Source organism: Streptomyces sp. NPDC098781, from assembly GCF_044759995.1.
Taxonomy (GTDB): Bacteria; Actinomycetota; Actinomycetes; order Streptomycetales; family Streptomycetaceae; genus Streptomyces.
The window spans coordinates 398849-512542 of record NZ_JBIWAK010000004.1 but is presented as its reverse complement, the minus strand read 5'-3'; the positions used below and the strand labels follow the sequence as shown (position 1 = coordinate 512542).

The window sequence follows — 113694 nt, the reverse complement described above, 5'->3', positions numbered from 1 at the left end:
TCCAGGCGATGTACGCCTTCATGCAGGCCCTCAACGACGACCTCGCCGAGAGCGGCGAGATGATCGACGGACAGGGGCTGGCCGAGCCCGCGAAGACCCGGCACGTCACCCTGGGCGACGACGGCAAGACGGTGATCACCGACGGGCCGTACAGCGAGACCAAGGAACTGCTGGCCGGTTACTGGGTGCTGGACTGCGCGAGCCTGGAGCGGGTCACGGAGATCGCCGAGCGCGTCCTCGCCTGCCCCCAGCCCGCCGGAGCCCCCACCTACCCCGTGGTGATCCGGCCCATCGACAACGGCTCCGGGGAGGTCTGACCCCGGCCGTGAGCCGTCCGACCGACATCGAGGACCTGCTGCGCCGCCACGCGCCGCAGGTCCTCGGCGCGCTGGTGCGACGGTACGGCCACTTCGACACCGCCGAGGACGCCGTACAGGAGGCCCTGCTCGCCGCGGCCGAGCAGTGGCCGCGCACCGGTGTCCCGGACAACCCGCGCGGCTGGCTGATCAGGGTCGGCGCACGCCGGCTGACCGATGCCCTGCGCGCGGAGGAGGCACGCCGGGCCCGCGAGGAGAAGGTCGCGGCGCTCGCGCCACGGGACGCCTTCACCGCACCGCCGCCCGGCGCGGACCGCGCTCCACGCGAGGACGACACCCTCACCCTGCTGTTCCTCAGCTGCCACCCGAACCTGACCCCGCCCGCCCAGACCGCCCTCACCCTGCGTGCCGTCGGCGGTCTGACCACCGCTGAGATCGCCCGTGCCCACCTGGTCCCCGAGGCCACGATGGCCCAGCGGATCAGCCGGGCCAAGCAGAAGGTCCGCGGGGTGCGCTTCGGGCGCCCGGACAACTGGGAGGACCGTCTGCCCGCGGTGTTGCAGACCCTGTACCTGATCTTCAACGAGGGCTATACGGCGACCTCGGGCACGAGCCTGCAACGGCGGGAGCTCGCCGGCGAGGCGATCCGGCTGACCCGTGAGGTGCACCGGCTCCTCCCGGACCACGGCGAGGTGGCCGGCCTGCTCGCTCTGATGCTGCTCACCGACGCCCGCCGGGACGCTCGCACCGGACCGCACGGGGAACTCGTCCCGCTCGACGAACAGGACCGCGACCGCTGGGACAAGGCCGCGATCGACGAGGGCGTCGCCCTGGTCACCCGGGCCCTGCGCCGGGGCCCCGCCGGCCCGTACCAGCTCCGCGCCGCCATCGCCGCCGTACATGACGAGGCCCCGTCCGCGGCGGAGACCGACTGGACGGAGATCCTCGGCCTCTACGACGTCCTGGTCCGCCTCGTCCCCGGGCCCGTCGAGCGCCTCAACCGCGCGGTCGCCGTCGCCATGGTCCACGGCCCGCGGGCCGGCCTCGACGAACTGGCGTCACTGGAGGACGAGTTGGGTGCCGGGCACCGGCTGGACGCGGTCCGCGGGCATCTCCTGGAGCGGGCCGGCGCCCCCGAAGAGGCACGCGCCGCCTACGAGACCGCGGCCGAAAAGGCCCTGAGCCTGCCGGAGCAGCGGTATCTGCACGCGCGGGCGGCACGGCTGAGGCCGTAACCTCGCGCCATGCCCGAACAGACGTACATCCTGCACCTCACCGAAGGCTCCCTGTGGGAGGCGGCCCGCGAGCGCGGGACGTACGAGATGTCGACCCGTGGCCGCACGCTTCAGGAGGAGGGCTTCATCCACTGCTCGACCCGCGCCCAACTCCCGTCCGTGGCGGCCTTCCTGTACGGCTCCTACGACGGCCCGGACGAACTGGTCGTGCTGGTCGTGGATCCCGCCCGGCTGGACGTGCCCGTGAGGTACGAGGCGCCGGAGCCCGGGGGCGAGGAGTTCCCGCACGTGTACGGGCCGATACCGGTGGACGCGGTGGTGGATGTGGCGGGGTGGCGATGACGGGCCGACGCCGGTTATGGCGGCGGGTCGCGGCGGCGTGGTTGGGCGTCGTGGTCGTGGCGGGCGGGCTGACGCTGTGGCTGCGGGACTCGGCCGAGCCGCCCGAGCCGCACGTCCGGGAGGAGGCGAGTCCGACGCCGTCGCTTCCGGAGGGGTGGGAGTCGGCGTGCGCGGGTGCCGCCGGGCCCGACGGGAAGGGTCAGGCGCTCTGCATCATCAGGACCCGCTAGGGCCGGGCAGTCCGCCGGTCCGCGGATCGCGGCCCGTCAGGCAGTACGTCCCGCCCGCCGGATCGCGCATCACCGTCCAGTGGGCGCCCTGGGCGACGAAGACCGCGCCCAGCTCCTCGTGCCGGGCGCGGGTCGCCGCGATGTCCGCGCAGGCGAGGTCCAGATGGGCGGAAGCCGCACGTTCCCGGTCGAGCCGCTGGAGCAGGACGCGCACCGGCAGCCCGGCCGGCGGCCGTAGTACATGGAACTCGGCCAGGGAGCCGGCCGTCGACTCCCAGCCGTCCAGCAGTCCGCTCCAGAAGGCCACTTCGGCGTCGTAGGCCGACGGCGGTACGTCCAGACAGACCTGGTCGAGCCGGCTGCCACGCACCACCGGCGGGCGCACCGCTTCCCCCTGCCAGGGCACGGCACAGAACAACTGCCCGGCGGGCGACCGCAGTACGGCCCACCCGTCGTGCTCGGCGGCGAGATCCGCACCCAGCCCGAGCGCCGACTTCACGAAGTCCGGTACGTCGTCCACGGCGAAGTCCGGATGCGCGCCCCCGGGACCCGAGCCGACCCCCTGTGCCTTCACGCAGGCGTCCGCCCCGCCGCCCGGCAGCAGGGTCACGAACTCGCCCTGATCGCCCCGGAGTTCGGACAGCTCGGTGTCCGTCACGGCCGTCCAGAAGGCGTTGGCCCGGCCGAACGCCGCTGCGGGGCGGTCGATGAACGCGTAGGTCCAGCGGATGCTCATGGGGCGATCGTAGATCCGCCGACGCGCTCGCGGGCTCGGCAGTCGTACGGGCGGCCCGAACGTCACCACGGCTGCTTCGCAGGACCCTCACCAACCGCGCGCCACCTTCTGGGGAGTGCTTTGCCATCAGTTCGTCCCGCATTGGTCCGGGCTTGTTCGCATGGGGGAATGGACCACATCACGTTCCTGGTGGCGGTCGTCATCGTGACGGCCCTCGCCTTCGACTTCACCAACGGTTTCCATGACACGGCGAACGCGATGGCCACCTCCATCGCCACGGGGGCGCTCAAACCGAGGACGGCTGTGATCATCAGCGGCGTGCTGAACGTCGTCGGAGCCTTCCTGTCCACGGAGGTCGCCAAGACGATCTCCGGCGGCATAGTGGACGACACCCTCGTCACGCCCGGCATGATCTTCGCGGGGCTGGTGGGGGCGATCCTGTGGAATCTGCTCACCTGGCTGGTCGGGCTGCCGTCCAGTTCGTCCCACGCGCTGTTCGGCGGGCTGATCGGGGCCGTCTGGGTCGGTGCGGGGTCGCACGGTGTGCACTTCGACAAGGTTGTCGAGAAGGTGCTGATCCCGGCGGTGGCCTCGCCGCTGGTGGCGGGTCTCGCGGCGCTGCTGGCCACGTACCTGGCGTACAAGCTCACGGCCCGGGCCCGCAAGGAGTCCGTCACCAAGGGCTTCCGGGTCGGTCAGATCGCCTCGGCCTCGCTGGTCTCCCTGGCCCACGGCACCAACGACGCGCAGAAGACGATGGGCGTCATCACGCTGACCCTGATCTCGGCGGGCGCGCTCGGCCATGACGCGGGCCCGCCGCTGTGGGTGATCGCCTCCGCGGGTCTGGCGATCGGTCTCGGCACCTACCTCGGCGGCTGGCGCATCATCCGCACCATGGGCAAGGGCCTGACGGAGATCCAGTCCCCGCAGGGCTTCGCCGCCGAGACGGCCTCCACCACGGTCATCCTCACCTCGGCCCACCTCGGCTTCGCCCTGTCCACCACCCAGGTCGCCTCCGGCAGCATCCTCGGCGCCGGACTGGGCCGCCGGCTCGCCGAGGTCCGCTGGGGCGTGGCCGGCCGCATGCTCGTGGCCTGGCTGATCACCCTGCCGGCCGCCGCCCTGGTCGGCGGTGTCTCCGCGAGCGTGGTCACGCACGGCGGCACCTTCGGTACGGCCGTGGTGGCGCTGGTCGGTGCCGCCGTCGCCGCCGGCATCGTGCTCGCCTCCCGCCGCAACCCGGTGTCCGCGCACAACGTCAACGACACCCACGAGGTCACGATCCGCGGCACCGAGCCGGCACCGGTCCGTACCGCCGCCTGAGCCGACGACCGCCCGAGAACAAGGGGAGTTCACACCAATGAACCTCGACTGGAGCGCCCTCGGCCAGGTCGCCGCGGTGAGCCTCGCCGTCACCGTGGCGGTGGTCGCCGTCTTCGCCCTCGGCGTGCTGGGCCTGGCCCGCTACGAGGGGGCACGCGCGGAGGGCGGCGGCACCTCCACCCTGGGCCTCGCCCAGGCCGGGCTGTGCTTCCTGGCCTGCGCCGCGGTGGTGGCGTACGGGATCTATCTGATCGTGCCGCAGTTCCACTGACCGTGCCGGGAACGGAGGAGGTCCGCGCCTCGGCTCAGGCCTCCTCCGCCGGCCCGATCCGCTCGTACACGGTCACCCGCCGCCCCCGGTCCCGTACGTCCGCCACCACCCTGAAGCGCTCCTTCAGCACGGCGGCCTTCGCCTTGTCCCGCTTCGCCGTCACCGCCCGCGCCACCTCGGGCACATCGGTGACCAGCAGTATCCGCCGCTGGGCCAGCATCGCGGCCCGTATCCGCGCCGGACTCGCCTCCTCGCCCTTCAACGTCCCCGACGCCGCCGGGCTCTCGGCCAGCGCCAGGTCCCGCAGTCCGGCGAAGTCGCCGGGGGAGACCAGGGCGGTGTCGCGCCGGGCCGCCGGTACGAAGACCACCGCGTCGCCGGGCTCCTTCAGCCGCCGTACGTCCGCCGCGACGGCCAGGACGTCGTCCACCCGGCTCGCCGGGGAGCGCTTGGCCAGCGACTGCGGCAGCAGCGCCACCGCCACCAGCGCGACCACGCCCGGCACCAGCCACGCCGACGCCCTCGGGAAACGGCGCCCGGCCACCCGTGCCGCCGTACCCAGCGCCGCGCCGATCAGCAGGGCGAGACCCAGCATGCTGAACAGGATGTAGCGGTCCAGGAAGAGCGGCCGGACCAGGGAGAGCCCCAGCAGGCCGAGCTGCGGCACCGCCAGCAGCGGCAGCCCGACGGCCGCGAGCGACAGGCGCCCGGCGTGCGGCCGGTCCCCCAGGGCGCCGAGACCGCCGAGTGCCAGCAGGACCGCCGGGCCGATCAGCATGTGCCAGGTCAGCGGCGGGATCCAGGAGACCTGTTCGGCCTGGGTGCGGCTGAACAGGATCAGCGGCAGTACGGCGGCCACCGCGGCGGACGCGGCCACCGCCCAGCGTGCCCCCGTGCGCCGCCCGGCCCGCGTGCGGACCAGCGTCGCCAGGTGGGCGGGCAGGATCAGCAGCGACAGCCAGTTCAGCAGCCCGCACACCGCGACCGTGCCGCCGTACGCGATCCAGTGCACGGCTCGGCCGCGCCGTTCGAGGACGGTCACCAGCAAGAGCGTCGAGATGCCCGCCCCGGCCGCGACCAGGGCGTACGGGCGCCCCTCCTGGAGATGGAACTGCACGGCCGGGAGCAGGCCGAACACCAGCCCGCCCGCCAGGCCCACCCGGACCCCGGCCAGCCGGCGGCCGATCTCCGTCACACAGACCGCGGCCACCGCCATGGCGAGCACGGAGGGCAGCCGCAGGCTCGTGGTGCCGGCCCCGAAGACGCTGAAGACCCCGTGCATCAGCAGGTAGTAGAGGCCGTGCACGGCGTCGACCTGCCCGAGCATGTGCCAGATGTCCTCGGTGGACCGCCGTGCCACCTGCCAGGTCGCGGCCTCGTCCCGCCACACGCTGTGCTGCCGCGACAGCCCCCACAGCCCGAGAGCGAGGGTCCACAGCAGGGGGATCGGCCAAAGGGGTGGGCGGCGCCTCAAGCGAGCGTTCTCCAAGGGATCGGCGTTCCATCGGCGGGGGCCGGGCCGCCGGGAGATGTGCTCCCCCTCGCGCGCTGCCGCCGAGCATGCCGAACGTCGCCTCGGTATCGCGGGCCGAGTCGAGATCTGAGTGCCGCTCAGTTTCCCCCGTGCGTCCACCCGTTCTGCCCGTTCTGGAGTTCGAACGAACAGATGGACAAGCCAGAACCTACGGGACGTGAACGACCGGCGGCCACCTCGCGCCGCGTGAACACAATCACCGCGAACTCACGGAACCTTGAGCCCGTCACACCGTCGGGGAACGCCGAAGGGGCCCGACCGGCGAACCGTTCGAGCCCCTTCCTGAAGCCAAAGAACCTTGGATCAGGCCTTCTTGGTCTCCCAGAAGATCTTGTCGATCTGGGCGATGTAGTCCAGCGCCTTCTGGCCGGTCGCCGGGTCGGTGGAGCCCTTGGCGGCCGAGAGGGCCTTCAGGGTGTCGTTGACCAGCTGGTGCAGCTCCGGGTACTTCTCGAAGTGCGGGGGCTTGAAGTAGTCGCTCCAGAGCACCGAGACGTGGTGCTTGGCGAGCTCGGCACGCTGCTCCTTGATGGTGGTGGCGCGCGCCTGGAAGTGAGGGTCGTCGTTGCCGGCCATCTTCTCCTGGATGGCCTTCACCGACTCCGCCTCGATGCGGGCCTGGGCCGGGTCGTACACACCGCAGGGAAGGTCGCAGTGTGCGCTGACCTTGACCTTGGGGGCAAACAGGCGGGAAAGCATGGAGCATTCCTTCCTCGTGATCGTCTTCTCAGGTGGGACATTACTCCCTGCAAGACGGGTTTTCGCGGGTGCCCCCATGGGCTTAGGACAAAAGTCCGGGGTGAGACTGAAACTGGTGGAGGACCCTACCGGGGAGGTGCCGGGGATGCCGGAGTTGTCGCAGGAGACCGAGCGCGGGCGGGCGGACCGGCCCTTCGGGTGGGCCGAGGTGACCGGACCGTCGATGGTGCCCACGCTGTATCACGGTGACCTGCTCGTGGTGCTGCACCGGGGCCGGATCCGGCCCGGTGACGTGGTGGTGCTGCGGCATCCCTTCCAGCAGGACCTGCTCGTGGTCAAGCGGGCCGCCGAGCGCCGCGAAGGCGGCTGGTGGGTACTCGGGGACAACGCGTATGCCGGGGGCGACAGCACCGACTACGGAATCGTGCCGGACGAGCTGGTCCTGGGCCGGGTCCGGCTGCGCTACCGGCCGCGCAAGCCCGATCAGCGCTCGCCGTTCGCTTTGGCGCGCTGGGTGCTGTCGGCGGTACGGCTCGTGTCGGCCGACCGGTCGGCCTCCAGGCGCTTGCGGGCCCGGTAGGCGGCCACGTTCGCGCGGGTCGCGCAGCGGTCGGAGCAGTAGCGCCGGGAGCGGTTGGTGGAGGTGTCGAGGTAGGCGTTGCGGCAGGGCGACGCCTCGCACAGGCCGAGCCGGTCCACGCCGTACTGGGTGAGGTGGAACGCCAGACCCATCGCCGCGATGGCCGCGTAGCCCGCGGTCGCGTTCGACGGGTGATCGGCGAGGTGCATGTGCCACAGGGGGCGGCCGTCGTCGTCCCGGAAGTCATGGCCGGAGATCTGTGGGCTCACCGGGAACTCCAGCAGGAGCGAGTTCAGCAGGTTCACCGCCAGCACCTCGTCGTCGCCGTCCGCCGCCTCGAACACCGCCCTCAGCCGCGCCCGCACGGAACGGAAGCGGGTGACGTCGCTGTCAGTGGCACGGCGGGCCGCCTCCTGGCTGACGCCGAACAGGTCGCGGACGGCCTCGACCGAGGTCAGCGAGTCCGTACCCCGGGCCGGGTCCTCGCTGTTGACGAGTCGTACGGCGTAGTCCGAGTAATAGGCCAGTTCCACTTGTAGTCCTTACGGAGGCGTTCTATCGTCGGGGTGCGGTCGGGTAACAGCTGATCGTGCTTACAGGGTATTACGTGATGTGCGCGACGGAGGGGCTCGATGACGGACACGGGTACGGATACGGACACCACCGCCACCGCCGACTGGCTCGCCTGGCAAAAGAGCTGGGACCGGCAGCAGGAGTGGTACATGCCCGACCGGGAGGAACGCTTCCGGATCATGCTCGACATGGTCGAGGCCCTCGTCGGACCCACCCCGCGGGTGCTCGATCTCGCGTGCGGCACGGGCAGCATCACTGCCCGGCTGTTCGCCCGGTTCCCCGACGCCACCAGCACCGGTGTCGACCTCGACCCGGCGCTCCTCGCCATCGCCGAGGGCACCTTCGCGGGAGACGGCCGGGTCTCGTTCGTCACCGCCGACCTCAAGGACCCCGACTGGCCCGCGAAACTGCCGTTCGACTCCTACGACGCCGTCCTGACCGCCACCGCCCTGCACTGGCTGCACCGTGAACCCCTCGCGGCCCTCTACGGTCAGGTCGCGGAGCTGGTCCGTGACGGCGGTGTCTTCCTGAACGCGGACCACATGATCGACGAGTCGACGCCCCGGATCAACGCGGCCGAGCGCGCCCAGCGCCACGCCCGCATGGATCAGGCCAAGGCGGAGGGCGCCCTCGACTGGTCCGAGTGGTGGCAGCTGGCCGCCAAGGACCCGGCGCTGGCCGCGCCGACGGCCCGTCGCTTCGAGATCTACGGCGAGCACGCCGACGGCGACACGCCGCCCGCCGAGTGGCACGCGCGCGTGCTGCGCGAGAAGGGCTTCGGGGAGGCCAGGCCGGTGTGGTGCTCGCCCTCGGACGCACTGGTGTTGGCCGTGAAGTAGGCGTACGGGGAGGGACGCGGAGGCGGTGCGAGAAATTCGCACCGCCTCTTCTGCGTCCCGGAAGGTCTCCCACCGCACTGGAAGGGGTGAGACGGTCCCTACCGAGGGGCGGGGAGAGGGGGAGGGGATGACGGGGGGCGCGGAAGCGTCACTGCATGCCTTCGTGGAGGGCAGACGCACGGCGCTGTTCCGCAGCGCCTACCTGCTGTGCGGCAACCGGGACGAGGCGGAGGACCTCGTCCAGACGACGCTGGTGAAGGTCGTCCTCGGCGGACGCAGGCACGCGCGGCTGGACAACCTCGATGCCTATGCGCGCAAGACGCTGGTCAACACCTTCATCGCCGCGCGCCGGCGGTTCTGGCGGCGCGAACAGGCCTACGGCGAGGTGCCGGACCTGCCGGGGCAGGGCGTGGACAGCGACACCGGGGTCATGGTGCGGGCCGCTCTCGCGCAGCTCGCGCCCAAGCAGCGGGCCGTGCTGGTGCTGCGCTACTGGGAGGACCTCAGCGTCGCCGACACCGCCGAACTGCTCGGCATGCGGGAGAGCACGGTCAAGAGCCACACGGCGAGGGGGCTCGCGGCACTGCGGGCCGTGATGCGGGAGGAACACGTATGAGTCACGGCGACGTGAACGAGATGCCGGGGGCGCGGGAGCTGCTGGGCCGGGCCCTCGTGGGTGTGACGGTGCCGCCCGGGCCCGCCCCGGACGCGGTGTTCGCGCGGGCCGCGCGGGTGCGGTGGCGTCGGCGGGGAGTGGTGACGGGGGTTGCGGCGGCGGTGGTCGCGGTGAGCGTGACGGCCGGGCTCGGGGTGCTGCCGGGGAACGGCGCGCAAGCGACGGGCACGGCGGACACGCGGCCCACCAGCAGAACGGACGGGTTGGCGAAGCTGCTGCCGCCCGGGACGGGCAAGCTCCGCGAGGAGTCCTTCGCGCGGCTCAACAATCCCGGCATGACCGACAAGGAAGCGTCGGAGAAGGAGGGCTACGACAGCAGTGACGGGCCGTACGACGGGTTCTACTCGGTCCGACGGGACGGCGGCGTCGGGTACCTCACCGTCCAGGTCTTCCCCGACCTGCGGAAGAACTGGGGGGAGCCCGCCAAGGAGGGCTGCCCGTGGGCCGTCCCCGGGGCCGCGGCCACCTGCGTCCCCGAGACGCTGCCGCACGGTGATCTGCGGGAGTCCTCCGAGCTGGCGACAGAGCACCGCATGGCCGGCAACACCTGGGGCGCCGAGCGGTCGGTACGGCTGTTCACGAAGGGTTACATGGTCAACGTCGTCGCCAGCAGCGGGTTCGACGGCGAGCGAGCCCTGGGACCACGGCTGGACGCCCCGCCGCTGACGGCGGAGCAGTTGCGCGCACTGGTGATGCAGCCGCAGCTGCTGCCGTAGCGGGCACGACGAAGGGGCGGTACGAGGATCTCGTACCGCCCCTCACGGTCGTACCGTCAAAGCACCTTGGACAGGAACGCCTGCGTCCGCTCGTGCTGCGGGTTGGTCAGGACCTCGCGCGGGTCGCCGGACTCGACGACCACGCCGCCGTCCATGAAGACCAGGCTGTCGCCGACCTCACGGGCGAAGCCCATCTCGTGGGTGACGACGACCATCGTCATGCCGGACTCGGCGAGGTCGCGCATGACGTCGAGGACGTCGCCGACCAGCTCCGGGTCGAGCGCCGAGGTCGGCTCGTCGAAGAGCATCAGCTTCGGGTCCATCGCCAGCGCACGGGCGATGGCCACGCGCTGCTGCTGGCCGCCGGAGAGCTGCGAGGGGTAGTTCCCCGCCTTGTCGGCGAGACCGACGCGGTCGAGGAGCTCCTTCGCGCGGTCCTTGGCCTTGCCCTTGCTGACGCCCTTGACCTGGATCGGCGCCTCGATGACGTTCTCCAGCGCCGTCATGTGCGGGAACAGGTTGAACCGCTGGAACACCATGCCGATGTCCCGGCGCTTCTTCGCGACCTCGCTGTCCTTGAGCTCGTACAGCTTGTCGCCCTTCTGGCGGTAGCCGACCAGCTCGCCGTCGACGTACAGCCGCCCGGCGTTGATCTTCTCGAGGTGGTTGATGCACCTCAGGAACGTGGACTTGCCGGAGCCGGAGGGACCGATGAGGCAGAACACCTCGCCCTGCTTCACCTCCAGGTCGATGCCCTTGAGGACCTCTACGGGACCGAAGGACTTGTGAACGCCCTCGGCCTTGACCATGGCGGTCATGCGGTGCCTCCCGTCGACGCCGAGCGGTTGGACAGGGACAGCAGGTTCGCCTTGATCTTCTGGAACGGCGTGGCCGGCAGCGAGCGGCTCGACCCACGCGCGTAGTAGCGCTCCAGGTAGTACTGGCCGACGCTGAAGACCGAGGTCAGCAGCAGGTACCAGGCGGCGGCCAGGAACAGCATCTCGGCGGGGGCGCCGGAGGTCTGGCCGATGTCCTGGGCCGCGCGGAACAGCTCGGGGTACTGGACGACCGAGACCAGCGAGGTCGTCTTCAGCATGTTGATGACCTCGTTGCCCGTGGGCGGCACGATCACGCGCATCGCCTGCGGGATCACGATCCGGCGCAGCGTCTTCACGTGGCTCATGCCCAGGGCGTGGGAGGCCTCGGTCTGGCCCTCGTCGACCGCGAGCAGACCGGCACGGCAGATCTCCGCCATGTACGCGGCCTCGTTGAGGCCGAGGCCCAGCAGCGCGGTCAGGAACGGGGTCATGAAGTCCGACCACTCGTTCTTGTAGAACGGGCCGAGGTTGATGTACTCGAAGACCAGGCCCAGGTTGAACCAGACGATGAGCTGGACCAGGACCGGGGTGCCGCGGAAGAACCAGATGTAGAACCACGCGATCGACGACGTCACCGGGTTCTTCGACAGGCGCATCACGGCGAGCAGGACGCCGCCGATGATGCCGATCGCCATGGAGAGGACGGTCAGCAGGAGCGTCCTGCCGACGCCGTCCAGGACACGGTCGTCGAAGAAGTAGTCCGGGATCGCTCCCCAGTTGATCTTGCCCTGGGAGAACGCGTACACGACGGCGCCCAGCAGGGCGAGCGCCACGACGGCGGAGATGTACCGCCCGTAGTGACGTACCGGGATCGCCTTGATCGCCTCAGGACCGGCCGGCGGGGTGTCCGCCGGCCCGTCCTTCTTGTCGATGTCAGTCACAGGTATTGCCTTTCAGTGCCCGCTGTCAGTCGCGGTCACTTGCCGCCGTTGATGGTGGCTTCCGTGACGGAACCGTCCTCGACGCCCCACTTCTTGATGACCTTCTCGTACTCGCCGTTCGCGATGACGGCGTCGAGGGCGGCCTTCAGGGCGTCCCGCAGCTGGGTGTTGTCCTTGGCGACCGCGATGCCGTACGGCGCGGCCTCGACCTGCTCGCCGACGAGCTGGAAGTCGTTGCCGCCACCGGAGGTCTTCACGGCGTACGCGGCGACGGGGAAGTCGGAGGAGCCGGCGGCCGCACCGCCCGCGCGCAGGCGGGTCTGGGCCTGCTGGTCGTTGTCGAAGGCCTCGATGGTGATCGTCTTGCCACCGGTGCACTTCTTGGCCTCGGCCTTGGCCAGGTCCTCGGAGACCGTGCCGCGCTGCACGACGATCTTCTTGCCGCACAGGTCCGACCAGGTCTTGATGTCGGTGTTCTTGCCCTTCTGGGTGTAGATCGACACACCGGCGGTGAAGTAGTCGACGAAGTCGACGCCCTCACCGACCTTCTTACCGGTGTCGGAGTCGATGCCCTCCTGGCGGTCCTTGGTGTCGGTCATCGCGGACATGGCGATGTCGTAGCGCTTGGAGCGCAGACCGGTGATGAGGCTGTCGAAGGTGCCGTTCTCGAACTCGAACGTCACACCGAGCTGCTTGCCCATGGCGGCGGCGAGGTCGGGGTCGATGCCGACCGTCTTGCCGGAGTCGTCCTTGAACTCGACGGGCGCGTAGGCGATGTCCGAGCCGACCTTGATGACGCCCTTGTCGCGGATCGCCTGCGGCAGCTTGTCGGCGAGCGGCGCAGCGCTCTTGGAGCCGGTGCTCTCCGAGCCGCTGTCGTTGGTCTGGTCACCGCAGCCGGTGAGAATCAGGGCGCCTGCGACCGCGATCGAGCCGACCGCTGCGAGCCGGGCGCGTGCTGCGGTGGTACGACGGGTGGTGCTTGCGGTCATGGTGGGTTCCTCCGGCGGATGGGTGGAGTTGCCGATGGGGCCGGCACCTGCCTTGGGAGCGGCAGGGCCTTGGTTTCCTAGGTCGACGAGAGCACACACCTTCGAGTGCCGCGACCTCGTGTGATTACGGCATCTTGCCATTCGGACTAAGGCATTCAGGGCGCTCGTCATGTCAAAATCGGATAACGGGTTACCCCCGAACCACCGCAGTTCGTCACATCCTGACAACACCTTCTGCGGGAATCTGTCCTTCCGGCCGGAAGATCTTCGGTGCATCTCGGGATGCGGACCGCCCGTGCGTGGTTTTTGTGGCCGACGGTCGTTCTTTCGCCGGATCTGGTGATGATTGTCCGCTTATCCGACCACGAATAACACCGCTGTCGTCGGCAGGTCGTGTCTGATTCGTGTCCGTCGGCGTGGTTGTTTCCCTCGCAGACATGTGATCTTGCACGTATTGGACTCGTCGTCGGCGGCGTCCGTCCGGTAAGAAGGTTCTTTACACCCCTCATCCGGGGCTCAGGGCGCGTGTGCGGCGCGCCGTCGCGTATGACCCGTACGCATCAACAGATCGGGCATGCGCGGTCCCGCCCACCCCTCACCAGGAGTGGTCACCCTCAAACCAATGAAGATTTAAGGGGTAAGACAAAGTGGCAGCGGAGATTGTCAATCCTCGCAGCGGAAGCAATACCGATCAGGACGGCGGGGCCGAGCCCCTCGATTCCTTCGATCCCGCGTTCGCGCTGCACCGCGGCGGCAAGATGGCCGTGCAGGCCACCGTGCCGGTCCGCGACAAGGACGACCTGTCCCTGGCGTACACGCCCGGCGTCGCGCGGGTGTGCACCGCCATCGCCGAGCAGCCGGAACTCGTCCACGACTACACGTGGAAGTCGTCCGTCGTGGCCGTCGTCACCGACGGTACGGCGGTGCTCGGGCTCGGCGACATCGGCCCGGAAGCCTCCCTCCCCGTGATGGAGGGCAAGGCGATCCTGTTCAAGCAGTTCGGCGGCGTGGACGCGGTCCCGATCGCGCTCGCCTGCACGGACGTCGACGAGATCGTCGAGACGGTGGTGCGCCTCGCCCCGTCCTTCGGCGGCGTCAACCTGGAGGACATCTCGGCACCCCGGTGCTTCGAGATCGAGCGCAAGCTCCAGGAGCGGGTCGACATCCCGGTCTTCCACGACGACCAGCACGGCACGGCCGTCGTGACGCTGGCCGCCCTGCGCAACGCGGCGCGGCTGAGCGGGCGGGCGATCGCTGATCTGCGGGCCGTCATCTCGGGCGCCGGCGCGGCCGGTGTCGCCATCGCCAAGATGCTGGTCGAGGCCGGCATCGGCGACGTGGCCGTCGCGGACCGCAAGGGCGTCGTCTCGGCGGACCGCGAGGACCTGACCTCGGTCAAGCGCGAGCTCGCCTCCTTCACCAACAAGGCCGGCATCACCGGTTCGCTGGAGGCGGCCCTGGAGGGCGCGGACGTCTTCATCGGCGTCTCCGGCGGCACGGTCGCCGAGGAGGCCGTCGCCTCGATGGCGAAGGGTGCCTTCGTCTTCGCGATGGCCAACCCGAACCCCGAGGTCCACCCCGACGTCGCGCACAAGTACGCGGCCGTCGTGGCGACCGGCCGGTCCGACTTCCCGAACCAGATCAACAACGTGCTGGCGTTCCCGGGCATCTTCGCGGGCGCGCTCCAGGTGCGGGCCTCCCGGATCACCGAGGGCATGAAGATCGCGGCGGCCGAGGCGCTGGCCGGGGTCGTCGGCGACGACCTCGCCGCGGACTACGTGATTCCGTCGCCCTTCGACGAGCGCGTCGCCCCGGCCGTGACCGCGGCTGTCGCGGCGGCGGCCCGGGCGGAAGGCGTCGCCCGGCGCTGACCGGTTCGTCCACCGACCGGCTCTGAACGGCCCCGCCCACTCGGGCGGGGCCGTTCCGCTGTCCGCCGAACCCGCCGGTCGGGTGAGCAACGCTTGGCAAGAGGGTGTGTGTCACAGGGCCCTCCCGTTCCGTCGGCCGCGAACGCCACCTATCGTCGAGGCCATGTTCGCCGTCTACGCTGCCCGAATCGACCGCGACCAGCCGCTGAGCGGCCTCGAGTTGGGGGAGCGTCCCGCTCCCGAGGCCCGGCCCGGCTGGAGCACCGTCAACGTCAAGGCCGCCTCCCTCAACCACCATGACCTCTGGTCGCTCCGGGGCGTCGGCCTCCCGGAGGACAAGCTGCCGATGATCCTCGGATGCGACGCCGCCGGCGTCGACGAGGACGGCAACGAGGTCGTCCTGCACTCCGTGATCGGACAGAGCGGGCACGGAGTGGGGCCCGACGAGCCCCGCTCCATCCTCACCGAGCGCTACCAGGGCACGTTCGCCGAGCAGGTCGCCGTGCCGACCTGGAACATCCTGCCCAAGCCCAAGGAGCTCTCCTTCGCGGAGGCCGCCTGTCTGCCGACTGCCTGGCTGACGGCGTACCGGATGCTGTTCACCAACGCGGGCGTGCGGCCCGGGGACTCCGTCCTGGTGCAGGGCGCCGGGGGCGGGGTGGCCACCGCGGCCATCGTGCTGGGCAAGGCCGCGGGCCTGCGGGTCTTCGCCACCAGCCGTGACGAGGCCAAGCGCAAGCGGGCCCTGGAGCTGGGCGCCGTGGAGGCCGTGGAGTCGGGGGCCCGGCTGCCCCAGCGGGTCGACGCCGTGATCGAGACGGTCGGTGCCGCCACCTGGTCGCACTCCGTCAAGTCGCTGAAGCCGGGCGGCACTCTGGTGATCTCCGGTGCCACCAGCGGCGACCGGCCCTCCCACGCCGAGCTGACGCGGATCTTCTTCCTGGAGCTGAAGGTCGTCGGGTCCACCATGGGGACCAAGGACGAGCTGGAGGATCTGCTGTCCTTCTGTGCGGCCACCGGTGTGCGGCCGGTCATCGACGAGGTGCTTCCGATGGACCGGGCCCGGGAGGGCTTCGAGCGGATGGCGTCGGGAGAGCTGTTCGGGAAGGTCGTGCTCACCAACTGACGGCGCTCGCCGAGACGCTTTGCGGCGGGTCCGGGGCTTTGACCCGGACCCGCCGTTCTGTTTGTCAACGGGGGTTGACAGATCTCGGTGTGTCAACTTACGTTGACATCATGACGGAAGCAACAGACCTCGCCGAGCGGGCGGGAGACCGCGATCCGCGGATCGGGCTGCGGGCCGTCGCCGCGCTGCGCCGACTGCTGGAGCAGTTGGAGGCGGTCCAGGTGCGCAGTGCGCGCAACCAGGGATGGTCCTGGCAGGAGATCGCCGCGGAACTCGGGGTCAGCAGGCAGGCCGTGCACAAGAAGTACGGGAGGCGTTGATGTTCGAGCGGTTCACCAAGGATGCCCGTGCCCTGGTCACGGGCGCGGTCGAGCAGGCCGAGAGGGGCGGGGCGTCCGTCGTCGACGCCGAGCACATGCTGCTCGCGCTGCTCGACCGGGAGGGCAGCCGCGCCTCGTTCGCGCTCGCCTCGCTCGGGGGCGGGGGCTGGCTGGAGTCCGTACGGGAGGCGTTGGGTGAGGCCCGGCGGCGGGGCGGGCTGTCACAGGCCGAGGCCGACGCACTGGCCGGGCTGGGGATCGACGTGGGGGAGATCGTCGCGCGCGTGGAGGAGGCGCACGGGGTCGGAGCGCTGTCCGGTGACGGGCGAGGCAAGGGGGCGCGATCGGGCCACCGGCCGTTCAGCAGGGACGCCAAGGACGTCCTCGTACGGGCGCTGCGGGTGGCCAGTGCCCGGCGGGACCGGCACATCGGCGACGAGCACATCCTGCTGGCCCTGGTCAGCCGTCCCGGCGTGCCCGCCGAGGTTCTCGCCGATCGCGGGGTCACCTATGAGGCGGTCACACGGGTCCTGTACGGCGGGGGAGAGGCCAAGGCCGGCTGAGGGGGCGTGGCTGCGAGGGGAGGACGGCTGAGGGGCGGCCGTCCTCCCTGGGGTGTCAGGGCTTGGGTGTGCGCAACAGCGCTCCGATGTGTGCCGCCGCACTGGACAAGTGGCGCCGGGCGTCACGGAGTTGGTCGGTCGTCACCCCGTGGTCCCTGGCCGCGTCACGGATGTCGTCGCGGAAACGGTCGAGCAGACGGTCCAGGTCACGCGCCGGGTCGCCGCTGGGGGCCTCGTGGGCCCAGCCGGGTTCGTAGTCGGCGGGGAAGTCCTCGGGGGTCTCGGAGTACTCGGGCTGCTGCGGTGCCGGCTTGGAGGTGCCCTGACGGCCGAAACCGAAGTCCCTGCCGTAGTCCTTGCCGAAGTCGCCGAACTCCTTGGCCAGTTCCGTCAGGCCCTCCCGGACACCCGTCGGCCAGTCGCCGCGCGCGAAGTGGTCCTGCACCTGCTCCTGGACCCGGCGGGCGATGCGCTGGACCTCCTCCTGCGCCTGGGTCCGGGCGCGGTCCTGTGCCTCCTTGGCCTGGCGTCGGGCACGCTGGGCCTCCTCGCGGGCCCGGCGACTCTCGTCCTTGGCGCGGCGGGCCTGTTCCTTCCACTCCTGCTTGGCCCGGCGCATCTCCTCCTTGGCGGCGCGCCACGCCTCCTTGTCGGTGTACTCGGAGAAGTCGCCGAAGGGTGTCTCCGCCCTGGCGCCGCCCCCCTTGCGGGCCTCGGACGCCGCCGCGCGCATCTCGCGCCGCAGGTCGCCCGCCGCGCCGCGCACGTCGGCCTGGATCTCCGCGGCGAGTTCGGCGACCGACTCCCTGATCTCCAGCTCCAGGTCGGCCAGCTCGCCGCTGCGGTCGGCCAGCTCCGCGCGTCCCGTGTCCGTGATGGCGTACACCTTGCGGCCGCCCTCGGTGGTGTGGGTGACCAGGCCCTCGGCCTCCAGCTTGGCCAGGCGCGGGTAGACGGTGCCGGCCGACGGTGCGTACAGCCCCTGGAAGCGCTCCTCCAGGAGGCGGATGACCTCGTAGCCGTGCCGCGGGGCCTCGTCCAGCAGCTTCAGCAGATAGAGGCGAAGGCGGCCATGGGCGAAGACGGGGGGCATGTCAGAGCACCTTCTTGTCGGTCGTGCCGTCGGCCGGGGCGTCGGTGGGGGAGCCGGTGGGGGCGTCGGCAGGGTCAACGCCCTGTCCGGGGACGGAATTGTCCCCCGAGCCGTGCCCCGGACCCTGCGCCGGGTCCGCCGTCGGGTCGCCCGTGGACTCGGGCTTCTCCCAGGCCTCCGCCTCCCATGGCTCGTCCTCCTTGGGCGGGCGGCGCAGCAGCGCGATCGAGCCGGAGACCGTGGTCGCCCGGAGCTTGCCGGTGCCCGCGCCCAGTCGCCCGGTGACCTTGTGGGCGCCCCACTGGCCGTGCACCCGCAGGCCCTCGAAGGCGTTGGAGATGGTGCCGCTCGCGGTGTTGGCCTCGACGTCGGCGTCCGCCGGAGCCGGCAGACGGATGGCGATCTCGCCGGAGACGCTGGTCAGCCGGACGTCGGTCGGGCCCTCCGGGTCGAGGTCGACGATCATGGAGCCGCTCACCGAGTCGGCCTTCACGGAGGGACCCGAGCCCTCGACGACCGTGAGATCGCCGGAGACCGAGTTGAACCGGAGGTCGCCGGTGACGGCCTGTGCCTCCAGGTTCCCGGAGACGGTGTCGGCGCGGACCGGGCCGGACAGGCCGACCAGGGTCGTGTCGCCGGTGACACCCTTGACGACCGACGGGCCGTCGATCCCGGAGACCACCGCGCCGGCCCCGACCACGCCCACCTCGACCCGGGTGCCGGACGGCACCGCGAGGGAGACCACCGCGCTGCGGCGCCAGCCCTTGCGGTCGAGCCACTTGAGGAAGCCCTTCCACGGCAGGTCCTCGTAGGCCACGGTCAGTGTGCCGTCCCGCTGGGTGACCACCAGGGGTGGGCCCTCGATCTCGGAGATCTCCAGGCGGGCGGAACCTTCGTCCGTCCCCACGACGTTCACAGTGCCGTTGACGATGCGGACCTGGAGCTCGCTCAGCGCCTCGTCGAAGGTGAGCTTCCTGGGCTCTGCTACGGACCACTCGGACATGTGCGGACCTCCTGGCGACCGGACACGGCCGCACGGGCCGGATCGGAACACGACACGCCATATCGCGTCTTCTGATAAACACGATATATCGCGGCCGGGGAAAGTCAAGGCACTCGTTCTGGTGATCACAAATCATGCGAGCGGGACAAAACGGCCTAGCGTGTTGTCATGTCGACGGAACAGTCCCGGACCGCTCGCGCCGCCAGGCCCGCCCCGGGCGCCCTGCTGCTCTGCCGCGCGGGACCCGAGTCCGTCGCCCCCGTCGCCCGGCTGCTGCGCGAGGACATGCTGCTCGCGTCGGCCGGCGCGGAGTGGAGCGTGCTGGTCCCCGAGGGCCGGCCCTGGCTGGAGGACGACGAACCGGTGGACCGCGTCCTCACCGGCTGGGCCACCGCCCTCGCCGTCGGTGCGCCCTGGCCCGTCCTCGCCCTGTGGTGGGACGCGGACCGCGCCGGGTTCACGCTCGCCGCCGGCTTCCGGCGCCCCGTCGGCTACGTCTGGCTCGCCAACGGCACCCCGGCCGGCGAGGACGAGGCCATGCACACCTTCGGCGCCCGCCTCGGTCTCGACCCGGTCCTGGACGTGCAGTCCCTCGACGAGCTGACCCGCGCCGACCCCGTCGCCGACGCGCGCGCACGCGTGCGTGGCCTGATCGCCGTCCTCACGCGCGCGGGCGTGACCCTGCCCGACGGCCTGACGCCCGGCGAGAGCGCCGACGCCCTCCAGGCGGCGGTCGGCGTCCGCCCGCACATCCGCCTGACCGAGTGGTGGGGCTGGCGCGACGCCCTCCGCGCGGAGCTGGACGCCGTCGAGGGCAGCCGCCTCGGCACCCTGCTGCCGAAGACCGGCGGCCCCCAGGTCCGGCTCCTCGCCCTGGCCCAGATCGTGGCCGGCCTGCCGCTCACCGCCTGGGGCCTGCGGCGGCGCAGCGGCGGCTGGATCGCGGCGGGCACGCTGCTGCTGGCCCACGGCGCGCTGGGGCTGGCGTACAGCGCGGTGCGGCCGATGGACTGAGGGCGTCCCCTAGGGCCTGTCGTTTGGATCATGCCGGCGTCGCGGGGTCTGGCACGCACATCTGCCGCGTTGTCGTCACTCGCCGACGCTCCGCGTCGACTCCCTCCTCCGCCTTGCAGCTGCACGCACCAGACCCCGCTCGGCTCGGCCGACAGGCGCAGTCCCTCTCAGCCGACCTGATCCAAACGACAGGCCCTAGAGGTCGTCGTCCTCGTCGTCCAGCCGGGCCAGCCAGGTCGCCAGCCGCTCCACGGGTACCTCGAAGTCCGGGTTCAGGTCGACGAAGGTGCGCAGCTGCTCGGCCAGCCACTCGAAGGTGAACTCCTCCTCGCCGCGCCGCTTCTCCAGTTCTTCGATGCCACGGTCCGTGAAGTACATGCGGTCAAGGATAAGTGCGGGTACGCCACCGGGCCGCACCCCCTATACGGGGATGCGGCCCGGTGATACGCGGAGCGAGACGACTACGCCTCGAACACCTCACGCACCAGCTGCTCCTGCTCGGCCTGGTGCCGCTTGGCGGAACCGACGGCCGGCGACGAGCCGTGCGGACGCGAGATGCGGCGCAGGCGCTCGTCGTGCGGGACGTCGGCGCCGACCGCCAGGTCCAGGTGGTCGATCAGGTTGAGCGCGATGAACGGCCACGCACCCTGGTTCGCCGGCTCCTCCTGGGCCCACAGGTACTTCTCGGCGTTCGGGTACTTCTTGATCTCCGCCTGGAGCTCGGTACCCGGCAGCGGGTACAGGCGCTCGATGCGGATGATCGCCGTGTCCGTGACGCCGCGCTTCTGACGCTCGGCCTCGAGGTCGTAGTACAGCTTGCCCGCCACGAAGACGACCTTGCGGACCGCGGCCGCGTCGACCGTGGAGTCGCCGATGACCGGACGGAACTGGCCCGACGTGAACTCCTCCGTCTTCGACGCGGCGGCCTTGAGGCGGAGCATCGACTTCGGGGTGAAGACCACCAGCGGCTTGTGGTGCGGGTTGTGCACCTGCCACCGCAGGAGGTGGAAGTAGTTCGACGGCAGGGTCGGCATCGCGACCGTCATGTTGTTCTGGGCGCAGAGCTGCAAGAAGCGCTCGACACGGGCCGAGGAGTGGTCCGGGCCCTGGCCCTCGTAGCCGTGCGGGAGGAGCAGGGTGACGCCGGACGTCTGGCCCCACTTCTGCTCGGCCGCCGAGATGTACTCGTCGACCACCGTCTGCGCGCCGTTGACGAAGTCGCCGAACTGCGCCTCCCACATCACGAGCGCGTCGGGACGGGCCAGCGAGTAGCCGTACTCGAAGCCCATGACCGCGTACTCGGACAGCAGGGAGTTGTAGACGTTGTAGCGCGCCTGGTCCTCGGCGAGGTACTGGAGCGGGGTGTACTCCTCGCCGTTCTCGCGGTTGATGAGGACCGCGTGGCGCTGGCCGAACGTGCCGCGCTGGGAGTCCTGGCCGGACAGCCGGACCGGGGTGCCCTCGAGGAGCAGGGAGCCGACGGCCAGCGTCTCGCCCATGCCCCAGTCGATCGTGCCGTCCTCGACCATCGTCGCCCGGCGCTGGAGCTGCGGCATCAGACGCGGGTGCACGTGGAAGGTGTCGGGGATGTTGACCTGGGACTCGGCGATCCGCTTCACGACCTCCGCGGAGATCGCGGTGCTCACGGCGACCGGGAACTCCGCCTGCGGGTCCGAGATCGGTCCCGCGACCGGCTGGGCGGTGACGGCCTCACGGACCTCCGTGAAGACCTTCTCCAGCTGGCCCTGGTAGTCCTGGAGCGCCTGCTCGGCCTCTTCCAGGGTGATGTCGCCGCGACCGATGAGGGACTCGGTGTAGAGCTTGCGCACCGAGCGCTTCTTGTCGATCAGGTCGTACATCAGCGGCTGGGTGAAGGCCGGGTTGTCCGACTCGTTGTGACCGCGACGGCGGTAGCAGATGAGGTCGATCACGACGTCCTTGTTGAACGCCTGGCGGAACTCGAAGGCCAGACGGGCAACGCGGACGACCGCCTCGGGGTCGTCGCCGTTCACGTGGAAGATCGGCGCCTCGATCATGCGGGCCACGTCGGTGGCGTACATCGAGGAACGCGACGACTCGGGAGCCGCCGTGAAGCCGACCTGGTTGTTGATGACGATGTGGACCGTGCCGCCGGTGCGGTAGCCGCGCAGCTGCGACATGTTCAGGGTCTCGGCCACCACGCCCTGGCCCGCGAAGGCCGCGTCACCGTGCAGGGCGACCGGCAGGACCGTGAAGTCCGTGCCGCCCTTGTTGATGATGTCCTGCTTGGCGCGGGCGATGCCCTCGATGACCGGGTCGACCGTCTCCAGGTGGGACGGGTTGGCGGCCAGCGAGACCGTGATCTGCTCGCCGTCCAGGCCGGTGAAGGTGCCCTCGGCGCCCAGGTGGTACTTCACGTCGCCGGAGCCGTGCATCGACTTCGGGTCGAGGTTGCCCTCGAACTCGCGGAAGATCTGGGCGTACGACTTGCCGACGATGTTGGCCAGCACGTTCAGGCGGCCGCGGTGGGCCATGCCGATGACGACCTCGTCCAGGCGGGACTCGGCGGCCGAGTCCAGCACCGCGTCGAGCAGCGGGATGACGGACTCGCCGCCCTCCAGGGAGAAGCGCTTCTGGCCGACGTACTTCGTCTGGAGGAAGGTCTCGAAGGCCTCCGCCGCGTTCAGCCGGCGCAGGATGCGCAGCTGCTCCTCGCGCTCCGGCTTGGTGTGCGGGCGCTCGATGCGGTCCTGGATCCACTTGCGCTGCTTCGGGTCCTGGATGTGCATGAACTCGATGCCGGTGGTGCGGCAGTACGAGTCGCGCAGGACGCCGAGGATGTCGCGCAGCTTCATCAGGGACTTGCCGGAGAAGCCGCCGACGGCGAACTCGCGCTCCAGGTCCCACAGGGTGAGGCCGTGCTCGGTGATGTCCAGGTCGGGGTGCTTGCGCTGGCGGTACTCCAGCGGGTCGGTGTCGGCCATGACGTGGCCGCGGACCCGGTAGGAGTGGATCAGCTCGAAGACCCGGGCGGCCTTGGTGACGTCGTCGTCGTGGCTGGCGTCGATGTCCTTGAGCCAGCGGACCGGCTCGTAGGGGATGCGCAGCGCCTCGAAGATCTCGTCGTAGAAGCTGTTCTCGCCGAGCAGCAGGTTCGCGACGATCCGCAGGAACTCGCCGGAGGCGGCGCCCTGGATGACCCGGTGGTCGTAGGTCGACGTGAGCGTCATGACCTTCGAGATGCCGAGCTTGTTCAGGGTGTCCTGGGAGGTGCCCTGGAACTCCGCCGGGTAGTCCATGGAGCCGACGCCCATGATGACCGACTGGCCGGGCATGAGGCGCGGCACGGAGTGCACGGTGCCGAGGCCGCCGGGGTTGGTCAGGGAGACCGTGACGCCGGTGAAGTCGTCCATGCCGAGCTTGCCGTCGCGGGCGCGGCGGACGATGTCCTCGTAGGCCTGCCAGAACTCGAAGAAGTTCAGGGTCTCGGCCTTCTTGATGCCCGCGACCACGAGCTGGCGGTCGCCGTTGGGCTTGACCAGGTCGATGGCGAGGCCGAAGTTGATGTGCTCCGGCTTGACCAGGGTCGGCTTGCCGTCCTTCTCCGCGAAGGAGTAGTTCATCGACGGCATGGCCTTGATGGCCTGCACCATCGCGTAGCCGATCAGGTGCGTGAAGGAGATCTTCCCGCCCCGGGCGCGCTTCAGGTGGTTGTTGATGACGATGCGGTTGTCGAAGAGCAGCTTCACCGGGACCGCGCGCACGGACGTGGCCGTGGGCACCTCCAGCGAGGCGTTCATGTTCTTCGCGACCGCGGCGGCCGGGCCGCGCAGCGTCACGAGCTCCGGGCCGTCGGCAGCGGCTGCGGCGGGCTCGGCCTTCTTCGGCTGAGCGGGCTTCGCGGCCGGTGCGGGCGCGGCGGGCTTCGCGGCGGCCGGCGCCGGGGCCTGGGCGGCCGGCGCGGGCTTCGCGGCCGCGGGCGCCGGCGCGGGCACCGACGGGGCGGCCGGAGCAGCCGGGGCGGCGGGCGCGGGCTTGGGGGCCGTGGTGGTGGTCTCTGCGGCCCCCGCGGCCGCAGTACCCGCCGGCGCCGCGGCGCCTACGCCGGGCTTGTAGTCGGCGAAGAAGTCCCACCAGGCACGGTCTACCGAATTCGGGTCCTGGAGGTACTGCTGATAGATCTCGTCGACGAGCCACTCGTTCGGCCCGAACGCGGCCGCGGGGTTCTTGCCCGCTTGGTCGGTGTCGGTCGAGATGCTCGAGTTACTGGGGGACTGTGGCGACACGGCGGCAACCGCCCTCTTCCGCTTCACAAGGTGATGGACAGCGGGAATAAAGGCTACGCCTCCATGGCCGGGAAGGTCAGGTCGAGCAAGGTCATCGTCGCGTAAGTCACATCAGAAAGTGTGTTTCGTGCCTGGAAATGGCGGGAAACAAGCGTGGTTCCGTTTCAGATGGGAAGACGAGGGCGCGACCCGGCGCGGCGAACGCGCAGGTCCCTACCTGATCACACGTGTCCGCCTGCCGGGACCGACGTGGATCTTGTGGCTCCGCTTCGAACTTTACGTCAACTTTGAACGGACGGCTGCCCCGGGAGCGTGACAAGGATCCGGCAACCCCGCTCGGATTCGGCCACGCCGATCCGGCCGCCGTGCAGATCCACCGCCCAGCGCGCGATGGCCAGCCCCAGCCCCGTGCCGCCGTCGCTGCCCGGCCCGTGCGGCCGCCTGACCGCGCCCCGGTTGAAGCGCTCGAAGACCTTGTGCCACTCCGACTTCGGGATGCCCGGCCCCTCGTCCAGGACCTCCAGCTCCAGCGACTCCGGGTAGGGCCCGCGCCGCGCCTTGACCGTCACGCGGCCGTGCGCGGGGCTGTGCTTGATCGCGTTGTCGATGAGGTTGGCGACGACCTGGTGGATGCGCTCGGGGTCGGCGTGCGCGGTCAGCTCGGGCGGGGAGACGTCGAGGTGCAGATGGACGTCGGTACGGGTGTGGCTGCCGGAGCCGGAGGCCATGCCGCCGCGGGCGGAGGCGACCATGTTGGCCTCCTTCAGCACGCCGGACAGGTAGGGCCAGACCTCGAAGCGCCGCATGCGCAGCGGTACGACGCCGTTGTCCAGGCGGGACAGGTCCAGCAGGGTCTCCACCAGCCGGCCGAGGCGCTCGGTCTGCTTCAGCGCCGTGCGCATCGTCTCGGGGTCGGCCTCGGCGATGCCGTCGACCACGTTCTCCAGCACGGCCCGCAGACCCGCGATCGGGGTACGCAGCTCGTGCGAGACGTTCGCCACCAGCTCCTTGCGCTGCTGGTCCTGGGCCTCCAGCTCGTCGGCCATCAGGTTGATCGTCTCGGCCAGGTCGCCCAGCTCGTCCCGGCGGTTGTCCCGCGCCCGGCGGGTGTAGTCGCCCTGGGAGATGGACCGGGCCACCGCGTTCATCTCGTCCAGCGGCGCGGTGAGCGAATGTGCCACGAACTGCGTGATGAGCAGCGTGGCGATCATCGAGAAGACCGTGATGAAGCGCAGCTCCGTCTGGGTGCGCACCGCGATCACCGACAGGCCGGTGGTGATCAGCACCGCGATGACGACCAGTGCGCCCAGCTTGGTCTTGATCGAGAACGGACGTACGCCCACCCAGGGTTCCTCCCCCGGGCCTCTCCGCGCGGCCGGCCCGTCGCTCATGGCGTCGGTGTCTCCAGGGCGTAGCCCACGCCGTGCACCGTGCGGATCCGCTCGGCGCCGATCTTCCGGCGCAGCGCCTTGATGTGGCTGTCGACCGTGCGGGTGCCGGAGGCGTCCGCCCAGTCCCACACCTCGGCGAGCAGCTGCTCGCGCGAGAGCACCGCGCGCGGGGTGTTCGCCAGGCACACCAGCAGATCGAACTCGGTCGGCGTGAGGTGAACATCCTCACTGCGCACCCGGACCCGCCGCTGCGCGTGGTCGATCTCCAGCTCGCCGAGCCGGAGGATGCCCGACCGCGGGGTCGTGGCGGCCAGCGCGGCCCGCTCGACGCGGCGCAGCAGCACATGCACGCGTGCGGCCAGCTCGCGCATCGAGAACGGCTTGGTCATGTAGTCGTCGGCGCCCACGCCGAGCCCGACCAGCATGTCGGTCTCGTCGTCGCGCGCGGTCAGCATCATCACCGGGACCGGCCGCTGGGCCTGCACGCGACGGCAGACCTCCAGACCGTCGAAGCCCGGCAGCATGATGTCGAGGATCAGCAGGTCGGGCTGCCAGGCCTCCGCCGTGTCGACCGCCGCCGGACCGTCACCGGCCGTCTGCACGAGGAATCCCTCGGCGCGCAGGCGAGCCGCGATGGCGTCCACGATGGTCGGATCGTCCTCGACCACGAGGACCCGGCGCTGAGCGCCCGGGGTCGCCGCCGTGCCGTTGTGGGAGGTGTGTGTCTGCTCCATCGCCCGCCCCAAAGTTGCTTTCCGGAATCCGTGGGGTGATTCCTCTGACTGGCTATGCCTGCGCATGCTTGCGATTGACGCTTGAATGATCCGCGTCAGGTGAGCAGAGTACGGGGAGTCACCGCACTAGGGCTATCCAGGTCGTACGGCGAGGTGCACGACGTCCGGAACGCCCCGGGCAACGGGGATCTCTTCGGTACGCACCTGTTGGAATCCGGCATTACACAAGGTTTCTTCGAATTCCGGAGAGGGCTGGGCGGACCATACGGCCAGTACCCCACCCGGCCTCAACGCCCGTGCGCAGGCCGCGAGTCCGGCCGGTGAGTAGAGGCTGTCGTTGCCCTCGGTGACGGTCCATCCGGGGCCGTTGTCGATGTCTAGACACAGTGCGTCATACGTGTCGGAAGTCTCATGCACGTACGCCACGAGATCCGTTTGCACAATCTCGGTGCGCGGATCGGCGAGGGCGCGGGCGGAGAAGTGCGACAAGGGTCCGTCGAGATGCCAGCCGATAATCGCGCTCTCGCGCTCCACCACGGTGATCCGTCCCGGGCGGGGATCGGCGGCGGCGTGTGCGAGCGAGAAGCCGACGCCGAGGCCGCCGATCAGCAGGTGCGGAGCCGGCCGGCCGGTCAGCGCGCCGAGCGCCGCGTCGACCAGCAGCCGCTCCGAACGCCCGTCGGAGGTGTCCATCAGGAAACAGCCGTTGGCGATGATCTGGAGCAGGTCACCGTGCCGCCGCAGCACGATCTCGCCGTGCGGGCCTTCGTGACGTTCCAGGACTTCGGGGGTGTCGTACGAAGTGGGCATCAGGTCATCCTGGCAGGTCGCGCGCGACGGGCCGAAGGCTTTTCCTCACCGGGCGAGCCCGTGCCCGTACCCGAAGACCGGATCCTCCGTGTCGTTCGGTACGTCCGGGCGGGACGCGGCCACCGCCGCCATCGAGCGCGGCAGCTCGAACGGCAGCCTCCCCTCGGGCCGCGCCCGACCGAACGCGACGTCCAGCAGCGCGGTGTCGCTCGCGCCGAAGTCGGCCAGCAGGGCGGCCGCCCGCTCGGCGATCTCGGGGAGTACCGCGGGCCGCTCCAGGTTGACGCAGACCACGGTCGGGACCGTGTCCAGAAGCCGCAGGATCTCCTTCAGCTCGTCCTCGGGGAACGCCAGCGAGCCCGAGTGGAAGAAGGACTCGAAGGCACCGGGCCGCCGCTCGTAGGGCGTGCGCAGCCGCAGGATCGCCACCTCGGCGTCCGCCGGGTCGCCGACGACGTTCCCGTACGCCGACGCCGTCCGCTCGTCGACGCCCCGGACGAACAGGTCCGGGCGTCCGCCCAGCGGCAGCAGGGCGCGGTCGGTCAGGACCGTCAGCGCCCGCCGCTGCGCGGCCTCGCCCAGCGCCGTGAATTCGCGCGCGCCGACCGTCTCCTCGGCCCGGTCGGGGTCGACGTACGGGTTCTCGAAGAGGCCCAGCACGAACTTCTCGCGCAGCAGCCGGCGTACGGAGTCGTCGATCCGCCGCTCGGTCACCCGCCCGGCGCGCACCAGCTCCACGATCACCTCGGGGCACTGCTCCCCGCCGAACTGGTCGGCTCCCGCGTCCAGCGCCTTCGCCGCGCGCTCGGCGACGGTCAGATGCTCCACGCCCCAGGCGCGGGCCGGGTGCGGCTCGCCCATGATGTCGGCGTCCGTGAGCAGGCCCCAGTCGGTGCAGACGATGCCGGTGAAGCCGAGGCGTTCGCGCAGCAGACCGGTCAGGACGCCCCGGTTGAAGCCGAAGCCGACCTCCTCCCAGTCGGTGCCGACGGGCAGGCCGTAGTACGGCATGATCTGCGAGCAGCCCGCCTCGATGGCGGCGGCGAAGGGCTTCAGGTGGTGCTCCCGCAGGCCGCCCGGGTACACCTGCTCCCTGCCGTGCGGGAAGTGCGGGTCCTCCCCGTCCTTCTGCGGGCCGCCGCCCGGGAAGTGCTTGACCATCGCGGAGACCGAGCCGGTCCCGAGCCGCGGGCCCTGAAGGCCGCGGACGTACGCCGCCACCAGCTCGCTCGCGACCTGGGCCGACGAACCGAACGTGCCCGACTGCCGTGACCAGCGCGGCTCCGTCGCCAGGTCGATCTGCGGGTGCAGCGCCACCCGGAGTCCGACCGCGAGGTACTCGCGCCGGACGGTGTCCGCGAACCGCTCCACCAGCTCCGCGTCCCCGATCGCCGCCAGCCCCAGCGGCTCGGGCCAGGCCGAGAAGTCCCCCGAGCCGAACGACGCGCCGGGGTTGTCGGTGAAGGCGTGCCGCGGGTCGGTGGAGAGGGTGACCGGGATGCCCAGCCGGGTGCTCGCCGCCAGCTCCTGGACCCGGTTGGCCCACTCGGCCATCGCGCGGGCGCCGCCCTGGCCGAGCAGGTTGAAGTGGGTCAGATGGCGGCCGGCGACGAGTTCCGTGGTGCCGTGCCGGAGGAAGGGGCCCTCCTCGGCGAGGCCGCCGTCGGGGCGCATGGTGAGCATCGCGTGGAAGAGCTGACCCGCCTTCTCCTCCAGGGTCATACGGGACAGCAGGTCCTCGACGCGCTCGTCGGCGGGGCGGTTCGGATCGCGGTACGCGGGGGTGGCGGGGTGGGTCATCCTCGACTGCCTTGCTTCCGTAGGGACTTACTTCACCGAGCGGACGAACTGGACCGCGAGCGCGCCCAGTACGGCCGCGACGGCGCCGAAGAGGAACAGCGCGCTGTAGTTGCCGCCGGCGCCGATCGCCAGCAGGGCCGGGGCGATGATCGGGACGAGGGACTGGGGAAGGGCGTTGCCGATGTTGAGGACACCCATGTCCTTGGCGGACTCCTCGGGGTTGGGCAGCACCGCGGCGGCCAGGGCCATGTCGACGGAGAGATACAGGCCCTCGGAGAATCCGAAGACCACCATGGCGACCAGGTACATGCCGAAGGTGTGCGCGGAGGCGACGACGGCGAGCCCGATCGCCATGCCCAGCGAGGAGACGAGCACATACGGCTTACGGCGCCCCGAGCGGTCGGAGAGCTGACCGCCGACCAGCGAACCGGCCACGGTCGCGGCGACCATGACGAGCGTGCCCTGGAAGACCTTGTCGGTGACCTCGTCGCCGTCGAAGCCCATGCGGTCCATCAGGAAGTACACCGAGTAGCTGGTCACACAGGCGGCGCCGGTGAAGACCAGGAACCGGCCGGCGAAGTTCCACGCGAAGTCGGGGTGCCGGCGCGGGCTCACCCAGAAGCTGCGCAGGAACTCCCTGACGCTGTACGGCTCGAAGGCGCCGGCCCGCGCCGGCCGGTCGCGGTCCTTCATCACGACGGCCAGCACGGCGACGGCCGCGAAGCCGATGGCGCCGGGCACTAGGAAGGCGAGGGCGAGCGAGCCGCTGAACACCTGCGCCAGCGCCGAGCCCGCGATCATCGACAGCGACAGCATCATGCCGACGGCGCCGGAGACGCGGGCCTGCTGGCGCTCGGGGATCAGGTCCGGGATGCAGGAGGTCAGCGCGGCGAGGGTGGCGTTGATGCCGAGTTGGGCGAGGGCCCAGCCGAGCATCAGCACCGGCACGCTGCCGCCGAGGGCGACGACCAGCAGCCCGGCGAGACCGGCCGCCATGCCGCCGAGCAGCCAGGGGCGACGGCGTCCGAGGCGGCTGGTGGTGCGGTCGGAGAGGGCGCCGAAGACCGGGTTGCCCAGCATCGCGAGCAGGGCTCCGACGGACAGCACCTGACCGAGCGCGGTGCCGCGGTCGCCCTCCGGGACGATCTGGTTCACCCGCAGGGCGAGGGTCACCATCACGGGCGTGAGGACGGCGAGATACGCGCCGAACTGTGCGAAGGCGAGGGCGGCGACCAGCTTGGCCGGAGCGGGCTGCTGCGGGGGCTCGACGGACGGGGCGGCCGTTCTGTCGAGCGGGGCGTCGTGGCTCAGGGCCATGGCGGCCTCCAGGGGGACGGGGGCGCTTCGTTGCGCGCCGGCCCGATCAGGGAAGCAGCAAAACCGAGTGGGTACTAGGTTTTCAACGCGTGGCCAGAATCATGCCGCACGCGTCTTGAAAGAGAGGGGCGGTGACACGTGTAATCACTGATTCTGCCGTCGGTTAGGGTGGCCGCCATGGAGCGCAAGCGAAGCCCCGGGACGGTCGCCAAAGGCCCTGGCCGCGGCACCTATGCCGTGGGTGACGAGCGCCGGCTGCGCATCCTCGACGCCGCGGTCGAGCACTTCGCCCAGTGGGGCTTCCACGCCTCCTCGATGGCCCGGATCGCCAGGGACGTAGGGATCACCCAGGGCGGGCTGCTGCATCACTTCCGCAGCAAGGAGGATCTGCTGGTGCAGGTCCTCGCGCGCAGCGACGAGGCCGACGAGGAGAAGTTCTTCTCCCGGGAGTTCGGCTCGGCAGCGGAGTGTCTCTCCGTCGTCGTGCGGCTCGCCGAGTACAACGCCACCCGCCTCGGCCGCACCCGGATGTTCAACGTCCTCGCCGCGGAGGCGGGGGAGCCGGGGCACCCCGCGCACACCTACTTCGTCGAGCGGTACGCCAGGGTCGTGGAACACCTCTCGCTGACCCTGCGGCGGGCCGTCGCTGCCGGGGAACTGAAGCCGGACACCGACCCGGTGGCCGTGGCGCAGGAACTGGTCGCCGTCATGGACGGGCTCCAGCTCCAGTGGGTGCTCGACCCCGAGGGGTTCGACATGGGCGGACGGCTGCGGGGGTACGTGGACCGGCTGCTGCGGACGCTCACGGTCACGGGAGCCGGGCTGCCGCCGGAGCGGTGACCTCGTTGAGAGCTTCCTGAGAATCGGCTTCCGAGTGGCCCCGGTCACAGACACCCATGGGTCGCGGGCGAAGGGTGGGGGAAACGGAAGGAGCACCTCACCTTGGAACGGACCGTGGCCTCGGGCGCGACGGACCCAGGGCCGGCGCCCGGTGAGGCGGGCCTGCCCGAGGCGGCCGAGCTGCTCGACGCGATGCCGCGCCAGCGCGCACCGCTGGGGCCCGACACGCCTGCGCCTTCCATCCCGGTCATATCCAGGGCCACCGGCCCCGCCTTCCGTCCCTGGCGGCTGCTCCCCACCCCCACCGGCACCCCGTTCACCCTCGCCTACGCCGTCGTACTGACGGTCACCTCCCTGATCGCCAGGTACGCCGACCCCTCTCTCACGCACGCCCTGCACCAGAGCTCCAGCACCGACGTGGCCCACCTGGTGCGTACGCCCGTGTTCGTGCTGCTCGCCAGCGCGCTGTGGACCGCCGGCGGCGTCGTGGCGCCGTACACCCTCTGCTTCCTGCTCGTGCTGACCGCCCTGGAGCGGCGGGTCGGCGGTGCTCGCGCGGCCGTCGTCTTCCTGACCGGGCACGTCCTGGCCACCCTCGCGACCGAGGTGCCCGTGGGACTGGCGGTTCTCGTCGGCCACCTCCCCGACAGCTCGCTGCACCGCCTCGACTACGGCGTCAGCTTCGGCGTCGCTACGAGCGTCGGCGCGCTGACCGGGCTGCTGCGACCGTGGCTGCGATGGCCGGTGCTGGTGCTGTTCGGCGGGACGCTCGTCCAGGACCTGCTGAACCTCACGGATCCGCTGACCGGTTGGGGGCATCTGGTGGCCCTGGTCATCGGCGTGGGGATGTGGCCCGTGGTGCGGAGCTGGTCCTGTCAGGGCTAGTGCGGCGGATGTGGGAAGAGCCGGGCGCCGGCGACTGTTGCTTCCCCACAGAGCACGAAAGGCGAGGTCACGCCCTGTGGCCCGGATGATCGCTCACAGCGAACGCGGGCCGGGGAACATTCGCACTCTCCCAAGCATTGAGTCGGCATAACTCAACTTGACTGCCTAAGGGGAGATCATGGCTTCGACGTCCACTTCGCTCACCCTGCCCGTGCTGCCGCTCGACGACGAGGTCGTGCTGCCCGGGATGGTGGTCCCGCTGGACTTGAACGACGCCGATGTGCGTGCCGCGGTGGAGGCCGCCCAGGCCGCAGCCCGGTCCACACCGGGAAAGCCCAGGGTGCTCCTGGTGCCACGGATCGACGGGACCTACCCGGGCACCGGTGTGCTCGGCACCGTGGAGCAGGTCGGCCGGCTGGCCGACGGTGATCCGGGTGCCCTGATCCGCGGGCGCGGCCGCGTGCGGATCGGCGCCGGGACGACCGGGCCGGGTGCGGCCCTGTGGGTCGAGGGGACGCGGATCGACGAGAGCGTGCCCGAGCCGCTGCCCGGACAGGTCGGCGAACTGGTGAAGGAGTACAAGGCCCTCGCCACCGCCTGGCTGCGCAAGCGCGGCGCCTGGCAGGTCGTGGACCGGGTCCAGGCCATCGACGACGTGTCCCAGCTCGCCGACAACTCCGGCTACTCGCCGTTCCTGACCACCGATCAGAAGATCGAGCTGCTGGAGACCGCCGACCCGGTCGCCCGCCTCAAGCTCGCCACCCAGCAGCTGCGCGACCACCTCGCCGAGCAGGACGTGGCCGAGACCATCGCCAAGGACGTCCAGGAAGGCGTCGACAAGCAGCAGCGCGAGTTCCTGCTGCGCCGCCAGCTGGAAGCCGTCCGCAAGGAACTGCGCGAGCTGAACGGCGAGCAGGACGGCGAGGAGTCCGACGACTACCGCGCCCGCGTCGAGGCCGCCGACCTGCCGGAGAAGGTCCGCGAGGCCGCCCTCAAGGAGGTCGACAAGCTGGAGCGGTCCAGCGACCAGTCGCCCGAGGGCTCGTGGATCCGAACCTGGCTGGACACCGTCCTCGAACTGCCGTGGAACGAGCGGACCGAGGACGCCTACGACATCCAGGGCGCGAAGGACGTGCTGGACGCCGAGCACGCGGGCCTGGAGGACGTGAAGGAGCGGATCACCGAGTACCTGGCGGTGCGCAAGCGCCGTACCGACAGGGGCCTCGGTGTGGTCGGCGGGCGGCGCGGCGGTGCCGTGCTCGCGCTCGTCGGACCGCCCGGTGTCGGCAAGACCTCGCTCGGCGAGTCCGTCGCGCACGCCATGGGGCGGAAGTTCGTCCGGGTCGCGCTCGGCGGTGTGCGGGACGAGGCGGAGATCCGCGGACACCGGCGGACGTACGTCGGTGCGCTGCCCGGCCGGATCGTGCGGGCCATCAAGGAGGCCGGGTCGATGAACCCGGTGGTCCTGCTCGACGAGATCGACAAGGTGGGGTCCGACTTCCGGGGCGACCCGGCGGCCGCCCTGCTGGAGGTCCTGGACCCGGCCCAGAACCACACCTTCCGGGACCACTACCTGGAGGTGGAACTGGACCTGAGCGACGTGGTCTTCCTCGCCACCGCCAACGTCCTGGAGGCCATCCCCGAGGCCCTGCTCGACCGGATGGAGCTGGTCCGGCTCGACGGCTACACCGAGGACGAGAAGATCGTCATCGCGCGTGACCACCTGCTCCAGCGCCAGCTGGAACGGGCCGGTCTGAACAAGGACGAGGTCACCATCGACGAGGGCGCCCTGCGCAGGCTCGCCGGTGAGTACACGCGCGAGGCGGGTGTGCGGAACCTGGAGCGCTCCATCGCCCGTCTGCTGCGCAAGGTGGCGGCCCAGCACGAACTGGGTGAGCGGAAGCTGCCGTTCACGGTCACGGACGGCGATCTGCGCGGCCTGATCGGTCGGCCGCACCACGTCCCCGAGTCCGCCCAGGACCCGGCGGAGCGCCGTACCGCGGTGCCCGGCGTGGCGACGGGTCTCGCGGTGACGGGCGCTGGCGGTGACGTCCTGTTCGTGGAGGCGTCACTGGCCGACCCCGAGACGGGCGCGGCGGGTCTGACCCTGACGGGCCAGCTGGGTGACGTGATGAAGGAGAGCGCGCAGATCGCCCTGTCCTTCCTGCGCTCCCACGGCGCCGAACTGGAGCTGCCGGTCGCCGATCTGAAGGACCGGGGCGTGCACATCCACTTCCCGGCGGGCGCGGTCCCGAAGGACGGCCCGAGCGCCGGCGTCACGATGACGACCGCGCTGGCGTCGCTGCTCTCGGGCCGGCTGGTCCGCACGGACGTGGCGATGACGGGTGAGGTCTCGCTGACCGGCCGGGTCCTCCCGATCGGCGGGGTGAAGCAGAAGCTGCTGGCGGCCCACCGCGCGGGCGTCACGACGGTCGTCATCCCCAAGCGCAACGAGCCCGACCTGGACGACGTCCCGGCGGAGGTGCTGGACAAGCTCGACGTCCACGCCGTCACCGACGTGCGCCAGGTCCTGGAACTGGCCCTGTCGCCGGCCGCCAGCGACACGGCTCCCGAGGTTCCGGTCGCGGCGTGACGGACGCGACCGGACAGGCAGGGCCCGGGTCCCGTGAGGGAGGCCCGGGCCTTCGCCGTACGTCGGGACGTCAGCCGTTGGCGAGCGCCACGACTCTGTCGAGGGCCCCGTTGAACCGGTTGTGGTCACCGACGGTCGGTCCGGAGGACGTGTACTGCCACATCGTGTAGTAGCTCCAGCCCGCGGGCAGTTCCCCGACCTGAGCCGCGTACCGGGCGACCCACAGCGGGTTGGCGGTGGCGAAGCCGCTGTAGTTGCCGGTGCACTGCTTCCACCAGCTGGTGGCCGTGTAGATGACCGGGTCACGGCCGGTGCGGGCCTTGTACTGGTTCAGGAAGCCGCTGATCCAGGTGACCATCGCGGTCGGGGTCTTGCCGTAGCAGGCGTCGCCGTACGGGTTCCACTCGATGTCGAGGGCGCCGGGCAGCGTCTTGCCGTCGCGGGACCAGCCGCCGCCGTGGTCGACGAAATAGTTCGCCTGGGTTGCGCCATCGGTGGTGTCCGGGGTCGCGAAGTGGTAGGCGCCGCGGATCATTCCGACGTTGTAGGAGCCGTTGTACTGCTGGGCGAAGTAGGGGTTCGTGTAGTACGTCCCCTCGGTGGCCTTCACATAGGCCCACTTCACGCCGCTGCCCCAGAGGGTCGACCAGGCGACGTCGCCCTGATGGCTGGAGACGTCGACGCCTTCCGTCAGAGCGGCCAGGTCGGCGACGGGGGCGCCGTCCACGCCGTCATGGGCCAGGACACCCATGCCCATGTGGGCGGAACCGCGGGGCGGGGTGTCGTCGGCGGACGCGGGTGCGGGCAGGGGGAGGAGAAGGAGCAGGGCGGCGGCGAGCAGGAGCCCGGCGAGGCGCGGGCACCGGCTGCGGAGCGGTTCGGGTCTGTGCACGGGCATAGCGTGCCTCCGAAGCCTCGGTGACGCTCGGTGGGGGAGTGGTGCGTGTCCGTGATGGGGTGTGTGGCGTGGGCATGCCAGTAACGGGTTCCGAGGGACAAGCTAGGCAGCCAGAACAGCAGGTGGAAGGGGGTCCGGGGGCTGCCGTTGGTCTACGCCTGCGAAATACTGACGGAGCAGGGGCGATGGCGGTGGCCGGCGGAAACTTTCACGACCGGGAAGAACGAGGCAGGGGCTGACGTGCACGAAGACGGAAACGGCGACGGGCGCCGAGTCGAATCCGGAGTGTCCGGTGGTGGTGTGGGCCAGCCCGAATTCCTGGACCTGGAACGCGAGTTGACGGTCCTGTTCCGCCGCGCCCGGGCCAAGCAGGGCGAGATGGCCCGCGAGGTCCATCCCGACCTGGAGTCGGCGGCGTACGGCCTGCTGGTCCGTCTGGGCGACGCCGGCCGCCAGCGGGCCACCGAACTCGCCGCCTACATCGGCGTCGGGAAGGCCACGATGTCCCGCCAGTTGCGCGCCCTGGAGGACCTCGGCCTGGTCGCCCGCGAACCTGACCCCGCTGATGGCCGTGCCTGGCTGGTCCACCTCACGGAGGAGGGACGAGGCCGCGTCGCCAAGGTCCGCGAGGCCCGCCGGGCCCGCTACGTCGAGCAACTGTCGAACTGGGACCGCCAGGAGGTCGCGGAGCTGGCGCGACTGCTGAACCAGTTGAACCGGGGGATGGAGAAGTAGCGCTGCGCTGGGGTGTGGGGCTCTGCTGGGCGCTTTGATCCGGCGTCGGGTCTGGGGCGCGCGGTCGCTGTCCCGCTGAGGTGCCGGTCCTGGCTCTCGGCTGGGGCGGCTGCTCGGTGTGCCGGTGCCGTGTCGGCTCGGGAACCTTCTCGGTCTGCCGGCGCGCTGTCGATGGATGCCCTGCCGACGCCCCGCACCGGTACCGGCTCGCGCGTCCGCCCGGGTGCTCCGCTCCGGCGCCTGGCTCGGGCGCCCTGCTCAGCGCTCCGGCGTCCGGCACCGCCTCGGGCGTGCGCTCGGCGCTCAGCTCAAGCGACTCGCATCCGTTCCGCTGCCGCGTTCGGCTCCGGCTCCGGCTTCGGCTGGGCGTCCGCTCAGCGCCGGCGTCGGCTGCGGTCCTAGCTCCGGCCTCGGCATGGGCGTTCTGCTCCGGTGCTGCGGTGGGGTGCTCTGCTACGGCATCCGGTGTCGGCTCGGGCGTGCGCCCGGCGCTCAGTTCGGGTGGTCGGCCCGGCGTTGGCCTGGGTGTGTGTGGCTGGGGCGTCCTGGCCTGCGCTCGGGCGTGGGTGTCGGTTCGGGCACGTGCTCGGCGCTCAGCCCTGGCGCTCCGCGCCCGCGTCGGTTCCGCGTGGGCGTTCGGCTCGGCGTTTTCCCCGGCGTCGGTGGGGCGTCCGCGCGGGTGCTCCGCTTCGGCGGCCGGTGCTGGCGCGGGCGTTCTGCTTGGCGCTCAGTTCGGGTGCTCTGCCCAGGCGTCGGCTTGGGTGTGTGGCTGGGGCGTCCTGGTCAGCGCTCGGGCGTCCGGTGTCGGTTCGGGCGTGCGCTCGGCGCTCAGCTCAGATGGCCCGCCCTAGCCTTCCGGCCAGCGCTCTGCCGCTCCGCTCCCGCTTCGGCTCGGCGATGCGGGCATTCCGCTCGGCGTCGGCTCGGACATCCGCCCAGGTGCTCCGCTCCCGCGCCCCCTTGGGCGCCTGGCCGGGGCGTCGTCCTAGTCAGCGCTCCGGCGTCCGGTACCGCCTCGGGCGTACGCTCACCGCTCAGCTCAAGTCACGCGCCCCGGCGTTCACCTCAAGCGCCCCGCCCCGGCGTCCCGCTCTGCGCCCCGCCCAGGACCGTGCCCGGCGTCCCGCTCAGCCCCCGCCCGCCGTCCCGCTCAGCGCCGCACCCCCGTCTCACAGCTCCGCAAACACAACCGTCGCGTCATCATGTGTCTTGCTTCGCCCCAGGTGGGTCCGTTCCTCCGCGTCCGCCGTCTCCAGTTCGCGTACCCGGTTCACCAGGGCCCGTGCGCCTTCCTTCCGGACGAAGGTGAAGCAGTCCGTCCAGTCGCCCTCCCGGAATTTCTCCACCCATCGGGTCGCTCCGTCCGTCAGGGCGGCGAGGGCGCGGACCTCTGTTCTCGCCAGGACGCCCGTCACGGCCAGGCGTGCCACCGACGGATCCGCGGCGGCCGTGAAGAAGCCGCCCTCCTTGTTGCGGATGTGTGCGTCGATCATGGCGTCCGTGGCCAGGGAGGCCCGGGGCAGGCGGGCGAGGCGGTCGTCCAGGTACGGCGTGACGGTGCCGTCCGGTGACTCCAGGAGCAGGGCCGAGTCCGAGAGGATCAGGTACTCCACCGTCCGCGCCGACCAGCGCGCCAGAACCACGGTTGCCTGTGGGGTGCGCGGGTGAGAAAGGTCACAGGTTGGCCCATGTGCCTCCGCGGTACGCGCGATGGCACGGGCCAACGCGTCGGCGAGGGGAACATCCGGGAGTGAAACGGTCAGTTCGGTCAGCGCTCCGCCGAGTCGTGCCGTGAACCACGGCACGGAATGCAGACAGCCCGTCTCACCCCTCGGCGGGGTGACCCCGTCCAGGACGACCAGTGCGCCGCCCTGTCCCGAGGCGGGAAGGCCGACACTTGCGAAGTCCTCGTTGGGGCGTGCCGGATCGCCGGGCTCCGAAACAAGCTCTGTTCGCATTCGGCCAGTCTGCACGAGCCCTTCACAACGTTTGCCAAGGGGTCGCATTGGTCGCCGAACGGGTGCGGCCGCGCAGGTCAGGCGCCTGATTTGGGGTGGAATGCTTCGCTCCGAAGGGGCGTGGCGGCGAATCCTGCCATCGCCCGCCGCAGACGTCCAACCGGCCCGCCGCGCAGGGCGTGTGCAGACGCCGGAGGAACTTGCCCGCCAACTCCCCTCCGGGGTTCACTCCTTCGGGTGGCGGGTCAGGTGATGCGCGGCCGTTGCCCACCGGCACTGGGAGGGTCGGGGACCGGTTAGGGCACCCCCTGCTCAGCGAAGTCCCCGCGAGCTTGGGGGAGGGATGCACGCACGGTCGGCGGCAGTTGACGAAGCGTCATCCGGACCCATGGGTATCACGAGTCAGGAATGCGAGCACCGGTGCAGAAGACGCGGCCTCGTCGCTCAGGCAAGCAGTCGGCCTCCGCAGGGGGCACGCAACCCACTCCCGGCACCACCACGGATGTTCCACCCGCCGGCAAGGGGCGCCCGACCCACGTACGGAACCGGCTGATCGTCGCCGTGGCCGTGGTGGCCGCCGCCATCGCCGCGGCCGGTGTCCCCTCGATCGTCGCCGCCTCCGGGCAACTGCAAGACTCCCAGGAACTGGTGACCCTCGCCGGCCAGACCGAGGACGCGCTCACGCTCGCGCACTCCCTCGCCGACGAGCGTGACGAGGTCACGTCGTACATCGCCGCCGGCCGCCCCAAGTCCAAGGCGCCCAGCGAACAGCGCAGCGCCCGGGTCGACCGGCAGGTCGAGGAGCTGCGCGCCGACACCGACGCCCCCGCCTCGCTGCACGACGACCTCGACGGCATCGCGGCCCTGCGCCGCTCCGCCCTCACCGGCCAGAGCAGCGCGCTCCAGGCGCACCGGGCGTACTCCGCCGCCATCACCGAACTGCACCGGCTCGCCGAGCGGCTGGCCGAGCAGATGCCGCCCCGCGCCGGCTCCGGCGCCTACGCGCTCGCCGAGCTCGACTCCGCCGTACAGCAGGCGGCCGCCGTGCGCGGGCTGCTGATGGCCGCGCTCAGCGTGCCGACCACCACCGAGACCGTCATCGACCCGGTCACCGGCGTCGCGAGCACCCAGGAGACCTCCTCGGGCGCCGACGCCAAGCAGCGCGCCGAGCTCAGCGCCGCCGCCCAGCAGGCCCGGCTGCGCTCCGACGCGGCCCTCGCCGACTTCCGCGACACCGCCCAGAAGAGCGCGCGCGGCTCCTACGACTCCACGGTCACCGGCCCCGAGGTCGACACCGCCGAGCGCTACCTGGCCTCGCTCACCGACCAGGCCACCCTCTCCGACCGGGACCTGGCCACGAACACCGAGCGGGCCGAGGCCGCCCTGTCCGCCCGCGTCGAGATGATGCGCGGCGCCGAGTCCGCGCTCTACGACCGCCGCACCAAGGCCCTGGAGCAGCTGCGCGACGACGACGTCACCGCGCTGGAGATCCGCATCGCGATCCTCGGCGCCCTGGTGCTGCTCGCCATCGGCGTCGCCACCGGCATGGCCCGCAGCCTCACCCGCCCCCTCGCCGTCCTGCGGCTCGGCTCCGCGCGGCTCGCGGGGGCCGAGGACCCGGCGGCCGAGGAACCCGTCAAATTCACCGGCCGCAAGGACGAGTTCGCGCAGGTCGTCAACTCCGTCAACGCCCTGCACACGCACGCCGTCGCCCTCCACGAGCGCATCACGACGCTGGAGTCCGACCGCAAGCACCTGGTCGGACAGCGGCAGAAGATGGCCGACGCCCGCGAGGGGCTGCGCGCCGAACTCGCCGCCAACGCCGACCAGTTGGAGCGGCTGCGCGGCAGCATCGGCAGCACCTTCGTCAACCTCGCCCTGCGCACCCTGGGCCTGGTGGAGCGCCAGCTCGCCGTCATCGAGGGGCTGGAGGAGCGCGAGCAGGACCCCGAGCGCCTCGCGACCCTGTTCAAGCTCGACCACTTCGCCACGGTCATGCGCCGGCACAGCGAGAACCTCCTCGTCCTGGCCGGCACGGAGCACGTCCAGCAAGCCGCCGGGCCGGTACCGCTGGTCGACGTGGTCCGCGCGGCGGTCAGCGAGATCGAGCGGTACGAGCGGGTCCGTATCGCCGCGCTCCCGCCGCACGCGCATGTGGCCGGGTTCGCCGCCGACGACCTCTCCCACCTGCTGGCCGAGCTGATGGAGAACGCCACCTCGTTCTCCCCGCCCGACCTGCCCGTGGAGATCTCCGGCTGGCTGCTGGAGAACGGCGAGGTCATGCTCTCCGTGCAGGACGAGGGCATCGGGATGACGAGCGATCGCATGACCCGGCTCAACGCCCGTCTCGCCGACTTCGACCCCGAGGCGACCTACGACCAGGAGGGCGACAACGGCCTGGGCCTCGGCCTCTACGTCGTCGCCCGCCTCGCCCACCGGCACGGCGTCCGCGTCCAGTTGCGCGAGCAGAAGCAGGGCGGGATCGCGGCGGTCGCCGTCCTGCCCAAGGGACTGCTGGCGCCGGCCCCCGCCGCCGCGGTCCCCTCGGACACCCCGCACCACGCGTCCGCCCACGCCTTCTCCCTGCCCGGCGCCGACGCGGAGGCCAACTCCAACGTCCTGCGCGGCCGCGTCCAGAACGACGACCCGCTGGTGGCGCTGGCGGAGAAGGCCGTACGGGAGACGGGCGACGCCGACGAGGTCGTACCGCGGACGCAGACTCCCGCCGAGACACCCGCCGAGACGACCATGGAGCTCCTGATCCCGGAGCCCGCCGAGGAGCCTTTCGCGGCGAACGACGCCCCGGCCGAGGAGCCCCCCGCCGCGGCCGTCGACCCGTACGCCATCGGCCCCGACACGCACGAGCGCGCCCGCGACGAACGGGACGGGCAGGACGCGCAGGAACCGCAGGAACCGCAGGACGGGGCCGTCACCGACAAGGGCCTCCCCAAGCGCACTCCCAAGATCACCACGCCCATGGCCGCCCCGCGCCAGCGGACCGGCGGCGTCGACGCCGAAGCACTCCGCAAACGGCTCGGCGGCTTCCGGCGCGGTGCCGAGGCCGGCTATCGCGACGTCGAGGCGGAGATCGCCGAACAGACCGGTCAGAGCAAGGCGCCGACCGCAGGAACCACCGAATCCGAAGCAGCCACGGGGGGCACAGTCGAGGAGGCAAGCAGTTGACCGCGCCCAGTACCTTCGGACTGAGCAGTGAAGCCCGCAACCTGCACTGGTTGTTGACGAATCTGGTCGAGGAGGTGCCGGGCATCCAGTCGGTCGCCGTCGTCTCCTCCGACGGACTGCTTCTCCTCTCCTCGGACCAGGCACGCAACGAGGCCGCCCGGGAGGCCAGGAACGACCGGCCCACCGGCCCCCGCGGCTCCTCCGCCGATCTCGCCACCGTCGTCTCCGGCATCGGCAGCCTCACCATCGGCGCCGCCAAGCTGATGCAGTTCGGCGGCGTGAAGCACACGATGGTCGCGATGGACGAGGGCAGCCTGTTCGTCATGTCCATCAGCGACGGCTCGCTGCTCGGCGTGCACGGCTCGGCGGACTGCGACATGAGCGTGGTGGCCTACCACATGGCGCTCTTCGTCGGCCGCGCCGGCCACGTCCTCACCCCCGAACTCCGCAGCGAGCTGCGGAAATCCGTCGAGGCCGCGTCGGCAGGGAGTACCCGATGAGCAACGCCCCGAAGAACAGGCCCCATCTCCCCATACGCGGCGGCGACCGCAAACCCGCCCGCGTCCGCCCCTACTCGCTCACCGGCGGCCGCACCCGCTTCGGTCACGTCCTCCTCGTGGAGACGTTCGTCGCGGCGCTGGAGGCCCCCGAGGAGCGCAAGGAACTGACGAACGGCTCGCTGAGCACCCGGATCATGCCGGAGATGCGGGCCATCGTCGAACTGTGCCGCCGTATGCGCACGGTGGCCGAGATCGCCGCGCTGCTGAAGATGCCGCTCGGCGTGGTCCGCGTGCTCCTCAGCGACCTCGCGGACCAGGGAAAGATCCGTGTGTACGGCACCGGAACCGGCCATGGCACGGGCCGGCCGGACCGCGCTCTGCTGGAAAGGGTGCTGAGTGGACTCCGCCGTCTCTGACGCCGTTGACGAGAACCTGAAGTCCTGGCAGACGGACCGCACCCGCGCCCCCGTCGCCACGAAGATAGTCGTGGCCGGCGGCTTCGGCGTGGGCAAGACCACGCTGGTCACCGCCGTCTCGGAGATCACGCCCTTGCAGACCGAGGCGCTGATGACCGAGGCCAGCGAGGACACCGACGACCTCACGGCCACGCCCGGCAAGCTCACCACCACCGTGGCCATGGACTTCGGCCGCATCACGCTCGACGACGACCTGGTGCTCTACCTGTTCGGCACCCCCGGCCAGCAGCGGTTCTGGTTCATGTGGGACGACCTGGTGCGCGGCGCGATCGGCGCCGTCGTGATGGCCGACACCCGGCGGCTGAAGGACTGCTTCCCGGCGCTGGACTACTTCGAGAGCTGTGGACTGCCGTACGTCGTCGCGGTCAACCACTTCGACGGCAGTGAGCTGTTCGAGCCGGAGGACGTGCGAGAGGCATTGACCATCCCCCCGCACATACCTGTAATGATCATGGATGCGCGGCGGAGGATCTCGGCCATCGAGACCCTCCTGTCCCTCGTCGGCCACGCGCTGGACGTCACCCCCGAGTAGGAGAACAACCCCGGATGCGGAAGATACTCGTCGTCGGAGCCGGCCAGTCCGGACTCCAGCTCGCCCTCGGACTCCAGTCGAACGGGTACGAGGTCACCCTGATGTCCAACCGGACGGCGGACGAGATCCGCTCCGGCCGGGTCATGTCCACGCAGTGCATGTTCCACACGGCACTCCAGCACGAGCGCGATCTCCAGCTGAACTTCTGGGAGTCCCAGGCCCCGAAGATCGAAGGACTCGGCGTCTCGGTGGCGGCCCCCGGCTCCTGGGGCGAGGGCCCCGCGGCACGCGCGATCGACTGGCTCGGACACCTCGACGGGTTCGCGCAGTCCGTCGACCAGCGGGTGAAGATGGCCGGCTGGATGGAGACGTTCGCCCAGCGCGGCGGCCAGCTGGTCATACACGGCGCTGCCGTCGGCGACCTCGACTACTTCTCCCGCACATACGACCTGGTCATGGTCTCGGCGGGCAAGGGCGAGCTGGTCCAGATGTTCGGCCGCGACCCGGAGCGCTCCCCGTACAGCGAGCCGCAGCGCGCGCTGGCCGTGTCGTACGTCCACGGCCTCGGCCCGCGCCCGGAGCACCCGGACACCGAGGCCGTCCGCTGCAACCTCGTCCCCGGCGTCGGCGAGCTGTTCGTCATGCCCACCCTGACGACCTCCGGACGCGCGGACATCCTCTTCTGGGAGGGCATACCCGGCGGCCCGCTTGACGCCTTCCACGGAGTGAAGGACCCGGCCGAGCACCTCTCCCTGACCCTGGAACTCATGGAGAAGTTCGTGCCCTGGGAGTACGCGAGGGCGACCAAGGCCGAGCTGACGGACGCCGGCGGCACGCTGAGCGGGCGGTACGCGCCGACCGTGCGCAACCCCGTCGGACGGCTTCCGGGTGGCGGTCTGGTGCTGGGCGTGGCGGACGTCGTCGTGGCCAACGACCCCATCACCGGCCAGGGGTCGAACTCCGCGTCGAAGTGTGCGGCCGCCTATCTCGCCGCCATCCTCGAACACGGGGACAAGGAGTTCGACGAGGCCTGGATGCGGGCCACCTTCGACCGGTACTGGGCCACCGCGCAGCACGTCACCAAGTGGACGAACGCCATGCTGGCCCCGCCGCCGGAGCACATCCTGAACCTCATCGGCGCGGCAGGCCAACTGCCCCAGGTCGCCGACCGCTTCGCCAACGGCTTCAACGACCCGGCTGACTTCGAGAACTTCTTCTACGAGCCGGAGAAGACGGCGGCGTACCTCGGCGAGGTCGGTGGGGCGTAATGGGCCTCTGACCAGCGCCCCAGTCTGTCACTATCGGTTGTTGTCGGCCGTCAGTGGACCGCCCTCGGACGGCCCACAGACGGCTCGGGTTTTGCCCGCGATGTGGCAGGCACCCGGGCAGTCGATGTGGGTGCACCTAAAACCTGCCCGGGGAGAACCCACAGGTAGGGAGCCTACGGGGGCGTGGGCCCGCTTTTCCGATCCGGAGATGACCGGCGCGTGTCCCGCTGAGGTTTCCGGGGCTTCATCCCGGGGCGTACGGCTCCCAGTACCGGGTTCGACGCGATCGGGGAGATCTTGATCTTCTCGCCGGGGCGCGGGGCCTGGACCACCTTGCCCTTGCCCAGGTACATGGCCACGTGGGTGGCGTCCGGGAAGTAGACGACCAGGTCGCCGGGGCGCAGTTCGGTCAGCGGGACACGGGTGAGCCGCGCCCACTGCTCCTGGCTGGTGCGGGGGATGCGGGTGCCCGCGTGCGCCCAGGCCTCGGACGTCAGGCCCGAGCAGTCGTAGGACTTGGGGCCTTCCGCGCCCCACTTGTACGGCTTGCCGAGCTGCCGCTTGGCGTAGTGGAGCGCTCGGGCGCCCTCGCGGGACGGCTTGTGGTCGTCCTTGGCGAGGCCGCCCGAGGCGAGGAAGGCGCGCTGGGCCTTCGCCGTGTCCTTCTTCTCCAGTTCGGCCAGTGCGGAGAGCTGCTCGGCGGTGAGGGAGGCGAGGAGTTCCTCCACCTTCTTCAGACGCTTGTGCACGGCGTCCTTGTTCTTCTTCTGGCGTTCGGCGAGGGCGAGTTGCCGGTCCAGGGCCGCGCGGGCCTGGCGGGCCAGATCGGCGGCCTTGTGCTCGGTGCCGGTCAGCCGGCCGACCGTCGCGGCGCGTTCGCGGGCCAGGCGGGAGATGACCCGGCCCTGGTCGAGGGCGCGCTGGGGGTCATGGGCCAGGAGCAGCCGGAGATACGGGGAGAGCTCGGTGGTGTTCTGGTACTGCTGACGGGCCAGCCGCCCGGCGGCGCCCCGGCTGTCGTGCAGGGAGAGCCGGGCGCGGGACAGGGCGGCGTCCAGGTGGGTCACCTCGGTGCGCTGCTTCTTGAGCTTCTCCTCGGTGGCGTTGTAGGTCTCCGTGGCCCGTTCCGTCTCCAGGTACAGGCGCTGAAGGTCCGTCAGCAGGGCGGCTGTGGAGCGCTCTTGCGGTGCGTCCGGCCCGGGTGCCGCCGTCGCGTGGGTCGGTACGAGGAGCGTGGCGGCCGTCGTGGCCGCCGTACACGCCAGACGCAGAAGCCGTCCTGACACGTCATCACCTCCGGTGCGGAGAGGCTTTCTGCTCCGCACCGCGAGCATGGGACGGGCGCTCCGGGTTCGCGCGGTGGGTGTGCGCGGTTCGGCGCAGCGCGGTCACTCGTCCGGGTCGTGTGGCTTGCCGGACGGCGTGGTGTCTGGCTTGGACCAGGGCCAGTTCAGGCGGCGGGTCTGCTTGCCCTCGGGGTCGTACGCGTACTTCCAGCGCTGGGTGAAGCCCGCGCGGCCACCCTGTTTGCGTGGTACGCGGCGGTACACGAGGACCGTGGGCGGGCCGCCGTGCGGGTCGGGGACCGGGATGCGGTACGTCTTGGGCGGGTGGCCGGTGATGCCCAGCAGGACGGGGAGTACGCGGCCGTCCATGGGGCCGCCCTCGAACGGGGTGTCTTCGCTCTTCACGGCACCAGTGTCGGTCATGGGCCCTTACAGGTCCGCCGCCAGCCGCTCGGTCAGCTCGGCCGTCTGGGCGTCCCGGGCCGCGGTGACGGCCAGTGCGGCCTCGAACTGGGCGACCAGCCAGTCCCGCAGCTCGGGCAGGGGTGGCTGCTTGCCCTCGTCCAGCCAGATGAGGGAGGCCGCCTCTACCGCGGTGATCCACATCCGGACGGTCATACGGAGGTGGAGGCCGGGGTCGGTGACCTCCAGGTGGCTGAGGATGTGCTCGGCGGCGGATCGCCGTACGCCGTCCACTATGGCCGTCGTGCGGGAGGTCTCTACGACGCTGCCGCCCTGGAGCAGGGCGCTGAAGCCGGTGTCGTGCTCGTCGACGAAGGCGAGGTAGCGGTCGAGGGCGTGCGCGAGGCGCTGGAGGAGGGGCCCGTCGTGGGGCTCGTCGAAGCAGTGCTGGAGCTCCTCCGCGGCCGAGCGGAGGGCGGCCTCGTAGAGCTGCTGCTTGCCGCCGGGGAAGTAGCGGTAGACGAGGGGGCGTGAGACGCCGGCCGCTTCTGCCACGTCGTCCAGGGAGACGTCCTCGGGGGTGCGGTGGGCGAAGAGGGTCAGCGCGGCGTTGAGGAGCTGGGTGCGGCGTTCCTCGACGCTCAGGCGGCGGTAGGCGGGGGTGGGGGCCGAGGGCGTCATGACCAGCAGGGTAGTCGGGGGTGCGATGCCTGCGGCGGCCTGTGCCGGTCCGGCGGGGGTGCGTGCGGCGCGTGCGGGTGCTCTGTGGGGCGGGGCCGTGCCAGGGGTTGACGCCCGGCGCCGTGGGCGGGCGCCTTCCGGCACGGCCCCGTTCCGCGTGGCTACGCCAGCAGGCCCGACGACTTCCACAGGCGGCGGCCCACCCCGCGCAGCACGCCTATGTCGTCCAGGAAGTCGGTGAGGCGCTTGGCGCCGGTCTGCATGATCTCCCGGCGGTGGGCGCTGGCCTTGACCTGGGCCAGCGCCTCTCGCTTGTCCAGGCCCACGTTGGTGTAGACCTCGGGGTTGACGAAGGCGACGGAGAAGACGCGGGCGAACTCGCCGGAGGTGACGCGGGTGAACTCCTGGGACCACTTCGGGGCCGTCATCATCTGGCGGCGGAGCTCCTCGCGGGCGTAGCGGACGTGCCGGGCCTCCTCGACCACATGGATGCGGGTGACGCCGCGGATGAGGGGCTGGACCCGCTCGTCGGGGAAGGTCAGGCGCTGCATCCAGTCCAGGACCTCTTCACCGAGCAGGGTGGCGGTGAAGGAGCCGGGGGTCGTGGAGATGGTCTTGAAGAGTCGGCCGAGGTTCTGGTGGACGCGGCCGACCGGGTACCAGGGGGTGCCGCCGTGGGAGATCAGGCGGGCGAACATCTTGGAGTGGCGGCACTCGTCCTCGATCTCGGTGAGGGCGTAGCGCACATGGGCGCTCGTGGCCGCCTTGTCGTAGATGTGGCGGACCAGGAGCTGCATCAGGATGATCTCGAACCAGATGCCGAGGGAGGCCAGGGCCGCCGACTCGTGCTGGGACAGCAGGATGCGCTGTTCCTCGCTCATCCGCTTCCAGAGCGGGGTGCCGTAGAGCGAGACCAGCTCCGGGGGCCAGAACCACTTGCCGTCCTCGAAGGGGGCGTCCCAGTCCAGTTCCTTGTCGGGGTCGAAGGAGTGCTTGGCGGAGGAGGCGAGGAGGCGTTCGGCCACCTGTTCGCGGTCCTTGAGCAGGCCGAGTGCGTCGCGCAGTCCGTCCAGCGCGTCCTCTTCCGTCAGGGTCGTCATCGGTCGCTCACCTCTGTTACCGGGGGTACGTCGTCCGCGTCTTATGAGACTGCCTGTCAGCAAGCCCGTCAATCCCCCGCGCGGTACTTGTTGACCCCGCGTCTACCCCGTGTGAGCCTGCGAGGCATGCCGACATACGACCTGTACGCCAACGATCCGGGAGAACCGCTCTGGAAGGTGCCGGCGGCCGGCGCCGCCCGTTTCAGCTGGGAGTACGACGACGGGCGCGAACGGCTGCTGTCCCTCTACCAGAAGGGCAAGGACAAGCAGTGGGACGGGCAGCTCAGGATCGACTGGGATCTTCAGGTCGATCCGTACGACTCGCTCGGTACGCCGGAGGAGGCGATGGCGCTCTACGGGACGCCGTACTGGGCGAAGATGAGCGAGCGCGAGAAGGGCGACCTGCGACGGCACTACGCGTCCTGGCAGTTCAGCCAGTTCCTGCACGGAGAGCAGGGCGCGATGATCTGCGCGGCGCGGATCGTGGAGTCGGTGCCCGACATGGACGCGAAGTTCTACTCGGCGACGCAGACCATGGACGAGGCGCGGCACGCCGAGATCTACGGGCGCTTTCTGCACGAGAAGATCGGCATGGTCTATCCGATCAACGACAACCTTCAGGCGTTGCTTGGTGACACCCTGCGGGACAGCCGGTGGGACATGCCGTATCTCGGTATGCAGGTGCTGATCGAGGGGCTCGCGCTGGCCGCCTTCGGGATGATCCGGGACACCACCACCAAGCCGCTGCCCAAGCAGATCCTGGCCTATGTGATGCAGGACGAGGCGCGTCACGTCGCCTTCGGCCGGATGGCGCTGCGGGACTACTACCGGCAGCTGACCGATGCCGAACTCCGTGAGCGCGAGGAATTCGTCATCGAGGGCTGCTACCTGATGCGGGACCGGCTGCGGGGTGTCGAGGTCCTGGAGAACTTCGGCATTCCGAAGGCCGAGGCGGAAGAGCTCAGCGAGCGCTCCGAGTTCCTTCAGCTGTTCCGGCGGCTGCTCTTCTCACGCATCGTCCCGTGCGTGAAGGACATCGGCCTGTGGGGCAAACGCCTTCAGCAGGCCTATGTCGACATGGGGGTCCTGGAGATGGGTGACTCCAACCTGGATCTGCTGATGGCCCAGGACGAGGAGATCGCCGAGCAGCTGGATGCCGAGCGCTTCGCCGTGGAGGAGCGGCAGCGGGTGGCGGAGGTCGAGGGCGCGATCGAGGCCGGGGCCGAGGCCGAGGGCTAGGGCCCGGCCTACAGCGAGCAGCCCAGGCCGTCCGGCACCTCGCCGAATTCCGGCTCCGCGCCCTGCGGCGGGAACGACGTGCGCAGGGTGAAGGCGTACGGGGTCGGGCCGTTGGTGCGCAGGTGGAGGAGGCGGGACTCGGCCTCCGCGACCGTGGGGCGGTGGCCCGCCGGGACCCACCACAACGCCGTCATCGCCTCCTGCACGCGTTCGAACCACTCGCGGCGGCGGGCCAGCATCTCGCGGTGGCGGCCCTGGTACATGTACGCGGTCAGGGCGTTCGCATCCCGCCACACCGACATGTTGATGATCAGCCACTCGTCGCCGAAGACGCTGATGTCGGTCGCGTCGCCGGCGTCGCCCTCCAGTCGCCAGACGAAGCCGTCGGCGGCGTCCGCGTCCGCGTTCACCGGGTCGAGGCCGTCGACGAAGTCCTTCAACTGCGGCGAGTCCAGCGGTGCCTTGAGTCGGGCGAGGTTGACCTGGGCGAGTTCGAAGGCGGCGTCCGGCGCGGGCGATGTCGTCATGGACCGAACGATAGGTCGGGCGCCCGGCGGAGCCCAGGGCATATCTCAGTGGGTGAGCATCAACGGTCCTCGTCCCGCGACGACTTCAGCACCGCCTCCATCACCGCCCGCGCGATCGGCGCCGCGTCCCCGCCCCCGCTGATCTCGCCCCGGTCCGCGTCCGCGTCCTCCACCACCACCGCGACCGCGACCTTGGGCTCCAGATCGCGGTCACCCTTCGCCCACGAGACGAACCAGGCGTACGGCGTCCCGGAGTTGCCGAGGCCGTGCTGGGCCGTGCCGGTCTTGCCGCCGACCGTCGCGCCCGGGATCCAGGCGTTGGTGCCGGTGCCCTCCCGCACCACGTCCACCATCATCTCCTTCATCAGCCGCGCGGTGGACGGCCGCATCGCCTGCCGGACGGGGCGTGACCCGCCCGTCGACACCGTGGCCCCGCTCGCCCGGGTCGCGCGCTCCACCAGATACGGCGAGCGGACCTGGCCGCCGTTCGCCACGGCCGCTGCCACCATCGCCATCTGCAACGGGGTGGCGCGCGTGTTGTACTGCCCGATCGACGACAGCGCGAGCTGTGCCTTGTCGACCTTCGTGTCGAACGTGGACTCGGCGACGGAGAACGGGATCCTCAGGTTCGCGTCGTTGAAGCCGAAGCCGCCCGCCGTCGACGCCATCCGGTCCACCCCGACCTCGACCCCGAGGCGCGCGAACACCGTGTTGCACGACCACTCGAACGCTTTCCGCAGCGGAACGTCCTCGCAGCCCTCGGACTCGTTGGTCAGCGTGGTCCTGGTGCCGGGCAGACGGTACGGATCCGGGGAGTCGGTCGGCTTGTCCAGGTCCTCGACCACCCCCGCGTCCAGCGCCGCGGCCGCCGTCACCACCTTGAAGGTCGAACCGGGCGGATACGTCTTGCGCACCGCCCGGTTGAGCATCGGCTTGTCCGCGTCCCGGTTCAGCGACGACCAGGACCTGGTCACCGAGGCACCGTTGCCGGACAGCACGGACGGGTCGTACGAGGGGGCCGAGACCAGGGCCAGGATCCGTCCCGTCGAGGGCTCGATCGCCGCCACCGCGCCCTTGCGGCCGGCCAGCCCCTCGTACGCCGCCTCCTGCGCCGCCGCGCGCAGCGTGGTGACGACGTCGCCGCCGGGGTAGCGGTCGCGGGCCACGCCGTTCATCAGCGCGAAGGGCGACAGCAGCGGGTCCGTGCCCGCGAGGACGCCGTCCTCGGAGTGTTCCAGGAGCGTCGTGCCGTACTCCTGCGAGGCGTAGCCGGTGACGGGCGCGTACATCGGGCCGTTCGTGTACGTCCGCTCGTAGCGCAGGTGCTCGCCGGTGTCATGGGACCCGGTGACCGGTTCGCCGTCGACCACGATGTCGCCGCGCGGCTGCCCGTAACGGGCGATGGTGGTGCGGCGGTTGGCGATGTTGTCACCGTAGGCCGGGGCCTCGAAGACCTGGACGCGGGTGGCGTTGACGAGCAGCGCGGCCAGCAGCAGGGCGCAGAAGAACGCGGCGTGCCGGATGTGCCGGGTCATCGGGCCGCCTCCGCGCGGTCGTCCTGGGCCGTCACGACCGGGGCCTCCTGGCCTCTGGGCACGCCGAGCCGGCTGCGCGCCCTGTCGCTCAGCCGGATCAGCAGGGCCACGATCGCCCAGTTGGTGACCACCGACGAACCGCCCTGCGCCAGGAACGGCATCGCCATGCCGGTCAGCGGGATCAGACCGGTCACGCCGCCCGCGATCACGAAGACCTGGAGCGCCACGATCGAGGCGAGCCCGACCGCGAGCAGCCGGCCGAAGGGGTCGCGCAGGGCGAGGCCCGCCCGGTAGCCGCGCTCCACCAGCAGGCCGTAGAGCAGGAAGACCGCGGACAGGCCCGCCAGGCCGAGTTCCTCCCCGGCCGTCGCCAGGATGAAGTCCGACTTGGCCGCGAAACCGATCAGGATCGAGTGGCCGAGACCCAGGCCCGTGCCCGTGGTGCCGCCCGCCGCGAAGGCGAACAGCGACTGGGACAGTTGGTTGGGGCCCTCGCCCGCCTCGATGGAGGCGAACGGATGCCGCCAGTCCTCGACCCGGCCGTGCACATGCGGCTCCAGTTCCCCGACGGCCACCGCGCCGAGCGCCGCGAGCAGCAGGCCGACCGCGATCCAGCCGGTGCGGCCGGTGGCGACGTAGAGCAGGACCACGAACAGGCCGAAGAAGAGGAGCGAGGTGCCCAGGTCCCGTTCGAGGACCAGCACGCCCACGCTCAGCAGCCAGATGGCGACGATCGGGCCGAGGACACGGCCGGTGGGCAGTTGAAGCCGCTCGCTGCCGAAGACCCGGCGGCCGGTGTACGCCAGCGCGCTGCGGTTGGCGGCCAGATACGCCGCGAAGAACACCGCGAGCAGGACCTTCGCGAACTCGCCGGGCTGGATGGAGAATCCGGCGATCCGGATCCAGATGCGGGCGCCGTTCACGGACGGGAAGAAGATCGGCAGGGTGAGCAGGACGAGCGCGGCGACCACGCAGACGTACGAGTAGCGCTGGAGGACCCGGTGGTCGCGCAGCAGCAGGACCACCACGATGAACAGGGCCACCCCCAGCGTGGACCACACGAGTTGGGTGGGCGCCGCCCGGTCGCCCGGTGTCTCCAGGTCGAGCCGGTAGATCAGGACCAGGCCGAGGCCGTTGAGCAGCACGCCGATCGGCAGCAGCAGGGGGTCGGCCGAGGGGGCGCGCAGGCGCACCGCCAGATGGGCGACCAACGCGAGCACACCGAGCCCGGCGCCGTAGCCGGCGGCGCCGGGCGGGACGGTGCCGTCGCGGGCGAGGCCGACCGCGCAGTAGCCGTACACGGAGAGCAGGACGGCCACGACGAGGAGGGCCAGTTCGATGCCACGGCGCCGGGGGAGCGGTACGGCGGGAGCGGGTACGTCCGCTGCCACCAGGGTTGTTCCGGCCTTGGTCATGTCCGGAACTTACCCAAATAGTCAGTCTTGTGTGCCTAGCGGCTCAGCACCAGCGCGGCGTCTGCCTGGCGTCGATGTAGCGGGCCGAGCCCCAGGCCCAGGTGCCGTCCGCGAGGAGGTACCAACGGTTGTTGCCGTCGACGCGCTGCCCCACGGTCTGGCAGAAGATCCTGACGATGTCCCCCCGGTGGACGACCCGGATCACCTGGCTGCCGCGGTTGGGCGCGCTGCGCAGGAGCAGGCTGCTCGCGGTGACCCGACCGCGGGTGTAGCGCTGGTCGTTGCCGCTCTCGTTGCCCCAGTCGCCGCCTCCGCCGCCCCCGTCCCCACCCTGGGACCCACCCCAGTCCCCGCCTCCGTCCCCGCCCTGGGAACCGCCCCCGTCCCCACCCTCGGAACCGCTCCCGTCCCCTTCCCCCTGGGACTGGCCGGAGTCGGTCTGCGTCCCCCACTCGTCGTCGGCGACGGCGGGGGTGGCTGCGGCCGCGGCGGCCAGCAGGCCGGCGGCTATGGATATCGCGAAGCGGGAGCGTAGGGCCATGAGGCACCTCCAGGACAGGGAAAGAACCTGACTAATCGCCACATTAGGAGCATGGAAGGTCGGTCGCGCGTCCTGATGGGCCATCCTGATGGGCTATCGGAGAAACGCCCCGAAGGGGTGGCGTGTGGGGTGCGGCCCTATCGAAGGGTCAGTTTCGCCACGGCCCCGCCGTCCGCGGCGTTCGCGAACGCCAACCGCGCCCCCAGGACCTCCGCCTGGCCCAACGCGATGGTCAGCCCCAGCCCGTGCCCCTTCGCCCCGCCCTCGGTACGGAACCGCTGGGGACCGTGCGCGACGAGGTACTCCGGATAGCCGTCACCGTGATCCCGCACGGTCACCACCGGCCCGTCCACGGTCAGGGACACCGGCCCGCGCCCGTGCTTGTGCGCGTTGGCCACCAGGTTGCCCAGCACCCGCTCCAGCCGTCGCCGGTCCGTCTCGACGACGACGTCCCGCACCACCACGACCTCGGTGTCGGTCCCGGACGCCCGTACCACCCGCTCCGCCAGCGCCCCGAGCGGCTCGCTGTCGGGCTCCGAACGCTCGCGCCCGCTGTCCAGCCGGGAGATCTCCAGCAGATCCTCGGTCAGGGTGCGCAGCGCGGACACCCGGTCCCGCACCAGCTCCGTCGGCCGCCCCGGCGGCAGCAGTTCGGCCGCCGCGTGCAGCCCGGTCAGCGGCGTGCGCAGCTCGTGCGCCACGTCCGCGGTGAAGCGCTGCTCGGCGAGCAGCTTGCTCTGGAGCGAGGACGCCATCGAGTCCAGTGCCGCGGCCACCACGGCCACCTCGTCCTGCGGCCGGGTCGAGTCCTCCTTGGTACGGGGGTCGTCCACCCGTGCGTCCAGGTCGCCCCCGCTGATCCGGCGCGCCACCCGGGCCGTGGCATGCAGCCTCCGTGTCACCCGGGTCACCGCGAACGCGCCCACCAGCACCGTCACCCCGATCGCCAGGGCCGACGACCACAGGATCGCCCGGTCCAGGCCGTCGATGGTGCGGGACTGCTGCGAGTAGTCCACCTCGACCGCGAGGGCTCGCTCGCCGTCGGCCGGTCCCGCCGCCCACATCGTGGGGCGGCCGTGGTGGTCGGCGACCATCGTGCCGCGCTCCCCGGCCACCGCCAGCTCCCGCAGCTTCTCGGGCAGCTCCGGCGGATCGAGGCCGACGCCGGGACCGGTGGGGTCGCCGGCCTCGAACGCCGCCGTCGCGTCCTCCAGCCGGGACAGCGCCTGGTCACGGGCCTGGCCGACGGTCTGGTTGGTCACCGAGACATGCACGAGGATGCCGAGCAGCACGGCGAGCGCGCAGCACATCACCGTGATGAAGAGGGCGGCCTTCACGGCGAGCGTGCCGGCCCACTGGGGGAGCGCGAGCCTCATGGCGTGCTCGCCGAGGCCGAAGGAGAGGGGGAGAGGGAGGGGGAGGCGGAGCGTGAGGGAGAAGGACGCGGGGTCTTCTTGCGCGGCCCGGTGCGCAGCATCTCGTCGTGGGTGAGCAGCATCGCCTTCTGGTCGGCGTCCCACGTCCACTGCAACCGGTACTCGTAGCCGGCGACCTCGGACGGCGAGCGTATGATCACCGACCGCCCGGCCAGCTCGACGCCGCTGATCGCGTCGTCCCAGCTCATCACCTGCACGAGACGGTTCTTCTCGACGGTGTAGACGCGCACCGCGGTCGTCCGGCCGGGCAGCAGCCGGAAGCCGAGGGTCAGCTCGGGGCGTCCGTCGCCGGTCAGGTCCCGGTAGTACGGCCGCAGCACCGGGCACCGGCCGTGGCCGGCGCCGACTCCGCACTGGGCCATCAGGAGGCCGGTCTCGCGGTACTGCGCGTGCTCGCCCTCGTAGTCGCCCCGGCTCTCGGCCATCTCCTTGCGGACGACCACCACCGGGCTCACGTCACGGATGTCGCCCCCGGGGACCGTGACGCCCTTCACGACCTTGCGGTTCACCTCGCCGATCTCATAGGCCGGCCGGGACGCCGGTGTCAGCTTCGGCCAGAGTTTGTCCGGGCTGGCAGCGGCCTCGGTCGGGCCGGCGCCCTGGAGCTCCCCGGCGTCCCCGCAGGCCGTCGCGGCCGACAGCAGCAGTGCGACGAGGGCACTGAGCGCGGCGGTGCGCGTGTGGCGGCTGCGCGGCACGGTTCTCCTGGGGCTCGGGGTGTGGTCGGCCCGTACACCCTATTCGTACGGAAGTCCTTTTTGCGCACCCCGGTGGGCGGACGGGCGACGGGCTACTCGGCGAGCTCCTCCAGCAGCCGGGCGGTGGACAGGCCGGCCCGGATGTAATCGACGAACAGCTCGTTGTGCAGGGCCCACGGAGAGCGGCGGGAGCGTATCAGCCTGATCGCCTGCTCGGCGGAGTGGCTACGGCGGACCAGGGTGTGGGCGATGACCAGGCCCGAGCGGTTGTAGCCGTGGTAGCAGCGGACGAGGACCCTGCGGCCGCCGTCCAGCGCCTCGCACGCCGCCTCCGCCAGCCGGATCACGCCCGCGAGCTGGGTGCCGTCCAGCGGGCCGTCGGGGATCGGCCACACCTGGTGCTCGACGCCCGCGCCGGGTCCGTGCCCGGGCAGGCGCAGCAGCGTCTGCACGAGATCGAACTCGTCCCGGACGACCGCGAACTCCAGTTGCCCCGAGCGCCCCCGGAACTCGTGCCCACCCATCCACAGGCCGGGCAGGATCTCGTTCCACGGGCTGTCCGGTGCGGGTACGTCGGGTTGCTTCCTGCGGGTACGCAACGGCGCCTCCCCAGCCACCCCTCGCGGGGGTCTGCCCAACTCCTCTCAAAGGTAACCGGGTTCTTGCCCCGGCAGCACCCCGCCTGTTCCCATGGTCATGGGGTGATGGTGCATGAACGGACTCCGCGTCATACCGGCCTGGCGACACGGCCAGGAACGGCTCTACGTCTGCCGCACCGACGGCCGCAATATCGCCTGGTACGACCGTGAGGCGGGCCGGGTCAACCTGCTCAGCGACGATCGCCGGGACGACGTGCTGGAGGCGCTCGGCCCCTTCATCACCGGCCCGGTGACGGTGGGCCCGCCCCCGGTCCCCACCCCCGCCGAGCTGGCCCGGCTCAGCCTCCACCCGGACGACGACCTGGCGCCCAACCGTCCCGGCGAGGCGCTCCTGATCGACCTGGACCGGGATCCGGGACCCGCGCACCGACTGCGGCCCGACCCGCGCCGTCGCGCGCTGACGGCGGAGCAGACCGTCGGGGAGGCGCTGGACAGCCTGGACGGGGCGGGCTGGCACACGCTGCACTCCGTGCCGCTTCCCGGCGGCGACCGCGTCCACCACCTGGCGATCGGGCCGGGCGGGCTGTTCGCGCTGCACTGTCTGTACGCCCGCAAGCAGAAGGTGACCGTCGCCGACCCCACGGTCTCGCTGGGGCGCCGGGACTCCTCGCCCCTGCTGCGCCGGGTTCGCGCCGACGCCGACCGCGCCTCCCACGCCCTGACCGCCGAGGTCCACCCGGTCCTGGTGCTGGTCGCCCCGGCCGAGGTGACGATCACCGCGCCGCCGCGGGAGGTGCGGGTGCTGCGGGACACGGAGGTGGAGGGGCTGGCCCGGACGGGTGGGGTGCTGAAGCCGGCGGACGTGGAGGCGCTGCACGCGATGGCCCGGGACCGGCGGGTGTGGAGTACGGCCGGCTGAGACGGACGGGTCGGTGTCGCCCCTGGACCGCCGGGGGGCGCGACCGGCGGGGGCCCGTGACGGAGCCCCCTGGGTCAGGGCAGCAGCCCCGCCCGCTCCGGATCCAGCAGCGGCGCCAGCAGATCGCCGTAGTCCTGGAGGCGTGGCCCCAGGTCCGGGGCGAGCAGGGTCAGGGCCTCGGGCGAGCGGCAGTCCGCCACCTCCTCCCAGGTGACCGGCGCGGACACGGCCGGCTCGGGGCGGGCGCGCAGGGTGTAGGGGGTGGCTGTCGTCTTGCGGGCGGCGTTCTGGCTCCAGTCGACGAAGACCTTCCCCGGCCGCAGGCTCTTGGTCATCCGGTGGATCGCCAGCCGGGGCAGGGCCTTCTCGGCCTCCATGGCCAGTTCCTTCGCGTACTCGGTGGCCCGCTCGGAGGAGACCGGCCGGATCGCGGCGGCCAGATGGAGCCCCTTGGAGCCGGACGTCTTCGCGTACGCCTCGATGCCGTCGGCGGCCAGCCGCTCCCGCAGCCAGAGGGCGACCTCGCAGCACTCGACCACCGTCGCGGGTGAGCCGGGGTCGAGGTCGAGGACCAGCCGGTCGGCCTCGCCGGGTGCCTCGATCACCCACTGGGGCGTATGGAACTCGGTGACGAGGTTGGCGGCCCACATCAGGCTCGCGAGGTCCTGCACGAACACCATCCGCGCCGGCCCCTCCACGCGGGGCACCTCGGCGGTGGTGACCCAGTCAGGGGTGCCCGGCGGCACGTTCTTGGTGAAGAACACCTGACCGTCCGGTCCGTCGGGGTAGCGCAGGAACGACACCGGCCGGTCCCGCAGATGGGGCAGCAGAACTTCGGCGGCGGTGGCGTAGTAGTGCAGCACCTCTCCCTTGGTGAAGCCGGTCGCCGGATACAGCACCTTGTCCAGGTTGCTGAGCGCCAGCCGCCGCCCCTCCACCTCTGTAATGGGCGTCATACGATGAGAATCACACGAAATCGGCCGGAACCGCCTCGAAAGGTGCTGAACGTGCGATCCATCTGGAACGGCGCCATCTCCTTCGGTCTGGTCAGCATTCCGATCAAGGTGGTGAACGCGACCGAGAGCCACTCGATCTCCTTCCGTCAGATCCACACCGAGGACGGCGGCCGGATCCGCTACCGCAAGTTCTGCGAACTGGAGGACCGCGAGGTCAGCCAGGCGGAGATCGGCAAGGGCTACGAGGACGCGGACGGCTCGATCATCCCCATCACCGACGAGGACCTGTCCCAGCTGCCCATCCCGACCGCGAAGACGATCGAGATCGTGGCCTTCGTGCCGGGCGACCGGATCGACCCGCTCCAGATGGATGCGGCGTACTACCTCGCCGCGAGCGGCGCCCCGGCCGCCAAGCCGTACACCCTGCTGCGGGAGGCGCTCAAGCGCAGCAACAAGGTCGCCATCGCGAAGTTCGCGCTGCGCGGCCGGGAACGGCTGGGCATGCTCCGGGTCGTCGGCGACGCCATCGCCATGCACGGTCTGCTCTGGCCGGACGAGGTCCGCGCGCCCGAGGGTGTGGCCCCCGACGCCGGTGTCACCGTCCGGGACAAGGAGCTCGACCTCGCGGACGCCCTGATGGACACGCTCGGCGAGGTGGACCTGGACGATCTGCACGACGAGTACCGCGAGGCCGTCGAGGAGGTCATCGCCGCGAAGGCGGCCGGCGAGGCCCTGCCCTCCACCCCCGAACCGGCCGGAGGCGGCAAGGTCCTCGACCTGATGGCGGCCCTGGAGAGCAGCGTGCGCGCGGCCAAGGAGTCGCGCGGCGAGGAACCGGACGACGCGGCGGAGGTCCACCGGCTGCCCCAGCGCAAGTCGGCCCGAGCGGCCCCGAAGCAGACGGCGGGCAAGAAGTCGACGTCCGCCGCGAAGAAGACGGCGGCGAAGAAGACGACGGCCTCCGCCAAGAAGTCCACGTCCAAGTCGGCCCAGGGCGCGAAGAAGACGACGGCGAAGAGCACGACGAAGAGCGCGGCCAAGAAGACGACGGCGAAGAAGACCGGTTCACGCAAACGCTCCGCGTAGCGGGCGGAGGCGAGGGAGCGCATACCTTGTCCGGCGCCATGCCGACACCGCACTGCGCGAACGGCTCAGCACCGGATCCCCGCCACACCGGCCAGGGCCTCGACGTCCGGGCGGCGCCCTGGAGATAGCCCGGGTGTCCCCCAGCCGTCGGTGCCCCGAACTGCCCCACCCGCCCCGGATCGACCCCGCTCTCCCGGGCCCTGCCCGTCGCGAACCCGGCGTCGGCTCATGCCTCGCGGCCGGTGCGGGCTGGAGCCGGGCGGGATCCACGGCACCCCCCGGAGACCCGTACGGGCAACCCGTGGAACTCCTCCCCGGCCAAGTGCCTCATGTGGTGCCGCCCTTGCCACAACTCAGGCGCCCGCACCCCCCGCCGCGCCGGACCGCCTCACAGCAGCCGTGAGGCGATGAAGTCGACCAGTTCCTCTCGGCGCGGGTTGAGATAGAAGTGGTCGCCCTCGAACACCCGGATGTCCAGCCCCTCGGTGGTGACGTCGGACCACGCCTCGAGGTCTTCCGCCGGGCACGCGGGATCGCGGTCGCCGCCGCAGGCCGTGACGGGAACCGCCAGCCGGTGCAGGCGAGTCGGGCGGTACGACGCCAGCAGCCCGAAGTCGGCCCGCAGGGACGGCATGATCACCGGCCACAGCTCCGGGTGGTCGTAGAGCGCGGCGCCCTCGGGGTCCAGTTTGCGGACGTGGGCCAGGATCTCGGTGTCCGTCGGGGCCGGACGCGGCGCCAGTTCCTGGGGGAGCCGGGGCCTGGTCCGGCCCGACACGATGAGCCGGGCGAGGGTGTGGTGGCGAGCCTCCTCCAGCCGGCGGGCCACCTCGTACGCCACCGACGACCCCATGCTGTGCCCGAACAGCGCCAGCGGCAGGTCGTCGGCCACCTCGTCCAGCACGGCCTCGGCGATCGCGTCCGCCAGCTCGTCCATGGTGTTCGGGCCACGCTCGGGCAGGCGGTCCTGGCGGCCGGGGTACTGCACCGACAGGACCTCTATCTGCGGCGGCGTCAGCGTCGACCAGCCGTGGAACGAGCCGGCCGCGCCGCCCGCGTGCGGAAAGCACAGCAGGCGGATCCTCGCGCCGGGCGCCCTCACGCCCCTGAGCCAGCGGGTGCGGATGCCGGGAGTCGTCGTCATGCCTCCGCCTCGAACTCGGCGAGCAGGGCGTCGAGGACGCCGTCCGCGGCACCGGCCTGCTTCGTCTCCACGATGCGTGTCGTCATGTCCCTCAGTGTGATCGGTTCGAGAAAAAACTGGATCGGCACATCGATGTCCATCTCGTCACGGAGTCTTCCGGCGAGGTGAACGGCGCCCAGTCTCGCTTGCGCACCCCCGTTCGAATGTGACTTCCGGTCAAGAACTCTAGTTCGAAGCGGCATGGCATATGCACCGAAACGAAACACGGATCGGTCGCCTCGTAGTCTCCGGAGTGTCTTTCGTGTGGTGGTTGACTGATGGAGTGGCCCCACCAACTGCCGTTTCTCTAGGATGTGTTGTCGGCGAGGTGATCTCCTCGGCCGTCCTGCCCCTGGGGGAAGCCATGGAGCCTGGAAAGCAGCTGTCCACGTCGATCGATGCCACGGTGCCCACCGCCGCGCGCATGTACGACCACTACCTCGGAGGCAAGGACAACTACGCCTCGGACCGAGCCGCCTGCGAAGAGCTGGACAAGGTCGTCCCCAGCACCCGCGCCCTCGCACTGAACAACCGGCGCTTCCTCCAGCGGGTCGTCGGGACGCTGGCCGGCGACTACGGCATCCGCCAGTTCCTGGACCACGGTTCCGGTCTGCCGACCCAGAACAACGTCCACCAGGTCGCCCAGGCCATCGACCCGGCCTCGCGTGTCGTGTACGTCGACAACGACCCGATGGTCCTGGTCCACGGCCGCGCCCTGCTGGACCAGAACAACAACACCGCCGTCATCCACGCCGACCTGCGCGAGACGGACCAGATCTTCTCCCACCCGGACACCGAGCGCCTGATCGACTTCTCGCAGCCGGTGGCCGTGCTGTTCAACTCGGTGTTCCACTGCATCCCCGACGACGCCACGAACGGCCCGCTCGCCGTGGCCCGCCGAGTGCGCGAGCGCCTCGCGCCCGGCAGCTTCATGGTGATGTGCCAGCTGGTCAGCGACGACCCCAAGGTCCGCGACTTCGTCACCGACTTCATGAACCAGGCGACCCAGAACCACTGGGGCCGGGTCCGTGAGGAGAAGGACGTCGCGCAGTACTTCGACGGCCTGGAGATCCTCGACCCCGGCCTGGTCGAGGTCTCCACCTGGCGCCCCGACACCGAGGTGGCCCCACGCCAGCTCACCCAGGAGTGGATCGAGTTCGGGGGCGTGGGAAGGCTGCCGTAGAGGTGGTCTTCGGACGGCGGCGGGGGCCCGTCCACGACGCCGCCGACGGCGAGCTGCCCGGGCCCCCGCGTTCCAGGCCCACCGCGCGCCAGGGGCCCTGCGGCTCACGATGAGCCGGGGTTCCGACCGGCTCAGGAAGACCCGTCGGCGTACCGCTCCATCGTCGCGCGCATCCGCTCCAGCGACTCGCGTGGGTTGAGGGCCTCGTCGCCCAGCCGGTCCAGGGCGAGGCGGTACTCCTCGGTCTCGTCGCGGTCCTCCAAGAAGGCCGCGCTCTTGATGTGCTCCAGATAGACGATGTCGGGCAGATCGACGCCGCCGAAGCGGAGATAGGTGACCGGCATGGCGGGCGCCGAGGCGTTGGTCACGTCCAGCGGCACGATCTGTACGGTCACCTGCGGCCGCTGGGCCATCTCCACGAGGTGTTCCAGCTGGGCCCGCATCACCTCGCGACTGCCCAGCACGCGCAGCAGCACCGACTCGTCGATGACCGCCCACAGCTGAGGCGCGTCCGGACGGTGCAGCAGCTCCCGTCGCCGCATCCGCAGCTCCACCCGCCGCTGAGTCTCACGCGCCGGCGCGTTCGGCAGCCCGCGCTGGACGACGGCCCGGGTGTAGTCCTCGGTCTGCAACAGACCGGGCACATGCTGGAGTTCATACGTACGGATGGCCGACGCGGCCTCCTGGAGCCCGACCAGCCGGTCGAACCACTCCGGCATGAGCCGCTTGTCATAGCGCTGCCACCAGCCCGGTTCACCGGCCCGCCGCAGCAACTGCAACAGCACCGACGCCTCGTACTCCTCGGCGCGGTAGTGGTCCAGCAGGGTGCGCACATCCGCCTCGGTGGGCGGCCGGCGGCTCTTGCCCGCCTCGATGCGTGACAGCTTCGCGGGACTGAATCCCACGGCACGCGCCGCCTGGTCCTGGGACAGACCGAGGTCCTCGCGGATACCCGCCAACTGGACGCCGACCAGCATCTTCAGCAGGGTCGGCGCGGGCTCGGTACGGTCCAGATAGGGTTCGAGGCGGGAGATGCGAGGTGACTCGACGGACATCCTGACTCCCCGTAGACCGGCATACGACAGACCGCATTATCGCATCCCGCCGCCCCGGGCCGCCGCAGCCGCGGAAAGTGAAAGGCTCAACTTCCGCTTGGCCACGGCGTTTCACCCTCGTCGGCCACAGTTTCCGGGGCGCACGACCCGTTTCACACGAGGTGGTCGAACTCCCCTTCCTTCGCGCCCGCCAGGAACGCCGAGATCTCGGCCGGGGTGTAGACGAGGGCCGGTCCGTCGGGGTGGCGGGAGTTGCGCATCGCGACGCTGCCATCGCTCAGGGCGGCCACCTCGACGCAGTTGCCCTCGGCATTGCTGTGCCGGCTCTTGATCCAGCGGACACCCAACGAGCTGGCCCGCATGCCGTTCGACGCTGTTGGCACTGCACTCTCCTTGCTCACGTTCCGCCACGCGTACACCCCGTCGCCCCACCGGACCCCGGACCGCACAGCGTGCGCTGCCTCGACACCACTCGCGCAATTTCCCGTGAAATTGCACGGAGAGGCCTTCGGCGTGGATAATAGCCCGTGGCGTCAAGTGCAGCGCGGGCGCCGCGTCCTGACCGTGTATCAGGGAGACGTCGTGTCCTTACCTGCGTACGAGGAGCTCCGACTGCCCACTGGCGCTGCGTCACTTGCGGGCTCGACCGTGACGCCTGAAGCGCACCGCGGCACCCCGGGCTCGCGTCACCTGGCCCCGGCCGAGACCGGGCGCACGCCTGCCCGCTCCGTCGCCCTGCGCCTCGTAGGCGCCGAACAGGGCTGCGGCCGGGCCCGCGACTTCGTCCGTCGCACCCTGGACGCCTGGGAGCTGGACCACTGCGGCCCCGACGCCCTCACCGTGGTCACCGAACTGCTCGCCAACGCCGTACTGCATGCCGTACCCCCCGCCCCGGCCCGGCCCGCCGCTGCCGAGGCCGAGATCTGGCTCAGGCTCAGCGTCCGCCGCCCCGGCCACCTGGTCTGCGCGGTCACCGACCCGAGCGACCACCCGCCCGTGTACCCGCACACCAGCGACCCCTTCGACGAGCACGGCCGCGGACTGCGCATCATCGACGCCCTGTCCGAGCACTGGGGTTGGACCCGACGGCACCCGATGGGCAAGACGGTCTGGGCGATGCTGCGGACCGGCGGCCAGGCCTGAGCCCAGCCGGCCCGGCACCCCGCCGGGCCGCCGTATCGGGTGCGCTGTAGGCGGCCCCCATCGCGGCCATCCATCCCATTTCACGGATCTCGCGCATCTCGCGCCTGTACGACAACGCCGCCCGCGCCCTGGAACCCGCGGCGGCGCTCTGCTCGCGAGCACCTGAACTCCAACGGGCCGTTCGATGAAGACAGTCCCGCGCACGACCGGGAACCTGTCTAGTCAAGCTAGCTTCCCTGCCTATGAGCTTCCTTAGAAGAGCGGCAGGTCTCGGCCTTGCGCTGCTCGCCATCACACTGGGGCTGAGTGCACAGCCCGCCGCGGCGCATGTGTCGCGGGAGCACGCCGAACTCGTCATCAGGACCGGTCAGGACGTCACCAGCGGACGGCTGATCGTCCACCAGGACGTGGCGTCCCCACAGGAGGCGGGCGCCTGGGCGTCGCACCTGCTGAGTGCCGGCTGCCCCGCGACCGGCTCCGGAGTCGCCGGGGACAACGGCGGCGTCCCCGGCGGTGTCGTCATCGAACTGGCGTGGAGCTGCGAGGTCACCGCGCTCGATCTCCGCCCGCTGATCGACAAGGCCGGACTGACCCAGGTCGTGGTCGAGTTCGACGGCACGGTGGCCGACGCCTCCGCCGCCGCCCCGCTGGTGGACGTGCGGGGCGCCCACACACCGCCCGCCTTCCCCTGGCCGACGGTCGCGCTCCTCAACGCGGCCGGCGCCGCGCTGCTGCTCACGGTCCGCCGACTGCCGGCCCTCCTGAGCGCCTCGCAGCGCACCCGGCGCCGGATACGACTGGCGACCGCCGGCGCGGTGGCGGCCTCCTTCCTCGCGCCCCAGGCGGCCTTCGCCGACGACAGCGCCGATCCGGCCGCCACCGACACAGCCACCGTCCAGGGCACCGTCTTCAAGGACCGCAACGGCAACGGCACCCGGGACAGAGGCGAGAAGCCCATGCCCGGCGTCGACGTCACCGACGGCGCCCAATGGACCACGACCGGCGCGGACGGCTCGTACACCCTGCGGATCGACCCGAAACGCCGGGAGACCGATCTCGTCAGCGTCGTCTCGCCCGACGGGTACACGCCCGCACTGCGCGAGGACTACATCCCGCAGTACTTCCACAAGGTCCCCGAGACCGGCGGCACCGGCGTCGACTTCGCGCTCGTACCGGACCGCAACGCCTCGAACCCCACTGAGAAGTGGGTCATGAACTCCGACACCGAGGTCGGCAACCGCACCGACGACGAGGCCCGCCGCGCCCTGCCCCAGTGGACCGGCCAGGTCAAGGCGATGTCCGAGGTCGACGGCGCCACGATGCAGATTGCGACCGGTGACCTCACCGTCACCGACTACGCGGCCGAGGACCGTCGCCAGGGCGGCTACGACCTGTTCAGCAAGGGCCTGAAGCAGGGCCGGCTCGGCCACCCCTTCTATCCGGTGATGGGCAACCACGACTTCGGCGGCACGGCCACCTCCGAGGGCTACGGCGGCAGCATGGAGTACTACCGCCGCAACCTCGGCCCCGAGTGGTACAGCTTCGACCGCAACGGCCGCCACATCGTCGTCCTGGAGGACAACTACGACGCGAGCGGACTGAAGCCGCAGCTGGAGTGGCTGCGCCAGGACCTCGCCCGGCACGCGGTCGGCAAGCAGGTGTTCGTCTTCGCGCACCGCTCGCTGTTCACCCAGTGGGGACCGGGCGCCGGCATGCAGCCCACGATCGACGAACTGGCGAAGTACGACGTACGGATGGTCGCCGCGGGCCACAACCAGCAGGCCGAGTTCCGCCGCGGCGCCTTCAAGCGGTCCGTCGAGATCAACAACCAGGGCACCTACGGCATCGACGGCGCCCACCCCGACTACAAGGTCCTCGACTTCAGCGCCATCACGGACGACCCGCGCGCCCACCGCGACGAGGACAGCGGCCATGTGACCGGCATCCACCGGCAGTTCGACATCGACGACGACGCCGCGCTGGTCAGCCCCGCGCAGGGCAGCGTGCACGGCGCGAAGGCGGGAGTCCCCGTCGAGGTGTACGCGGAGGACGACGGCCGCACCCCCGCCCGGGCGGTAATGACCGTCCGCGACCGCCGCGGGCACCTGGTGAAGCGCGAGGACCTGCGCTTCGCACGGGGCGCGTCCCGCCCCGGCATCGAGAACTGCTACACCCCGCCCGGCGGCACCCCCGAGCCCTGCCCCGACGCGCGCGGCGCGTGGACCCGGGCGAGCGACCGGCTGACCCGGCTGCGGCCGGGGACGTACACCGCCGAGTCGGTGGCCTACGACACCCGGGGCCGGAGATTCCCCGTCGTCAGGAACACCTTCACAATCGTCCGGGACGCGGAACTCGCGAAGCCGAGGACCGGCCAGGACTGGCTCCGCCAGGGCGGCGACGAGGCCGGCCGCTCCGCGAGCGGCGACGCCCCCGGCGCGCGGCTCGACCTCAAGTGGGCCCGGCACACCGGCGAGCAGTTCAACCTCAACGGCTCGGTCGTCGCGGACGGCAGGCTCATCGTCTCCTCCCGCGCCTTCGACTCGCCGTACAGCATGATGCTCGCCTACGACATAGCCACCGGCCGCGAGCTCTGGCGCACGTACCTGGACGGCGACGCCGAATCGGCCCCGACCCTGCACGCCGGCAAGGTCTACCTGACCACGGGCGTCGGCCGGATCTACGCACTGGACGCCGGAACCGGCCGTATCACCTGGCAGTCGATCGACCGCGAGGAGACCCACGGCGACACCGTGCGCCGCTACGGCCGCGCGGGCGGACCCGTGAGCGTCTTCGACCTGGCGGGCGGGGACGACCGTACGGTCGCCGTCTACCAGGACGCCGGCACGGTCCGCTGCCGTGACGCCGAGACCGGCGGCCTGCTCCCCGGCGGCTTCGGAGCGGCCTTCTCCTGGGGCCAGGCCCACAGCACCGCGATCCGCGAGCCCGGCACCGACACCGCGTACCTGCACTCCATGTCGAGCAACACGGTCATCGCGATGGACCTCGCGACATGCAGGCAACTGTGGGTCAAGGACACCGCGGGCGACATCGACAGCCACTCGTCACCCGTGCTGACCGACCCGGCCACGGGCGGCGCGAAACTGGTGACGTTCACGGCGTACGGCGTCCGCGGCCACGACCCGAATACCGGCGCGGTCACCTGGGAGTCCAAGCTGGGCGGCGGCAGCACCTGCGAGCCCGGCCGCGCACCCCTCACCAGCCCGGCCGTGTGGGGCGACACCGCGTATGTCGCAGGCCGGGACGGTGTCGTACGCGCCTATGACACGAGCGCGGCGGACCCCTCCAAGCCCGTATGGGAGTCGAAGTCCGGTTATCTCCCGGGGGAGAGCCCGCTGGACGACGAGTGGCGGGTCGCCATGGGCTGCTCGGCCGGCACCGGTTCACCGACCATGCACCCGCTGGTCACGAACTCCCATGTCTACGTGGGAACTTGGGACGGCCGCCTGCTCGTCCTCGACCGGGCGACCGGCACGCAGGTCACCTCGTACAACCTCGGCGCGGGAGTGGCCTCGGCCCTCTCCGTGAGCGGTGACTGGGTCTTCGCCCTCACGGACGACGGCACGGTCCACGCGTTCGCCGCCCGCCGCCACTGAGGGGAAGCGACACCGTGCGAGCACTGCTCACCCGGGTGCTGCTCCTGCTCGCCGTCCCCGCGCTGCTTCTCGGCAGCGCGGGGACGGCACAGGCACACCCCTTCGGAACCCCGCCGGTCGTGAAGGTCGCGGCGGCGGGCACCGCGGTGGACACGACATGGTCCGCCCAGGAGGACGACGTCGCCGTCCTCGGGCAGAAGTCCGACGGCGACGAGGCGGCCTACTTGCGGCAGCACATCGTCGTGCGCCAGGACGGCCGCCCGTGCCGGGTGGCCCGGGCGGCGGGATTCCGGCTCCGCTTCACCTGCCCCCGGAAGGTGGACCGCATCGAACTGACCGTCACGGCGCTGACGGACGTGGACCCTGCGTACCGGACGCTGTCCGTGACGGACACGGGCGCCGGCGGCCTGCACACGGCGAAGGAACCGACGCGTCCGCTGGCCTTCACCCCCACGGCCGCCGCGTCCGGCCCCGAGAAGCGGACGTGGTCCTGGACCACGGACCTGACGTCCCTCCTGGACCACGAGGCGGCCCTTCCGGTCGCCCTGCTGGTGGCGGCGGCCGTGGGCGCACTCCACGCCTGCGCACCCGGCCACGGCAAGACGGTGGCGGCCGGATACCTGGTGGCCGGCCGCGCCAGACCACGCGACGCGATGTGGCTGGGCGGAATCGTCGCCCTCATGCACACGCTCTCGGTCGCGGGCCTGGCGATGGGGTGGTGGCTGGCGTCGAGCAGCTTGCCGGATGTCGCCGTGCTGACGGGGTGGCTTCAGTTGGTCGCGGCGTTGGTGGTGTTGGGGGTGGGGGTGAGGTTGGTGGGTCGGCATGTGGGGCACGGGGTGGGGCGCGAGAGCGGGCACGGGCACGGAGAAGGACACGGACATGGGCATGGACGTGGGCATGGGCATGGATGTGGGCATGGAGTTGGGAATGGGTACAGCCATCACCACATCCCGGAGGCCCCGTCCTCCCTCCTGACCTGGCGAGGCCTTGCGCTGCTCGGGGCATCGGGCGGCCTGCTGCCCTCGCCGTCCGCCTTCCTCGTCCTGCTCACCGGCCTGCTGGCCGGGAAGGTGGCCGTCGCCCTGGCGATGGTCGCGGCCTTCGGCCTGGGCATGGCGCTGACGCTGACCGGCGTGGGCCTGATCGTGCTGCGCGGACGGGACGCGCTGCTGGACCGCCTCTCCCACTCGCGGGCACTGCGCACTTGGGCCCTGAGAACCCCCCTCTTCGCGGCGTCCGCGGTGGTCACGGCGGGGACGGTGGGCTCGGTACTGGCGGTGGGTCGGCTCGTGGGTCCCTGAGGTGGGCCCCGTCAGACGCGTCCTCGTCCTGCGATGGCGTGGCGGTTGGGCCATTCGACCGTACGGCGACTCGGCGGTGCGGCCGTTAGGCCGTTCGTCCATTCGGCCCCGGTCGGCTGGCAGGTGCCGTCGGCTCACGGTGCGGTGGACACGAATGCGTGCCGGCTCCAGCGCGTACGGGCGCCGCCGGGCGCTGAGCTGTGGAGGGACAAGCATGCACATACCTGGACCGAGCGTGGGCAAACGGGGGTGTGCGGCGCTGGTGGCCGCGCTGGTCGCCTGCTCGACCGTAGTGACCGGGCCGCACGTGGCCATGGCCGGGGGTGGGACCCCGCCTTCGGTGCCGGCACCGAAGCTCGACTGGAAGCCCTGCGTACCGGGCAGCCCGTTCGACTGCGCGACCGCGAAGGTGCCCCTGGACTACGCCGACCCGGACGGCCGCACCATCGAGCTGGCCGTCGTCAGGCGGAAGGCGACCGACCCCGGCCGACGCATCGGCAGCCTGTTCTTCAACCCCGGGGGGCCCGGCGGACCCGGCACGGTCCAGATGCCGCAGGCCTACGAGCAGTTTCCCAGCCAGGTGCGCGAACGGTTCGACATCGTCAGCTGGGACCCTCGGGGGATCGGCAACAGCACCGCGGTGAACTGCTTCGCGAGCCCCGAGGAAGCCGCCGAGTGGAACGCGAGCAAACCGGCGGGCTTCCCGGTCGGAGCGAAGGAACGGGCGGCCTACATCGCCGCGTACAGGGAACTGGGCCGGCGCTGCGAACAGCGCGATCCCGAGCTCCTGCGCCATGTGTCGACCGCCGACACGGCCCGCGACCTCGACGAGCTCCGCCGCGCGGTGGGCGATCGGCAGCTCACCTACTACGGGAACTCCTACGGCACGTACCTGGGCGCCACCTACGCCAACCTCTACCCGGACAGGGTCCGCGCCCTGGTCCTCGACAGCGACTGGGACCCGCAGGCTTGGACGAACCACGGTTCGCAGGACGCCCGCCTCCCGGCCTTCCTGCGCCTGGGCTCGGACCGCACGGCGGCGGCCACCATCAACAAGTTCCTCGACCTGTGCGGAGCGACGACGACCGCCAACTGTGCCTTCTCCGCAGGCAGCCCGGAGGCGACCCGAACGAAGTTCGACCAACTGCTGAAGCGCCTCCGTGAGGAACCCGTAGGCTCCTACACCTACGCCGCCACGGCCTCCGCCGTGGTGAACGGCCTCTACATCGTGCACCCCGGTTGGACGGACCTCGCGAAGCAACTTCAGGATCTCTGGCGGGGCCGCGTCCCGGCAGCCCCCTCGTTCCCGCCTCCGCCCCCGGTCCCGAACCCGAATCCGTACGCCGGCGACGAACAGGCGAGCGCGGTGTTCTGCGGAGACAGCCCCAATCCCCGTGATCCCGAGGCCTATCACTCCTTCGAGGAAGCCAGCGCGGCCCGCACGGGCATCGCCGGCCGCCACTGGACCTGGGCCTCCGAAGTCTGCGCCACCTGGCCGGCCCGAGCCGCCAACAGCTACCGGGGCCCCTGGAACAAGCCGACGGCCCACCCGATCCTGGTCGTCGGCACGACCTACGACCCCTCCACCCCGTATGCGGCCGCGCAGGCCATGGCGGCGGAACTGTCCAACGCCCGCCTCCTCACCAACGACGGCTACGGCCACACAGCCCTGCTCAACCCCAGCAGCTGCGTCCGCGCCCACGAAAGCCGCTACCTGATCGACGGCACCCTCCCGCCCCCCGGCACGACATGCCGGCAGGACACCCCACCGTTCAGGGCCCCTGAGCCGAACGGTGGCATGGCCACCGGGGGCGGCGGCATGGCGACGACGACCTCCTGACCACCACGACCACAGCGGAAGGGCCTCGGACGACGACCGGTCGGAGGCCCTTCGCGCCGCTTCCGACCCACCCCGTCCCCGATGGGCGGATGGATGGTCCCTCTTGGTCTGCGGGCTGACCCGACCAGTCGGCCGTGATCAAGGGGGTTCCGTGCGCATGGCACATCACAGACGTGTCCTCGCCGGGAGGGCGGTCGAAGCCGCGGTGACGACGCTGGTGCACACCGGCACTTTGGCGGATCCGGCAGCGGCTTCGTCGGCGAACGCCGACACCACCGCTCTCAGTCAACTGGCTGGAGGCTACCTACTGCGGTTGGGCGTCCGACCCCGCCACAACCGCGACAGCCCGCGTCGAGGCAAGGCGCTCCATGAGGAGCCGTGGTGGAGACGCGTTGAAGGGGGTCGTCGCATGGCTCGTGGTCGATCAAGTCGCGCCCCGGTGTGGGGTGTCAAGTCAGTCGGTGTACGCGTGGGTGCGCAAGTACGAGCAGCAGGGCCTGCCGGGTTGGGGGCCACTCACCCGGCCCATCTCGTGAACAGCTCCGTAGCCTGGAGCTCTTTCGCGAGACGAGTAATTACGAGCCTCGATCACGAGCCCTTCAGTCTGAAACCGCTGGGGGCTTCGTGCCGTTCTCAGCCGCGCGTCGTAGGCCCCTAGTTGCGGCATGCACCTTCCGCGTTGCATGCGGTTCCAACCATGCCGGCGCGCATCACACGTATCGTCCGATTCACCCCTTTGCATCGCACTCTGTGCTATCGACTCTCGCGGTATGGGGGTTTTACGAGAGAGGCCGAGCAAACTGGGAGGCGGCCAGTCGCGCTGTCCGTACTGCGGACTGCCGGGGGATCGCGTCCTGACGCTGGAGCGTGACTGGGTACTGCTTGAACCCGACATGGCCCCGTTGGCTCATACGGTCCCGGCGGAGCATCGCTGGATCGTGCTGTCCGACGGACGGGTGACCGTGTACGGCGTGTGCCCGCCGGACCCCTTCCAGCGGTGCCGCATCGAGCACCGCCTTGCGTGCTCGGCACAACAGCTGCCCGACCTCTGGCCGTGGTTGACAACCCTGCGCGCCGAGAACGAGCGACGAGCAGAGCGCGAGCAAGCCCCGGAGCCACCGAGTCCCCCGCAGCTGTGGCCCGACGCGGGGTGATGACCACTGGGGCCGCGGCGTCGGCTGCCGCGGAGGGTGGCTCAGCGCTACATACGCTGCACACGCACGAAGACCCCGACCTCAGCGTTTCCGCTGGTGACGGGGTCTTTGGGCACCTCATACAGGGTGCCCCCGGCAGGATTCGAACCTGCGCACACGGCTCCGGAGGGCCCTTGAGTCCTGGAGAAAAGCACCGGTCAGACCCTCGTAAACCCACGATGGACCGAGGCTCGTCCACGGATAGTCCACGCTGACCGCGTACATCACTGCGCGTGAAGGTCCCCGTGCCCCTGCCACTGCGGGAGCGCCGTGGCAGACCCATAGTCCTTGGCAAACTACTCAAGCTCGCGCCCTCTGACCTGCGCCCCTGCAATCGATCCTGTGCTGTCCCCTGCGTCCGTTCCGGCGGTCGTCAGCCGGGCAACTCGCGGCGGGACGGTGCGATCCGCATCTTCGTACGCTCCATCTCCCCTTGGTCTGAACTAGGCGAATCGACCGGAACAGTCCCGGGTGGTCAGACGTCGTCCGGAGCGGTTGCGGTGGAGTCAGATACGCGAGCGTGACCGTCATCACCTGAGCTGATCAGAATACGCTCCGGCTGGAGCAGCCACCCTGTCCGCGGATGGCGTAAGTGACCAAGAATTGCCCGCCGCGGTCGCATCTGCAGAGTCGATTGCTCCACCGCAGTCCGAAATCCCTAACTGCGGTACAGCGACGGGGCGTTCTTGGTCACCTCAGTTGACGTCCTGACGGTAGGTCCGCTAGCGTCATCGCACGTGACGGTGCGTCAAAGTGGCGCCCGTGGGGTGGGGAGTTTGAGCATGCCGACGTCTTTGAAGCCGGTGACCACCGGCCTGCCCGTCGACCTTCGAGAGATCCGCAAGGGGGTCATGGCGAACGGCGTCATTGACTGTGAAAACCTCCTGGCGATCGTCAACGATCCCCAGGAGGTCGAGGACGCCACCAAGCGCGCACAGAAGGCCGGTCAGCCGATCAGCGAGTATGCCCGCACGCGCGCCGAGATCCAGCGGCTCTTGGGTACTGCGGGCAGCAAGAAGGCCAAGAACGTCGGCGAGTACGCCGACTACATTGCGGCCGGCCTGCGAGGGGACTACGACGACGCTTGGTCGCTGCCGCAGATCACCCTGTGGTCGCCGCGCCCGCTGATCATCTCTGAGGACGGCTCGTCGGCCCTGCCGATCAAGGACGGCCTCTACGCTCTCGACAGCGAGACCCAGGTCACCGCCTGGCACCGGATCAAGAAGCACCCGGGCGCGTACGGCCTGGAGGACTGCGACTTCGGCGCGATCCCGCTGTCGTTCGAGATTTTCCACGGCATCAGCGTGATGGCGGCCCGCCAGATCTTCCACGACCGTAACCTGAAGGGCGTTCCGGTCGACAAGTCCCTGGCCATGTCCATGGACGGCCGCGACTTCGGCACCACCGTGACGCGCAAGCTGATGGAGTCGCTGAACGTGCCGGCCGGGGAGACCACGGTTCCGCTGTCCAGCCTGATCCTCACCGGCAAGCGCCAGGTGTCGGACAAGGCCCCGGAGTGGATGACGATGTCGGTCCTGCGGACCCTCATCGCCACGGCCATGCTCGGCAAGGCCGGTATCCACGCCGCGTCGACCGGCATCGAGCATGAGGACATCCCCGCCAACGAGAGCGGCGACCGACCGGACAAGGCGATCGTTCAGCGTGAGGTCATGGAGACGGTGGGCGCGTTTCTCCAGGAGAACGCCGCGCTCTTCCACGCCAAGACTGCCGTCACCGCCCCCGCCGTCGTGGCCGGCCTCGGCGCGACCATGAACCGCACCATGTCTTGGAGCGCCGACCCCATGCCCGAGGGCATCACCCTGGAGCGAATGCTGGAAGGTATCCAGTGGGAGCGTGAGGCGAAGTACTGGAGTGGCATCGCGGCCAAGGTGACCGACCGGGGGGCCGTCTCCTGGGCGGGCGGTGCCCGTGACTCCGGGCACAAGGTCTACGACGCGCTGAACTACCCGGAGAGCGAGACGGGTAAGCAGATCCGCGGACGGTTCTAGCTGTAGGTATCGGCTCCTGACCAGCGAGTTTGGGCAGGAGCCGATTTTGTCTTGGGCCTGCAGCTCGTGGCCGCGTTTCCTCTTGGACCCTCTTGTACTGACACCTTGATCACGCGGTGTTCCTCGGTGTTCCCCTCCCGCCCCTGCACCTGTACTCCGTGCCCAGCGATCCCGAGGCGGCCCCCACGGCGCCGCCGAAACGGGAACGCCCACGGACCGCATGGACGGCCGATCAGCTCATGGCCGCGCACTTCCCGGAGCCGAAATGGGCCGTGCCCGGCATCCTCGCCGAGGGCGTCAACGTGCTCGCCGGACCGCCCAAGGTCGGCAAGTCCTGGCTCTCCCTCGGACTGGGCCTGTCGGTCGCGGCCGGAGGCAAGGCGTTCGACTCCGTGCCCGTTCAGGGCGGGCCGGTGCTCTATCTCGCCCTGGAAGACACCCCGCGCCGTCTCCAGACCCGCATGGGCAAGCTACTCGGAGGCCAGCCAGCCCCCGCCGGTCTGACCCTGGTCACCGAATGCCCGCCCTTCCCTCAGGGCGGCACGGAGGCCATTGCTCAGTGGTTGGAGCGCAACCCCGACGCGCGAATGGTCGTCATCGACGTGTTCGCCAAGATGCGCGGCCAGTCCCCGGCCGGCGTGTCCGCGTATGACGCGGACTATGTCGCCGTCGGCTACGCCAAGCGGCTCGCCGACCACTACGGTGTGGCTGTCGTCCTGGTCCACCACGTTCGTAAGGCAAGCTCCGAGGACTTCCTCACCGAGGTTTCCGGCACCAACGGCATCGCCGGAGCCGCTGACGCCACCCTCGTACTGAAGCGGGCGCGTGGACAGGCAGACGGCATTTTGCACGTCACCGGCCGCGACGTGGACGAAGCCGAGTACGCCCTCAGCTTCCAACCCGCCTCCGGTGCTTGGCACTTGTTGGACGGCCCGGTGTCTGACCACACCGTCGGCGACACCCGCGCCACGATCCTGCGCTACGTTCGCGCTCACCCCGGCGCCAAGCCGAAAGACATGGCGGGCGAGTTGCCTAACGTCGACCTGGACACGATCCGACGCACCTGCAACCGCATGGCCGACGCCGGACAGCTCACCAAGGACCCCAGCGGCCGGTACTACCCGGACACCGACACTCGGACAGAGGGCGCGCAAGAGGTGTCCGCACTGTCCGGCTGTCCGGTCACCCCATCTGACCAGCGTGAACGCCCCGGACAGTCGGAATTGGAGCTGTCCGGCCTGTCCGGTGCGGACGAAGCCGAGGGGGAGAGGGAATGAGCGCCCGTACGCAGGACGAAAAGATGACCGTCCAAGAGGTTATTGCCGATCTGAAGGTCGCTCCGTCGACCTTCTACCGGTGGCGTCAACTCGGCAAAGGACCTCGCGCAATCAAACTCCCCAACGGCGACGTACGTATCCGGCGGTCGGAGTACGAACGTTGGCTTACAGAGCGGGAGGACGCTGCGTGAGCACGGATGACAACACTCCTGTTCTCCGGCCGCACGGGGAGGCGAAGCCGGGGTACTCCCTCGATATCCGGCTGTGGAAGGTCACGAAGGTCAATCGGAAAGCGCGTCCATACCAACTGCGATGGGTCGTAGGAGGGAAGGTGAGGAGCGCGACGTTCGCTACGTCGGCACTCGCCGAAAACCGTAGCTCCGAATTGCGGCAGGCAATGCGCCGGGGCGAGGCTTTCGAGATTGCAAGCGGCCAGCCTGAGTCCGAAGTCCGCGCGGCAGCGGAAGCGGCCAAAGACTCAGAAGAAGAAGTGCCGTTGCGGTGGTTCGAGTTCTGCCGGAAGTACGTGGCCGGGCGGTGGCGGACGAGCGCAGCCAAGACCCAAGAGGGTATGGCGGACGGTCTTGCAGCCGTGACGCTCGCCATGGTCAAGCGCGGGGATGGCGTTCCCTCGGATGAGCATTTGCGGTTGGCCTTCCGGTGGGGGATCGTGCCCGCGAATGCGGGGGAGGACCCGCCGGCCGACCTCAAAGCCGCGTATGACTGGCTCACGACGACGGATCGTCCGGTGGCGGATGTGGCAGACGCTGCGGTGTTCGAGGACGTGCTCTATCGCCTCGGGTACAAGCTGGACGGCACCCCGGCGGCGGGCGACACGTACAGGCGCCGCCGCCGGGCCCTGAATACCGCTCTCGAACACGCGGTGGTCGCGGGGGACCTCTCGGGGAACCCGCTTCAGTGCGCCCGCCGGAAGCACGTCGGTTCCAATGACGTCGTGGACCGACGAGTCCTCGTGAACGCCCTACAGGCCTGTCAGTTGCTCGCGGCAGTCTCCTACGTCGGATCGTGGGGTAGGCGCCGTGGCAGGCGCCTGGTGGCCTTCTACGCGGTCCTGTACTACGCGGGCCTGCGTCCGGCTGAGGCGGTCGGGCTGAGGCGGTCTGACTGCCATCTCCCGGACGCAGGATGGGGCACGCTGACGCTACGAGAGACGCGTCCCGTCTCCGGGAAGCAATGGACCGATTCCGGGGAGCGTCACGACCGGCGCGGGCTCAAGGCGCGGGAGGCCAAGAGCGACCGACCGGTGCCTATCCCGCCTGTCCTCGTGGCGATCCTCAGGGCTCACCTGGACGCGTTCGGCACGGCCAAGGAAGGGCGCGTGTTCGGCAACGAGCGTGGGGGCGTGGTCGGCTCATCCACCTACTGGCGGGTGTGGGAGGAAGCGCGGGAGTACGCGCTCCCACCTGAGCGGGTCGCCTCACCGTTGGCCGGACGCCCGTACGACCTACGGCACGCCTGCATCACGCGGTGGCTGAACGCTGGGGTACCGATCGCTGAGGTTGCCCGGCGGGTCGGCAACTCTCCCGAGGTGATCCACCGGCGCTATCACGGCTGCATCGACGGTCACGAGGAAGCCGCCAACGCGAAGATCACAAAGGCGCTGGAGGAGGACGGAGACGCTGTATAGCGGTCCGTGTCATCGCGCTGCGAGGGCGGTCCGGGGAGACTCAGACCGCCCTCTAACATCAGAGACGCAGCGAGTGGCCAAACCCCCTGTTGGCCCGCGCTACTGGCTCAGGCATCGCCTAGTGCTGCTTGGTACACCTCGTATCGAACCCAGGCGTCGCGGCCGTTCTGCACCACAGTGGCCTTTTCCGCCAGAGCGGTTCCGTCGACACGGTGTCCTACGCCAAGATCCCGCTTATGGACTTGCAGGGGCTCGGTGCCATCGCGGCCGCAGCAGTTGCCGCCGCGACTGTCCCAATCACAGTGCTCGTTGGTCGGTGGCAGGTGCGCGCCGCCGTTCAAGCTGCAGAGGCGGCCTATCGAGCCGCTGTCGACGCGGCGCAGCGACAGGGGACAGATGCCCATGCGCAATGGCGACGCGAGGTACGGAGAGAGGCCTATACCGCCTTTCTCTTGGCGGTCCACCAAGTGACCAGGCTCGCGAACGCCGTCGAGGACGACTACCACAACGAAAATCCGGACTCCACAGCGGACATGGAAAGAGCCGTCACGGCGCTTCAAAATGCGTTCTTCGTCGTTCTCCTTGAAGGACCCGACTCGGCCGCCGTCGCAGCAAATGCGCTGTCTGATGCAGTGGGGGCGCGTACCCAATTTGTCTTGAGTCAAGCTGCCTACGCGGGAGCCTGGATGAGCCTGATCGAAAGGCATCGGCGCGAGCGTGAGGCCAATCGCACAGCTGGCGCGGTCACGACTCAAGAGGAGAATGACACGCATGCACGTCGCATTTTGGACGCACTTCAAGAGCTGAGTGCAGCATCTGACGCCGCTAGTTGCGAGGATCGCCACCGAGACGAGGGACCCTTCCACGAGGCTCTGCAAAGATTTCGCGCTTCGTACGAACCGGACGTGATCCGGGAGCACTACGGCGAAGTCCTCTATTTCGTCACTGACGGACCGGATTTGAAGGAGAAGGCAGACACGTTGCCGGCGCGGCACCAAGAGTTCATGGTTGTGGCCCGCGCCGCAATGGAGTGATCGCTGCCTCAATGCTCCATCTGTAGATTGTGATCTTCATGCGTTCCAGGCGTCCACCCAGGGCGGCTGGAACGCCACGCCAGAAGGCTGCGCTCCGCACCGACTCCTAATCTGGGATCCGCCGCGATCCACCTGAATCAGCGACCACGCGGCAGCGTTGAAGATCCCTGGATTCTCCCCACGGCGGCACGAGACCACACACGAAGGGCTTCAAAACTGCAGGTCACACCATTCTGTCGGTAGCCCTCGGATTGGTTCTTCAACCACGCTGTGAAGCTCTCCGGTTTGGGCATGTCCACATCCTTCCGCCACAGGACGTCGTCGGGGTGCCGTATGGGTGAGGAGCGCGTGGGTGTGTCGCGTGTATCGCAGATAGTGCGCGAACAGCGAAAGGTAACGAGAAAGAGCGGGAGACAGTGAGACTGTCTCCCGCTCTTTCATGTCGGCATCCGCTCTGGTCAGCGCATGATTCTTGCTGGCTGACCGGCGAGTGCCCCCGGCAGGATTCGAACCTGCGCACACGGCTCCGGAGGCCGTTGCTCTATCCCCTGAGCTACGGGGGCGTGTCGGGCGCCTTGCTTGGCGGCGACGGGTAGAACCCTACCAGCTTCGGTGGGGTGTTCATGAACGGGTTTATGGGGTGGTGGCACCCGGTGCGACCTGGGGTGGGTCGCTCGCAGGGGGTGGAAGTCGGGAAAACCCGGACGCGGTGGCCGGTCCGGACCTACTCTCGAGTTGTGCCAGGCGCTTCGGGCCGGGTCCTCGTTGTGGACGACAACAAGGTCATCCGGCAGCTGATCAGGGTCAATCTCGAGCTGGAGGGGCTCGAGGTGGTGACCGCGGCCGATGGTGCCGAGTGTCTGGATGTGGTCCATCAGGTGCGGCCCGATGTGATCACCCTCGATGTGGTCATGCCGAGGCTGGACGGGCTGCGTACCGCCGCTCACCTGCGCGCCGATCCCCGAACCCGTGATCTTCCCCTCGCCATCGTCAGCGCCTGCACCCAGTACGAGGTCGATGCCGGCCTCGATGTCGGTGTCGACGCCTTCCTCGCCAAGCCCTTCGAGCCCGCCGAACTCATCAGTCTCGTGCGGCGGTTGATCGAAGGAGCGCACCACGGGGAGAGCGAGGGGACGGACGAGGCCGTCGTCGGGGGCGTTCCCCGCGCCGGAGAGGCCGCCGGGAGGGCCGGGGGGTGACGGTCGAGTCGGCGACGGCGGGAGTCGTCGCCGCAGGCAGCTGAACGGTGTGGCACGTGGGTAGCAGTGCGGCCAGCCACGGTGTCCACTTCGTCGCCTACGTTCGGCTCGGCAGTTCCGACAGTCGGCCCCCCCCCGAGCCACACCCCCGCCCCCCCCGTCCACATCCCGGGACCCCACCCAAACCCACTCGCATACCCACCCCCTTCCTCCCATACGCTTGTCCCGTGACCCCCGTCGAGCTCTCCCGTACCGTGCTGCGCGCGGTGCGTCGTGCTGTCGATGAGGGGGAGCTCCGGGTCTCCGTGCCGGAGAGGGTCGTGGTGACCGTTCCGGGGCCGGGGGGGTGTGGTGACTACGCCACCAACGTCGCCCTTCAGCTCGCCCGACCGGCCGGGCAGCCGCCCCTCCGGGTCGCCGAGATCCTGCGGCCGCACCTCGCGGACGTGGACGGCGTCACCGATGTCGTCGTCACCGGGCCCGGGTTTCTCAACATCAGCCTTGGCAGTGCCGCTCCCGCCGAAGTCGTAGCGGACATCCTGCGAGCCGGCACCGAGTACGGACACCGGGACGCCGACGCCCAGGGTGGCCCCAACGCCAAGGGTGGCCCCGACGAGTACGGGCATGAACCTCGCACCGACCTCGTCTCTCTCTCCTGCCCCCCTGAGGTACGCGCCGTCGTCGTGACGGACGTCGTCGCGCGGATCCTGCGGTCCCAAGGCGCCGCCGTCCGTGCCTGGTGCGACGGTGAGATCGCTCCGCAGTGGGGCGCCGTCCTCGGCGTACGTCTCGATGGGCGCCCCGAGCAGGGGGAGGGCGCGGCACCTCAGCCGCCGGGTTCGGCCTCCTCGCCTCACTACTCCGTACGTCCCGTGCCGGCGCCCGCGGACCCCCTCCCTCTCGGTCGCGACGCCGCCCGCTGGGCCCTGCTGCACCCCGCCGGTCACGACCGGCCCCGTATCGACGACGAGCACCTCGTCCAGCGTGAGAGCAACCCTCTCTTCCGTGTCCGTTACGCCCACGCCCGCACCCGGGCCCTCAGCCGTAACGCCGCCGACCTGGGATTCGACGCCGAGCCCGGCGACGTACGCCTCAACCTCGACCTCAACATCGACCTCGCCCCCCGGGACGTACGACACCACCCCCACCCCCACGCCCGCCGCCCCCAGCACGCCACCCCCCACCACCCCCTGATCCCCCTCCTCGCCGACCACCCCCGCACCCTGACCCAAGCGGCAGCGCACCGCGCGCCCGATCGTCTTGCCCGGCACCTCGTCAGCGTCGCCGATGCCGTTCTGCCCCTCCTGCCCGCTGTCCTTCCGCGGGGTGCGGAGAAACCCTCGGCCGCCCACCGTGCCCGGCTCGCCCTTGCCGAAGCCGCCGGGACGGTGCTGGCCGGTGGCCTGTCCCTGCTCGGCATCGACGCACCCGATCACCTCTGAGAGTCACGAGAGAGCCACGACAGTCATGAGCCGTTCCGCACATCCCGCCGGGCCCCGTCACGCCGATGTCTTTCCCGAGGGTCACTACTCCGCCCCGCCGGCCGATCTCAACGTCCTCGACCCGAAGGTGTGGGCCGAGACCGTCGTGCGCAACGGCGACGGTGTGGCCACCGTCGGCGGTGTCGACGTGAAGACCCTCGCCGAACAGCACGGCACACCCGCCTACATCGTCGACGAGGCCGACTTCAGGGCCCGGGCGCGGGCCTGGCGCACCGCGTTCGGGAACGACGCCGACGTCTTCTATGCCGGCAAGGCGTTCCTTTCCCGCGCCATCGTGCGGTGGCTGGACGAGGAGGGGCTCAACCTCGACGTCTGCTCCGGCGGCGAACTCGCCACCGCGCTCTCCGCCGGGATGCCTGCCGACCGCATCGCCTTCCACGGCAACAACAAGTCCGTCGAGGAGATCCGCAGGGCCATCGGCGCCGGTGTCGGACGTATCGTGCTCGACTCCTTCCAGGAGATCGTCCGCGTCGCCCACATCGCCCAGGAACTCGGCACCCGGCAGCGGGTTCAGATCCGGATCACCGTCGGCGTGGAAGCGCACACACACGAGTTCATCGCCACCGCCCACGAGGACCAGAAGTTCGGGATTCCGCTCGCCGGGGGACAGGCCGCCGAGGCCGTGCGGCGGGCGCTTCGGCTCGACGGGCTCGAACTCATCGGGATCCACTCCCACATCGGCTCGCAGATCTTCGACATGTCGGGCTTCGAGGTCGCCGCGCACCGGGTCGTCGGGCTGCTCAAGGACGTCCGTGACGAGCACGGCGTCGAGCTGCCCGAGATCGACCTCGGGGGCGGGCTCGGGATCGCCTATACGAGTGACGACGACCCCCGTGAGCCGCACGAGATCGCCAAGGCGCTGACCGAGATCGTCACCCGTGAGTGCGAGGCCGCCAAGCTGCGCACGCCCCGCATCTCGGTCGAGCCGGGGCGCGCGATCGTCGGGCCGACCGCCTTCACGCTGTACGAGGTCGGCACCATCAAGCCCCTCGACAACCTGCGTACCTACGTGTCCGTCGACGGCGGCATGTCCGACAACATCCGTACGGCGTTGTACGACGCGGAGTACAGCGTCGCCCTCGTGTCCCGGACGAGCGACGCCGCGCCCATGCTCACCCGGATCGTCGGCAAGCACTGCGAGAGCGGCGACATCGTCGTGAAGGACGCGTTCCTGCCCGCCGATCTGGCACCGGGTGACCTGATCGCCGTACCGGCGACGGGTGCCTACTGTCGGTCCATGGCCAGCAACTACAACCATGTGCTGCGGCCGCCCGTCGTCGCCGTGCACGAGGGCGAGAGCCGGGTGATCGTCCGCCGGGAGACGGAGGAGGACCTCCTGCGTCTCGACGTCGGCTGATCCCGGACGGATACAGAAGGACCCGGGGGCGGAAGATCTCCTGTCTGCCGCCCCCGCAGAAATGAAATAGATGTCTCACGATCCGGACGAAGGGCAGAAACTCCCGTCCGGTGAGTGAGACTGGTGCAACCGTAGACGGTAAGAGGAAACGAGGTCGGATGATGCGTACGCGTCCGCTGAAGGTGGCGCTGCTGGGCTGTGGGGTTGTCGGCTCAGAGGTGGCGCGCATCATGACGACGCACGCCGACGACCTCACAGCCAGGATCGGGGCGCCCGTGGAGCTCGCGGGTGTCGCGGTACGGCGGCCCTCGAAGGTCCGTGAGGGCATCGACCCCGCGCTCATCACCACCGACGCCACCGCCCTCGTCAAACGCGGCGACATCGACGTCGTGGTGGAGGTGATCGGCGGGATCGAACCCGCCCGTGCCCTCATCACCACCGCCTTCGAGCACGGCGCGTCCGTCGTGTCCGCGAACAAGGCCCTCCTCGCCCAGGACGGCGCCGCCCTGCACGCCGCCGCCGAGCAGCACGGCCGGGACCTCTACTACGAGGCCGCCGTCGCCGGTGCCATCCCGCTGATCCGGCCGCTGCGGGAGTCCCTCGCGGGTGACAAGGTCAATCGCGTGCTCGGCATCGTCAACGGCACGACCAACTTCATCCTCGACAAGATGGACTCGACCGGCGCCGGGTATCAGGAGGCCCTCGACGAGGCCACCGCGCTCGGGTACGCCGAGGCCGACCCGACCGCCGACGTCGAGGGCTTCGACGCCGCCGCCAAGGCCGCCATCCTCGCCGGTATCGCCTTCCACACGCGCGTGCGTCTCGACGACGTCTACCGCGAGGGCATGACCGAGGTCACCGCGGCCGACTTCGCCTCCGCCAAGGAGATGGGCTGCACCATCAAGCTGCTCGCCATCTGCGAGCGGGCCGCGGACGGCGGGTCCGTCACCGCGCGCGTGCATCCCGCCATGATTCCGCTGAGCCACCCGCTGGCCTCCGTGCGCGGTGCCTACAACGCCGTGTTCGTGGAGTCGGACGCGTCCGGCCAGCTCATGTTCTACGGCCCCGGCGCGGGCGGTTCGCCGACCGCCTCGGCCGTGCTCGGCGACCTCGTCGCCGTCTGCCGCAACCGGCTCAGCGGGGCGACGGGGCCCGGCGAGTCGGCGTACGCCGCCCTGCCCGTGTCGGGGATGGGTGACGTCGTCACCCGCTACCACATCAGCCTCGACGTGGCCGACAAACCGGGTGTTCTCGCCCAGGTGGCGACCGTGTTCGCGGAACACGGCGTGTCGATCGATACGGTTCGCCAGCAGGGCAAGGACGGCGAGGCCTCCCTCGTCGTCGTCACCCACCGTGCGTCCGACGCGGCCCTCGGCGGGACCGTCGAGGCGTTGCGCAAGCTCGACACCGTGCGGGGTGTCGCCAGCATCATGCGGGTTGAAGGAGAGTAACCAGCAATGACCCACCAGTGGCGCGGAATCATCGAGGAGTACCGGGACCGGCTGCCCGTCTCCGACACCACGCCGGTCGTGACGCTCCGCGAGGGCGGCACGCCCCTCGTGCCCGCGCAGGTGCTCTCCGAGCGCACGGGCTGCGAGGTCCACCTCAAGGTGGAAGGTGCGAACCCGACCGGGTCCTTCAAGGACCGCGGTATGACCATGGCCATCACGCGGGCCAAGGAGGAGGGGGCCAAGGCTGTCATCTGCGCCTCCACCGGCAACACCTCCGCCTCCGCCGCCGCCTACGCGGTGCGGGCCGGAATGGTCTCGGCCGTGCTCGTCCCGCAGGGCAAGATCGCGCTCGGCAAGATGGGCCAGGCGCTCGTCCACGGCGCGAAGATCCTCCAGGTCGACGGCAACTTCGACGACTGCCTCACGCTCGCCCGCGACCTCAGCGACAACTACCCCGTGGCGCTGGTGAATTCGGTCAACCCGGTGCGGATCGAGGGGCAGAAGACGGCCGCCTTCGAGATCGTGGACATGCTGGGCGACGCCCCCGACATCCACGTCCTTCCGGTGGGCAACGCGGGCAACATCACCGCGTACTGGAAGGGGTACAAGGAGTACGCCGCCGACGGTGTCTCCCAGCGGACTCCGCGCATGTGGGGCTTCCAGGCCTCCGGTTCGGCGCCCATCGTGCGCGGCGAGATCGTCAAGGACCCCTCGACCATCGCCACCGCCATCCGCATCGGCAACCCGGCCTCCTGGCAGTACGCCCTCGACGCGCGGGACCAGTCGGGCGGGTTCATCGACGAGGTGACGGACCGTGAAATCCTGCGCGCCTACCGGCTGTTGGCCGCGCAGGAGGGTGTCTTCGTGGAGCCCGCGTCCGCCGCGTCCGTCGCCGGTCTGCTGAAGGCCGCCGAGCAGGGCAAGGTCGACCCGGGCCAGCGGATCGTCTGCACGGTCACCGGCAACGGCCTCAAGGACCCCGACTGGGCGGTCGCCGGCGCCCCGCAGCCCGTCACCGTCCCGGTCGACGCGGCGACGGCGGCCGAGCGGCTCGGGCTGGCGTAAGCGGGCCACGCTCCGTCGCAGCAGGCTCGCGCAAGCGGCCACGAGGCGCTCACCTGGGGGACTTCCCTACAAGGGGTGCACAGGGGGCATACGACACGCATCGTGCGCCTCCTGTGCGCCCTATGTCGCCACAGAACCTACCTTCGATACGCTGTACTGAACCCGCCCGCCGCATATGCCTCCGCATAGGTGCGGTGCCGCGCCGTCTCCGCGGCCCGGAAGCGGTCCCAGAGGTTCTCGTACGTCATCGAATGTCTTCGACAATCACGCAGCTCAAGGAGAGTCATCGAGCGATGGCCGGTCCAGCGTTCCGCGCCGCCGCCGTACGGGTGCGCGTCCCCGCCACCAGCGCCAACCTCGGCCCGGGCTTCGACGCCTTCGGGTTGTCGCTGGGGCTCTACGACGACGTGGTCGTCCGGGTGGCCGACTCCGGGCTGCACATCGACATCGCGGGCGAGGGCAGCGAGACGCTGCCACGCGACGAGAACCACCTTCTCGTACGCTCCCTGCGCACCGCCTTCGATCTGCTGGGCGGGCAGCCGCGCGGTCTGGAGATCGTCTGCGCCAACCGCATCCCGCACGGCCGCGGCCTCGGCTCCTCGTCGGCCGCCATCTGCGCCGGAATCGTCGCCGCGCGCGCCGTGACCATAGGCGGCGAGGCCAGGCTCGACGACACGGCCCTGCTCGAACTCGCCACCGAGATCGAGGGACACCCCGACAACGTCGCGGCCTGTCTGCTCGGCGGATTCACGCTGTCCTGGATGGAGGCCGGCGCCGCGCGGGCCATCAGGATGGAGCCCGCCGATTCCATCGTTCCGGTGGTTTTCGTACCCGGTAAGCCCGTTCTGACGGAGACCGCGCGCGGACTGCTCCCGCGCAACGTCCCGCACGTCGACGCCGCAACCAACGCGGGCCGTGCGGCCCTGCTCGTCGAGGCCCTCACCAGGCGCCCCGAGCTGCTGCTGCCCGCCACCGAGGACCGTCTCCACCAGGAGTACCGCGCGCCGGCCATGCCGGAGAGCGCTGCGTTGGTGGAGCGGCTGCGGGCCGACGGAGTGCCGGCAGTCATCTCCGGAGCAGGACCCACCGTGCTCGCGCTGGCGGATGCCGACAGCGCCGACAAGGTGGCCGACCTGGCAGGCGAGGGGTGGGCCGCGAACCGGCTCGACCTCGACGCCCAGGGAGCGAGCGTGCTGCCGCTTGCGCCCTGACACACGGTTGCCGGATTTCGAGAGGGGGAATGTTTGTTGGATCCGGTAGTGTTAACCTCAAGTCTGCACCCGACCCCACCATGGCGAGGTGCTTGTTGTCCCCGTTCGGGACAGACATTCTTCCGGGAGCCTCCCAAGCCGCACTGTGTTCCGTACGACGTACGCGGGCAGTACCTCGTACGCGGGCGCTGAGCGACTTGCCGGGCACGCTCCGGAACCGGCGCGACCGGGCCGAGTGACACCGACACTCAGTGCCACGGCTCTGGGAACCGCCATCACCAGATATCTCTCCGCCGTTTTGGGCGGACCACCGCCCCGGCGCGGTCCACACACCAAGGACCTAAGCCGGACAGCACAACCGGTCGCCGAGCCAGACAGGCCGACGTCCGCTCCAGGGAAGGACCCTTCGTGAGCGACACCACCGATCTGATGGGCGCACGTGTCGAGGAGACCGCTGCCGCGCCCGCCACGGACGCCTCCGCGCCTGCCAGCGGTGCCGGCTCCCGGCGGCGCCGCGGTACCGGCCTCGAGGGCATGGTGCTGGCCGAGCTTCAGCAGGTCGCATCCGGCCTCGGTATCAGGGGCACGGCGCGCATGCGCAAGAGCCAGCTGATCGAGGTCATCAAGGAGGCGCAGGCCGGGGGAGGTGCGGCGGCTCCCAAGTCGGAGTCCGCCACCGAGACCAAGCCCAAGCGCCGCGCCACCTCCAAGGCCCGTACCGGCGATGACGCCGAGAAGAAGGCGGACAAGGCGGCTGAGGCCCCCGCCGACAAGGCCGTTGCCCAGCAGCAGATCGAGATTCCCGGCCAGCCCGCCGGTGGCCCCTCCCGCGCCGGCGATGCCGAGCGTGGGGGAGACGACGCGCCGGCCGAGCGCCGCCGTCGCCGCGCCACCGCCGACGCGGGCAGCCCGGCCGCCGCGACCGAGACGGTCGCCGCCGAGGCCAAGAACGAGCCGAAGGCCGAGACGCCGGCGCAGCAGCAGGGCGACGCCAAGAGCGACGCCGACGGCGGCGAGGGCCGTCGTCGTGACCGCCGTGAGCGCGGCCGCGACCGTGACCGCGGTGAGCGCGGTGACCGTCGCAAGGGCGACGACCAGCAGGGCGGCCAGCGCGGTCAGCAGCAGGGCCAGCAGCAGGGCGGCGGTCGTCAGGACCGTGGCCAGCAGCAGGACGACGACGACTTCGAGGGCGGCCGTCGTGGCCGTCGTGGGCGCTACCGGGACCGCCGTGGCCGTCGTGGCCGCGACGAGGTCGCCTCGGAGCCGCAGATCAACGAGGACGACGTCCTGATCCCGGTCGCGGGCATCCTGGACATCCTCGACAACTACGCCTTCATCCGGACCTCCGGCTACCTGCCGGGCCCGAACGACGTGTACGTCTCCCTCGCCCAGGTCCGCAAGAACGGCCTGCGCAAGGGTGACCACATCACCGGTGCGGTCCGTCAGCCGAAGGAAGGCGAGCGGCGCGAGAAGTTCAACGCGCTGGTCCGCCTCGACTCCGTCAACGGCATGGCGCCCGAACACGGCCGTGGCCGCCCGGAGTTCAACAAGCTCACCCCGCTCTACCCGCAGGACCGCCTCCGCCTGGAGACGGACCCGGGCGTGCTGACCACCCGCATCATCGACCTGGTGTCGCCGATCGGTAAGGGGCAGCGCGGTCTGATCGTGGCCCCGCCGAAGACCGGTAAGACCATGATCATGCAGGCGGTCGCCAACGCGATCACGCACAACAACCCCGAGTGCCACCTGATGGTCGTCCTGGTCGACGAGCGTCCGGAAGAGGTCACCGACATGCAGCGGTCGGTCAAGGGCGAGGTCATCTCCTCGACCTTCGACCGTCCGGCCGAGGACCACACCACGGTCGCCGAGCTCGCCATCGAGCGCGCCAAGCGCCTGGTGGAGCTGGGCCACGACGTCGTCGTGCTGCTCGACTCGATCACCCGTCTGGGCCGTGCGTACAACCTCGCCGCCCCGGCCTCCGGCCGCATCCTGTCCGGTGGTGTCGACTCGACCGCCCTGTACCCGCCGAAGCGCTTCTTCGGTGCGGCCCGCAACATCGAGGACGGCGGCTCGCTGACCATCCTCGCCACCGCGCTGGTGGACACCGGGTCCCGCATGGACGAGGTGATCTTCGAGGAGTTCAAGGGCACCGGCAACATGGAGCTCAAGCTCGACCGCAAGCTCGCCGACAAGCGCATCTTCCCGGCGGTGGACGTGGACGCGTCCGGCACCCGTAAGGAAGAGATCCTGCTCGGCAACGAGGAACTCGCCGTCGTCTGGAAGCTGCGCCGGGTGCTGCACGCCCTCGACCAGCAGCAGGCGATCGAGCTGCTGCTCGACAAGATGAAGCAGACCAAGTCGAACGTCGAGTTCCTGATGCAGATTCAGAAGACGACGCCGACGCCTGGTAACGGCGACTGAGAACACGCCTTCTGAAGGGCCGCTCCCGTTAAGGGAGCGGCCCTTTGGGGTTTCTGTGACGGGTGTACTATCTCGCTCTTCGGACTCGCATTCGATCGTGATCCGAGTCCTCAACGTTTCGTCCCGAGGGGGGACTTAGTGGGCACATCCATGCCCGGGGCCGGCCGTCACAGACGTCGGATACGCCTCGCACTGCCCGTCGCCGCCGCCGGTGTCGCCGCGGCCGTCGCCGCCGCACTGCTGACCGCGTCCGCGGGGGCCGCGACGGCTCTGCCCAAGCCCACCGTGAAGCCCGTGACCAGTTCGGCCTCGCTCGCCGAACTGGAGCGTCGCGTCGCGGGTGCGGTCGAGGGCGACGACATCGCGGGGGAGCCGGCGAAGAAGTCGTCGTACGGCGCGAGCACCGGCACTTCCACCGGCACGGGCGCCATGGTCATCGGCGGCACCACCACCAGCATCACCTCGGCGCCCTGGATGGCGCAGCTCTGGTACTTCGACGACCAGGGCACCACCGACGAGGCCGACGACCTCGGGTTCTTCTGCGGCGGCACCGTCGTCTCGCCGACGAAGATCCTCACCGCCGCGCACTGCGTCAAGGGCTACGACTGGTTCAACTACGGCACCGTCGTCACCGGCACCGCCCAGCTGCCGACCGCCGACGAGGCAGGCAACGTCGACCTGCACGGCGGCACGGCGTCCCTGCCGCACCGGCAGTGGAACCACCCGTCGTACAACGCGACGACGATCGACAACGACATCGCCGTCATCACGCTGGCGAACCCGGTCAAGGCCACGCCGATCCGCATGGCGACGGCCACCGACACGGCCTCGTACGCCGCCGGGACGAACGCCAAGGTCTACGGCTGGGGCCGCACCAGCTCCACCAGCCAGGACATCTCCGAGACGCTGAAGACGGCCACGCTGCCCATCCAGTCCGACAGCACCTGCACGGGCTTCTACGGCGGCGAGTTCGTCAAGGGCCACATGGTCTGCGCGGGCACCCCGGCGAGCGGCAGCGACAGCGGGACCACCTCCGCCTGCAACGGCGACTCCGGCGGACCGCTGGTCGTGAACGGCCGGATCGTCGGCGTCGTCTCCTGGGGCGTCCAGGACTGCGTCGCCAAGGGCGCCTACAGCGTCTTCTCCAAGGTCTCGTCGTACGTCGGCGCCACCTACCCGCGTGTCGACGACACCAACATCAGCGGTGACCACCGGGCCGACATCTGGCTGCGTACCGCGTCCACGAAGACCGGCTACTCCCGGGACTCCAACGGCACGTCCTTCGGGGCGCGCGAGTCCTGGGGCGACTGGAACGGCGTGAACCTGGTCCTCCAGACGGACCTCGACCGCGACGGCTACCAGGACCTGGTGTACCGGGGCAGCTCCGACGGGGCCATGTACTGGGCGCACTTCGTGCCGGCCAGCGGCACCTGGGCGACCAAGACCATCTTCAGCAACTGGAAGACCCGCACCCGCGTCATCGCCCCCGGTGACGTCAACGGCGACTACCTGCCCGACATGCTGTCCGTGGACTCCGCGGGCGTGCTGTGGGTCTACCCGGGCAAGGGCAACGGCACCTTCTCGGCGCCGTTCAAGTCCAGCACCAACTGGAACCAGTACAACATGGTGCGCGGTCACGGCGACCTCACCGGCGACGGCATCCCCGACCTGCTGGCGCGCAGCACGAGCGGCGGGCACATCTACCTGCTCAAGGGCACCGGCAAGACGGGCACCGGCACCTTCGCCCCGCGCGTGAAGGTGCGCACCTGGGCCACCTACACCGGCTTCGACGCCGTCGGTGACGTCACCGGCGACGGCAAGGCCGACTTCCTGGCCCGCAGCTCCGCCGGCACGCTCTACCTGTACCCGGGCACCGGGAAGGCGACGAGCGAGATCTTTGCCACACCGAAGTCCGTCGGGACCGATTACAAGCAGTACGACATCTTCGGCTGACATCGCAGGTGAGCCCGGCCCGGCCGGGCTCACCGATTACGCACTGTGCCCACCGCTCACCAGGCGGTGGGCGCAGTGCGTTGTGCAACCCTTTCCCGGGTTTCCCCGTCTGACCGGACGGGGTGACGATGGTGCGGTAAGGGCCTTTTGGGCCATGCCTGACCCTGAAAGCAGGGGGTAACCGACCAGGACTACGACCGAGGAGCAGAGTGTCCGCCGAGAGCACGCCGGAGCCCGGCATACCGGGAGAGACCGGCCCCAACGGCCCGCGCAACCGCGCCAAGGGCCGCCGACGCAAGCCCCGCGAGAAGCGGAAGGGCCTGCGGATCATGGCCTGGACGGCCGCCGGGATCGTGGTCCTGGGGGGCACCGGGGCCGGGTACCTGTTCTTCAAACTCAACGGCAACCTCAAGAGCGTCGACATCGACCAGGCCCTGGGCACCGACCGGCCCGAGAAGGTCGACAACGGCTCGGAGAACATCCTCGTCCTCGGCTCGGACAGCCGCTCCGGCGGCAACAAGGAGCTCGGCGGAGGCGACGACGACGGCAGCGCCCGCTCGGACACGGCGATGATCCTGCACGTGTACAAGGGCCACAAGAAGGCCAGCGTCGTCTCGGTCCCGCGTGACACCGTCATCGACCGGCCCGAGTGCGTCGACACGAAGGGGAAGACGTACCCGGCGGCATCCGGGGTGATGTTCAACTCGGCGTACACGACGGGCGGCGCGACCTGTGCGGTCAAGACGGTGGAGTCGGTCACCGGCCTGCGTATGGACCACTATCTGGAGGTCGACTTCTCGGGCTTCCAGAAGCTGATCGACGAACTCGGCGGCGTCGAGGTCACGACGACGAAGGACATCGACGACCCCGACAGCCATCTGAACCTCAAGGCCGGCACCCACCAGCTCAACGGCAAGCAGGCGCTCGGCCTGGTCCGCACCCGCCACGGCGTCGGCGACGGCTCCGACCTCGGCCGCATCCAACTCCAGCAGGCCTTCATCAAGGCGCTGCTCGAACAGGTCAAGGACATCAACCTGTTCGGCAACCCCAAGCGGCTGTACGACCTGGCCAACACCGCCACCAAGACGGTGACGACCGACTCCGACCTGGGCTCGGTCAACAAGCTCATGTCCTTCACCAACGGCCTGAAGGGCATCAGCTCCAAGAACATGAACATGGTCACGATGCCGGTCCAGTACGACCCCGCGGACCCCAACCGCGTGATCGTGGCCGAGGCGAAGGCCAAGCAGGTGTGGACCGCCCTCAAGAACGACAAGCCCATCCCGAAGTCGGCCACAGAAGGCACGGCCAAGGGCGACGCCAATGGTGTGGTGACGGGGGACTGAGCGGGGCGGGGCCCGTCGCCGGGCCCCTTTCCGCGTCAGTCGGCCGCCCAGTCCTCCACGTGCCGGTGACGGCCCAGTCGTACGGCGTCGAACTCGTCGTGCCGGCCCGAGGTCACGACGCCGAGGCGGCGCAGGGCCTGGGAGATCGGGCTGCCGTCGGGTGGGAAGCGCTCATCCTCCGTGATGCCCAGGGGGCCCAGTACGAGGGCGCCGGCGTCCCACACCGCCGCACGCTGGGAGCCCGCTCCGCCGAAGTAGTCGGCCTCCACGAAGGCGACCGGCGCGGTGGCCGACCACTCGGCGAGGCGCTCGTCGAATCCCCCGGGCAGCCACCAGAACCCCAGGACGCGGGCGCTGTCGCCGTTGGTGACGGAGTCGAAGAGCCCGTCCGTCAACGGCATCAGCGCCAGGCCCTGACCCAGCGGCGTCCCCGAGGCGGACAGGTCCGTCGCGATCGTCCGCACCAGCTCCTCGCCGGCGATCACCGCCCGCAGTTGATAGGTCATCCCGCCCCCGTTCCCACTCGTGGGAATAGATGATGCCGCACCCCGGTTTTGGGGGATGCGGCCAGTCCTGGCAGACTGGTACGTCGGCTCCGGTTCACGCTCCCGTATCCCGCGGCGGCGACCCGGCGCCCTCCCGAAACTAGGAGACACCTTGAAGCGCGAGATCCACCCCGAGTACGTCGAGACGCAGGTCAGCTGCACCTGTGGCGCCTCGTTCACCACCCGTAGCACGATCACCAGCGGCGCCATCCGCGCCGAGGTCTGCTCCGAGTGCCACCCGTTCTACACGGGCAAGCAGAAGATCCTCGACACCGGTGGCCGTGTGGCCCGCTTCGAGGCCCGCTTCGGCAAGGCTTCCGGCTCCAAGAAGTAGCGAGCTCCCATTCGCCGGTCCACGGCCGCGCCCCCACCAGGCGCGCCGGGACCGGCGTTTTTGGTCGCCCGCCCTTCACCCACGTACGGACACAGGAGCCCCAAGATGTTCGAGGCCGTCGAGGACCTGGTCACTGAGCACGCCGACCTGGAGACGAAGCTCGCCGACCCGTCGGTCCACGCCGACCAGGCGAACGCGCGCAAGCTGAACAAGCGCTACGCCGAGCTCACCCCGATCGTCGCCACGTACCGCTCCTGGAGGCAGACCGGCGACGACATCGAGACCGCGCGCGAATTCGCCGCCGACGACCCGGACTTCGCGGCCGAGGTCAAGGAACTGGAGAAGCAGCGCGAGGAGCTGACCGAGAGGCTGCGCCTGCTGCTCGTCCCGCGTGACCCGAGTGACGACAAGGACGTCATTCTGGAGATCAAGGCGGGCGCCGGCGGCGACGAGTCCGCGCTGTTCGCCGGGGACCTGCTGCGCATGTACCTGCGGTACGCCGAGCGCGTCGGCTGGAAGACCGAGATCATCGACGCCACCGAGTCCGAGCTGGGCGGCTACAAGGACGTCCAGGTCGCCGTGAAGACCAAGGGCGGAAACGGTGCCACCGAGCCCGGTCAGGGCGTCTGGGCCCGGCTGAAGTACGAGGGCGGTGTGCACCGCGTGCAGCGCGTGCCGGCCACCGAGTCCCAGGGCCGAATCCACACCTCCGCGGCCGGTGTGCTGGTCACGCCGGAGGCCGAGGAGGTCGACGTCGAGATCAACCCCAACGACCTGCGCATCGACGTCTACCGGTCCTCCGGGCCCGGCGGCCAGTCGGTCAACACCACCGACTCCGCCGTGCGCATCACGCACATCCCCACCGGAGTCGTCGCCTCCTGCCAGAACGAGAAGAGCCAGCTTCAGAACAAGGAGCAGGCACTGCGTATCCTGCGCTCCAGGCTGCTCGCGGCGGCGCAGGAGGAGGCCGAGAGGGAGGCCGCCGACGCCCGCCGCAGCCAGGTCCGCACCGTCGACCGCTCCGAGAAGATCCGCACCTACAACTTCCCGGAGAATCGCATCTCGGACCACCGCGTCGGCTTCAAGGCCTACAACCTGGACCAGGTCCTGGACGGCGACCTCGACGCGGTGATCCAGGCCTGTGTCGACGCGGACTCGGCGGCGAAGCTGGCGGCCGCGTAACGACGTAAGGGACGACGTACGCACGTACGAGTACGACACGGAGGACATGCGTGCAGCAATACACCGGGGGGCGAACCCCGAGCCCTCGCAGCGTGCTGCTCGCGGAGGTGGCCCAGGCCACCCAGCGGCTGGCGGACGCCGGCGTGCCCTCGCCGCGCACCGACGCGGAGGAGCTCGCCGCGTTCGTGCACGGCGTGAAGCGGGGCGAGCTGCACTCCGTGAAGGACTCGGACTTCGACGCCCGCTACTGGGAGGTCATCGCCCGCCGTGAGCAGCGCGAGCCGCTCCAGCACATCACCGGGCGGGCGTACTTCCGCTATCTCGAACTCCAAGTCGGGCCCGGGGTGTTCGTGCCCCGCCCCGAGACCGAGTCGGTGGTCGGCTGGGCCATAGACGCGGTGCGCGCGATGGACGTCGTCGAGCCCTGCATCGTCGACCTGTGCACCGGCTCCGGCGCCATCGCGCTCGCCCTCGCCCAGGAGGTCCCGCGCTCGCGCGTGCACGCCGTGGAGCTGTCCGAGGACGCCCTGCGCTGGACGCGCAAGAACGTCGAGGGGTCCCGGGTCGACCTGCGGCAGGGCAACGCCCTGGACGCCTTCCCCGACCTCGACGGCCAGGTCGACCTGGTGATCTCCAACCCGCCGTACATCCCGCTCACCGAATGGGAGTACGTGGCTCCCGAGGCGCGGGACTACGATCCCGAACTCGCCCTGTTCTCGGGGGAGGACGGCCTCGACCTCATCCGCGGCCTGGAACGGACGGCACACCGTCTGCTGCGTCCGGGCGGCGTCGTCGTCATCGAGCACGCCGACACCCAGGGCGGGCAGGTGCCGTGGATCTTCACCGAGGAGCGGGGCTGGGCCGACGCGGCCGACCACCCCGACCTCAACAAGCGCCCCCGGTTCGCGACCGCCCGCAAGGCGCTGCCGTGACCGCTCCCATGACTGTTTCCCGGAAGTACGTGTACTTCGTGTACGAGGAGGCCCGCTAGATATGGCACGGCGATACGACACCAATGACGCGACCGACCGCACGACCGGTCTGCGTGAGGCCGCGTCCGCCGTCCGCCGTGGCGAGCTCGTGGTCCTTCCGACCGACACGGTGTACGGGATCGGCGCCGACGCGTTCTCCAAGGAGGCCGTGGGCGATCTGCTGGACGCCAAGGGCCGGGGCCGCAACATGCCGACCCCTGTCCTGATCGGCTCCCCGAACACGCTCCACGGTCTCGTCACCGACTTCTCCGAGCTGGCCTGGGAACTGGTCGACGCGTTCTGGCCGGGCGCGCTGACGCTGGTCGCCAAGCACCAGCCGTCGCTCCAGTGGGACCTGGGCGACACCCGGGGCACGGTTGCCGTGCGCATGCCACTGCACCCGGTCGCCATCGAACTGCTCACCGAGGTCGGCCCGATGGCCGTGTCCTCGGCGAACCTCACCGGGCACCCGGCGCCGGAGGACTGCGACGCCGCGCAGGAGATGCTCGGCGACTCGGTCTCCGTGTACCTGGACGGCGGCCCGACCCCGGGCAACGTGCCGTCGTCGATCGTCGACGTCACCCGGGAGGTTCCCCTCCTGCTGCGTGCCGGTGCCCTCTCGGCGGAGGATCTGCGCAAGGTCGTACCCGACCTCGAGGTGGCCAATTGACAGCCCCTGACGCGGGGCGTGGCATAGGCAACGGGGAAAGCGCGGCGGAGATCACGACGACCTTCGTAGGACTGCCGCGCGACAGCTTCCGCATCCTCCACGTCAGCACCGGAAACGTGTGCCGCTCGCCGATCACCGAGCGGCTGACCCGTCATTTCGTGACGCAGCGGCTCGGTGTGCTCGGCCGCTCGCTGATCGTGGAGAGCGCGGGCACCTGGGGCCACGAGGGCGCGCCCATGGAATCCAACGCGGAGACGGTCCTCGCCGACTTCGGCGCGGACGCCTCCGGCTTCACCGGCCGCGAGCTCCTCGACGAACACGTCATCATGGCCGACCTGGTCCTCACGGCCACCCGTGACCACCGCGCCCAGGTCATCTCCATGGGCCATTCGGCGGGCCTGCGCACCTTCACCCTGAAGGAGTTCACCCGCCTGGTCCGAGCCATAGACCCGGCGACCCTGCCTCCCCTGGAGGACGGCATCGTCACCCGCGCACGCGCCCTGGTCCGTGCGGCGGCCGCTCTACGCGGGTGGCTGTTGGCTCCTACGGCGGAGGCGGACGAGGTGTATGACCCGTATGGGGCGCCGTTGACGTTCTTCCGGTCGGTGGGGGACGAGATACATGAGGCGTTGGATCCGGTGGTGACCGCCCTCACGGGTGTCCCCGCGAGGACGTAACAACACAGGGCGTCCCGGACGCCCCCGGCCTACATTGGACGTACGTCACCGTCGACGCACGTCCGGAGCCCACCATGTCGGTCACCCATACCCTCGAGGCCGATGTCCTGCGGCGGCAGGACCCCCAGCTCGCCGACATCCTGCTCGGGGAGCTCGACCGGCAGTCGACGACGCTCCAGCTCGTCGCCGCGGAGAACTTCACCTCGCCGGCGGTGCTGGCGGCCCTCGGGTCGCCGCTCGCCAACAAGTACGCGGAGGGGTACCCGGGCTCCCGGTACCACGGCGGCTGCGAGATGGTCGACGTCGCCGAACGGCTCGCCGTCGAGCGGGCCAAGGCGCTCTTCCGCGCCGAGCACGCCAACGTCCAGTCCCACTCCGGGTCTTCGGCCGTCCTCGCCGCGTACGCCGCGCTGCTGCGCCCCGGCGACAGCGTCCTCGCGCTCGGGCTGCCGTACGGCGGACACCTCACGCACGGCTCGCCCGCCAACTTCTCCGGCCGCTGGTTCGACTTCGTGGGCTACGGCGTGGACGCCGAGACCGGGCTGATCGACTACGACCAGGTGCGCACGCTGGCCCGCAACCACCGGCCCAAGGCCGTCGTGTGCGGGTCCATCGCCTACCCGCGCCACATCGACTACGCCGCCTTCCGCGAGATCGCCGACGAGGTGGGCGCCTATCTCATCGCCGACGCAGCCCACCCCATGGGGCTGATCGCCGGAGGAGCGGCGCCCAGTCCGGTGCCGTACGCCGATGTGGTGTGCGCCACCACCCACAAGGTGCTGCGCGGCCCGCGCGGCGGCATGATCCTGTGCGGCTCGGACCTCGCCGAGCGCGTCGACCGTGCCGTGTTCCCGTTCACCCAGGGCGGCGCCCAGATGCACACCGTCGCCGCCAAGGCCGTCGCCTTCGGGGAGGCGGCCACGCCCGCGTTCGCCGTGTACGCCCATCAGGTGGTCGCCAACGCCCGCACCCTCGCGGACGCCCTCGCCGCGCAGGGGCTCGTCGTCACCACGGGCGGCACCGACACCCACCTGATCACCGCCGACCCGGCGCCGCTCGGCGTCGGCGGCCGTGAGGCCCGCGGCCGGCTCGCGGCGGCCGGCATCGTGCTGGACTGCTGCGCCCTCCCGCACGGCGACGCCCGTGGCCTGCGCCTCGGCACCGCCGCCGTGACGACCCAGGGCATGGGCGAGGAGGAGATGGAGTGGCTCGGCGCGCTGCTGGCGAGCGTGCTGAGCGGTGCGACCGAAAGCCACAAGGCCCGTGAAGAAGTGCGGGAGGTCACCGGTAGATTTCCGCCGTATCCCGGTTGAGGCGGGGTACACGCACCTGGGCACACAGCCGCGCGTGCAACCATCGTCGCTACCCGGAAGTCCCCACACATATGCGTCGCATACGAGTCCGTCGCTAGGGTGTGGGGCTGAGATGGCCAGCGAGACTTGTGGGGAAGCCTGTGCGTGAATACCTCCTGACGCTCTGCATCACGGCCGCGGTGACGTATCTGCTGACAGGGCCGGTACGTAAGTTCGCGATCGTGGCCGGAGCGATGCCGGAGATCCGGGCACGTGACGTGCACCGGGAACCCACTCCGCGGCTCGGCGGTATCGCGATGTTCTTCGGCCTGTGCGCGGGCCTGCTGGTCGCGGACCACCTCACCAACCTCAGTACGGTCTTCGAGAAGTCCAACGAACCGCGGGCGCTGCTCTCCGGAGCGGCGCTCATCTGGCTGATCGGCGTGCTGGACGACAAGTTCGAGATCGACGCCCTGATCAAGCTGGGCGGCCAGATGATCGCCGCCGGCGTCATGGTCATGCAGGGTCTGACGATCCTGTGGCTGCCCATCCCGACGGTCGGCAACGTCGCGCTGACCCAGTGGCAGGGCACCCTGCTCACCGTCGCCCTGGTCGTCATCACCATCAACGCGGTCAACTTCGTCGACGGCCTGGACGGCCTCGCGGCCGGCATGGTCTGCATCGCGTCGGCGGCGTTCTTCCTCTACGCCTACCGCGTCTGGGTGTCGTACGGCATCGAGGCCGCCGCCCCGGCCACCCTGTTCTCCGCGATCCTGATGGGCATGTGCCTGGGCTTCCTGCCGCACAACATGCACCCGGCGCGCATCTTCATGGGCGACTCCGGCTCGATGCTGATCGGCCTGGTCCTCGCCGCGGGCGCGATCTCCATCACGGGACAGGTCGACCCGGACGCGCTGAAGCTGTTCGCGGGGTCGGAGAAGGCGGCGGTGCACCAGACGGTGCCCGTCTACATCCCGCTCCTCCTCCCGCTGACGATCATCGCGATCCCGGCCGCCGACCTGGTGCTGGCGATCGTGCGGCGCACCTGGAAGGGCCAGTCGCCGTTCGCCGCGGACCGGGGCCACCTGCACCACCGCCTGCTGGAGATCGGCCACTCCCACAGCCGCGCGGTGCTGATCATGTACTTCTGGTCGGCCCTGATCGCCTTCGGCGCCCTGGCCTACTCGGTGAACTCGGCGTCCATGTGGATCGTGCTCGGCGTGGTCTTCCTCAGCGCCATCGGCCTGGTCCTGCTCCTCCTCCCGCGCTTCACCCCGCGCACCCCGCGCTGGGCGGAGCACTTCGTACCGCCGCGCTACCGCCGCCGCGGAGCCGTCACGGAGCCGGCGGCCACCACACCGCAGACCGCGGACGCCGACACGGAAGCCGAGGACGAGGAACCCCGCACCCCGGTCGCGGCGGGCGTCGCGGGCGTCAACGGGGCGACCGCGATGGGCGCTCGTTCGCGGCCCCTGGACCGGCGTAAAGCCGGTACGTCGCGCTGACGGTCAACGTAAGAGAACGCCCAAGGTAAGAATCTGACTAGAGCATTGCCAAGTCATGGGGGAGCGAAGCATCCCAATACCAGACAAGTCGGCGGCGTTCCCGCACAGACGCGCGCTGTCACTCTCATGTGTGACAGCGAGCACATCCCCAGGTAAAGACCTCATCAAATAGTTTGTGATACGGTTCACGAGAACCCCGGGACAGAGCCGAAGGACCGCAGTGCGACGGTCCACCGGCGTGAGGTTCTCTCTCCGCCCGGGACTACGCTCGTCCATGACGACACCCTGCCCCCACCGTGAAAGCGGAGTTGCCGCCATGCCGTCCAATGACGTCCGGACCTTGCTCCAGGCTGCTGTGCCCACAGCTGCCGCCGGCGCTGTTGCAGCCGTCGTCAGTGGTGTGGTCGCCGGTGGCGATGGTGCGGTCGGGGCGGTCGTCGCGACGCTTGTGGTGATCCTGTTCATGGGGCTCGGTCTCTACGTTCTGCAGCGCACCGCCAAATCGCTTCCGCACTTGTTCCAGGCGATGGGCCTGATGCTCTACGCGGCTCAGATCCTGCTGCTGTTCGTCTTCCTCTCCGTCTTCAAGAACACGACGCTGTTCAACCCCCGGGCCTTCGCGATCACGCTCGTCGTGGGCACTCTCGTGTGGATCGCCGCACAGACGCGTGCTCACATGAAGGCCAAGATCCTCTACGTCGAACCCGATTCGGGCACCTCCGCCAAGGACGGCAAGCCCGAAAAGACGGGGCCCTCGTCGTGAGGGGTAGGGCCGGGATAAAGCCGCTTGAGAGATCCTGCTATCGTCCGGTGCCAACTGCGGCATCGCGGGCGCGGGCATCTGAGCTGACGCCTGCTCAATCGCGAGGCGAGATGCCCCACAGCCGCCCTCATATCCGAAACACCAGTCCCGTGCCGAACTGCGGCTGTCCGCCGCGCCGACACAACGAGGTTGCCGTATCCATGCGCCACGATGAAGGAGCCCGCGGTGAGTGCTGACCCGACGCAGGTGCTCGCCTTCGACACGAACTGCCACCTCTTCGATGGATGTGGCTTCGACACTGTCGCTCCGGGCCTGCACTCGTTCATGTTCGAGCCGCTGATGGGTGACGCGGACGGCAACGCCTTCTACTTCAACAAGCCGATGCTGCTCGCGCTGCTCGGTTCGATCATCGTGGTGGGCGTCTTCTGGGCCGCGTTCCGTAAGCCGAGCGTCGTCCCGGGCAAGCTCCAGATGGTTGTCGAGGCGGGCTACGACTTCGTCCGCCGCGGCATCGTCTACGAGACGATCGGCAAGAAGGAGGGCGAGAAGTACGTCCCGCTCGCCGTCTCGCTGTTCTTCTTCATCTGGATGATGAACCTCTGGTCGATCGTCCCCGTCGCCGCCTTCCCGGTGACGTCGATCATCGCCTACCCGTTGATCCTGGCCCTGATCGTCTATGTGCTGTGGGTCTCGCTGACCTTCAAGCGGCATGGATTCGTCGGCGCCTTCAAGAACTTCAGCGGCTACGACAAGTCGCTGGGCGCGGTGCTGCCGCTGTCGATGACGATCGAGCTCGCCTCGAACCTGCTCGTCCGCCCGTTCACGCACGCGGTACGACTGTTCGCGAACATGTTCGCCGGTCACACCCTGCTGCTGCTGTTCACCATCGCCAGCTGGTACATGCTGAACGGCGTCGGCATCGCGTACTCGGCCGTCTCGTTCACGATGGTCATCGTCATGACCGCCTTCGAGCTCTTTATCCAGGCTGTCCAGGCGTACGTCTTCGTCCTGTTGACCTGCACCTTCATTCAGGGCGCGCTCGCCGAGCACCACTGAGCACCTCCGCTTTCGAATACCAAGTCGTCCGGTGGCCAACCCCCACCGGTCCGTAAAGAGAAGGAAGAACTCTCATGGCCTCCACCCTCGCTGCTGTCACCGGTGACCTCGGTTCCGTCGGTTACGGTCTCGCGGCCATTGGCCCCGGCGTCGGCGTCGGCATCATCTTCGGTAACGGCACCCAGGCCCTGGCTCGGCAGCCCGAGGCCGCCGGTCTGATCCGTGCCAACCAGATCCTGGGCTTCGCCTTCTGTGAGGCGCTCGCCCTCATCGGTCTGGTCATGCCGTTCGTCTACTAAGACGAGCCTTGACGACCGACCCTTTCGACGAAAGGCACTGATGTGAACTCCGCCCTGTTTGTGCTGGCGGCTGAAGAGGGGCACAAGGAAAACCCCCTCATTCCGCCGTGGCCCGAGGTGGTCATCGGCCTCATCGCTTTCGTCATCGTCTTCGGCTTCCTCGCCAAGAAGCTCCTCCCGAACATCAACAAGGTTCTGGAAGAGCGTCGCGAGGCCATCGAGGGCGGTATCGAGAAGGCCGAGGCCGCCCAGACCGAGGCCCAGAGCGTTCTGGAGCAGTACAAGGCCCAGCTCGCCGAGGCCCGGCACGAGGCCGCGCGTCTGCGCCAGGAGGCGCAGGAGCAGGGCGCCACGCTCATCGCCGAGATGCGCGCGGAAGGCCAGCGGCAGCGCGAGGAGATCGTCGCCGCCGGTCACGCCCAGATCGAGGCCGACCGCAAGGCCGCGTCGTCCGCGCTGCGCCAGGACGTCGGCAAGCTCGCCACCGACCTGGCCGGCAAGCTCGTCGGCGAGTCCCTCGAGGACCACGCCCGGCAGAGCCGCGTCATCGACCGCTTCCTCGACGAGCTCGAGGAGAAGGCCGAGGCCGGACGATGAACGGAGCGAGCCGCGAGGCCCTGGCAGCCGCACGCGAGCGACTCGACGCGCTGACGGACAACACGTCCGCCGACGCCGGACGGCTCGCCGACGAGCTGGCCGCCGTCACCGCGCTGCTCGACCGCGAGGTGTCGCTGCGTCGGGTCCTGACCGACCCGGCGCAGGCCGGCGAGGCCAAGGCCGAGCTGGCCCAGCGCGTGCTCGGTGGCCAGGTCGGCGGCGAGACCGCCGACCTGCTGTCCGGCATGGTGCGCTCCCGCTGGTCGCAGTCCCGCGACCTGGTGGACGCGCTGGAGGAGCTGGCGAACACCGCCGACCTCACCGCCGCCCAGAAGGCGGGCACGCTCGACGACGTCGAGGACGAGCTCTTCCGGTTCGGCCGGATCGTCTCCGGCAGCACCGAGCTGCGCGCCGCGCTGACCGACCGCTCCGCCGCCGCCTCGGCCAAGGGCGAGCTGCTGCGCAGCCTGCTCGGCGGCCGTGCCAAGGCGACCACCGAGCGTCTGGTGACGCGTCTGGTGACCGCGCCGCGTGGACGTAGCCTGGAGTCGGGACTGGAGTCCCTGTCCAAGCTCGCCGCCGAGCGCCGGGACCGCATGGTGGCAGTCGTCACCTCGGCTGTGCCGCTGAGCGACGGCCAGAGGCAGCGCCTCGGCGCCGCCCTCGCCAAGCTCTACGGCCGCCAGATGCACCTCAACCTCGACGTCGACCCCGAGGTCGTCGGCGGAATCCGGGTGCAGGTCGGTGACGAGGTCATCAACGGCTCCCTCGCGGACCGCATCGAGGACGCCGGCCGCCGACTGGCGGGCTAGCAGCAACTTCATAGCAGTACGTACTTACGACGGCCCATGTTGGGCCGTGCAGAGGATTCACCTCGTTCAGGGGGGAGTCCCCATCCCCCCAAAGTGAAACTTCGGGCCCAACAAGGAGAGCAGGGAACCCAGATGGCGGAGCTCACGATCCGGCCGGAGGAGATCCGGGACGCGCTGGAGAACTTCGTCCAGTCGTACAAGCCGGACGCGACCTCGCGCGAGGAGGTCGGTACGGTCACCCTTGCCGGCGACGGCATCGCGAAGGTCGAGGGCCTGCCCTCGGCCATGGCCAACGAACTGCTGAAGTTCGAGGACGGCACCCTCGGCCTCGCGCTCAACCTGGAAGAGCGCGAGATCGGCGCCGTCATCCTCGGTGAGTTCAGCGGCATCGAGGAGGGTCAGCCGGTCGCCCGTACCGGTGAGGTCCTCTCCGTGGCGGTCGGCGAGGGCTACCTCGGCCGCGTCGTCGACCCGCTCGGCAACCCGATCGACGGCCTCGGCGAGATCGAGACGTCCGGCCGCCGTGCCCTCGAGCTTCAGGCTCCGGGCGTCATGGCCCGTAAGTCGGTGCACGAGCCGATGGAGACCGGCTACAAGGCCGTCGACGCGATGACCCCGATCGGCCGTGGCCAGCGTCAGCTGATCATCGGTGACCGCCAGACCGGCAAGACCGCCCTGGCCGTCGACACGATCATCAACCAGCGCGACAACTGGCGCACCGGCGACCCGAACAAGCAGGTCCGCTGCATCTACGTCGCCATCGGCCAGAAGGGCTCGACGATCGCGTCGGTCCGCCGCGCGCTGGAGGAGAACGGCGCGCTGGAGTACACGACCATCGTCGCCGCCCCGGCGTCCGACCCGGCCGGCTTCAAGTACCTGGCGCCGTACACCGGTTCGGCCATCGGTCAGCAGTGGATGTACGAGGGCAAGCACGTCCTCATCATCTTCGACGACCTCTCGAAGCAGGCCGACGCCTACCGCGCCGTGTCCCTGCTGCTGCGCCGCCCGCCGGGCCGTGAGGCCTACCCGGGTGACGTCTTCTACCTGCACTCCCGTCTGCTGGAGCGCTGCGCGAAGCTCTCCGACGACATGGGCGCCGGCTCGATGACCGGTCTGCCGATCGTCGAGACCAAGGCCAACGACGTCTCGGCGTTCATCCCGACCAACGTCATCTCCATCACCGACGGCCAGTGCTTCCTGGAGTCGGACCTGTTCAACGCCGGTCAGCGCCCCGCGCTGAACGTCGGTATCTCCGTCTCCCGAGTCGGTGGTTCCGCGCAGCACAAGGCGATGAAGCAGGTCTCCGGTCGTCTTCGTCTGGACCTGGCCCAGTACCGCGAGCTGGAGGCGTTCGCCGCCTTCGGTTCCGACCTGGACGCCGCGTCGAAGGCGCAGCTGGAGCGTGGTTCGCGTCTGGTCGAGCTGCTCAAGCAGGCTCAGTACCAGCCGATGGCCACCGAGGACCAGGTCGTCTCGGTCTGGGGTGCCACCACCGGCAAGATGGACGACGTTCCGGTCAACGACATCCGCCGCTTCGAGAAGGAGCTCCTGGAGTACCTGCACCGCAAGGAGCAGGGCCTCATGACCTCCATCAAGGAGGGCGGCAAGATGTCGGACGACACCCTCACCGCTGTTGCCGACGCGATCGCCGACTTCAAGAAGCAGTTCGAGACCTCGGACGGCAAGCTTCTCGGCGAGGACGCCCCGGCCGCCGCCAAGTGACGTAAGGAAGGGACCTGACTCATGGGAGCCCAGCTCCGGGTCTACAAGCGTCGCATCCGATCCGTCACCGCGACCAAGAAGATCACCAAGGCGATGGAGATGATCGCCGCCTCGCGTGTCGTCAAGGCGCAGCGCAAGGTGGCGGCCTCCACGCCGTACGCGACCGAGCTCACCCGCGCGGTCACGGCGGTGGGTACCGGCTCGAACACCAAGCACCCGCTGACCACGCAGGCCGAGACGGTCACGCGGTCCGCGGTGCTGCTCCTGACGAGCGACCGGGGTCTCGCCGGTGCCTTCAACTCGAACGCCATCAAGATCGCGGAGCAGCTGACCGCGCGTCTGGAGCGCGAGGGTCAGGAAGTCGAGATCTACATCGTCGGCCGCCGTGGTGTCGCCCACTACAACTTCCGTGAGCGCAAGATCGCGGATTCGTGGAGCGGTTTCACGGACGAGCCGACGTACGCGGACGCCAAGAAGGTCGCGGCTCCGCTGATCGAGGCGATCGAGAAGGACACGGCCGAGGGCGGCGTGGACGAACTCCACATCGTCTTCACCGAGTTCGTCTCGATGATGACGCAGACGGCCCTCGACGACCGTCTGCTGCCGCTCAGCCTCGAAGAGGTCGCGAAGGAGGCTGCCCCCAAGGGCGAGATCCTCCCGCTGTTCGACTTCGAGCCGTCGGCGGAGGACGTCCTCGACGCCCTGCTGCCGCGCTACGTGGAGAGCCGTATCTACAACGCGCTGCTCCAGTCGGCCGCCTCCAAGCACGCCGCCACGCGGCGCGCGATGAAGTCGGCCACCGACAACGCGGGAGAGCTCATCGAGACGCTCTCGCGGCTTGCCAACGCGGCCCGCCAGGCCGAAATCACCCAGGAAATCAGCGAGATCGTCGGTGGCTCCGCAGCCCTGGCCGACGCGACCGCGGGGAGTGACAGGTAATGACGACGACAGTTGAGACGGCCGTTGCCACGGGCCGCGTCGCCCGGGTCATCGGCCCGGTCGTCGACGTGGAATTCCCCGTCGACGCCATGCCGGAGATCTACAACGCCCTTCACGTCGAGGTGGCCGACCCGGCCCAGGACGGCGCGAAGAAGACGCTGACCCTGGAGGTCGCCCAGCACCTGGGTGACGGCCTGGTCCGCACGATCTCGATGCAGCCCACCGACGGTCTGGTCCGCCAGGCCCCGGTCACCGACACCGGTGCCTCCATCACGGTGCCGGTCGGCGACTTCACCAAGGGCAAGGTGTTCAACACCCTCGGTGAGGTGCTGAACGTCGACGAGAAGTACGACGGCGAGCGCTGGGGCATCCACCGCAAGGCCCCGAACTTCGACGAGCTCGAGTCGAAGACCGAGATGTTCGAGACCGGCGTCAAGGTCATCGACCTTCTCACCCCGTACGTCAAGGGTGGAAAGATCGGTCTGTTCGGCGGTGCCGGCGTCGGCAAGACGGTGCTCATCCAGGAGATGATCTACCGCGTCGCCAACAACCACGACGGTGTCTCGGTGTTCGCCGGCGTCGGTGAGCGCACTCGTGAGGGCAACGACCTCATCGAGGAGATGGCGGACTCGGGCGTCATCGACAAGACCGCCCTGGTCTTCGGTCAGATGGACGAGCCCCCGGGCACCCGTCTGCGCGTGGCCCTCGCCGGTCTGACCATGGCGGAGTACTTCCGCGATGTGCAGAAGCAGGACGTGCTGTTCTTCATCGACAACATCTTCCGCTTCACGCAGGCCGGTTCCGAGGTGTCGACCCTGCTCGGCCGTATGCCCTCCGCGGTGGGCTACCAGCCGAACCTGGCCGACGAGATGGGTCTCCTCCAGGAGCGCATCACCTCGACCCGTGGTCACTCGATCACCTCGATGCAGGCGATCTACGTCCCCGCGGACGACCTGACCGACCCGGCCCCGGCCACCACCTTCGCCCACCTCGACGCGACGACGGTTCTCTCCCGTCCGATCTCCGAGAAGGGCATCTACCCGGCCGTGGACCCGCTGGACTCCACGTCCCGGATCCTGGACCCCCGCTACATCGCGGCGGACCACTACAACACGGCCATGCGTGTCAAGGGAATCCTTCAGAAGTACAAGGACCTCCAGGACATCATCGCCATCCTCGGCATCGACGAGCTCGGCGAGGAGGACAAGCTGGTCGTCCAGCGTGCCCGCCGTGTCGAGCGCTTCCTGTCCCAGAACACCCACGTCGCCAAGCAGTTCACCGGCGTGGACGGCTCGGACGTGCCGCTGGACGAGTCGATCACCGCGTTCAACGCGATCATCGACGGTGAGTTCGACCACTTCCCGGAGCAGGCCTTCTTCCTGTGCGGTGGTATCGAGGACCTGAAGAAGAACGCGAAGGAACTGGGCGTCTCCTGACGCACCGGTCTTCGTGAGCCATTGAGCTCTTGATGAGGGGGCGGGGGTTCGTCCCGCCCCCTCAATCACGCCTACTAGACTTGTAACCAACACCCGGCAGAACCGCCGGGTGGTGACCCGAGGAGCCACCTTGGCTGCTGAGCTGCACGTCGCGCTGGTCGCCGCCGACCGTGAGGTCTGGTCGGGCCAGGCCACCCTGGTCGTCGCGCGCACCACGTCCGGCGACATCGGCGTCATGCCCGGTCACCAGCCGCTGCTCGGTGTGCTGGAGTCGGGCCCGGTGACCATCCGTACGAGTGAAGGTGGAACCGTCATCGCCGCGGTGCACGGCGGTTTCATCTCGTTCGCGGACGACAAGCTTTCGCTGCTGGCCGAGATCGCCGAGCTGTCGGACGAGATCGATGTCCAGCGCGCGGAGCGGGAACTCGAGCGCGCGAAGGCGGAGGGCGACGACGTCGCCGAGCGCCGCGCGGAGGTCCGCCTGCGGGCGGCGACGGCGCGCTGACCCCCGGGGTCTCGGCCCGGGCCCTTTAGGCTCTGGGAGAGCGCACGCGATGACGTCACTCAGCCGCGGCTGGGACCGGAGCAATCCGGTGCCGGTCGCGGCTGAGGCAGATATGGAAGTTTTTTCCGTTCCGTTACCTAGGAGACGAGGAGGTCGGTGTCGATGGTCCTCGCTCTGACTGTGTGCGGAATCGTCGTGGCCCTTGTGGTGCTGGGGCTGTTCGTCTTCGGTCTGCGGCGAAGGCTCATCCAGCGCTCCGGGGGCACCTTCGACTGTTCCCTGCGCTGGGACGTGCCGGAGAAATCCGACACCAGCGGCAAGGGCTGGAGCTACGGTGTCGCCCGCTACAACGGCGACCGCATCGAGTGGTACCGCGTCTTCTCCTACGCCTATCGCCCGCGCCGCATCCTGGAGCGCTCCGCCATCGAGGTGGCCGGCCGCCGGGTACCCGACGGCGAGGAGGAACTGGCGCTGCTCTCCGACGCGGTCATCCTCACCTGTCTCCATCGGGGCACGCGCCTCGAACTCGCCATGAGCGAAGACGCGCTGACCGGTTTCCTCGCGTGGCTCGAGGCAGCCCCGCCCGGTCAGCGCGTCAATGTTGCTTGAGGGCCCTGTCAGCTGAGCCCGTTGTTGATGGCCGTCACCAGCTCACCGTTGCCGGTGTCGCCGCTGAACTCCCAGAAGAACGCTCCGCCGAGGCCCTGGTTCTTGGCCCAGGTCATCTTTCCGGCGATGGTCGACGGGGTGTCGTAGGACCACCAGTTGCTGCCGCAGTGGGCGTAGGCCGTGCCGGCGATGGTGCCGTTGGCCGGGCAGGAGTTCTTCAGGACCTTGTAGTCCTCGATGCCGGCCTCGTAGGTGCCGGGAGCCGCGCCGGTCGCCGAGCCGCCGGGGGCGGACTGGGTGACGCCGGTCCAGCCGCGGCCGTAGAAGCCGATGCCGAGCAGTAGCTTGGCGGACGGGACGCCCTTGGACTTGAGCTTGGCGATCGCGTCGGCCGAGTTGAAGCCGGCCTGCGGGATGCCGGCGTACGAGGTGAGCGGCGAGTGCGGCGCGGTCGGGCCGTCCGCGTCGAAGGCGCCGAAGTAGTCGTACGTCATCACGTTGTACCAGTCGAGGTACTGCGAGGCGCCGCCGTAGTCGGCCGCGTCGATCTTGCCGCCGGAGGAGCCGTCGGCGGTGATGGCCGCGGTGACCAGGTAGTTCGAGCCGAACTCGGTGCGCAGGGCGGACATCAGGGTCTTGAAGGCCGCGGGCCCGCTGGTGTCGCAGGTCAGGCCGCAGGCGTTCGGGTACTCCCAGTCGATGTCGATGCCGTCGAAGACATCGGCCCAGCGCGGGTCCTCGACGACGGCCTTGCAGGACTTGGCGAATGCGGCCGCGTTCTGCGCGGCCTGGCCGAAGCCGCCCGAGTAGGTCCAGCCGCCGAAGGAGTACAGCACCTTGATGTGCGGGTACTTGGCCTTCAGCTGGCGCAGCTGGTTGAAGTTGCCGCGCAGCGGCTGGTCCCAGGTGTCGGCGGTGCCGCTGACGGACTGGTCGGCGGTGTACGCCTTGTCGTAGGCGGCGTAGGTGTCGTCGACGGTGCACTGACCGTTCTTGACGTTGCCGAACGCGTAGTTGATGTGGGTGATCTTCGACGCCGAGCCCGAGGTCACCAGGTTCTTGACGTGGTAGTTGCGCCCGTAGACGCCCCACTCGGTGAAGTAGCCCAGCTTGACCTTGTCGCCGGTGGGCGGCTCGGTGGTGCCGCCGGTGGTGCGCACCGCGCGGGCGCCGCTGGCCGGGCCGGTCTGGTCGGCGGTGTCGCGGGCCTGGACGGTGTAGGAGTAGTCGGTGCCGGCGGTCAGACCGGTGTCGGTGTACGACGTCGTCGTCACCGTCCCGACCTTGGCGCCGTCGCGCAGGACGTCGTAGTTCTTGATGCCCTTGTCGTCGGTGGCGGCGCTCCAGGACAGCTTCACCGAGGTGTTGGTGATGTCGGAGGCGCTGGGGGTGCCGGGGGCCGAGGGCGGATTGTCACCGGGGACGCTGCCGCCGTCACAACTGCCGCCGTTGAGCTTGCAGTTGGACGGGGCGCCGGAGCCGGTGCCGTTGAAGCCGAAGGAGACGGAGGCGCCGGGGGTGAGGGTGCCGTTCCAGGACTTGTTCTTGGCGGTCCAGTGGGTGCCGGAGGAGGTGACGTCGGCGTCCCAGGCGGAGGTGACGGAGGTGCCGGAGGGGAAGTCCCACTCGACGGTCCAGGAGCTGAGGGACGTGGTGCCGGTGTTCTTCACCGTCCACTTGCCCTCGAAGCCGGAGCCCCAGTCCTGGGTCTTGGCGTAGGTGGCGGTGGCGGACGTCGCGGCTTCGGCCGGGCTGGCGAGGCCGACCAGGCCCGCCAGCGGGAGCAGCAGGGTCGCGAAACCCGCCACGGCTCTGTGTCTGAAGCGCATGCTGCGCCTCCTTGTTGGGGAGTCAGGGGGCGTGGCTGAGCCTCACGCCCACTCATGGTGCGGTGAGAATAGAAAGGTCTGGACCACCGGTCAATAGGTCTGGACCACTTCCGGGAGCTAAACCTCAGATCCCCAACTCCTGCGCCAATACGGCGGCTTGGACCCGGCTGCGCAGCTCCAGCTTCCCCAGCAATCGGCTCACATGGGTCTTCACGGTCGCCTCGGCCATGCTCAGCCGGGCCGCGATGTCCGCGTTGGACAGCCCCTCGCCCAAGCAGGACAGCACCTCGCGCTCGCGGCGGGTGAGGCTGTCCAGCACGGACGGGTCCACCGTCGGCTCCCGTACGGGTTTCGCGGCGAACTCGGAGATCAGCCGCCGCGTGACGGCCGGGGCGATGAGGCCCTCGCCGCGCGCCACCGTACGGACCGCCTCCAGCAGGTCACGGGCTTCGGTGTTCTTCAGCAGGAACCCGGAGGCACCCGCGCGCAGCGCCCCGAACACATACTCGTCCAGGTCGAAGGTGGTCAGCACGAGCACGTCCGCGAGCCGCTCCTCGACCACCCGCCGGGTCGCCGACACCCCGTCCAGGCGCGGCATCTGAATGTCCATCAGGACCAGGTCGGGCCTGAGCTCCCGGGCCAGCTGCACCGCCTGCTCGCCGTCCGCGGCCTCCCCGACCACCTCGATGTCGGGCGCGCTGCGCAGGATGAGGACCAGCCCGGCACGTACGGCGGACTGGTCCTCGGCGACGAGCACCCGGATCATGCGGAGTCTCCTTCGGTGAGCGGCAGCGTGGCGCGAACGGCCCAGATCTTGCCGTCCGCACGGTTCGTGTCGCCGGCCGGGCCTGCCTCGAACTCACCGCCCAGCAGCGCGACCCGCTCCCGCATGCCGACGAGCCCGGCGCCGGAGCCGGGCGCGCGCGGACCGTCGCGGTCGCCGAACGGACTGGTCACGGCGATGGTGAGGGAGCCGTCCCGCTGGGCGAGCACGACCGTGACCCGGCCGGGGGACGCGTGCTTGAGCGCGTTGGTCAGGGACTCCTGGACAATGCGGTAGGCGGCGAGCTCGACCGGGGCGGGCACCGTGCCGGGGTCCGTGTCGAGGTGCACGTCGAGGCCGTTGGTGCGGGCGTTCTCGACCAGCGCGTCGAGGCCGTCGAGCGTGGGGGCGGCCACGGGCTCGGTGTCGCCGCTGGAATCGCGCAGGATGCCGATGAGCCGGCGCATCTCGGCGAGCCCGTCGACGCTGTTCTCGCGGATGACCGACAGCGCCTCCTGGGAGGTCTTCGGATCGTCGAGGGAGAGCGCGGCCGTGGAGTGGATGGCGATGGCGGAGAGATGGTTGGCCACCATGTCGTGCAACTCGCGTGCCATGCGCGAGCGTTCCGCGGTCACGGCCTGGGCGCGGTCCATCTCGGCCAGCAGCGCGGTCTGTTCGGCGCGCAGACGGGCGGCCTCGGCGGCGTCGCGGTGGTTGCGGACGATCCATCCGGTGGCGGCGGGACCGTACGCCACGATGCCGACGACCACGCCGATCAGCAGCGCCTGAGGGGTGCGCCACACCGCGAACGGCACCAGGGTCGCGGCGACCGTGAGCAGACCGGTGATCCACTGGATGCGGCGGGCCGAGGCGAGCGGGCCGTACAGCACCGCCGCGTACACCAGGTCGGTGAACATCATGACCGTGGCCAGGTTCCCCTGGGTCACGACATCCGCGCAGACCGCGACCGTGCCGGTCAGCAGGGCCGTGCGCGGGGCCGCCCGGCGCAGCAGCTCGCAGCACGCCATGACGCCGAGCGGCACCAGCACCGGCCAAGGGCCGTCGAACAGGGTGACGGGATCGTCGGCCGGCCGGGTGCTCAGGCCGGTGCCCACCAGCAGTAGGCCGCCTAGCAGCCCCCCGACGGCGGTGTACACGTCGAAGCGGTGCGGGCGGGGGAGAACCATGGCTCCATCCAACACGGTGCGGTCGGTCGACGCCTGATCCCGGGGAACGGTCCTGGACTGCATCTTTCGATGTACCCCGAGTTCATCGGAGCCGACGACGAAAGCGGCCGATCCCGACGGGAGCCTGGAACGGTGACCGAAGGGAGCATGTTGTGATCGTCGCCCTCATCATCGCCTGCGAGGTCGGATTCTGGGTGCTGCTGGCGCTGGGCCTCGGCGTCCGCTACCTGCTGAAGTGGCGCCGCACGAGCGTGGTGCTGCTGCTGTGCGAGCCGCTGCTGGAGCTGGTCCTGTTCATCGCCACGGCGATCGACCTGAAGAACGGCGCCGACCCGAGCTGGAAGCACGGCCTGGCGGCGCTGTACATCGGCTACACGGTGGCCTTCGGCCATTACACGATCCGCTGGCTCGACGGCCACGCCGCCCATCGCCTGGGCGGCGCCCCGCCGCCGAAGAAGCCCCCGCGCTACGGCCGCGCCCGCGCCGCGCACGAGGCCAGGCTCTGGATGCGGGCGGTCTACGGCGGTGCGGTGGCCCTGGGCCTGCTCCAGCTCGCGGTCTGGTACGTCGGCGACTCCGGAGACGTCAGCTCGCTGCGCAGTTTCCAGTGGATCGCGATCCGCACGGTCGGCATCTACGGCCTGATCGCCCTGTCGTACACGATCTGGCCGCGGAAGGCGCCGGCCGGCGAGGAGGAGCAGGACCGGCTCACCACGGACAAGGAGCGGGTCCGGCCCTGATCGACCGTGCCTAACGCTCTCCGCCGGGCACCCACAGCACGTCCCCGACCTCGTTGTTCGCCGTCCTCGCCAGAATGAACAGCAGGTCGGACAGGCGGTTCAGGTAGGTCGCCGTCAGGGGGTTCATGGTGTCGCCGTGGACCTCCAGGGCCGCCCACGTCGAGCGCTCGGCACGTCGTACGACCGTGCACGCCTGGTGCAGCAGGGCCGCGCCCGGCGTGCCGCCCGGCAGGATGAAGGAGCGGAGCTTCTCCAACTGCTCGTTGAAGCTGTCGCAGTCCGCCTCCAGCTTGTCGATGTAGAACTGCTCGACCCGCAGCGGCGGGAACTCCGGGTTCTCCACCACCGGCGTCGACAGGTCCGCGCCCACGTCGAACAGGTCGTTCTGCACCCGGGTGAGGACCTTGACGACCTCCTCGGAGAGCCCGCCCAGCGCGATCGCCGTGCCGATCACCGCGTTCGCCTCGTTGGCGTCGGCGTACGCCGAGATCCGCAGGTCGGTCTTGGCGACCCGGCTCATGTCGCCGAGGGCGGTCGTGCCCTGGTCGCCGGTCCTGGTGTAGATGCGTGTCAGATTGACCATGAGGCCAGCCTAGTTACGCCCCGGCCGTTCGGAAGACGCGTGTGCCGACCGTCACGGCCAGTGTCGTGAAGGCGACGGCCACCAGCACGCCGTACCCCATGTGCGCTGTCGCGTACGAGCCGACGTAGGCGTCCCGCACCGCGTCCACGAGATAGCGGAACGGGACGAAGTGCGACAGGACGTCCAGCCACGCGGGCCCGAGGGTCATCGGCAGCATCAGGCCCGACAGCAGCATCATCGGCATCGTCATCGCGTTGATCGCCGGGCCGAACTCCTGCGGGGTGCGGACCTTCATCGCGAGCGCGTACGACAGCGAGGCCAGCGACACCGTCAGCAGCGCCACGAACGCGAAGCCGATCAGCACGCCGGGCAGCGGCGCCCTGAGCCCCATCACCAGGGCGGCCAGCACCAGCAGCACCGCCTGGAAGACGAACACCGTGGAGTCCCGCAGGACCTGCCCCAGCAGCAGGGCCAGCCGGCTGACCGGCGTCACCCGCATCCGCTCCAGCACCCCCTGGCCCTTCTCGATGATGATGCTGAATCCGGCGAACGACGCCCCGAACAGGCCGAGTTGGAGCAGCAGCCCGGGGACCAGCACCTGCCAGGAGCTGCCCTGGCCGCCCAGCGGCAGATCCGTCAGCAGCGGACCGAAGAACAGCAGATACAGCAGCGGCATCAGCACGCCGAAGAGCAGCGCGAAGCGGGAGCGCAGGGACTGGCGGAGGTAGCGGCCGTAGATGAGGGCCGTGTCCTGGAAGAGCATCCGGGGACTCCTATACGGCTACGGGGGCGGCGTCGGCCGGGACAGGCCCGCGGCCGGTGATGGCGAGGAAGGTGTCCTGGAGACTGGCGTCGAGCGAGCCGCCGTACTCCAGCTTCAGCGCGCTCGGCGTGCCCTCCGCGACGACCACGCCCTGGTCGACGACGACCAGCCGGTCGGAGAGGGCGTCGGCCTCGTCCAGGTAGTGCGTGGTGAGGAAGACGGTCGTGCCGTGCTCGTCGCGCAGCCGCCGGACCAGATCCCACAGGTCGGCCCGGCTGCCCGGGTCCAGTCCCGTCGTCGGCTCGTCGAGGAACAGCACCTTCGGGCGGTGCGTGAGCGCCATCGCGATGTCGAGCCGGCGTCGCTGGCCGCCGGACAGGGCACCGGCCTTGCGGTCGAGGAGGTCGGTCAGCCCCAGGTCGCGGGCCAACTCGGCGGCGCGCTCGGTCGCCTGCGGCCTCGTCAGCCGGTACAGGCGGCCTTGCGTCACCAGCTCCTCCCGCACGGTGATCTGCGGGTCCACCCCGCCCGACTGCGCCACGTACCCGCACGCCCGGCGCACCCCCGCGGGGTCGGTCGCGAGGTCGTGGCCGGCCACGGTGGCCGCGCCCGCGGTGGGCGCCAGCAGGGTCGTGAGCATCCGCAGGGTCGTGGTCTTGCCGGCCCCGTTCGGCCCCAGGAAGCCGAGGATCTCTCCCGCGCGCACGGTCAGGTCGATGCCGCGCACGGCCTGAACCGGGCCGAGCCTGGTCTGGAAGGTACGGGCCAGTCCGGCCGTACTGATGATGGGCATGGCCCAAGAAAAACAGAGTCTCTTAAATTTTGCAATGACCCCAAAGTTTAAGGAAGTCCACTGAAGCTAGGATGAGGTCATGGCGGAAGGGCTCAGGGAGCGGAAGAAGCGCGAGACCAGACAGCGGATCTCGGACATCGCCACCGGGCTGTTCCTGGAGCACGGCTTCGTGACCGTGACGATCGCGGACGTGGCGGAGGCCGCCGACGTCTCCGTGAACACCGTCTACAACTACTTCCCGGCCAAGGAGGACCTGTTCTTCGACCGGTCCGCCGGTGTCGTCGACCAGCTCTCCCGCTGGGTGCGCGCCCGCACGGAGGGGGAGTCGGCCGCCCGTGCCGTACTGCGCGAACTGCGCGCCGAGGTCGAGGCGGTCTCACCCCGGCTCGGCCTCATGGAGGGCTACGACCGCTTCATGCGCTGCATCCACGAGGCGCCGCCACTGCGCTCGCGGCTGTGGAGCATGCAGCAGGAGATCCACGACCACCTGGAGACGACCCTGCGCGAGGAGGCCGGCGCCGGCGCCGACGATCCGCTGCCGAGGCTGATCGCCGGTCAGATCGCCTGGATCCACCAGACGGTGTTCGTCGGTATCGGGCGGGAGATGGTCGCCGGTCGAAATCCGGGCAAAGTGTCACGCGAGGTGCTGGTCCTTCTCGACGACATCGAGGAGCTGTTGGGCGAGAAGGTGCTCAACTACGCCGTCCGAGGCGCTCC

General features: G+C 70.1%; 106 protein-coding genes and 1 tRNA gene (2 of these 107 only partly in view). 66 read left to right on the top strand and 41 right to left on the bottom strand.

Annotated elements, in window-relative coordinates:
- The 4 genes in view from ACIQWG_RS19205 to ACIQWG_RS19190 are tightly spaced (at most 9 nt apart) and all read left to right on the top strand, a layout consistent with a single transcriptional unit that may run on beyond the window.
- Window positions 1–317, top strand: the 3' portion of a protein-coding gene (locus tag ACIQWG_RS19205) for a YciI family protein (RefSeq protein WP_404096913.1). Its footprint begins 97 nt before the window's first position; only the last 317 of its 414 coding nucleotides appear in the window; the start codon falls outside the window, past its left edge; its stop codon occupies window positions 315–317.
- An 8-nt stretch (window positions 318–325) separates the two neighbouring features.
- The gene (locus tag ACIQWG_RS19200; RefSeq protein ID WP_404096910.1) at window positions 326–1552 is read left to right on the top strand and encodes an RNA polymerase sigma factor; all 1227 of its coding nucleotides are present in this window, start codon (window positions 326–328) and stop codon (window positions 1550–1552) included.
- 9 nt (window positions 1553–1561) lie between these two features.
- Window positions 1562–1894: a DUF952 domain-containing protein gene (locus ACIQWG_RS19195; RefSeq protein WP_404096907.1), complete on the top strand. Its 333-nt coding sequence runs from the start codon at window positions 1562–1564 to the stop codon at window positions 1892–1894.
- A complete protein-coding gene (locus tag ACIQWG_RS19190; RefSeq protein WP_404096904.1) occupies window positions 1891–2124 on the top strand; it encodes a hypothetical protein in 234 nt (77 codons plus the stop codon). The genes ACIQWG_RS19195 and ACIQWG_RS19190 overlap by 4 nt, the downstream gene beginning before the upstream one ends.
- On the opposite strand, the gene ACIQWG_RS19185 is transcribed toward ACIQWG_RS19190, so the two are convergent.
- Window positions 2111–2860 (bottom strand): VOC family protein, encoded by a 750-nt coding sequence (locus ACIQWG_RS19185; protein ID WP_404096901.1) that lies wholly within the window; start codon window positions 2858–2860, stop codon window positions 2111–2113. The genes ACIQWG_RS19190 and ACIQWG_RS19185 overlap by 14 nt on opposite strands.
- Window positions 2861–3028: 168 nt before the next feature.
- On the opposite strand from ACIQWG_RS19185, the gene ACIQWG_RS19180 reads away from it, so the two are divergent.
- Both ACIQWG_RS19180 and ACIQWG_RS19175 read left to right on the top strand, forming a co-directional pair.
- Window positions 3029–4183 (top strand): anion permease, encoded by a 1155-nt coding sequence (locus tag ACIQWG_RS19180; RefSeq protein WP_404096899.1) that lies wholly within the window; start codon window positions 3029–3031, stop codon window positions 4181–4183.
- A gap of 37 nt (window positions 4184–4220) precedes the next feature.
- Entirely contained in the window at window positions 4221–4454 is a 234-nt protein-coding gene (locus ACIQWG_RS19175) for a hypothetical protein (RefSeq protein ID WP_404096896.1), read from the top strand.
- Window positions 4455–4488: 34 nt separating this feature from the next.
- On the opposite strand, the gene ACIQWG_RS19170 is transcribed toward ACIQWG_RS19175, so the two are convergent.
- Window positions 4489–5943, bottom strand: coding sequence for a glycosyltransferase family 39 protein (locus ACIQWG_RS19170; RefSeq protein ID WP_404096893.1), 1455 nt, complete (start codon window positions 5941–5943; stop codon window positions 4489–4491).
- Window positions 5944–6291: 348 nt separating this feature from the next.
- The gene (gene sodN / locus ACIQWG_RS19165) at window positions 6292–6687 is read right to left on the bottom strand and encodes a superoxide dismutase, Ni (RefSeq protein ID WP_010040396.1); all 396 of its coding nucleotides are present in this window, start codon (window positions 6685–6687) and stop codon (window positions 6292–6294) included.
- A gap of 145 nt (window positions 6688–6832) precedes the next feature.
- Between sodN and sodX the strand changes: the two genes are divergently transcribed.
- Entirely contained in the window at window positions 6833–7267 is a 435-nt protein-coding gene (gene sodX / locus ACIQWG_RS19160; protein WP_404097721.1) for a nickel-type superoxide dismutase maturation protease, read from the top strand.
- On the opposite strand, the gene ACIQWG_RS19155 is transcribed toward sodX, so the two are convergent.
- On the bottom strand, window positions 7171–7800 hold the full coding sequence (locus ACIQWG_RS19155) for a CGNR zinc finger domain-containing protein (RefSeq protein WP_404096890.1): 630 nt from the start codon (window positions 7798–7800) through the stop codon (window positions 7171–7173). The genes sodX and ACIQWG_RS19155 overlap by 97 nt on opposite strands.
- Window positions 7801–7899: 99 nt before the next feature.
- On the opposite strand from ACIQWG_RS19155, the gene ACIQWG_RS19150 reads away from it, so the two are divergent.
- The 3 genes from ACIQWG_RS19150 (at window position 7900) to ACIQWG_RS19140 (ending at window position 10071) form a co-directional block, all read left to right on the top strand.
- Window positions 7900–8679 (top strand): class I SAM-dependent methyltransferase, encoded by a 780-nt coding sequence (locus ACIQWG_RS19150; protein WP_404096887.1) that lies wholly within the window; start codon window positions 7900–7902, stop codon window positions 8677–8679.
- Between the two features lie 127 nt (window positions 8680–8806).
- Entirely contained in the window at window positions 8807–9295 is a 489-nt protein-coding gene (locus ACIQWG_RS19145; RefSeq protein WP_404096884.1) for a SigE family RNA polymerase sigma factor, read from the top strand.
- Window positions 9292–10071 (top strand): hypothetical protein, encoded by a 780-nt coding sequence (locus ACIQWG_RS19140; protein ID WP_404096881.1) that lies wholly within the window; start codon window positions 9292–9294, stop codon window positions 10069–10071. The genes ACIQWG_RS19145 and ACIQWG_RS19140 overlap by 4 nt, the downstream gene beginning before the upstream one ends.
- 56 nt (window positions 10072–10127) lie before the next feature.
- Here ACIQWG_RS19140 and ACIQWG_RS19135 read toward each other — a convergent pair whose 3' ends face one another.
- From ACIQWG_RS19135 to ACIQWG_RS19125, 3 genes are read right to left on the bottom strand one after another with little or no spacing between them, the layout of a single operon-like run.
- A complete protein-coding gene (locus tag ACIQWG_RS19135) occupies window positions 10128–10889 on the bottom strand; it encodes an amino acid ABC transporter ATP-binding protein (protein WP_404096878.1) in 762 nt (253 codons plus the stop codon).
- The gene (locus ACIQWG_RS19130) at window positions 10886–11830 is read right to left on the bottom strand and encodes an amino acid ABC transporter permease (protein WP_404096875.1); all 945 of its coding nucleotides are present in this window, start codon (window positions 11828–11830) and stop codon (window positions 10886–10888) included. Before ACIQWG_RS19130 ends, ACIQWG_RS19135 begins: the two co-directional genes overlap by 4 nt.
- 35 nt (window positions 11831–11865) lie before the next feature.
- Window positions 11866–12822, bottom strand: coding sequence for an ABC transporter substrate-binding protein (locus ACIQWG_RS19125; RefSeq protein WP_404096872.1), 957 nt, complete (start codon window positions 12820–12822; stop codon window positions 11866–11868).
- Window positions 12823–13469: 647 nt separating this feature from the next.
- Here ACIQWG_RS19125 and ACIQWG_RS19120 point away from each other — a divergent pair.
- The 4 genes from ACIQWG_RS19120 (at window position 13470) to ACIQWG_RS19105 (ending at window position 16702) form a co-directional block, all read left to right on the top strand.
- Window positions 13470–14693, top strand: coding sequence for an NADP-dependent malic enzyme (locus ACIQWG_RS19120; RefSeq protein WP_404096869.1), 1224 nt, complete (start codon window positions 13470–13472; stop codon window positions 14691–14693).
- A gap of 163 nt (window positions 14694–14856) precedes the next feature.
- Window positions 14857–15819, top strand: a complete 963-nt coding sequence (locus tag ACIQWG_RS19115) for a zinc-binding dehydrogenase (protein WP_404096866.1) — start codon at window positions 14857–14859, stop codon at window positions 15817–15819.
- A 110-nt stretch (window positions 15820–15929) separates the two neighbouring features.
- Entirely contained in the window at window positions 15930–16139 is a 210-nt protein-coding gene (locus ACIQWG_RS19110) for a helix-turn-helix domain-containing protein (RefSeq protein ID WP_030952466.1), read from the top strand.
- The gene (locus ACIQWG_RS19105) at window positions 16139–16702 is read left to right on the top strand and encodes a Clp protease N-terminal domain-containing protein (protein ID WP_404096863.1); all 564 of its coding nucleotides are present in this window, start codon (window positions 16139–16141) and stop codon (window positions 16700–16702) included. Before ACIQWG_RS19110 ends, ACIQWG_RS19105 begins: the two co-directional genes overlap by 1 nt.
- Window positions 16703–16757: 55 nt before the next feature.
- Here the strand turns inward: ACIQWG_RS19105 and ACIQWG_RS19100 are convergent, their stop codons facing one another.
- Entirely contained in the window at window positions 16758–17795 is a 1038-nt protein-coding gene (locus ACIQWG_RS19100; RefSeq protein WP_404096860.1) for a helix-turn-helix transcriptional regulator, read from the bottom strand.
- A 1-nt stretch (window position 17796) separates the two neighbouring features.
- Window positions 17797–18798 (bottom strand): DUF4097 family beta strand repeat-containing protein, encoded by a 1002-nt coding sequence (locus tag ACIQWG_RS19095; protein ID WP_404096858.1) that lies wholly within the window; start codon window positions 18796–18798, stop codon window positions 17797–17799.
- Between the two features lie 168 nt (window positions 18799–18966).
- Here ACIQWG_RS19095 and ACIQWG_RS19090 point away from each other — a divergent pair, with 168 nt between their 5' ends.
- Window positions 18967–19812, top strand: coding sequence for a hypothetical protein (locus tag ACIQWG_RS19090; protein ID WP_404096855.1), 846 nt, complete (start codon window positions 18967–18969; stop codon window positions 19810–19812).
- A gap of 195 nt (window positions 19813–20007) precedes the next feature.
- Here the strand turns inward: ACIQWG_RS19090 and ACIQWG_RS19085 are convergent, their stop codons facing one another.
- The 7 genes from ACIQWG_RS19085 to ACIQWG_RS19055 all read right to left on the bottom strand — a co-directional run bounded on the left by ACIQWG_RS19085 (window position 20008) and on the right by ACIQWG_RS19055 (window position 30129).
- A complete protein-coding gene (locus ACIQWG_RS19085) occupies window positions 20008–20190 on the bottom strand; it encodes a DUF6104 family protein (protein WP_404096851.1) in 183 nt (60 codons plus the stop codon).
- Between the two features lie 83 nt (window positions 20191–20273).
- Window positions 20274–24077 carry a multifunctional oxoglutarate decarboxylase/oxoglutarate dehydrogenase thiamine pyrophosphate-binding subunit/dihydrolipoyllysine-residue succinyltransferase subunit gene (locus ACIQWG_RS19080; protein WP_404096848.1) on the bottom strand — a complete coding sequence of 1268 codons (3804 nt, stop codon included), beginning with the start codon at window positions 24075–24077 and terminating at the stop codon, window positions 20274–20276.
- Window positions 24078–24358: 281 nt separating this feature from the next.
- On the bottom strand, window positions 24359–25468 hold the full coding sequence (locus ACIQWG_RS19075) for a sensor histidine kinase (protein WP_404096844.1): 1110 nt from the start codon (window positions 25466–25468) through the stop codon (window positions 24359–24361).
- Window positions 25465–26202, bottom strand: a complete 738-nt coding sequence (locus tag ACIQWG_RS19070) for a response regulator transcription factor (protein WP_030956984.1) — start codon at window positions 26200–26202, stop codon at window positions 25465–25467. The genes ACIQWG_RS19075 and ACIQWG_RS19070 overlap by 4 nt, the downstream gene beginning before the upstream one ends.
- A 132-nt stretch (window positions 26203–26334) precedes the next feature.
- Complete coding sequence (locus ACIQWG_RS19065) at window positions 26335–27012, bottom strand: spermidine synthase (RefSeq protein ID WP_404096841.1); 678 nt, start codon at window positions 27010–27012, stop codon at window positions 26335–26337.
- A 45-nt stretch (window positions 27013–27057) separates the two neighbouring features.
- A complete protein-coding gene (locus ACIQWG_RS19060) occupies window positions 27058–28812 on the bottom strand; it encodes a glycoside hydrolase family 3 protein (protein ID WP_404096838.1) in 1755 nt (584 codons plus the stop codon).
- 27 nt (window positions 28813–28839) lie between these two features.
- On the bottom strand, window positions 28840–30129 hold the full coding sequence (locus ACIQWG_RS19055; protein ID WP_404096835.1) for an MFS transporter: 1290 nt from the start codon (window positions 30127–30129) through the stop codon (window positions 28840–28842).
- 177 nt (window positions 30130–30306) lie between these two features.
- Between ACIQWG_RS19055 and ACIQWG_RS19050 the strand changes: the two genes are divergently transcribed.
- The 3 genes from ACIQWG_RS19050 to lon all read left to right on the top strand — a co-directional run bounded on the left by ACIQWG_RS19050 (window position 30307) and on the right by lon (window position 34447).
- The gene (locus ACIQWG_RS19050) at window positions 30307–30969 is read left to right on the top strand and encodes a TetR/AcrR family transcriptional regulator (RefSeq protein ID WP_404096833.1); all 663 of its coding nucleotides are present in this window, start codon (window positions 30307–30309) and stop codon (window positions 30967–30969) included.
- 102 nt (window positions 30970–31071) lie between these two features.
- The gene (locus ACIQWG_RS19045) at window positions 31072–31854 is read left to right on the top strand and encodes a rhomboid-like protein (protein WP_404096830.1); all 783 of its coding nucleotides are present in this window, start codon (window positions 31072–31074) and stop codon (window positions 31852–31854) included.
- 178 nt (window positions 31855–32032) lie between these two features.
- Window positions 32033–34447, top strand: coding sequence for an endopeptidase La (gene lon / locus ACIQWG_RS19040; RefSeq protein ID WP_404096827.1), 2415 nt, complete (start codon window positions 32033–32035; stop codon window positions 34445–34447).
- 70 nt (window positions 34448–34517) lie between these two features.
- Here lon and ACIQWG_RS19035 read toward each other — a convergent pair whose 3' ends face one another.
- On the bottom strand, window positions 34518–35345 hold the full coding sequence (locus ACIQWG_RS19035; protein ID WP_404096823.1) for a lysozyme: 828 nt from the start codon (window positions 35343–35345) through the stop codon (window positions 34518–34520).
- A 240-nt stretch (window positions 35346–35585) separates the two neighbouring features.
- Here ACIQWG_RS19035 and ACIQWG_RS19030 point away from each other — a divergent pair, with 240 nt between their 5' ends.
- Entirely contained in the window at window positions 35586–36080 is a 495-nt protein-coding gene (locus ACIQWG_RS19030) for a MarR family winged helix-turn-helix transcriptional regulator (RefSeq protein WP_404096820.1), read from the top strand.
- A gap of 1169 nt (window positions 36081–37249) precedes the next feature.
- On the opposite strand, the gene ACIQWG_RS19025 is transcribed toward ACIQWG_RS19030, so the two are convergent.
- Window positions 37250–38038: a hypothetical protein gene (locus ACIQWG_RS19025; RefSeq protein ID WP_404096818.1), complete on the bottom strand. Its 789-nt coding sequence runs from the start codon at window positions 38036–38038 to the stop codon at window positions 37250–37252.
- Window positions 38039–38446: 408 nt separating this feature from the next.
- Between ACIQWG_RS19025 and ACIQWG_RS19020 the strand changes: the two genes are divergently transcribed.
- The 5 genes from ACIQWG_RS19020 to ACIQWG_RS19000 are packed head-to-tail and all read left to right on the top strand — an operon-like array spanning window position 38447 to window position 43997.
- Window positions 38447–41221 (top strand): nitrate- and nitrite sensing domain-containing protein, encoded by a 2775-nt coding sequence (locus ACIQWG_RS19020; protein WP_404096815.1) that lies wholly within the window; start codon window positions 38447–38449, stop codon window positions 41219–41221.
- Window positions 41218–41721, top strand: a complete 504-nt coding sequence (locus ACIQWG_RS19015) for a roadblock/LC7 domain-containing protein (RefSeq protein ID WP_404096811.1) — start codon at window positions 41218–41220, stop codon at window positions 41719–41721. The genes ACIQWG_RS19020 and ACIQWG_RS19015 overlap by 4 nt, the downstream gene beginning before the upstream one ends.
- The gene (locus tag ACIQWG_RS19010; RefSeq protein ID WP_404096808.1) at window positions 41718–42137 is read left to right on the top strand and encodes a DUF742 domain-containing protein; all 420 of its coding nucleotides are present in this window, start codon (window positions 41718–41720) and stop codon (window positions 42135–42137) included. Before ACIQWG_RS19015 ends, ACIQWG_RS19010 begins: the two co-directional genes overlap by 4 nt.
- Window positions 42118–42729: a GTP-binding protein gene (locus ACIQWG_RS19005; protein WP_404096805.1), complete on the top strand. Its 612-nt coding sequence runs from the start codon at window positions 42118–42120 to the stop codon at window positions 42727–42729. Before ACIQWG_RS19010 ends, ACIQWG_RS19005 begins: the two co-directional genes overlap by 20 nt.
- A gap of 14 nt (window positions 42730–42743) precedes the next feature.
- Window positions 42744–43997: a styrene monooxygenase/indole monooxygenase family protein gene (locus ACIQWG_RS19000; RefSeq protein ID WP_404096802.1), complete on the top strand. Its 1254-nt coding sequence runs from the start codon at window positions 42744–42746 to the stop codon at window positions 43995–43997.
- Between the two features lie 173 nt (window positions 43998–44170).
- Here ACIQWG_RS19000 and ACIQWG_RS18995 read toward each other — a convergent pair whose 3' ends face one another.
- The 4 genes from ACIQWG_RS18995 to ACIQWG_RS18980 form a co-directional block, all read right to left on the bottom strand.
- Entirely contained in the window at window positions 44171–45283 is a 1113-nt protein-coding gene (locus ACIQWG_RS18995; RefSeq protein ID WP_404096799.1) for an NlpC/P60 family protein, read from the bottom strand.
- Between the two features lie 102 nt (window positions 45284–45385).
- Entirely contained in the window at window positions 45386–45688 is a 303-nt protein-coding gene (locus ACIQWG_RS18990; RefSeq protein WP_404096796.1) for a hypothetical protein, read from the bottom strand.
- A gap of 24 nt (window positions 45689–45712) precedes the next feature.
- A complete protein-coding gene (locus ACIQWG_RS18985; protein WP_404096793.1) occupies window positions 45713–46366 on the bottom strand; it encodes a TetR/AcrR family transcriptional regulator in 654 nt (217 codons plus the stop codon).
- 161 nt (window positions 46367–46527) lie between these two features.
- Window positions 46528–47466, bottom strand: a complete 939-nt coding sequence (locus ACIQWG_RS18980) for a diiron oxygenase (RefSeq protein WP_404096790.1) — start codon at window positions 47464–47466, stop codon at window positions 46528–46530.
- 126 nt (window positions 47467–47592) lie between these two features.
- Between ACIQWG_RS18980 and ACIQWG_RS18975 the strand changes: the two genes are divergently transcribed.
- Window positions 47593–48705, top strand: coding sequence for a ferritin-like domain-containing protein (locus ACIQWG_RS18975; protein WP_404096787.1), 1113 nt, complete (start codon window positions 47593–47595; stop codon window positions 48703–48705).
- 8 nt (window positions 48706–48713) lie between these two features.
- Here ACIQWG_RS18975 and ACIQWG_RS18970 read toward each other — a convergent pair whose 3' ends face one another.
- The 7 genes from ACIQWG_RS18970 to ACIQWG_RS18940 form a co-directional block, all read right to left on the bottom strand.
- Window positions 48714–49232, bottom strand: a complete 519-nt coding sequence (locus ACIQWG_RS18970) for a DUF3291 domain-containing protein (RefSeq protein ID WP_404096784.1) — start codon at window positions 49230–49232, stop codon at window positions 48714–48716.
- Window positions 49233–49291: 59 nt separating this feature from the next.
- Window positions 49292–50767: a penicillin-binding transpeptidase domain-containing protein gene (locus tag ACIQWG_RS18965; RefSeq protein WP_404096781.1), complete on the bottom strand. Its 1476-nt coding sequence runs from the start codon at window positions 50765–50767 to the stop codon at window positions 49292–49294.
- The gene (locus tag ACIQWG_RS18960) at window positions 50764–52182 is read right to left on the bottom strand and encodes an FtsW/RodA/SpoVE family cell cycle protein (RefSeq protein ID WP_404096778.1); all 1419 of its coding nucleotides are present in this window, start codon (window positions 52180–52182) and stop codon (window positions 50764–50766) included. The genes ACIQWG_RS18965 and ACIQWG_RS18960 overlap by 4 nt, the downstream gene beginning before the upstream one ends.
- Window positions 52183–52225: 43 nt before the next feature.
- The gene (locus tag ACIQWG_RS18955; RefSeq protein WP_404096775.1) at window positions 52226–52723 is read right to left on the bottom strand and encodes an SH3 domain-containing protein; all 498 of its coding nucleotides are present in this window, start codon (window positions 52721–52723) and stop codon (window positions 52226–52228) included.
- Between the two features lie 137 nt (window positions 52724–52860).
- Entirely contained in the window at window positions 52861–54099 is a 1239-nt protein-coding gene (locus tag ACIQWG_RS18950) for an ATP-binding protein (RefSeq protein WP_404096772.1), read from the bottom strand.
- A complete protein-coding gene (locus ACIQWG_RS18945; protein WP_404096769.1) occupies window positions 54096–54857 on the bottom strand; it encodes a hypothetical protein in 762 nt (253 codons plus the stop codon). Before ACIQWG_RS18945 ends, ACIQWG_RS18950 begins: the two co-directional genes overlap by 4 nt.
- A gap of 92 nt (window positions 54858–54949) precedes the next feature.
- The gene (locus ACIQWG_RS18940; protein ID WP_404096766.1) at window positions 54950–55456 is read right to left on the bottom strand and encodes a protein phosphatase; all 507 of its coding nucleotides are present in this window, start codon (window positions 55454–55456) and stop codon (window positions 54950–54952) included.
- 112 nt (window positions 55457–55568) lie between these two features.
- On the opposite strand from ACIQWG_RS18940, the gene ACIQWG_RS18935 reads away from it, so the two are divergent.
- Complete coding sequence (locus tag ACIQWG_RS18935) at window positions 55569–56375, top strand: nuclease-related domain-containing protein (RefSeq protein ID WP_404096763.1); 807 nt, start codon at window positions 55569–55571, stop codon at window positions 56373–56375.
- A 74-nt stretch (window positions 56376–56449) separates the two neighbouring features.
- Here ACIQWG_RS18935 and ligD read toward each other — a convergent pair whose 3' ends face one another.
- A complete protein-coding gene (gene ligD / locus ACIQWG_RS18930; RefSeq protein ID WP_404096760.1) occupies window positions 56450–57331 on the bottom strand; it encodes a non-homologous end-joining DNA ligase in 882 nt (293 codons plus the stop codon).
- Between the two features lie 42 nt (window positions 57332–57373).
- Here ligD and ACIQWG_RS18925 point away from each other — a divergent pair, with 42 nt between their 5' ends.
- Window positions 57374–58417 carry a Ku protein gene (locus tag ACIQWG_RS18925; protein WP_404096758.1) on the top strand — a complete coding sequence of 348 codons (1044 nt, stop codon included), beginning with the start codon at window positions 57374–57376 and terminating at the stop codon, window positions 58415–58417.
- Between the two features lie 388 nt (window positions 58418–58805).
- Here the strand turns inward: ACIQWG_RS18925 and ACIQWG_RS18920 are convergent, their stop codons facing one another.
- The gene (locus ACIQWG_RS18920) at window positions 58806–59561 is read right to left on the bottom strand and encodes a thioesterase II family protein (protein WP_404096755.1); all 756 of its coding nucleotides are present in this window, start codon (window positions 59559–59561) and stop codon (window positions 58806–58808) included.
- Between the two features lie 403 nt (window positions 59562–59964).
- Here ACIQWG_RS18920 and ACIQWG_RS18915 point away from each other — a divergent pair, with 403 nt between their 5' ends.
- Window positions 59965–60783 carry an SAM-dependent methyltransferase gene (locus ACIQWG_RS18915; protein ID WP_404096753.1) on the top strand — a complete coding sequence of 273 codons (819 nt, stop codon included), beginning with the start codon at window positions 59965–59967 and terminating at the stop codon, window positions 60781–60783.
- 131 nt (window positions 60784–60914) lie between these two features.
- Here the strand turns inward: ACIQWG_RS18915 and ACIQWG_RS18910 are convergent, their stop codons facing one another.
- Together ACIQWG_RS18910 and ACIQWG_RS18905 are read right to left on the bottom strand one after the other, a co-directional pair.
- Window positions 60915–61838 carry a helix-turn-helix domain-containing protein gene (locus tag ACIQWG_RS18910; RefSeq protein ID WP_404096750.1) on the bottom strand — a complete coding sequence of 308 codons (924 nt, stop codon included), beginning with the start codon at window positions 61836–61838 and terminating at the stop codon, window positions 60915–60917.
- Between the two features lie 152 nt (window positions 61839–61990).
- On the bottom strand, window positions 61991–62200 hold the full coding sequence (locus tag ACIQWG_RS18905) for a DUF397 domain-containing protein (protein WP_404097718.1): 210 nt from the start codon (window positions 62198–62200) through the stop codon (window positions 61991–61993).
- A gap of 286 nt (window positions 62201–62486) precedes the next feature.
- On the opposite strand from ACIQWG_RS18905, the gene ACIQWG_RS18900 reads away from it, so the two are divergent.
- The 10 genes from ACIQWG_RS18900 (at window position 62487) to ACIQWG_RS18855 (ending at window position 76900) form a co-directional block, all read left to right on the top strand.
- Complete coding sequence (locus ACIQWG_RS18900) at window positions 62487–62981, top strand: ATP-binding protein (RefSeq protein ID WP_404096747.1); 495 nt, start codon at window positions 62487–62489, stop codon at window positions 62979–62981.
- Between the two features lie 242 nt (window positions 62982–63223).
- Window positions 63224–66595 carry a PQQ-binding-like beta-propeller repeat protein gene (locus ACIQWG_RS18895; protein ID WP_404096745.1) on the top strand — a complete coding sequence of 1124 codons (3372 nt, stop codon included), beginning with the start codon at window positions 63224–63226 and terminating at the stop codon, window positions 66593–66595.
- A 14-nt stretch (window positions 66596–66609) separates the two neighbouring features.
- The gene (locus tag ACIQWG_RS18890; RefSeq protein WP_404096742.1) at window positions 66610–67899 is read left to right on the top strand and encodes a hypothetical protein; all 1290 of its coding nucleotides are present in this window, start codon (window positions 66610–66612) and stop codon (window positions 67897–67899) included.
- A gap of 214 nt (window positions 67900–68113) precedes the next feature.
- Complete coding sequence (locus ACIQWG_RS18885) at window positions 68114–69739, top strand: alpha/beta hydrolase (RefSeq protein ID WP_404096739.1); 1626 nt, start codon at window positions 68114–68116, stop codon at window positions 69737–69739.
- A gap of 665 nt (window positions 69740–70404) precedes the next feature.
- Window positions 70405–70893, top strand: a complete 489-nt coding sequence (locus ACIQWG_RS18880; protein WP_404096737.1) for a DUF6083 domain-containing protein — start codon at window positions 70405–70407, stop codon at window positions 70891–70893.
- 821 nt (window positions 70894–71714) lie between these two features.
- The gene (locus tag ACIQWG_RS18875; protein WP_404096734.1) at window positions 71715–72941 is read left to right on the top strand and encodes a DNA sulfur modification protein DndB; all 1227 of its coding nucleotides are present in this window, start codon (window positions 71715–71717) and stop codon (window positions 72939–72941) included.
- Between the two features lie 116 nt (window positions 72942–73057).
- Entirely contained in the window at window positions 73058–74218 is a 1161-nt protein-coding gene (locus tag ACIQWG_RS18870; RefSeq protein WP_404096732.1) for an AAA family ATPase, read from the top strand.
- Entirely contained in the window at window positions 74215–74409 is a 195-nt protein-coding gene (locus tag ACIQWG_RS18865; protein ID WP_404096729.1) for a helix-turn-helix transcriptional regulator, read from the top strand. The genes ACIQWG_RS18870 and ACIQWG_RS18865 overlap by 4 nt, the downstream gene beginning before the upstream one ends.
- Window positions 74406–75866, top strand: a complete 1461-nt coding sequence (locus tag ACIQWG_RS18860) for a tyrosine-type recombinase/integrase (protein ID WP_404096727.1) — start codon at window positions 74406–74408, stop codon at window positions 75864–75866. The genes ACIQWG_RS18865 and ACIQWG_RS18860 overlap by 4 nt, the downstream gene beginning before the upstream one ends.
- 212 nt (window positions 75867–76078) lie before the next feature.
- Window positions 76079–76900, top strand: coding sequence for a hypothetical protein (locus tag ACIQWG_RS18855; RefSeq protein ID WP_404096724.1), 822 nt, complete (start codon window positions 76079–76081; stop codon window positions 76898–76900).
- Between the two features lie 491 nt (window positions 76901–77391).
- Here ACIQWG_RS18855 and ACIQWG_RS18850 read toward each other — a convergent pair.
- Window positions 77392–77463 (bottom strand) — tRNA-Arg (locus ACIQWG_RS18850).
- A 60-nt stretch (window positions 77464–77523) separates the two neighbouring features.
- Between ACIQWG_RS18850 and ACIQWG_RS18845 the strand changes: the two genes are divergently transcribed.
- From ACIQWG_RS18845 to ACIQWG_RS18805, 9 genes are all read left to right on the top strand, one after another.
- On the top strand, window positions 77524–78099 hold the full coding sequence (locus ACIQWG_RS18845) for a response regulator (RefSeq protein WP_404097716.1): 576 nt from the start codon (window positions 77524–77526) through the stop codon (window positions 78097–78099).
- 227 nt (window positions 78100–78326) lie between these two features.
- Entirely contained in the window at window positions 78327–79541 is a 1215-nt protein-coding gene (gene nrtL, locus ACIQWG_RS18840) for an ArgS-related anticodon-binding protein NrtL (protein WP_404096721.1), read from the top strand.
- Window positions 79542–79566: 25 nt separating this feature from the next.
- Window positions 79567–80958 carry a diaminopimelate decarboxylase gene (gene lysA / locus ACIQWG_RS18835; protein WP_404096718.1) on the top strand — a complete coding sequence of 464 codons (1392 nt, stop codon included), beginning with the start codon at window positions 79567–79569 and terminating at the stop codon, window positions 80956–80958.
- Between the two features lie 161 nt (window positions 80959–81119).
- A complete protein-coding gene (locus ACIQWG_RS18830; protein WP_404097713.1) occupies window positions 81120–82409 on the top strand; it encodes a homoserine dehydrogenase in 1290 nt (429 codons plus the stop codon).
- Window positions 82410–82415: 6 nt separating this feature from the next.
- Window positions 82416–83474 carry a threonine synthase gene (thrC, locus tag ACIQWG_RS18825; protein ID WP_404096716.1) on the top strand — a complete coding sequence of 353 codons (1059 nt, stop codon included), beginning with the start codon at window positions 82416–82418 and terminating at the stop codon, window positions 83472–83474.
- Window positions 83475–83767: 293 nt separating this feature from the next.
- Entirely contained in the window at window positions 83768–84685 is a 918-nt protein-coding gene (thrB, locus tag ACIQWG_RS18820; RefSeq protein ID WP_404096713.1) for a homoserine kinase, read from the top strand.
- A gap of 408 nt (window positions 84686–85093) precedes the next feature.
- On the top strand, window positions 85094–87106 hold the full coding sequence (gene rho / locus ACIQWG_RS18815; protein WP_404096711.1) for a transcription termination factor Rho: 2013 nt from the start codon (window positions 85094–85096) through the stop codon (window positions 87104–87106).
- 150 nt (window positions 87107–87256) lie between these two features.
- Complete coding sequence (locus ACIQWG_RS18810; protein WP_404097711.1) at window positions 87257–89059, top strand: trypsin-like serine protease; 1803 nt, start codon at window positions 87257–87259, stop codon at window positions 89057–89059.
- A 209-nt stretch (window positions 89060–89268) separates the two neighbouring features.
- Window positions 89269–90405, top strand: a complete 1137-nt coding sequence (locus tag ACIQWG_RS18805; RefSeq protein WP_404096709.1) for an LCP family protein — start codon at window positions 89269–89271, stop codon at window positions 90403–90405.
- A gap of 35 nt (window positions 90406–90440) precedes the next feature.
- On the opposite strand, the gene ACIQWG_RS18800 is transcribed toward ACIQWG_RS18805, so the two are convergent.
- Window positions 90441–90911, bottom strand: a complete 471-nt coding sequence (locus tag ACIQWG_RS18800; RefSeq protein ID WP_404096706.1) for a hypothetical protein — start codon at window positions 90909–90911, stop codon at window positions 90441–90443.
- 151 nt (window positions 90912–91062) lie between these two features.
- Between ACIQWG_RS18800 and rpmE the strand changes: the two genes are divergently transcribed.
- The 17 genes from rpmE (at window position 91063) to ACIQWG_RS18715 (ending at window position 106319) form a co-directional block, all read left to right on the top strand.
- A complete protein-coding gene (gene rpmE / locus ACIQWG_RS18795; protein WP_404096704.1) occupies window positions 91063–91284 on the top strand; it encodes a 50S ribosomal protein L31 in 222 nt (73 codons plus the stop codon).
- Between the two features lie 105 nt (window positions 91285–91389).
- A complete protein-coding gene (gene prfA / locus ACIQWG_RS18790; protein WP_404096701.1) occupies window positions 91390–92466 on the top strand; it encodes a peptide chain release factor 1 in 1077 nt (358 codons plus the stop codon).
- Between the two features lie 92 nt (window positions 92467–92558).
- Window positions 92559–93398 (top strand): peptide chain release factor N(5)-glutamine methyltransferase, encoded by an 840-nt coding sequence (gene prmC, locus ACIQWG_RS18785; RefSeq protein ID WP_404097709.1) that lies wholly within the window; start codon window positions 92559–92561, stop codon window positions 93396–93398.
- Between the two features lie 61 nt (window positions 93399–93459).
- Window positions 93460–94107 carry an L-threonylcarbamoyladenylate synthase gene (locus ACIQWG_RS18780; protein ID WP_404096699.1) on the top strand — a complete coding sequence of 216 codons (648 nt, stop codon included), beginning with the start codon at window positions 93460–93462 and terminating at the stop codon, window positions 94105–94107.
- Window positions 94104–94784: a protein-tyrosine-phosphatase gene (locus ACIQWG_RS18775; protein ID WP_404096697.1), complete on the top strand. Its 681-nt coding sequence runs from the start codon at window positions 94104–94106 to the stop codon at window positions 94782–94784. Before ACIQWG_RS18780 ends, ACIQWG_RS18775 begins: the two co-directional genes overlap by 4 nt.
- 74 nt (window positions 94785–94858) lie before the next feature.
- Window positions 94859–96097 (top strand): serine hydroxymethyltransferase, encoded by a 1239-nt coding sequence (gene glyA, locus ACIQWG_RS18770; protein ID WP_404096694.1) that lies wholly within the window; start codon window positions 94859–94861, stop codon window positions 96095–96097.
- A gap of 140 nt (window positions 96098–96237) precedes the next feature.
- Complete coding sequence (locus ACIQWG_RS18765; RefSeq protein WP_404096691.1) at window positions 96238–97581, top strand: MraY family glycosyltransferase; 1344 nt, start codon at window positions 96238–96240, stop codon at window positions 97579–97581.
- Window positions 97582–97897: 316 nt separating this feature from the next.
- On the top strand, window positions 97898–98344 hold the full coding sequence (locus ACIQWG_RS18760; RefSeq protein WP_404096689.1) for a hypothetical protein: 447 nt from the start codon (window positions 97898–97900) through the stop codon (window positions 98342–98344).
- 210 nt (window positions 98345–98554) lie between these two features.
- Window positions 98555–99400 (top strand): F0F1 ATP synthase subunit A, encoded by an 846-nt coding sequence (gene atpB / locus ACIQWG_RS18755; protein WP_404096687.1) that lies wholly within the window; start codon window positions 98555–98557, stop codon window positions 99398–99400.
- Window positions 99401–99474: 74 nt separating this feature from the next.
- Entirely contained in the window at window positions 99475–99699 is a 225-nt protein-coding gene (gene atpE / locus ACIQWG_RS18750) for an ATP synthase F0 subunit C (RefSeq protein WP_126395086.1), read from the top strand.
- Between the two features lie 42 nt (window positions 99700–99741).
- On the top strand, window positions 99742–100296 hold the full coding sequence (locus ACIQWG_RS18745; RefSeq protein WP_404096684.1) for a F0F1 ATP synthase subunit B: 555 nt from the start codon (window positions 99742–99744) through the stop codon (window positions 100294–100296).
- On the top strand, window positions 100293–101108 hold the full coding sequence (locus ACIQWG_RS18740; protein WP_404096681.1) for a F0F1 ATP synthase subunit delta: 816 nt from the start codon (window positions 100293–100295) through the stop codon (window positions 101106–101108). Before ACIQWG_RS18745 ends, ACIQWG_RS18740 begins: the two co-directional genes overlap by 4 nt.
- 132 nt (window positions 101109–101240) lie before the next feature.
- Window positions 101241–102830, top strand: coding sequence for a F0F1 ATP synthase subunit alpha (gene atpA, locus ACIQWG_RS18735; protein ID WP_404096680.1), 1590 nt, complete (start codon window positions 101241–101243; stop codon window positions 102828–102830).
- Between the two features lie 21 nt (window positions 102831–102851).
- Window positions 102852–103769 carry a F0F1 ATP synthase subunit gamma gene (locus ACIQWG_RS18730; RefSeq protein WP_404096679.1) on the top strand — a complete coding sequence of 306 codons (918 nt, stop codon included), beginning with the start codon at window positions 102852–102854 and terminating at the stop codon, window positions 103767–103769.
- Complete coding sequence (atpD, locus tag ACIQWG_RS18725; protein ID WP_404096678.1) at window positions 103769–105205, top strand: F0F1 ATP synthase subunit beta; 1437 nt, start codon at window positions 103769–103771, stop codon at window positions 105203–105205. The genes ACIQWG_RS18730 and atpD overlap by 1 nt, the downstream gene beginning before the upstream one ends.
- Before the next feature lie 130 nt (window positions 105206–105335).
- On the top strand, window positions 105336–105710 hold the full coding sequence (locus ACIQWG_RS18720) for a F0F1 ATP synthase subunit epsilon (protein WP_062709761.1): 375 nt from the start codon (window positions 105336–105338) through the stop codon (window positions 105708–105710).
- A 162-nt stretch (window positions 105711–105872) separates the two neighbouring features.
- A complete protein-coding gene (locus tag ACIQWG_RS18715; protein WP_190069676.1) occupies window positions 105873–106319 on the top strand; it encodes a DUF2550 domain-containing protein in 447 nt (148 codons plus the stop codon).
- Between the two features lie 8 nt (window positions 106320–106327).
- Here the strand turns inward: ACIQWG_RS18715 and ACIQWG_RS18710 are convergent, their stop codons facing one another.
- The 3 genes from ACIQWG_RS18710 to ACIQWG_RS18700 all read right to left on the bottom strand — a co-directional run bounded on the left by ACIQWG_RS18710 (window position 106328) and on the right by ACIQWG_RS18700 (window position 110161).
- Window positions 106328–108148 carry a glycosyl hydrolase family 18 protein gene (locus tag ACIQWG_RS18710; protein WP_404096676.1) on the bottom strand — a complete coding sequence of 607 codons (1821 nt, stop codon included), beginning with the start codon at window positions 108146–108148 and terminating at the stop codon, window positions 106328–106330.
- Window positions 108149–108272: 124 nt separating this feature from the next.
- The gene (locus ACIQWG_RS18705; RefSeq protein WP_404096673.1) at window positions 108273–108914 is read right to left on the bottom strand and encodes a response regulator; all 642 of its coding nucleotides are present in this window, start codon (window positions 108912–108914) and stop codon (window positions 108273–108275) included.
- A complete protein-coding gene (locus ACIQWG_RS18700; protein WP_404096671.1) occupies window positions 108911–110161 on the bottom strand; it encodes a sensor histidine kinase in 1251 nt (416 codons plus the stop codon). The genes ACIQWG_RS18705 and ACIQWG_RS18700 overlap by 4 nt, the downstream gene beginning before the upstream one ends.
- Before the next feature lie 89 nt (window positions 110162–110250).
- Between ACIQWG_RS18700 and ACIQWG_RS18695 the strand changes: the two genes are divergently transcribed.
- Window positions 110251–110838, top strand: a complete 588-nt coding sequence (locus ACIQWG_RS18695) for a hypothetical protein (RefSeq protein WP_404096668.1) — start codon at window positions 110251–110253, stop codon at window positions 110836–110838.
- 10 nt (window positions 110839–110848) lie between these two features.
- Here the strand turns inward: ACIQWG_RS18695 and ACIQWG_RS18690 are convergent, their stop codons facing one another.
- Genes ACIQWG_RS18690 through ACIQWG_RS18680 form a run of 3 tightly spaced genes read right to left on the bottom strand, consistent with a single transcriptional unit; the run spans window position 110849 to window position 112977 of the window.
- Window positions 110849–111421 carry a cob(I)yrinic acid a,c-diamide adenosyltransferase gene (locus ACIQWG_RS18690; protein WP_404096666.1) on the bottom strand — a complete coding sequence of 191 codons (573 nt, stop codon included), beginning with the start codon at window positions 111419–111421 and terminating at the stop codon, window positions 110849–110851.
- Between the two features lie 13 nt (window positions 111422–111434).
- Window positions 111435–112184: an ABC transporter permease gene (locus ACIQWG_RS18685; protein ID WP_404096663.1), complete on the bottom strand. Its 750-nt coding sequence runs from the start codon at window positions 112182–112184 to the stop codon at window positions 111435–111437.
- Window positions 112185–112194: 10 nt separating this feature from the next.
- Window positions 112195–112977: an ABC transporter ATP-binding protein gene (locus ACIQWG_RS18680; protein ID WP_404096660.1), complete on the bottom strand. Its 783-nt coding sequence runs from the start codon at window positions 112975–112977 to the stop codon at window positions 112195–112197.
- Between the two features lie 79 nt (window positions 112978–113056).
- On the opposite strand from ACIQWG_RS18680, the gene ACIQWG_RS18675 reads away from it, so the two are divergent.
- Window positions 113057–113694, top strand: the 5' portion of a protein-coding gene (locus ACIQWG_RS18675) for a TetR/AcrR family transcriptional regulator (RefSeq protein WP_404096657.1). Its footprint extends 4 nt past the window's final position; 638 of the gene's 642 nt are visible here — the first part of the coding sequence; its start codon is at window positions 113057–113059; its stop codon lies off the right edge, out of view.

Coding starts and splice junctions, on each gene's coding strand:
- ACIQWG_RS19195 (WP_404096907.1), top strand. CDS start 1,562: ATGCCCGAACAGACGTACATCCTGCACCTCACCGAAGGCTCCCTGTGG.
- ACIQWG_RS19190 (WP_404096904.1), top strand. CDS start 1,891: ATGACGGGCCGACGCCGGTTATGGCGGCGGGTCGCGGCGGCGTGGTTG.
- ACIQWG_RS19185 (WP_404096901.1), bottom strand. CDS start 2,860: ATGAGCATCCGCTGGACCTACGCGTTCATCGACCGCCCCGCAGCGGCG.
- ACIQWG_RS19180 (WP_404096899.1), top strand. CDS start 3,029: ATGGACCACATCACGTTCCTGGTGGCGGTCGTCATCGTGACGGCCCTC.
- ACIQWG_RS19175 (WP_404096896.1), top strand. CDS start 4,221: ATGAACCTCGACTGGAGCGCCCTCGGCCAGGTCGCCGCGGTGAGCCTC.
- sodN (WP_010040396.1), bottom strand. CDS start 6,687: ATGCTTTCCCGCCTGTTTGCCCCCAAGGTCAAGGTCAGCGCACACTGC.
- sodX (WP_404097721.1), top strand. CDS start 6,833: ATGCCGGAGTTGTCGCAGGAGACCGAGCGCGGGCGGGCGGACCGGCCC.
- ACIQWG_RS19150 (WP_404096887.1), top strand. CDS start 7,900: ATGACGGACACGGGTACGGATACGGACACCACCGCCACCGCCGACTGG.
- ACIQWG_RS19145 (WP_404096884.1), top strand. CDS start 8,807: ATGACGGGGGGCGCGGAAGCGTCACTGCATGCCTTCGTGGAGGGCAGA.
- ACIQWG_RS19140 (WP_404096881.1), top strand. CDS start 9,292: ATGAGTCACGGCGACGTGAACGAGATGCCGGGGGCGCGGGAGCTGCTG.
- ACIQWG_RS19135 (WP_404096878.1), bottom strand. CDS start 10,889: ATGACCGCCATGGTCAAGGCCGAGGGCGTTCACAAGTCCTTCGGTCCC.
- ACIQWG_RS19125 (WP_404096872.1), bottom strand. CDS start 12,822: ATGACCGCAAGCACCACCCGTCGTACCACCGCAGCACGCGCCCGGCTC.
- ACIQWG_RS19115 (WP_404096866.1), top strand. CDS start 14,857: ATGTTCGCCGTCTACGCTGCCCGAATCGACCGCGACCAGCCGCTGAGC.
- ACIQWG_RS19110 (WP_030952466.1), top strand. CDS start 15,930: ATGACGGAAGCAACAGACCTCGCCGAGCGGGCGGGAGACCGCGATCCG.
- ACIQWG_RS19105 (WP_404096863.1), top strand. CDS start 16,139: ATGTTCGAGCGGTTCACCAAGGATGCCCGTGCCCTGGTCACGGGCGCG.
- ACIQWG_RS19100 (WP_404096860.1), bottom strand. CDS start 17,795: ATGCCCCCCGTCTTCGCCCATGGCCGCCTTCGCCTCTATCTGCTGAAG.
- ACIQWG_RS19095 (WP_404096858.1), bottom strand. CDS start 18,798: ATGTCCGAGTGGTCCGTAGCAGAGCCCAGGAAGCTCACCTTCGACGAG.
- ACIQWG_RS19090 (WP_404096855.1), top strand. CDS start 18,967: ATGTCGACGGAACAGTCCCGGACCGCTCGCGCCGCCAGGCCCGCCCCG.
- ACIQWG_RS19085 (WP_404096851.1), bottom strand. CDS start 20,190: ATGTACTTCACGGACCGTGGCATCGAAGAACTGGAGAAGCGGCGCGGC.
- ACIQWG_RS19075 (WP_404096844.1), bottom strand. CDS start 25,468: ATGAGCGACGGGCCGGCCGCGCGGAGAGGCCCGGGGGAGGAACCCTGG.
- ACIQWG_RS19070 (WP_030956984.1), bottom strand. CDS start 26,202: ATGGAGCAGACACACACCTCCCACAACGGCACGGCGGCGACCCCGGGC.
- ACIQWG_RS19065 (WP_404096841.1), bottom strand. CDS start 27,012: ATGCCCACTTCGTACGACACCCCCGAAGTCCTGGAACGTCACGAAGGC.
- ACIQWG_RS19060 (WP_404096838.1), bottom strand. CDS start 28,812: ATGACCCACCCCGCCACCCCCGCGTACCGCGATCCGAACCGCCCCGCC.
- ACIQWG_RS19055 (WP_404096835.1), bottom strand. CDS start 30,129: ATGGCCCTGAGCCACGACGCCCCGCTCGACAGAACGGCCGCCCCGTCC.
- ACIQWG_RS19050 (WP_404096833.1), top strand. CDS start 30,307: ATGGAGCGCAAGCGAAGCCCCGGGACGGTCGCCAAAGGCCCTGGCCGC.
- lon (WP_404096827.1), top strand. CDS start 32,033: ATGGCTTCGACGTCCACTTCGCTCACCCTGCCCGTGCTGCCGCTCGAC.
- ACIQWG_RS19035 (WP_404096823.1), bottom strand. CDS start 35,345: ATGCCCGTGCACAGACCCGAACCGCTCCGCAGCCGGTGCCCGCGCCTC.
- ACIQWG_RS19025 (WP_404096818.1), bottom strand. CDS start 38,038: ATGCGAACAGAGCTTGTTTCGGAGCCCGGCGATCCGGCACGCCCCAAC.
- ACIQWG_RS19020 (WP_404096815.1), top strand. CDS start 38,447: ATGCGAGCACCGGTGCAGAAGACGCGGCCTCGTCGCTCAGGCAAGCAG.
- ACIQWG_RS19010 (WP_404096808.1), top strand. CDS start 41,718: ATGAGCAACGCCCCGAAGAACAGGCCCCATCTCCCCATACGCGGCGGC.
- ACIQWG_RS19000 (WP_404096802.1), top strand. CDS start 42,744: ATGCGGAAGATACTCGTCGTCGGAGCCGGCCAGTCCGGACTCCAGCTC.
- ACIQWG_RS18985 (WP_404096793.1), bottom strand. CDS start 46,366: ATGACGCCCTCGGCCCCCACCCCCGCCTACCGCCGCCTGAGCGTCGAG.
- ACIQWG_RS18980 (WP_404096790.1), bottom strand. CDS start 47,466: ATGACGACCCTGACGGAAGAGGACGCGCTGGACGGACTGCGCGACGCA.
- ACIQWG_RS18975 (WP_404096787.1), top strand. CDS start 47,593: ATGCCGACATACGACCTGTACGCCAACGATCCGGGAGAACCGCTCTGG.
- ACIQWG_RS18970 (WP_404096784.1), bottom strand. CDS start 49,232: ATGACGACATCGCCCGCGCCGGACGCCGCCTTCGAACTCGCCCAGGTC.
- ACIQWG_RS18965 (WP_404096781.1), bottom strand. CDS start 50,767: ATGACCCGGCACATCCGGCACGCCGCGTTCTTCTGCGCCCTGCTGCTG.
- ACIQWG_RS18960 (WP_404096778.1), bottom strand. CDS start 52,182: ATGACCAAGGCCGGAACAACCCTGGTGGCAGCGGACGTACCCGCTCCC.
- ACIQWG_RS18955 (WP_404096775.1), bottom strand. CDS start 52,723: ATGGCCCTACGCTCCCGCTTCGCGATATCCATAGCCGCCGGCCTGCTG.
- ACIQWG_RS18950 (WP_404096772.1), bottom strand. CDS start 54,099: ATGAGGCTCGCGCTCCCCCAGTGGGCCGGCACGCTCGCCGTGAAGGCC.
- ACIQWG_RS18935 (WP_404096763.1), top strand. CDS start 55,569: ATGAACGGACTCCGCGTCATACCGGCCTGGCGACACGGCCAGGAACGG.
- ligD (WP_404096760.1), bottom strand. CDS start 57,331: ATGACGCCCATTACAGAGGTGGAGGGGCGGCGGCTGGCGCTCAGCAAC.
- ACIQWG_RS18920 (WP_404096755.1), bottom strand. CDS start 59,561: ATGACGACGACTCCCGGCATCCGCACCCGCTGGCTCAGGGGCGTGAGG.
- ACIQWG_RS18915 (WP_404096753.1), top strand. CDS start 59,965: ATGGAGCCTGGAAAGCAGCTGTCCACGTCGATCGATGCCACGGTGCCC.
- ACIQWG_RS18910 (WP_404096750.1), bottom strand. CDS start 61,838: ATGTCCGTCGAGTCACCTCGCATCTCCCGCCTCGAACCCTATCTGGAC.
- ACIQWG_RS18905 (WP_404097718.1), bottom strand. CDS start 62,200: ATGCGGGCCAGCTCGTTGGGTGTCCGCTGGATCAAGAGCCGGCACAGC.
- ACIQWG_RS18895 (WP_404096745.1), top strand. CDS start 63,224: ATGAGCTTCCTTAGAAGAGCGGCAGGTCTCGGCCTTGCGCTGCTCGCC.
- ACIQWG_RS18885 (WP_404096739.1), top strand. CDS start 68,114: ATGCACATACCTGGACCGAGCGTGGGCAAACGGGGGTGTGCGGCGCTG.
- ACIQWG_RS18880 (WP_404096737.1), top strand. CDS start 70,405: ATGCACCTTCCGCGTTGCATGCGGTTCCAACCATGCCGGCGCGCATCA.
- ACIQWG_RS18875 (WP_404096734.1), top strand. CDS start 71,715: ATGCCGACGTCTTTGAAGCCGGTGACCACCGGCCTGCCCGTCGACCTT.
- ACIQWG_RS18865 (WP_404096729.1), top strand. CDS start 74,215: ATGAGCGCCCGTACGCAGGACGAAAAGATGACCGTCCAAGAGGTTATT.
- ACIQWG_RS18845 (WP_404097716.1), top strand. CDS start 77,524: ATGAACGGGTTTATGGGGTGGTGGCACCCGGTGCGACCTGGGGTGGGT.
- lysA (WP_404096718.1), top strand. CDS start 79,567: ATGAGCCGTTCCGCACATCCCGCCGGGCCCCGTCACGCCGATGTCTTT.
- ACIQWG_RS18830 (WP_404097713.1), top strand. CDS start 81,120: ATGCGTACGCGTCCGCTGAAGGTGGCGCTGCTGGGCTGTGGGGTTGTC.
- thrC (WP_404096716.1), top strand. CDS start 82,416: ATGACCCACCAGTGGCGCGGAATCATCGAGGAGTACCGGGACCGGCTG.
- thrB (WP_404096713.1), top strand. CDS start 83,768: ATGGCCGGTCCAGCGTTCCGCGCCGCCGCCGTACGGGTGCGCGTCCCC.
- ACIQWG_RS18810 (WP_404097711.1), top strand. CDS start 87,257: ATGCCCGGGGCCGGCCGTCACAGACGTCGGATACGCCTCGCACTGCCC.
- ACIQWG_RS18800 (WP_404096706.1), bottom strand. CDS start 90,911: ATGACCTATCAACTGCGGGCGGTGATCGCCGGCGAGGAGCTGGTGCGG.
- prfA (WP_404096701.1), top strand. CDS start 91,390: ATGTTCGAGGCCGTCGAGGACCTGGTCACTGAGCACGCCGACCTGGAG.
- ACIQWG_RS18780 (WP_404096699.1), top strand. CDS start 93,460: ATGGCACGGCGATACGACACCAATGACGCGACCGACCGCACGACCGGT.
- glyA (WP_404096694.1), top strand. CDS start 94,859: ATGTCGGTCACCCATACCCTCGAGGCCGATGTCCTGCGGCGGCAGGAC.
- ACIQWG_RS18760 (WP_404096689.1), top strand. CDS start 97,898: ATGCCGTCCAATGACGTCCGGACCTTGCTCCAGGCTGCTGTGCCCACA.
- atpB (WP_404096687.1), top strand. CDS start 98,555: ATGAAGGAGCCCGCGGTGAGTGCTGACCCGACGCAGGTGCTCGCCTTC.
- atpE (WP_126395086.1), top strand. CDS start 99,475: ATGGCCTCCACCCTCGCTGCTGTCACCGGTGACCTCGGTTCCGTCGGT.
- ACIQWG_RS18740 (WP_404096681.1), top strand. CDS start 100,293: ATGAACGGAGCGAGCCGCGAGGCCCTGGCAGCCGCACGCGAGCGACTC.
- atpA (WP_404096680.1), top strand. CDS start 101,241: ATGGCGGAGCTCACGATCCGGCCGGAGGAGATCCGGGACGCGCTGGAG.
- ACIQWG_RS18730 (WP_404096679.1), top strand. CDS start 102,852: ATGGGAGCCCAGCTCCGGGTCTACAAGCGTCGCATCCGATCCGTCACC.
- atpD (WP_404096678.1), top strand. CDS start 103,769: ATGACGACGACAGTTGAGACGGCCGTTGCCACGGGCCGCGTCGCCCGG.
- ACIQWG_RS18715 (WP_190069676.1), top strand. CDS start 105,873: ATGGTCCTCGCTCTGACTGTGTGCGGAATCGTCGTGGCCCTTGTGGTG.
- ACIQWG_RS18710 (WP_404096676.1), bottom strand. CDS start 108,148: ATGCGCTTCAGACACAGAGCCGTGGCGGGTTTCGCGACCCTGCTGCTC.
- ACIQWG_RS18705 (WP_404096673.1), bottom strand. CDS start 108,914: ATGATCCGGGTGCTCGTCGCCGAGGACCAGTCCGCCGTACGTGCCGGG.
- ACIQWG_RS18700 (WP_404096671.1), bottom strand. CDS start 110,161: ATGCAGTCCAGGACCGTTCCCCGGGATCAGGCGTCGACCGACCGCACC.
- ACIQWG_RS18690 (WP_404096666.1), bottom strand. CDS start 111,421: ATGGTCAATCTGACACGCATCTACACCAGGACCGGCGACCAGGGCACG.
- ACIQWG_RS18685 (WP_404096663.1), bottom strand. CDS start 112,184: ATGCTCTTCCAGGACACGGCCCTCATCTACGGCCGCTACCTCCGCCAG.
- ACIQWG_RS18680 (WP_404096660.1), bottom strand. CDS start 112,977: ATGCCCATCATCAGTACGGCCGGACTGGCCCGTACCTTCCAGACCAGG.